A 115343-nucleotide genomic window follows, 5' to 3' on the forward strand; every position below is an offset into this window, starting at 1 on the left:
GGTGGCGCCGCAACTGCAGCGCATGCGCAGCGAGGACTTGTTGGCGACGGTGTTCCCGGACCAGGTTGCCTGCGCCGAGAACCTGGTCGGTGAGCGCGAGGTTCCGGACCATCCACTGGTCGCGCAGACGCTGCACGACTGCCTGCACGAGGCGATGGATGCCGCCGGCCTGGTGGCGCTGCTGGAATGCATGGAAAACGGCAACGTCCAGGTCATCGCCCGCGACCTGACCGGCCCGTCGCCGTTCGCCGCCGAGGCGCTCAACGCGCGGCCGTACGCGTTCCTCGACGATGCCCCGCTGGAGGAGCGCCGCACCCAGGCCGTGATGGCGCGGCGCTATGCCGACGCCGAAAGTGCCGACGACCTCGGTCGGCTTGACCCGGGTGCGATCGACGCCGTGCGCGCCGAGGCCTGGCCCGAAGCACGCAATGCGGACGAAGTGCACGAGGCGTTGATGGGTCTGGGCTTCGTCACTTCCGCCGAGGCGCGCGCCAACGACGGTTGGCTGGCGTGGCTCGCCGACCTTGCCGCCGCCGGCCGCGCAACGCTGGCGGACATCGGCGACGGTGTCTGGGTTGCGGCCGAACGACTGCCGCAGCTGCAGGCATTCGGCGCCGCAAGCACGTCGCCCATGATCCGGATTCCGGAAGAATTCGCGGTGGCGTGGACGCCAGAAGACGCCGCGTGCGAGCTGGTCCGCTCGCGCCTGACCGGGCTCGGCCCGACCACGATCGCCGACCTGGCCGCGACCGGTGTACCGAAGGCGCCAACCATCGAAGCCGCCCTGCTGCGCCTCGAAAGCGAGGGCTACGTCATGCGCGGCCGCTTCACGGCCCCGACCGGCGACGAGGAATGGTGCGAACGCCACCTGCTGGCGCGTATCCACCGCTACACCATCGGCCGACTGCGACGCGAGATCGAGCCGGTCGAGCCGCGCGACTTAATGCGCTTCCTGTTCGACTGGCAGCGCGTGTCGAAAGCCGCCCGCGTCAGCGGCCCCGAGGCGTTGGCCGGGGTGCTGGCACAACTCGAAGGTTTCGAGGCCCCCGCGGCCGCATGGGAAAGCGAAGTGCTGCCCGCGCGCCTGACCGATTATTCGATCTCCTGGCTCGACGACCTGTGCACGACCGGTCGCATCACCTGGGCACGGCTGCGAGAAAGCAGCACGGTCAATGCCGGTGGCCGCGCGGGCCCGGTGCGGGCGACGCCGATCGTGCTGCTGCCGCGGCGTCGGCTGGCCTTGTGGAGTTCGCTGGTCCGCGATCGCGGGCAGTCGGAGGCGCCGCTGAGTTCGCGCGCCGAGCGCGTCGTCGAGTACCTCGGCACCTACGGCGCGTCGTTCTTCGACGACCTCGTCGACGGCGCCCACCTGTTGCGGGTCGAGCTGGAAGATGCCCTCGCCGAGCTGGTCGCGCGCGGTCGTCTGCACTGCGACAGTTTTGCCGGCCTCCGGGCGTTGCTGGTTCCGGCCTCCAAGCGCCCTTCGGCGGTGTCGCGCCGTGGCCGACGCGTGGCCCTGTTCGGAATCCAGGATGCGGGGCGATGGACGCTGAGCCGCCATCCGGACACCGAACGTGCGAGCGGAAACGATCCGCAAGCGGTCGAGCACGTCGCCCGCACCCTGCTGCAGCGCTACGGCGTGGTGTGCTGGCGCCTGCTCGAACGCGAAGCCGGCTGGTTGCCGTCGTGGCGCGAACTGCTGCGGGTCTACCACCGGCTGGAAGCGCGCGGCGAGATCCGCGGCGGTCGCTTCATCGCCGGCATCTCCGGCGAACAGTTCGCCCTGCCGGACGCGATCGGCGCACTACGTCAGGTCCGCAAGCGCGCCCATGACGGCGAGTTCACCAGCCTGTCCGCACTGGATCCGCTGAACCTCGTGGGCAGCCTGTTGCCGGGCACCCGGGTTCCGCGCCAACTCGGTGGGCGCGTGCTGTGGCAGGACGGTGTGCCGCTGGCCACGCTGGTCGCGGGCAACGTCGAATTCCTGGCGGACCTGCCATCCGAAGCCCGGCGCAACGCGAAACGCGCCCTGCTACGCGAGCCCGACCCCGCCGCCATGGTGGCGATGCCAAGGACCGACGCCACGGCCCCGCAAGCAGTGGAATAGACACCGCATTGACGCGCCGCCGCCCATTGTCCGGAGGCGGCACACAGGTGCCGCATCCGCATCAACGGGTACCCGAGGAGGTCGCGTGAACATCCGAACCACCGCCGTCGTCCTGCCAATCCTGCTTGCGATCGGAGCGGGATGCGATCGCCGTGACGCCGAACCGATCGAGCCGTCCGACACCGCGACCACCGTCGTCGACGACACCGCGGCGACCGCCCCGACGTCGACCATCCCGTCCGCGACCGAATCCTGCGCCGGGCTCACCGGCGATGCGAAAACCGATTGCCTGACGCGCACCAATGACGAGGCATCCCGGACAGAACCACCGGCGACACCGGAACCCGATGCCGGTGGCGACGCTCCGTCCGGCTGATTCGTCCAAACAGTACCGAATGTTGCAGTAGCCGGGCTGGTGTCCGTACTGTGGCCCGAACGTACCCGGGGACACCACCATGCATCGAACCCTTATCGCACTTGCCGCCAGCCTCTGCTGCGCTTCCGCGATGGCCGCCACCGAACCGGCGCCGCCGGCCGGAGTGGCGCAACTGCACGACATCGCCGTTGCGCCCTCGCCCGCCCGGATCGAGGCCGACATCCGTACCCTGGTCGACTTCGGCACCCGCCACACCTTGTCGGAAACCGAAAGCGACACCCGCGGCATCGGCGCGGCGCGACGCTGGATCAAGGCCGAGTTCGACCGGATCTCGCAGGCCTGCGGTGGGTGCCTGGAGGTCAAGTACGTCAGCGGCATGGTGTCGGGCGAGAAGCGCATCCCCGACCCGGTCGAGGTGGTCAGCGTGATCGCGATCCAGCGCGGCAGCAGCGATCCCAACCGCTACGTGGTGATGAGCGGCGACATCGACTCGCGGGTGTCCGACGTCATGAACTTCACCTCCGACTCGCCGGGCGCCAACGACAACGCCTCCGGCATCGCCGGCACGCTGGAGGCCGCGCGGGTGCTGTCGAAGTACAAGTTCAACGGCTCTATCGTTTACGCCGCATTGGCCGGCGAGGAGCAGGGCCTGTTCGGCGGCAAGATCCTCGCCGAGCATGCAAAGGAGAACGGCTGGCGCATCGAGGCGCTGCTCAACAACGACATGATCGGGAATATCGAAGGCGTCAACGGCGTCATCGACAACACCACCGCGCGCGTGTTCTCCGAAGGCACCCGGGTCAACGAGACCCCCGAGGAAGCCCGCGAGCGTCGCTTCACCGGCGGCGAGGTCGACTCGCCGTCTCGCAACCTCGCCCGCTACATCGACCGCATGGCCGACGAGTACGTGCCCAACCTCGACGTGATGATGGTCTACCGGCTCGACCGCTTCGGCCGTGGCGGCCACCACCGCCCGTTCAATGACATCGGCGCGCCGGCGGTGCGGGTGATGGAAACCAACGAGAACTACAACCGCCAGCACCAGGACCTGCGCACCGAGGACGGTATCGTCTACGGCGACACCATCGACGGCGTCGACTTCGACTACGCCGCCAAGCTGACCGCACTCAACGCCGTCGCCCTTGCCGGCATGGCCTGGGCGCCGCCGCCGCCGGCGGAGGTCGAGATCGAAGGCGCGGTCAGCCCTGACACCACCCTGCGCTGGACCCGGCCGCCGCAGAGCCAGGCACCGCACCTGGCCGGCTACCGCATCCACTGGCGCCTGACCACCGAACCGCAGTGGACCAACAGCATCTACGTCGGCGACGTCGCCGAGTACACGCTGGAGAACATCGTCATCGACAACTACTTCTTCGGCGTATCGGCCGTCGGCGAGAACGGCGCGCAGAGCCCGGTGGTGTTCCCGGGTGCGGCCGGCAGCTTTGGCGGGTATACCGTGACCGAGACGCCCTAGACACGACCGCCCTATTCGAGCAGGCCTATCTCGGCCAGCGCCGCGATGACCTCGTCGCGGCTCCCTGCCCCGTCGAGCGGCCAACCGGTGACCTTGGCCTTCAGTTCTCCATCCTTGAAGAAGTAGAAGTTCGGCGTTGCCCACTCGTCGATCGCCGGCCACTCGCGTGCATCGACCGCGAGGGTCATTTCGACGGACGGATGCTCACGGTTCCACTGCTGCATCCGCTCAACGTCAAGACGATGAGACTGTGGCGCGAGCCAGCGGGCATGCTCGGCAAACAGCGGCCCCAATACCGGATCGGGCTCGATGGCCGCCATCGCGCTGCGCGAAAACCCGCAGTCGGGATGCGCGACCACGACCACCGTTGCCGGAACGTCGAGGTCGACGGCCTGATGGACCAGTTGGTATTGGTCGGGGCTGACCGCCCATTCGGTCGGTCCAGTGTGTCCCGCCGGAACCTTTTCGGCGATCGGCGGTGTCGTCGCCAGCTCCATGGCGGGATGGGACTGCGCCAACGCATCGGCACGTTCGAAATCACGGGCCAGCACCAGCGCGCCATGCATCACCCGATAGTCGAATTTACTCGCGAGAGCCCGCGCCTGCAGCTCGGCGAGCTGGCGATCCATGGCGTCGAAGTACTTCGGATCCTTGGTCCAATCCACCGCGAGAGTCGCAGCCCGGAAAAGCAAGTGCAAATCGCTGTCCGAAACCGCATCCAGCGAAGCGCTGGCCGTGTCGAACAGCCGATCGTAGCCATCGCGGATGGCGCGCGAACGGCCTGCATCGGTCACGCCCGCGTCAGTGCTTTCCGGCATATCCTCGATCGCGCGCAGCTGATCGAACTTGCGACCGATCGCCGTCGGTTCCTGCGGTACCGGCCAGCGCGACGGCACGTCGTTGCGGTTCACATCGCGCGCATCTCGCAGCATGGAAGCCGGAGCCTGCAGGTCGAACAGCGCCATCACCTCACGGATTTCCTCGGCGGTCAACTCGGCCATCAGTTCGCCGGTGCTGAACTCGGTAATACCCCGTTGGTTGAAATCGACGCCGTCCAGAAAGCGGCGGAGGCCCATCGGCGACAAGCGCGACAGCGGTGATTCTTCAATCGGCGTGGCGGCGAGGTATTGCTGCAAGGCCGCGTCAGACTGGATCGGAAGCGGCACATCGCGAGGTGCGCCCTCGGCCAAGGCGATGCCGGACAACAGCACCAATGCGGTCGCTACGGCTGCGGAACGGATGGCTCGCATTTCATGCAGCTCCCTGTCCAACGAATCGCCAATCTAACCGGGAGCCAAGGTCAGGGGAAGGACGCCACTAGAACGTGATCGGCACCCGTGCGGTCAGGGTCATGTCCGGGGTGTCGCGGGTCACGCCGACGCCGAGGGCGACATTGAGGGTGTAGCGCTCGTCGAACCGGTACGACGCGCCCAGCAGCAAGGTGCCGAGGGTGACGCGCACCGCGCCCGGGGCGTCGCCGCCGTTCTGCTGGGTCTTGCCGACGAAGCTTGCGTCGTAGCCGATGCTGATCGCGGCCTTCTCATTGAGCGCTAGCCCCATGCCGACGTTGAAGCCCCAGATGTCGCCGGCTTCAATGTCGCCAATGGGCTCGGTCGTGGTTTCCGGCAGGGGCGCCGAGGCGCCTGTCAGCACGGTCCGGGACACGTCCTCGCGCTTGAAGTTGTGCAGATAACTGAAGCTGCCGAAGAACACCACCGGGTCGGATGGGTACAGCCAGGTCAGGCCGGGCTGCAACGAGGCGAATCCGCTGCCGGTCGGCAGTTCCAGTGGCAGGCCGGTGCCGGTGGCATTGGCGACGCAACGGGTCACGCAGTCGGTCACGACCTCGAACGGATCGGTGCCCGTGCGGCTCTTGTAGCGCAGCCAGCCGACGTAGAACGGTTTGTCGGGACCGCCGCGGTTGAGCTGGTAGCGCCCGGTCAGCTCGACATCGCCAAGCCCCTTGCCGTCGGAATTGAACACGCTGTCGATCGCCGAGCCGGTGAAGATCTCGCGGCTGACGGTATCGCTGTTGCTGTAGACATACGGCACCCTGGCTTCCAACTCGAAGCGGTTGCTGAGACCGTAGCGCCCGGTCAGCGTGAGCGTGCCGGTGCTGGTCTTGACCTGGCGCACGTCGATCAGTCCGATCAAGATCGCCGGGATCACGGTGTAGCCGACCAGCGCGACGCGATTGCTCGACGAGTAGCCGAACTGCAGCGACGGCTCAAGCACGAAGGTTCCCTGCGGGGTCAGCACGCCGGGCTGGTCGAAGATCTGGGCGACCTCCGGTGGGCGCAGGCTCTGTTCGGGAGCGCGACCGACCGGTTGTTCCGGGGCGCTCTGGACGCCGTCGGCCGAGGCTGTTTGTGCAACCGGCTGCGTCGAAGGACCAGCTACCGCTTCGGTCGGCACCACCGGCACCGCCGCATCCTGGGTGCCACGCGCACGAGCCATGCCGAGACGTTCCGCGTCCAGCGCCCTTTGCAGTTCGGCGACATTGCGCTCCTGCGCCTCCAACAACTCGCGCAGGCCATCCAGCCGCGCCGTCTGGGCGTCGACCTGTTGCTGCAACGACTGCAGCTGCAAATCCCTCTCGCCGCCGGCGGCGACGTCCTGCGCCACCGCCTGCCCTGCGATACCGAATGCGAGGCCGTTGGCGACCACCATCGAGATGGCGGTGAAGCGTGTCATGGCGAACGAATGTCCCGTGGGTCTGTTCATCTGGCCGGTCCGTCCTTGCGCGTTGGGAACCCGTCGGTCAGGGCGCTCCGGCCGCGGTGTTCAGGGCGTCCTGCAATGCCGCGTTGGCGTTGAGTTGCTGGAACATTCCCAACGTCCCGACGCCGACGTCGAGCGTGGTCAATGCCCGGACCTCCTGGCCACCCAGGGTGTTCTGGATCACCACGCCGTTGATCGCGGTTGATGGGGTGAACGCATTTCCCTCGCCAACCTGGACGAGCAGTCCCCGGTTCATTTCCGCGAGATCCCGCGCCTGCGCCGCCGTCATCCGGGCCACGTCGGGGATGTGGACGCTGGCGCTCGCCACCAAGGTGCCGTTGACGTGCACCACGCGCTCGATCCCGAACGACAACGCCAGCCCCGACGGCAACTGGAATCCGCCGCGCGTGCGTTCCAGCCGCTCCGGCGCAACCGCCACCCATTCCGGCCCAAGCGCGCCGACGGTGGCTTCGCCCGGCCCGGCGGCGACGCACGGCCAGGCCGTTGCGAACCACATGGCGGCGGCGGTAGGGAGCCAAAGAGTTCGCATCAGATATCCCCCGGCCCGAACTTGGGCATCACGACCTCGCGCAAACCATGCCGGCCGATCCCCGACTGCAGCGGTGCCGGCGGCGCGGTGCGCCAGTCGCGTGGATGGTTGAAGCGGGCCAGTTCGCGACGGTTGTGGACCACGAACAGCACGCCGTTGTCCCACAGCGCCTCGAAGCGTCCGCGCGACATCGCCCGGGTACCGCGCGCCGGATCGCCCAGCAACACCCGTCCGTCGCGCATGCCCTTGACCACGACGAAGTGGCGATAGCCGCGGTCGTTGAGCAGCACGATCGCCGGCAGCCCCTCTTCCAGCAGCTTGTCCAGCGGCAATTCGAAACCGTCCGCGGTGAACCCCAGCGACTGCAGGTAGCGCTGCATGTCCAGCAGCGAGAAACCCTCGCTGCGGATCTTGCCCTGGTCGCCGTTGCGGTACATCTGCAGGAACACGTCGGACTCGCTGACCGGATGGCCGTACTGGAACGTCAGCAGGGTCGCGGTCGCCGCCGAGCCGCAGCTGAAATCGTACTGTTGCGGCACCGTGGTCTTGAACCGCGCCTCCTTGAGACTGGTCACCTTGAGCGTGTAGCTGCCGCTGTGCGGCGTTCGCAGTTCGACCGACGATGCGGCCACCAGCACCGGCGCGGCCATCATCGCCACGCCCAGCGCGAGGCCAAGCTGCAGTGGACGGGTCATCACGACCCCGGTGGCCCGAACTGCACGTTGACGATCATGGCGTTCTGGATCAACACGTTCGATCCGCTGTTCTGGATCACCGTCGACACCCCGGCGGCATTGCCGAATGCGCCGCCATCGATGAGGTTGGCGCCGCTGATGATGTGGTCGGCGCTGTTGCCCACGACCTCGCCGTCGACCCGGATGTCGTTCTCGACAATGCTCTCATCGCCGCCTCGCAGTCGCTCCAGCGCGGAGGCATCGATCGGCTGGCCGATGCCGGCGATTTCGAGATTCGACGACGCCGGATCGGCGGGTTCGGCCGCGGACGCGAATCCGCCGATACCGAAAGACAGCAGCAACAGCAGTCCCTGATAAGTCCGCATGGCCCTCTCCTCGACTGTCGCGCGAATGCGCCGCGGCATTACGGCCACGGCGCATCGCGATCACCCTTTCCGTCATGGACCGACGGTGAGGTTGGCCTGCACGGTCACGCCCTGCTGGATCAGCGAGGCGGCACCGCTGTTCTGCGCGGCGCTCATGATGCCCGCCGCCGACTGGCCGACGCTGGTCATGCTGTTGGACATGTCGAACGCCCCGGCATCATTGACCACCGAGCCGCCGGCTCCGCCGCTGCCACCGGCACCGCCGTTGCCCGCGCCGCCCGTCGCCGCGCCGCCGTTACCGGCACCGCCGTCGCCGGCAGCCCCGGCGTTGGAGGCCACCGAGCCGCTGTTGCCGGCCATCGAATCGGCCGCACCCGCGGTCGCGGTTGCCGACGAGGTCGCGGCGCCACCGGTGCCCGTGCCGTCGCCACCGGTCGCGTCGCTGGCGCCGCTGGTGGCCGATGCCGTCGCGGTTCCGGTGCCATCGCCGCCGGCGTTGTCGCCATTGGTGGCGCTGCCCGGACCCACGTCGGACGCGCTGCCATTGCCGTCGCCGCCGGCACCCGCGCTGGCTGCGGTCGCACTGGCGCTGTTGCCGCTGGCCGCGATTCCACCCAGCCCGCTGCCCGGGCCACCCGCCGCGATGCTGTCGCTGGCGGCATCGCCGCCGGTGCTGTTGGCGTCACCGCCACGCGCGCTGCTGCCATCGGCGTTGCCACCGGCACCACCGGCGCCACCGGCACCGACGCCACCGGCCGCTATGCCACCCAGTCCGGCACCGCCCGCGCCACCGGCGGACCCGTTGGCGTTGCCGTTGTTCTGCGCCCAGTTGCCGACATGGGACACGCCGAGGCCGGTGACCGAGCCGTTGAGCACGGTCGCGGCGGAAATGCTGGACGAGGTGCTGGAGAAGTTGGAGGTCGCGGTTCCGCCATTGTTGGCGGCCGCGGCTCCTGCTGCCGAGGCGTCGGCGAGGCCGGCATTGTCGCGGTTGTCCCCCGAACTGCTGTTGGACGCGTCGATCGGCACATCGATGTTGGCGAGGATGTCGGCTCCGGCGCCGCCGTTGCCGATGGTCTGCTGGGCCCAAGCCTGGCCGGTGAGTCCCAGTGAGAGAAGTACTGCGGATGCCACAACGGATCTACGAATGCGCATTGTCGTTCTCCTGTGATACGTCGCTCAGGTGCAAGGGGAAAGGCACCCGATGGCCACGCACCCGGAATGACGCATGCGCGATGCCATTCATCCGGCTCGGCTGCAAGTGATTGATATGACGGGGTTGGGTAGCCGTCGTTCAGGCCGTGGAGGCCCGCCGACGAGGTGTCTGGACCGCGCTTGAAGCGGCGTGCTTCATTCTTGAAACATGGCCATTCGCGAAGCCCATCGCTTCGGCGGCGTTGGCACGTAATCTGGCGCGTACTGTCGCGATACTTGCTTCGTGGGGCGGCTGGACAGGATGGTGTGTCAGCACTGATACGCGCGCTTGAACGGAATTCTAGAAGTGAAACTTCATTGCTTAACTATCAATGGCTTGCGCATCGACGTTGATGCATATTCTCGGTTTCGCCGCGGTTACCTTGCAGTGCTGTTCCGGTGCTCTTCACCCCGTAATCATCTCGCCGTTACGCTTTCCCAGGACGTTTTCGCGCGGACGCGCGCGCCTCGCGCAGGCGGTCGAGCTTCTCCTTGAGCTTGATCTCCAGCCCCCGCTCGACCGGCTGATAGTAGACCCGCTCCCCCATCGCGTCGGGAAATCCGCTCTGATCGAGCGCGATACCGCCCTCGGCATCGTGGTCGTATTGATAGCCCTTGCCGTAGCCGAGTTGCTTCATGAGCTTGGTCGGCGCATTGCGCAGGTGCAACGGCACGTCCTGGGTGCCGTGTTCGCGGACGTCGCGCCGGGCGGCGTTGAAGGCGACATAGGCGGCGTTGGATTTGGCGGCGCTGGCCAGGTAGATCGTCAGTTGCGCCAGCGCCAGTTCGCCCTCGGGACTGCCGAGTCGCTCGAACGTGTCCCAGGCTTCCAGCGCCATCGTCTGCGCGCGAGGGTCGGCCAGGCCGATGTCCTCGGTCGCCATCCGGGTCAGTCGCCGGGCGAGGTAGCTCGGGTCGCAGCCGCCATCGAGCATCCGTGCCAGCCAGTACAGCGCCGCATCCGGGTTGGAGCTGCGCACCGACTTGTGCAGGGCCGATATCTGGTCGTAGAACTGCTCGCCGCCCTTGTCGAAGCGGCGGGTGCGGTCGGCCAGCACCTGCACCAGCGTCGCCTCGGTGACCTCGCCGGACTCGCCGTTGGCCAGTTCGGCGGCGATCTCCAGCAGGGTCAGGCCACGACGCACGTCGCCGTCGGCGGCACCGGCGATCTGCCGCAGGGCGTCGTCGGAAACCTGCAATTCCTGTCCGCCCAACCCACGTTCGGTGTCGTCGAGCGCCGCCTGCAACGCCAGCGCGATGTCGTCGACCGACAGCGCTTCCATGACATGCACGCGGCAGCGCGACAGCAGTGCGGAGTTGAGCTCGAACGAGGGATTCTCCGTGGTCGCGCCGACGAACAGGATCGTGCCGCGCTCGATGTGCGGCAGGAACGCATCCTGCTGCGCCTTGTTGAAGCGGTGCACCTCGTCGACGAACAACACGGTGCGGCGTCCCTCGGCAAACCGTTGCGCCGCCTCGGCCAGCACCACCCGCACCTCCGGCAGGCCCGACAGCACCGCGGATATCGCCCGGAACTCGGCATCGGCATAGTGCGCCAGCAGCAGCGCCAAGGTGGTCTTGCCGCATCCCGGCGGCCCCCACAGGATCATTGAATGGACCCGGCCGGACTCGATCGCGCGGCGCAATGCCGAACCCGGCGCAAGCAACCGGCGCTGGCCGACCATCTCGTCGACCGTGCGTGGACGCATGCGCTCGGCCAGCGGGCGCAGGGCGTCGCTGGCGGGGTCGTTGCCGATCAGGTCGGGGCTGGAAGCCGGAGGGTTGCGACGTGCCACGTTGGGGTCATCGGTTCGGGGGAACCGGTACGATAACGAAAGGCGACAGCGCAGGTCGTTCCGGCAAATCGAACCGTGGATTTCCGGCGGTCAGCGCGTCGCGACGGCAACTCCACGATCGGACCAGTTGGACGTGGTGCCGAGCTCGTAGTCGACCCGCAGCCACTCGCCAGTCTTGCGGTCGTAAAGCGCCTGCACCTGGGCCGGGACGACGCCCTCGTCAGCGAAGTCGGCGGTACCCAGCGCCTCGACCAGCAGATAGCGCGTGCCGGCTTCCGCGGTGGTGGCGCGCCCGACCACCAGTTGCACCGGCTGCTGGGCGAACTCGCTGTGCAACGCCGCGTCGACCCGTCGGCCGAGTGCGCGGGCAAGGCTCGAATCCAGCGCAATCTCGCGGGCAGCGGCTCCATCGCCCAAGGTGATGGCCGGGTAGCTGACGCTGGCGGTGCGGGTGTCGTACAGCACGTCGAAACGGAACGGAATCCAGCTGTCGTCGTCGCCGATCCGCAGCCGCCCTGCCCCGTTGACGCTGCGGTCGCGAACGCTGGCCGGCTGTACCGCGACCTCATCCAGCCTGACCGCGACCTCGCGCTCGCCGAACTGGGTCGAGATCGCGCCGATCACCGCGGCGGCGACCGCCCCGTCCATCGCCTGGTCCGCCTCGATCCGCGATTGCGGTTGGCTGTCGAGCGCCCGCGCTTGGATTTGAAGCTTGGTATCCGTCGCGTCATCGCGGGCGACGACGTTCGATGACAGCAGGCCACAGGCGACGATCACCGTCGAAACGAGGGTCAGCATGGCAGGACGTTGGCTGTGGCGCATCTGGGTTCCCCTGGTTGCCGGATGGGCGACCGTGGGAGCTACTCTGGATCAGCCATCGTCGACGGGCCGTGATGCCAAGTCATTGAAAATGAACGATTCCGGATTCACCTGGCGATCATTCAACGAAAAACGACGGGATCGCTCCCGTCATTCGTGTCCGGCCCGCGAAGCTGGCGCGGCTCAGCCTTCGCCGATCACATCGACGCCCTTGGGCGGGGTGTACTTGAACGTGCCTGCAGCGAAGCCGGGGTTGCGCTGCCAATCGCTGAAGGCGATCTCGGTGCGCTGGCCGATCAGGTCGACCACTTCCATCTTCACCAGGGTCTTGCCGTCGAAGCCGAGCCGCGCGCTCTCGAAGCTGGTTTCCTGGCCCTTCTTCGGCGTCAGTGCCAGCCACTCCAGACCATCGGCACTGCCCACTTCCTTGACCACGAACATCGCGTCGAGCCTGGCTGGCTCGATCAACGCCGCCAGCGGACTGCTCTGCTCTTCCACGCCTTGCGGACGCACGGTGACCTGGGCGAGGTCGGGGTCATAGATCCAGACCTTCTTGCCGTCGGCGACGATGACCTGCGGGTACGGCTTGACGTACTCCCAGCGGAACAGGCGCGGCACCGACAACTGGACCTCGCCGCTGGAGGTTTCGGTCAGCTTGCCCTGGCTGTTGTAGACCTGCTGGGTGAACTGCCCGTCCAGCCCCTTCAGGCCCTTGGTGAAAGCGTCGAGGTCGTCGCGCGCGCCGGCGAAGGCGCTGCCGGCGGCCGCGGTGACCAGCAAAAGGCCGGTGCTCCAGCGCATCATCTGCTTCATTCAATCGATCTCCGTGAGGGCTGGACGCAGTGTGTGGGGATGAAGCTGAATGGGTGTTCGATGCCGGCGAATTCGTTCAGCAGGTAATTCGTGGGTAGGAGCGACGTGAGTCGCGACCCACTGACAATGAAATCCTGTCGCGTGGAACGCGGGGTTGCCATCGCACGATTGCGGAAATGCTTATTGGCGCTACAGCCAAGCGGGGTCGATTGTCAGTGGGTCGCGACTCACGTCGCTCCTACCACCGCCCAACCCTAGTCCCGCGGCGGCGGGGGCGCCAACACGCTGCGGTCGCCGTTGTGTTCGGGTGGGGTCACCACGCCGGCCGCTTCCATCGCTTCGACCAGACGCGCGGCGCGGTTGTAGCCGATCTTCAGCCGCCGCTGCACGCCGGAGATCGACGCGCGGCGGGTCTCGGTCACCACCCGCACCGCCTCGTCGTACAACGGGTCGGACTCGTCGCTGCTGCTGGCGGTTTCCGGAAGGCCGGTGGCGCCGACGACCACGCCGTCGCCCATGGTCTGCACGTCTTCCAGCACGCCCTCGATGTAATCGGGTTTGCCGCCCACCTGCTTGAGGTGCTCGACCACCCGATGCACTTCCTCGTCGGACACGAACGCGCCGTGCACGCGCTCCGGCATCGCGGTGCCGGGGGGCAGGTACAGCATGTCGCCGTTGCCGAGCAGTGCCTCGGCGCCGGACTGGTCGAGGATGGTGCGCGAGTCGATCTTGCTCGAGACCTGGAACGCGATGCGGGTCGGGATGTTGGCCTTGATCAGACCGGTGATGACGTCGACCGACGGCCGCTGGGTCGCCAGGATCAGGTGTATGCCGGCGGCACGCGCCTTCTGCGCCAGTCGCGCGATGAGCTCCTCGACCTTCTTGCCGACGATCATCATCATGTCGGCGAATTCGTCGATGAAGATCACGATGTGCGGCAACGGCTCCAGTTGCGGCGGCGCCTCGTCGATCTCGGGGTTGGGTTTGAACAGCGGGTCGAGCATCGGCTGCCCGGCCTCGATCGCGTCGCGCACCTTCTTGTTGAAGCCGGCCAGGTTGCGCACGCCGACCGTCGACATCAGCTTGTAGCGGCGCTCCATCTCGGCCACGCACCAGCGCAGGCCGTTGGCGGCCTCCTTCATGTCGGTCACGACCGGCGCCAGCAGATGCGGGATGCCCTCGTAGACGCTGAGTTCGAGCATCTTCGGGTCGATCATCAGCATTCGCAGGTCGCTGGCTGAGGCTTTGTACAGCAGGCTCAGCACCATCGCGTTGACCGCGACCGACTTGCCCGAACCGGTGGTGCCGGCGACCAGCAAATGCGGCATCCGCGCCAGGTCGGCCACGGTCGGCCGGCCCGAGATGTCCTTGCCCAGCGCCAGCGTCAGCGGGCTGTTGGACTTGTCGTACTCCTTGGAGCGCAGCAGTTCCGACAGGTAGATCATCTCGCGCTGGGTGTTCGGCGTTTCCAGCCCGATCACCGACTTGCCCGGGATCACGTCGACCACGCGCACCGACTTCACCGACAGGCCGCGGGCGATGTCCTTGTCGAGCGAGCTGATCTGGCTGACCTTCACCCCCGGCGCCGGCTGCACCTCGAACCGGGTGATCACCGGGCCCGGATATGCGCCGACCACTTCGGCGTCGATACGGAAGTCCTTGAGCTTGAATTCGATCTGCCGCGACAGCGTCTCCAGCGTCTCCGCGCTGTAGCCCTTGGGCTGCGGCTTGGGGTCGTCGAGCAACGCCAGCGGCGGGATGCCGGTGCCGTCGCCGACATGGAACAGCGGGATCTGCTGCTCGCGCTTGGCGCGGTCGCTCTTCTCGACCGCCGCCGGGGCCGGCGGCTCGATCTTGACCGGCGCCCGCTTCGCCCGCAGTTCGGTGTCGACCTTGCGCACCTCCTCGCGTTCCTCGCGCAGCGCGCGCGTCTGCTGCCACTCGGTCGCCTGGCGGCTGCCGCGGCGGAACAGCTTCGACAGCAGCGGCGCCAGCGACAGCGTCCAGGCGCCGATCCGATCCATCACAGCCAGCCACGAAATCCCGGTGGCCAGCGTCACCGACACCAGCAGCAGCGCCAGCAAAAACAGGTTGCCGCCGACCGGGCCGAAGCCGCTGTACAGCGACCGCCCGACCAACTGGCCGAGGATGCCGCCGGCGCCGGCCGAGAAATCGATCACCGGCCCGACCCGCAACTGCAACAGGCCGGTCGCCGAAACCAGGAAGCCGACGATCCCGACCAGTCGCAACGCCGGCCCGAGGTCGGCATCGCCGTCGCCGTCGGTATCCATCTTGAACAACGCGATCCAGGCGATCAGCCCGAGCATCACCGGCAACAGGAACGCAACATAGCCGGTCAGGTACAGCAGCACGTCGGCCAACCATGCTCCGACCCGGCCGCCCACGTTGTTGAGCGGCGCGGTGATGCTGCCCGAATGCGACCAGCCCGGGTCGTTCGGGGAGAACGTCACCAGGCTGGCGAGCAGGTACAGCAGCAAAGGCGCAATCAGGATCAGCGCGATGTCGCGCATCAGCCGCTGGCGACGCGGCGACGGCTCACGGCGCGCGGTGTCGCGCGCCGTGGCCGGGCCGGATTTCTTCCTGCGGGCTGCTGTGGACGCTTGCGCCACCGTGACGTTCTGCCTTAGCTAGGTGCTGTTAGTGCTTGAATATACTACAGCTTCATATCCAGCAACGCCGGATGGACCAGCTTGCCGGCCTCCACATTGATGCCGCGCTGCAGGGCCGGGTTATCGCGCCACGTGCCATCGGACGCCAGTTTGTTGACCCACGGCAGGATCGCCGCGCAGATCGCCTGCGAGCTGGTCTGCGGAACCGAGCCGGGCATGTTGGTCACGCAGAAATGGGTCACGCCCTCCTCCACGTAGGTCGGCTCCTTCCAGGTGGTCGGGCGCGAGGTCTCGAAGCAACCGCCCTGGTCGATCGAGATGTCGACCACTACGCTGCCGTCCTGCATGCCCTTGAGCATCTCGCGGGTCAGCACGCGCGGCGCCTTGGCGCCGGTCACGAGTACCGCACCGACCACCAGGTCTGCCGAGGCGACTTCACGCGCGACCACGTCGTGGTACGGGTACAGCGTGGTGACGTTGGCGCCGAGCGCCATCATCTCGTCCATGCGGTCGGCGCGCATCTCGAACACGACCACGTTGGCACCACCGGCCGCGGCCAGTGCCGCCGCCGCGCCACCGGCCTTGCCGGCGCCGAACACCACCACCTTGCCGCGCTCGGTCGACGGCAGGCCGCCCAGCAACTTGCCCTTGCCGCCCTGCGGCATGTGCAGCAGCGTGGTCCCGACCTGGGTCGCGATCTTGCCGGCGATCACCGACATCGGCGCCAGCAGCGGCAGGTCGCCGTTGGGCAGCTCGACGGTCTCGAAGGCGACGCCGGTCAGGCCGATCTCGAGCAGCTTGCGGGTCAACTCGGGTTCGGCGGCCAAGTGCAGGTAGCAGAACAGCAGATGGTCCTTGCGCAGGTGCTGCAGGTCGCCGGCGATCGGCTCCTTGACCTTGACGATCAGCTCGCCCTTCTCGTAAAGCGCAGCGGCGTCGGGGGCGATGTTGACGCCCAGCCGGGTGTACTCCTCATCGGAGAAGCCGCTCTTGATGCCGGCATCCTTTTCCAGCCAGACCTCGTGGCCACGGTTGACCAGGTCACCGGCCGCGGCCGGAACGAGGGCGACGCGCCCTTCGAGGGTCTTGGTTTCCTTGGGTACACCGATACGCATTGCAATCGTCTCCGATGGGCCGAAAAAACACCGCGGTGCGGCGTGCCGGCCGGATTTGGGGGTTGGAAAAACGCGAATACCAGTCCATTGGCAATTGCCTGCAAGCCGGATCCGCACGACGCACTGCAACTCAGCGTCCCGTGTAATCCGCCTTGTTTTGCCGGGACGCCGCCGCCAAGCTATGAGGCTACGACAAGCACGCGATTATACCCATGACCCCAAGCAAGCACGCCCGTCTCGTCATCCTCGGTTCCGGTCCGGCCGGCTGGACTTCGGCGGTCTACGCCGCCCGCGCCAACCTCAAGCCGCTGCTGATTACCGGGCTGCAGATGGGCGGCCAGCTGATGACCACCACCGACGTCGACAACTGGCCCGGCGACAGCCACGACCTGCAGGGTCCGGACCTGATGGCGCGCATGCAGGCCCACGCCGAGCGCTTCGACACCGAGGTGGTGTTCGACCACATCCACAGCGCGGACCTGTCGCAGCGTCCGTTCCGGCTCAAGGGCGACAGCGGCGAGTACACCTGCGACGCGTTGATCATCGCCACCGGCGCCAGCGCCAAGTACCTGGGCATCGAGTCCGAGCAGAAGTTCATGGGCAAGGGCGTGTCGGCCTGTGCGACCTGCGACGGCTTCTTCTACAAGGAGCAGGACGTGGCGGTGATCGGCGGCGGCAACACCGCGGTCGAGGAGGCGCTGTACCTGTCCAACATCGCGCGCAAGGTCTACCTGGTGCATCGCCGCGACAGCCTGCGCGCCGAGAAGATCCTGCAGGACAAGCTGTTCGCCAAGGCCCAGGCCGGCAAGATCGAGCTGATCTGGGACCACACCGTCGACGAGGTGCTGGGCGACGACAGCGGCGTCACCGGCATGCGTCTGCGTTCGACGAAGGATGACAGCACCCGCGAGATCCCGGTCAATGGCTTTTTCGTGGCGATTGGCCATACCCCGAACACCTCGCTGTTCGAGGGCCAGTTGGAGATGAAGGGCGGCTACCTGCACATCAACTCGGGCTTGGCCGGCAACGCGACCCAGACTTCGGTGCGCGGGGTGTTCGCCGCCGGCGATGTGGCCGACCAGGTCTATCGCCAGGCGATCACCTCGGCCGGTTTCGGCTGCATGGCGGCGCTGGATGCGGAGAAGTTCCTCGACACCGACAGCTGACCTTCCTGGTAGGAGGGACTTCAGCCCCGAACCGCTCTGTCCAGCGTTCGGCTCCGGAAACGGTGGGTCGGGGCTGAAGCCCCTCCTACAATGACCGCATGCCCGACGCACGACTCTGCCATCGGCTTGACGATGTCCCCGCCGCCAGTTGGGACGCGCTGCACGACGGCCGCAATCCGTTCGTCGCCCACGCGTTCCTGGCCGGCCTTGAACGCCATGGTTGCCTGCGTCCCGACTGGGGTTGGACCCCGCGGCACCTGACCCTTTGGCAAGGCGACGACCTCGTCGCCGCCGCGCCCGGGTACCTCAAGGACAATTCCCACGGCGAGTTCGTGTTCGACCACGCTTGGGCGCACGCCTACGCCCGGCACGGGCTGGACTACTTTCCCAAGTGGCTGTGCGCGGTGCCCTACACGCCGGTGACCGGCCCGCGCCTGCTGGCCAGGGATCCAGCGCGCTGCGCCGGGCTTCTCGATGCCGCGGTCGCAATGGTCGGCAGTGATGGGCTGTCGTCGGCCCACGTCAACTTCCACGCCGATGACGAGGTACCGGCTTTCACCGAGGACTGGCTGCCGCGGATCGACATCCAGTACCACTGGCGCAACGACGCCGGCTGGCGCGACTTCGACGACTATCTCGCCGCGTTCGACCACAAGCATCGCAAGAACATCCGGCAGGAGCGCGCCAGGGTCGCCCGCAGCGGTGTCCGCCTGCGGGTGGTTGAAGGTGCCGATGCCAGCGAGGCTGATCTCGCGACCATGCACGGCTTCTACCTGCAGACCTTCGCCGAGTACGGCAACCACCCGGCGCTGACCCTGCCATTCCTGCGGCACTTGACCGAAACCATGCCGGCTTCGCTGGTGCTGTTCCTTGGGGAGCGCGACGGCCGTGCCATTGCCGGCGCGCTGTGCCTGCGCGGCGGCGACACCTTGTATGGACGCTACTGGGGTGCGATCGAACAGGTCCCGGGTCTACATTTCGAGACTTGCTACTACCAGGGCATCGATTACTGCCTGCGCCGCGGCCTGACCCGTTTCGAGCCCGGTGCGCAGGGCGAGCACAAACTCGCGCGCGGCTTCCTGCCAGCCGTCGTACACAGTCGCCACTGGATCGCCCAGCCCTCGTTCCGCGACGCCCTGCGAGGCTGGTGCGAACAGGAGGCCGCCTCGATCCGCAGCTATGCGGCCACCCTCGCCGCCCATTCGCCGTTCAAGCATGCCGATCCGACTGCCCGCGCTGCCGGCTGACTCGCGCGCGCCGTTCCCGGACCCGCGCACCGCGCTGCGCGAACCCGACGGGCTGTTGGCGATGGGCGGCGACCTGTCACCGACGCGGCTGCTCAACGCCTACGCCAGCGGGGTCTTCCCGTGGTACTCCGAGGGCCAGCCGCTGCTGTGGTGGTCGCCCGATCCGCGCACGGTATTCCGGATCGACGCGGTACGCCTGTCCTCGCGATTCCGGCGCACGCTGCGCCGCTCGGACTGGGTCGTCACTGCCGACACCGCGTTCGCGCAGGTGATCGACGCCTGCGCCCGGCAACCGCGCCCGGGCCAGCCCGGCACCTGGATCACCGCGGACATGCAGGCGGCGTACGGTGAATTGCATCGCCTCGGGCATGCCCACTCGATCGAGGTGCGCAACGGCACCGAACTCGTCGGCGGCCTGTACGGGGTCGCGATCGGCCGGATGTTCTTCGGCGAGAGCATGGTCAGCCTGGCCTCGGGTGGCTCCAAGGTCGCCCTGGCCGCCCTCGCCCGCCGGCTGCACGAGTGGGGTTGGCCGCTGCTGGATGCCCAGGTCGCCAATCCGCACCTGCTGACACTGGGGGCGAGCCTGTGGCCGCGCGAGCGCTTCCTCGACGAGGTCCGCGAACTGACGGGGAAACCGACATCCCCGGGTTTGTGGTCGTCCCGATTCGGCGAATTGCCCGCCTGCGAATTGACCCGCCAAACCAGCCTGCCAGACTGATCCGTCCCCGCACCGGCGATTCGTGTGTTCCCGCAACCGGTATCCATGCCGGCGGCCTGAATCCAGGCAGTCCGGGATTTTGCGCGATTGCCCCCGGCGTGGCAGAATGCCCGGCTTCGCGGCCGCATTTTGCGCCGCCCGTCCGCAACATCCGGGAAACACATGGCAAAAGACGACGTGATCGAATTCGAGGGCACGGTGGCGGAAACCCTTCCGAACACCATGTTCCGTGTGCGCCTCGAAAACGGGCACGAAATCATCGCCCACATCTCCGGGCGGATGCGCAAGAACTACATCCGCATCCTGACCGGCGACAAGGTCAAGGTGGAGATGACGCCGTACGACCTGACCAAGGGCCGCATCACCTACCGCATGAAGTAATCGCGGCAAGTGGTTGATAAAAAAAGGCGGCCATTGGCCGCCTTTTTTCGTTTCCGATATATCAGACCGTCGCCGGCAGCAGCTTCTCCGGTTCGGCATGGGCCTCGACCACCAGTTCGCCGTCCTTGACCTCGATGCTGACCCGGCCGCCGCCGGAAAGCTTGCCGAACAGCAACTCGTCGGCCAGCGGACGCTTGATCCTGTCCTGGATCACCCGCGCCATCGGCCGTGCGCCCATCAGCGGATCGAAGCCGTGCTGGGCCAACCACTCGCGCGCGTCCGGGGTCGCGGTCATGACCACGTTCTTCTCGTGCAGTTGCGCCTCCAGCTCGATCAGGAACTTGTCGACCACGCGCAGGATGTGGTCGAAGCCCAGCGCCTGGAATTGCACCACCGCGTCCAGCCGGTTGCGGAACTCCGGGGTGAAGCCCTTGCGGATCACCTCCATCGCATCGGTGCTGTGGTCCTGCTTGGTGAAACCGATCGTGCGCCGCGCCGCCTGCGCCGCGCCAGCGTTGGTGGTCATCACCAGGATCACGTTCTTGAAGTTGGCTTCGCGACCGTTGGTGTCGGTCAGGGTGCCACGGTCCATGACCTGCAACAGGATGTTGAAGATGTCCGGGTGGGCCTTTTCGACCTCGTCCAGCAGCAACACGCAGTGCGGGGTCTTGACGATCTTCTCGGTCAGCAAGCCGCCCTGGTCGAACCCGACGTAGCCCGGGGGCGCGCCGATAAGGCGGCTGACCGAATGCGGCTCCATGTACTCGGACATGTCGAAGCGGACCAGCTCGATGCCGAGCTGCAACGCAAGCTGCTTGGTCACCTCGGTCTTGCCGACACCGGTCGGGCCGGCGAACAGGAAATTGCCGATCGGCTTCTCGGGATTGCCCAGGCCGGAGCGTGACAGCTTGATCGCCGAGGTCAGCGAATCGATCGCCGGGTCCTGGCCGAAGATCACCATCTTCAAGTTGCGCTCGAGGTTGCGCAGCACGTCCTTGTCGGTCGCCGAAACCTGCTTGGCCGGGATCCGCGCCATCTTGGCGACGATCGTCTCGATCTCCTCGATGTCGATCAGCGACTTGCGGATCTCCAGCGGTAGGAGCCGTTGACGCGCACCGGCTTCGTCGATCACGTCGATCGCCTTGTCCGGCAGCAGCCGGTCGCCGATGTGCTTGACCGACAGGTCGACCGCGGCCTGCAGCGCGTCGTCGGCATAGGTCACGCCGTGGTGGGCCTCGTACTTGGGCTTGAGGCCCTGCAGTATCTCGAACGCCTCGCCGACCGTCGGCTCGACGATGTCGATCTTCTGGAAGCGCCGCGCCAGTGCCCGATCCTTCTCGAAGATGCCGCGGTATTCCTGGAACGTGGTCGAACCGATGCAGCGCAGCTCGCCCGACGCCAGCGCCGGCTTGATCAGGTTGCTCGCGTCCATGGTGCCGCCCGACGCCGAGCCGGCGCCGATGATGGTGTGGATCTCGTCGATGAACAGCACCGCGCCGGGCACCTTCTTCATCTGCGCCAACACCGCCTTGAGGCGCTTCTCGAAGTCGCCGCGGTACTTGGTGCCTGCGACCAGGGCGCCGAGGTCGAGCGCGTAGATGGTCGCGTCCTCCAGCACCTCGGGGACTTCGCCATCGACGATGCGCTTGGCCAGGCCCTCGGCGATCGCAGTCTTGCCGACGCCGGCCTCGCCGACGTACAGCGGGTTGTTCTTGCGGCGGCGGCACAGCACCTGGATGGTGCGCTCGACCTCGTCGGCGCGGCCGACCAGCGGGTCGATCTTGCCGTCGCGGGCGAGCTGGTTGAGGTTGACCGCGAATTCGGCCAGCGCATCGGCCTTGCCCTCGCCATCACCATCGGCCGAACGGGCCTCGCCATCACCGTGCACCCCTTCGCTCTCCTCGCCATGACGGGCAATGCCGTGCGAGAGGTAATTGACCACGTCCAGCCGCGCCACGTCCTGCTGGTTGAGGTAGTAGACCGCGTGCGAATCCTTCTCGCCGAAAATCGCCACCAGCACGTTGGCGCCGGTGACCTCCTTCTTGCCGGAGGACTGCACGTGGTAGACCGCGCGTTGCAGCACCCGCTGGAAACCCAGGGTCGGCTGGGTGTCGCGGTCGACGTCGTCGGGCAGCACCGACACCGAGGTCGCGATCGCCTGTTCCAGGTCGCCGCGCAGGCGCGGGAAGTCGGTGCCGCAAGCCTTGAGGACGGCCTCGGCCGACGGGTTGTCGAGCAGTGCGAGCAGCAGGTGTTCGACCGTCATGTACTCGTTGCGCGCCTCGCGGGCGCGCTTGTAGCACTGGCCGATGCTGAACTCTAGATCCTTGCTGAACATGGGGCGGATGCCTCCGAAAAAGCTACTGCGGTCCTAGATGGGGGTGCGGGCAAGCTTTTCCATGTCATCCCCGACTGCTTCGACATTTACGAGGCTGGCCGGTTCCGTTCAATTCAGCAAACGCAGCGTTCCACGAGCTCAGGCCTTTTCCATGGTGCACAACAACGGATGCTGGTTGAGCCGGGAGAACTCGTTGACCTGGGCTACCTTCGATTCGGCCACTTCGCGTGTGAACACCCCGCAAACGCCGCGGCCGCGGGTGTGCACGTGGAGCATGATCTGGGTGGCGTTCTCGGCGGTCATCGGGAAGAACCGCATCAATACCTCGACCACGAAGTCCATCGGGGTGTAGTCGTCGTTGAGCAGCAGCACCGAATACAGCGGCGGCCGGGCGATCTCCGGCTTGCTGGTCTCCACCATGGCGCCATGGTGGTGGTCGTGTTCGTGATCGGTCTGTCTTGGCATCGCCCAATTATAAAGCCGGCGGCGATGGACGCCCACGCGGCGCGGCGGGCAGAATGACCGCAGCCCCACTCTTTCGGATGTCCACTTGAGCTATCGCGAAGGCCGTTTCTGGCAGCCCGACGTGACCGTCGCCACGGTGGTCGTGCGCGATGGCCGGCTGCTGATGGTCGAGGAGACGGTGGCGGAACAAGCGGTGCTCAACCAGCCGGCCGGCCACCTGGAGCCCGACGAAAGCCTGCTCGACGCCGCCCTGCGCGAGACCCGCGAGGAAACCGGCTGGGACGTGCGCCTGACCGCCTTCATCGGTGCGTACCAGTGGAAGGCACCGACCCGCGCCGACGGCGGCGAGGGGCGCCATTACCTGCGGTTCGCATTCGCCGCCGAGCCAGTGGGGCACGACCCGTCGCGGCCGCTGGACACCGGCATCATCCAGGCATTGTGGCTGACCCCGGCCGAACTGCAGGCCGAGTCCGGACGCCATCGCAGTCCATTGGTCTGGCAGACCGCGGCCGACTACCTGGGCGGCCGCCGCCATCCGCTGGACCTGATGCAGCAACTGGCATGAGTCGCGACACCGCCCTGCCCGCCCGGACCATCGTCGGCATGTCCGGCGGGGTCGATTCGTCGGTCGCGGCGATGCTGCTGCGTGATGCCGGCGAGCCGATCGCCGGTTTGTTCATGCAGAACTGGGCCGATGACGGCAGCGGCGACTGCCGCGCCGAGGACGACCGGCGCGATGCGGTGGCCGTCAGTGGCCGGCTCGGCATCCCGATCCATTTCCGCGATTTCTCCGGCGAGTACTGGAGCGGCGTGTTCGAGCATTTCCTCGCCGAATACGCGGCAGGGCGAACGCCCAACCCGGACGTGCTGTGCAACCGCGAGATCAAGTTCCGGCATTTCCTCGACGCCGCCCACGAACTGGGCGCCGAATTCATCGCCACCGGCCACTATGCCCGGGTCGCCCGGCACGACGGCCACCACCGCCTGCTGCGCGCGGCCGATCGCGGCAAGGACCAGAGCTACTTCCTGCACCAGCTCGGCCAAGCCCAGTTGGCCGCGACCCGGTTCCCGCTGGGCGAGCTGGTCAAGACCGACGTGCGCCGGCTGGCCCACGATGCCGGCCTGCCGACCGCCGCGAAGAAGGACTCGACCGGGATCTGCTTCATTGGCGAACGCGACTTCCGCGAATTCCTCGGCCGCTACCTGCCGGCGCGCAACGGCGAAATCCGCACGCCAGCCGGCCAGATCGTCGGCGAACACCCCGGGGTGTTCTATTTCACCCTCGGCCAGCGCGAAGGCCTCAACATCGGCGGCGTTCGCGGGTTCGAGCCGGCGCCGTGGTACGTGGTCGGCAAGGACGTGGCCAACAACGTCCTGTATGTCGACCAGGGCCACGACAACGCGTGGCTGCAATCGCAGCGCTTGTGGTCGGAGGCCGTCCACTGGGTCGCCGGCTCGGCGCCGGCCACACGATTCCAATGCACCGCGCAAACCCGCTACCGCCAGGCCGACGAGCCCTGCGAGGTCACCGTAAGTAACGACGGCACGCTGGAAGTCCGCTTCGATCGCCCCCAACGTGCAGTGACCCCGGGTCAATCGCTGGTCCTGTACGACGGCGAGACCTGCCTCGGCGGCGCCGTGATCGCGACGACCGATGCGCCCCTCGAACAACGCCTGAAGGCCCAGACCGCATGAGTGATACCCCGACCCGACCGCTATCCGACCGCGTCCTCGCGCTGGCCGGTCTGGCCCAGGCCCTGGCCCAGGTGCGACGCATCGCCGATACCGGCCAGGCCAACGAGAGTGTGCTGGCGACCTCGCTGGATTCGATCTTCCGGATCGATGCGGATACCGCCGCCACGGTCTACGGCGGCCGCGAACAGCTGCGCCCCGGGTTGATGCTGTTGCGCGACTATTTCGGCGGCAAACCTCGCGACGAGCACCTGCCGCGACTGGCGCTGGCGGTGATGCAACTGGAGCGGCGGTTCGTCCGCGACGACGCCATGGCGCGAAAGGTTCGCGAGGGCATCCAGGCCCAGTCCGGGACCGCCGCCGAGCACGGCAGTACCCACCCCGACGTGCTCGCCGCCCTCGGCGGGCTGTATGCCGACACCCTCAGCCACCTGCGCCCGCGCGTGCTGGTCCAGGGCAACCCGCACTACCTCGGCCAGCCCACGGTCGTGGCCGAAGTGCGGGCGGTGCTGCTGGCGGCGATGCGCTCGGCGGTGCTGTGGCGCCAGCTCGGTGGCAGCCTGTGGGATTTCCTCCTGCGACGGCGCGACATGGCGGCCGCGGTGGACGCGCAACTGCGCTGAGAGGGTCCGTCATCGCGGCAGCTGAATGGCTTTTGCGGCATAATTACGGGGTTCAAACGCGGGTTTTTCCAGCACGTTCCCGCGTGATTTCCCTGCTGCCCCAGCCACGGAGCCCCCAATGGCCGACTCCTTCGCCACCCGCGCGCAACTCGACGTCAACGGCAAGTCCTACACCTATTTCAGCCTGCCCACGCTGGGCAAGAAATTCGATCTGGGCAAGCTGCCCTATTCGATGAAGATCCTGCTGGAGAACCTGCTGCGCCACGAGGATGGCGGCATCACGGTCGGCAAGGACCACATCGAAGCGGTTGCGCAGTGGGACGCCAAGGCCGAGCCGGACACCGAGATCGCCTTCATGCCGGCCCGCGTGGTGCTGCAGGACTTCACCGGCGTGCCCTGCGTGGTCGACCTGGCGGCGATGCGCGACGCGGTCAGCAAGCTTGGCGGCAACGCCGGCCAGATCAACCCGCAGATCCCGTCGGAACTGGTGATCGACCACTCGGTGCAGGTCGACGTGTTTGGACGTCCTGACGCGCTCGACATCAACGGCAAGATCGAGTTCGAGCGCAACCTTGAGCGCTACAGCTTCCTGCGCTGGGGCCAGACCGCGCTGGAGAACTTCAAGGTGGTGCCGCCCAATACCGGCATCGTCCACCAGGTGAACCTGGAGAACCTCGCCCGCGTGGTGATGGAGCGTGAGGTCGAAGGCGAACTGCTGGCGTTCCCGGACACCGTGTTCGGCACCGACAGCCACACCACGATGATCAACGGCATCGGCGTGCTCGGCTGGGGCGTCGGCGGCATCGAGGCGGAAGCGGCGATGCTCGGCCAGCCGTCGTCGATGCTGATCCCGCAGGTCGTCGGCTTCAAGCTGACCGGCAAGCTGCCCGAAGGCGCGACCGCGACCGACCTGGTCCTGACCGTCACCCAGATGCTGCGCGGCCACGGCGTGGTCGGCAAGTTCGTCGAGTTCTACGGCGAGGGTCTGCAGAACCTGCCGCTGGCCGACCGCGCGACGATCGCCAACATGGCGCCGGAGTACGGCGCGACCTGCGGCATCTTCCCGGTCGATGCCGAGGCGGTGCGCTACCTGCGCCTGTCCGGCCGCAGCGACGAGCAGGTCACGCTGGTCGAGGCGTATGCCAAGGCGCAGGGCATGTGGCACGAACCCGGCCAGCCGGAGGCGACCTACTCGGCGACGCTGGAACTCGACATGGGCGAGGTCAAGCCGTCACTGGCCGGCCCGAAGCGCCCACAGGACCGCGTGTTGCTGTCGGACATGCAGTCGGACTTCCGCAAGAACGTCGGCGCACTGGTGGCCAATCGCAACGGCTTCACCGAAAAAGCCATCCAGCGATTCGAGAAGGAAGGCGGTGGGCAGGAGCAGGCCGACCGTCTCGCCGCCAAGCCGGTGTCTCGCATCAATGTCCAGGACTGCGACGTCGAACTCACCGACGGTTCGGTGGTAATCGCGGCGATCACGTCCTGCACCAACACTTCCAACCCGGCGGTGATGCTCGGCGCCGGCCTGCTCGCGCGCAACGCCGCGGCCAAGGGCCTGAAGTCCGCGCCGTGGGTCAAGACCTCGCTCGGGCCGGGTTCGCGGGTGGTCACCGATTACCTCGACAAGGCCGGCGTGCTCGACGACCTCGAGAAGCTCGGCTTCTACGTGGTCGGCTACGGTTGCACCACCTGCATCGGCAACTCCGGTCCGCTGCCGCAGGCGGTGTCGAAGGGCATCGCCGAGAACGACCTGGCGGTCGCGTCGGTGCTGTCGGGCAACCGCAACTTCGAGGGCCGCGTGCACTCCGAAGTCAAGATGAACTACCTCGCCTCGCCGCCGCTGGTGGTCGCCTACGCGATCGCCGGCACGGTCGACATCGACCTGACCAGTGATCCGCTGGGCAAGGACACCGACGGCAACGACGTCTACCTGCGCGACATCTGGCCGACCAACAAGGAAATCGGCGACATGATCGCCGCGACCGTCGGTCCGGAGCTGTTCGCGCAGAACTACGCCGACGTGTTCAAGGGCGACAGCCGCTGGAACCAGATCGCCTCGCCGACCGGCGAGTCGTTCGCCTGGGACGAGGCCTCGACCTACATCAAGAACCCGCCCTACTTCGACGGCATGACCATGGCCGTCGGCAGCATCGACGACATCCACGGCGCGCGCGTGATGGGCCTGTTCGGCGACTCGATCACCACCGACCATATCTCGCCGGCCGGCAACATCAAGAAGGACTCGCCGGCGGGCAAGTTCCTGCAGTCGCGCGGCGTGCAGCCGGCCGACTTCAACAGCTACGGCAGCCGACGTGGCAACGATGACGTGATGGTCCGCGGCACCTTCGCCAACATCCGCATCAAGAACCTGATGATGGGCGGCGAGGAAGGTGGGAACACGTTGTACTTCGACAAGCATTCCGACGAAAAGCAGGGCGGCGCCGGCGAGCGCATGTCGATCTATGACGCGGCGATGAAGTACAAGGCCGAGGGCACGCCGCTGGTGGTGTTCGCCGGCAAGGAATACGGCACCGGCTCGTCGCGCGACTGGGCAGCCAAGGGCACCATCCTGCTGGGCGTGAAGGCGGTCGTGGCGGAAAGCTTCGAGCGCATCCACCGCTCCAACCTGGTCGGCATGGGCGTGCTGCCGCTGCAGTTCCTCGACGGCGAGAGCGTCAAGAGCCACGGCCTGGATGGTTCGGAAACCATCGAGGTGACCGGACTGGAAGATGGCCAATCGAAGCGCGCGACCGTGGTGGCGAAGAAGGCCGACGGCAGCGAGACCCGGTTTGAGGTCAAGGTGCTGCTGCTGACGCCGAAGGAAGTCGAGTACTTCCGCCACGGCGGCATCCTGCACTACGTGTTGCGCCAGTTGGCGGCGAAGAAGGCGGCGTAACAACCCGTCGAGGCAGGCGAGCCTCCGTCACCCAGGAACGAGCGGCCCCGGCCGCTCGTTTTCTTTTGGCGGCATACGATCCGTCACGGCTCCCGTGCCAGACTCGGCCGACACCTACCCCGGAGGCCGCATGAAATATGCACTCATCCTGCTGGTCGTCATGATCGGGACCCTGCTGCCACTGCAAGCACTGGTCAATGCGCGCCTGGGCCAGGTCACCGCCGGTGCGGTGTTCGCCGCGACCGTGTCGTTCCTGGTCGGCACGGTGTCGCTGGCCTTGCTCCTGCTGGCGACGCGCCCGAGCTGGCCGAATGTCGAGCAACTCGGCCGACTGCCGGCCTGGGCCTGGACCGGCGGCTTGATTGGAGCGGCCTATGTCGCCATCGCCACCATCACCGTGCCCCGCCTCGGCGCATCCGCGCTGATCTCGCTGACCGTGCTCGGGCAACTCGCCGGCGCCGTGCTGCTGGACCATTTCGGCGTACTGCATGCGCCCCAGCCAGCCACCCCAATGCGCATCGGCGGGGTCCTGCTGATCCTGGGCGGGGTGCTGCTGGTGGTACAGCCATGGAAGCAGTAGCGACGTGCCCTACAACTGTGGGGTCCAGCGCGCACTGGTCAGGCGCCAGTCGCCGCCTTCCAGTCGCCAACCCGTTTCCACCTGGTAAAGCCGCGCCGCGTCCGGCAGCGCCCGCCCGGAGCCGCCCGTCAGCGCCGCAGTGAAACGCACCGTCGCGTGCTCCTGCAGTACCGACACATCGAGTGGCCCAAGGGTTACCCCGACGTCGCGATGGCGCAGGAACGTCAACGCGGCCAGCCGCCTCGCACCATCGCGGTCCATCCCGCCCGGCCCGACGAAGTCATCGGCCAGGTAATTTTCCACCTGCGATGCATCGCGCTGCTCCATGGTGAGTTGGAGCGATTGCATCGTGTCCCGCAGCGCCTGTTCCGGCGGCGGCCTCGAACAGGCCGCCAACAGCAGCCACGCCACCGTCAACGCCACTGTCCGCGTCATTGCGTTCATTCGTCGCCCCCCCCGTTTGCATCCACGATCATCGTGGCACAAGCCGCGCAACGACAGTCCATCTTGCCAGTCCCGGGCCCCTATGCTCCAATCGTTCGGGCACCGTACGGTTGCGAATCGGACAGCGAGTGGACGACGCAACCGGTGCTGCAGGGCAGACCAGAAAACCAAAACCAAGGGGATCGCGATGAGTGACGAACGTCCGTGGCTTGAACAGTATCCGGCCGGGGTCCCCGAGCACATCGATGTCGACGAGTTCCCGTCGGTCGTCGCGGTACTGGAAAACGCGATCGACAACTATCGCGACCGGCCCGCGTTCGCCAACCTCGGCAAGACCCTGACCTACGGCGAGATCGACACCCTCAGCAGCCAGTTCGCGGCCTACCTCTTGGGTGAGCTCGGGCTGAAGCGTGGCGATCGCGTCGCAATCATGATGCCCAATTGCCTGCAGTACCCGATCGCCACGTTCGGCGTGCTGCGCGCCGGTCTGACCGTGGTCAACACCAACCCGATGTACACGCCGCGCGAGCTGAGGCACCAGCTGGTCGACTCCGGCGCCGCGGCGATCCTGGTGTTGGACAACTTCGGCCATACCGTGCAACAGGTCCTCGCCGACACCCAGGTCAGGAAGGTCATCACCACTGGCCTGGGCGACATGCTCGGAGTCAAGGGCAAGGTCGTCAACTTCGTCCTAAAATACGTCAAGAAGATGGTGCCTGACTACGACATCCCGGGAGCGGTGCGGTTCAACGATGTCCTCGCGGCCGGTCGCAAGCACACCCTGCCGAAGATCGACATCGACTCCGGCGACATCGCCTTCCTGCAGTACACCGGCGGCACCACCGGCGTGGCCAAGGGCGCGATGCTGACCCACCGCAACCTCGTCGCCAACATGCAGCAGGCGGCCGCGTGGATCGGGACCAACGTCAAGTACGGCGAAGAGACCATCATCACCGCGCTGCCGCTGTACCACATCTTCGCGTTGACGGCGAACGGACTGGTCTTCATGAAGTTCGGCGGCCTCAACCACCTGATCACCAACCCGCGCGACATGCCGGGCTTCGTCAAGGAACTGAAGAAGACCAAGTTCACCGCGATCACCGGCGTCAACACGCTGTTCAACGGCCTGCTCAACACGCCCGGATTCGAGGACATCGACTTCTCCGGCCTGCACCTGACCCTGGGCGGTGGCATGGCGGTCCAGCGCGCGGTCGCGGAGCGTTGGAAGAAGGCCACTGGCTCGACCTTGGTCGAGGCCTACGGGCTGACCGAAACCTCGCCCGCCGCCTGCATCAATCCGATGGACCTGGCCGAGTACAACGGCGCGATCGGCCTGCCTATCCCCTCGACCGACGCGTGCCTGAAGGACGAGGACGGCAACGAAATGCCGGTCGGCGAAGTCGGCGAGCTGTGCATCCGCGGCCCTCAGGTCATGAAGGGCTACTGGCACCGTCCGCAGGAAACCGCCGAGGTGCTGGACGCAGACGGCTGGCTGCACACCGGCGACATGGCGAAGATGGACGAGAAGGGCTTCTTCTACATCGTCGACCGCAAGAAGGACATGATCCTGGTCTCGGGCTTCAACGTGTACCCGAACGAGATCGAGGACGTGATCGCGATGATGCCCGGCGTGCTCGAAGTCGCCGCGGTCGGCGTTCCCGACGAGAAATCCGGCGAGGCGGTCAAGGTGGTGATCGTCAAGAAGGATCCTGCCCTGACGGAGGCGCAGGTGCTGGAGCATGCCCGCGCCAACCTGACCGGTTACAAGCGCCCGCATTACGTCGAGTTCCGCAGCGAGTTGCCCAAGACCAACGTCGGCAAGATCCTGCGTCGGGAACTGCGGGACCACCCGGCTACATGACGCCCTGACGGGCGACGATCCCGGTTGCCAATCAGAGGCCCCTCCCGCGGAGGGGCCTCTTTATTTGTGGCGCGTATTGAGGTGTAGCATCGAAACGTGGGCTTAACCAAGCCGCTCGCGCCCACCACGCATGCGGACGGCCACTTCCGAGGACCGCACCATGAACTCGATAGAGAAACTTCCGCGCGCCCGTCCCTACCCCACGCTGCGTATCGAAGCCGATGCCACCGGCGATGCCCACTGGATCTACATGCATGCCGACAGCGGGCTCGGAGCCAGGCCCTGTTTCCGGACCGAGCTGATGGACGACATGTGGGCCTACCTGTCTTCGATCACCCTGCGCAGCGACCAACGCCGCCAGGGCCGACTGCGGCACGTGGTACTGGCCTCCGACGCATCCGCGTTCAACCTGGGCGGCGACCTCGCGCTGTTCTCGCAACTGATCCGCGAAAACAACCGCGACCGGCTGCTCGACTACGCTCGCCGTTGCGTCGAAGGCGTCCACCATTTCCACACCGGCCTGGGCGGCGATGTCCGCACGATCGCGCTGGTCCAGGGCGACGCGCTCGGCGGCGGCATGGAATTGGCATTGTCGTGCCACACCATCGTTGCGGAGGAAGGCGTGGACATGGGGTTGCCGGAAGTGCTGTTCGGCCTGTTCCCGGGTATGGGAGCGTATTCGTTCCTGTGCAAGCGTGTATCCCCGCAACTGGCGGAGAACATGATCCTGAGCGGACGGATCTACAGCAGCGACGAGTTGCACCGGCTGGGAGTGGTCGATGTGCTGGTGCCCAAGGGGCAAGGCGAGGCCGCGGTACAGAACCTGGTCCGCCAGCAGCAACGGACGCCGCATGCACACATGGCGCTCAATGCCGTGCGGGCGATATCACAACCGGTCGGTTACGACGAGCTGATGGGGATCACCGAAGTGTGGGTGGATACCGCGTTGGCACTGGGGGACAAGTCGCTGCGAACGATGGATCGCATCGTCAAGGCGCAGGCGCGGCGTTCGGGGCTGGGGGCCGACTGAGCTCCTATCCCGGGCGTTCAGGGGAGCGCTCGCTGTCGCGTGCACGTTTCTTGCGCTCGCGCGCTTCGAGCGCCGCCCTGCCCCGCGTCACGTGTTCGCCCACGTTCGAAAGCCGCTGCCGCCATTCGCGGCCCAGCTGCCATTCGGGCAGTCGCATCAGTTCGCCGCTGGCGGCAGCCAACTGAATCAGTCCCAGGTTGCTGGCAACGCCCTTCAACGCGTGTGCCTGTTCGCGTACCGGCTCCCAGTCACGTCGCTCTCCTGCCTCGGCCAACGACGAGTAACAATCCTCGGCGTCGCGCAGGCATTGGCGGATGAACTCGCGCTCGAACGTGTCGCCCATGCCCAGGGCGCACAGTTCGTCCAACACACTGCTGTCGAGTACACCGTCACCGGTGCCGCTCGCCCCGGCGACCGGCGGCGGGGTCGATGGCACCTGCACGCCGGCAAGCGGCGCTGAACCGGTGCTGGCGGCGATTTCCGACAAGGTGTCGAGCAATCGCTTGGTCGAGATCGGTTTGCTCAGGAACGCGCGTGCCCCGGCCTGCTCGCAGGCCTGGATCGACTCAGGGGTGACATCGGCGCTGAACATCAGGACCGGTGTCCGGCGCCCACCACCGGCCTCTATCACGCGCAGTTGCCGCAACAGGTCCAGTCCGCTCAATCCCGGCATGTGCAGGTCGGCGATCACCGCGTCGTAGCTCGACACTTCCAGCGCGTCCAGCACGCCTTCCCCGTCATCCACGCAAATCACCTGGTGGCCGGCCTTTTCCAGCAGGCGCTGGATCACCATCCGGTTGGCGGCGTGGTCGTCGGCGACCAGTATCTGCAGGCTCCTGACCCGTGCACGGTGACGCAGGAACGGATCGGAGAAGGCAATCACGTTCTCCGGGTTCTCCACGACATGCGCCTCGGCCGGCACGGCCTGCTCGGCGACTCCGTCCGCCAGCGGATGGGCGCCCGGAAGCAATGGCGCCACCCGGCTGAAGGGCAGTTCCACCCAGAAACGGCTGCCCCGGTTTTCCGTGCTTTCGAACCCGATGCGTCCGCCCATCGCCTCGGTCAGTCCCTTGGCGATGGTGGTGCCCAGTCCGGTGCCCCCATAGCGACGCGCAAGGCTGGCATCGGCCTGCTCGAACGCTTCGAACAATTTGTGCCGGACCGCCATCGGCACGCCGATGCCGGTATCGGTCACGGTGAAACGCAACTGGACGCGGTCGCTGCCCTGGTCGACCAGCGCCACGTCGAACTGGACCGAGCCATGGTTGGTGAACTTGACGGCGTTGCCGACCATGTTGATCAGCACCTGCCGCAGGTGCACATCGTCGCCGCACAGCAGCCTGGGCACATCGGGGGAAACCGAAACGTTGTAGTGCAACTGCTTGGCATGCGCTTGCGGAAGCATGATCAGGCCGATTCCGTCGACCAGTTCGCGCAGGTCGAACTCGACCCGGTTGAGCTTGAGCTTGCCGGCCTCGATCGCGGAAATGTCTAGCACGTCCTCGACCAGCGACAGCAGGCTGCGGGTGGAGGCCTGGATGGTATTGAGGCACTCGCGCTGCTCGGGATCCAGGCGCGTGGTGGCCAGCAGTTCCGACATCCCGGCCAGACCGTTCAACGGCGTCCTGAATTCATGGCTCATGTTGGCCAGGAACCGGCTTTTGGCCTCATTGGCGCGACGCGCCTCCCGGGTGGCGCGGGTCAGCGCCCGCAACAGGCCGGACAGGTAGAGTGGCACCGCGACCAGGCCGACCAGCAGGCCGACGCCGAGACTGAGGTTCTGCTGCCAGTAATCGGTGCTGGCGATCACCGCGCCGAAGCTGAGGAACGCGGCGACGATGGCGGCGAAGAGGTAACTGTTGCCGAAACGCAGCCCGTTGCCGATGGTCACCCACAGCAGAATCACGTAGACCCAGCCCAGCGGTTCGCCCATGCGGATCATCGCCGCGGTCATCAACCCGTAGTCGGCGAGCATGCCGATGCCGCGACGCAGGTCGGACCGGGCCGGCAAGGCGACGATCCAGCCGATCAGGCCGAGACCCACCACGAAGCCGACGAACACCAATTTCAGCACATACGGGTATGCCGTGGCGTCGGGGTCGGCGGGAGCTGCGCCACTGCCATGCAGCAACAGGTAGACCAGCACCACCGACAGCACGGCGATGCGGATCATCGCCTGCCCGTGTTCGCTGTCGCTGCGCTGCGAAAGCCTTGCTGCCAACCATGACAGGGAGTGGTTCATCGCCTTACTCCATACTGGGTCGGATCGCTCCGGCAGCGTAACGGCTGCACACCTCGTCCAGCCGCGCGCGGTTGCGGATCAGCGCATCGACGCAGCGCGGATCGAACAAGCGCCCGCGTTGCGCGTACAGGTACGCCAGGGCGGTTTCCATGTCCCAGGCGGGCTTGTAGGGACGCGCCGAAATCAGCGCATCGAAGACATCCGCCACCGCGATGATCCGGGCTTCCAGGGGGATCTCCTCCCCTTTGAGTCCGTCAGGATAACCGCTGCCGTCGTAACGCTCGTGGTGCCGCAGGGCAATGATGGCACCGGCCTGGATGAACTTGTTCTGGCTGCCGCTCAGCAATTCGTGGCCGATGCGCGGATGCCGGCGCATGATCGCCATTTCCGGCTCATCCAGCGGACCGGGTTTCATCAGCACCGCGTCGGGGATCGCGATTTTGCCCATGTCGTGCAGCGGAGCGGCCAGCTCGATCACCCGAACCTGGTCCTCCGACATGCCCAGCTGTTCGGCGATCAGGCCCGAGACGTGGGCCATGCGCTCCAGGAACACGCTGGTGCCGGTATCGCGGTATTCGATTGCGCGGGCGAGTCGCGACAGGGTTTCGCGTTCGCGCTCCTCCACTTCATGCATGCTCGACAACAGCCGCTGCTCGAGCGAGAGCGCACGCTGCTTGACGCCTTCCGATTGCTGGCGCAACTGCAGCAGGTTCCGGCACCGGGCGCGCAACTCGCGCGGGCGGACCGGCTTGACCATGAAGTCGATCACCCCGGCGTCGAGCGCGGCCTGGCGGATCGGCTCGTCGCCGACCACGGTCACCAGGACGATCGGGATATCGCGGTTGGCCGGCGCGCGACGGAAGCGACGTGCGAACTCGAGTCCGTCGATCGTCGGCATGCGGTAGTCGAGCAACAGCAGGTCCGGCAGGTTCGATTCGCACCAGCCCAGGGCGGCCCGGGGCTCGCCGAAGTCGTGCACGGACAGCTCCGGGCCAATGTCCTCGATGATGTGCCGCAGCATCGTCCGGGCGGATGTCTGGTCATCGACAATTACGACGTTCACAGCGGCCTGCCCATGGGTGTCACTCCCCTGTTGACTGGTTGTCGACGTTCGGCGTCGAAGCTAGCGGTCGAGCGTGTCGCAAGGCATTCGGTCCGAGCATACCCCCAGTGTCAAGAATCTGACAGGAGGCGCTTGGCCAACCGCTCGCCAGCCACAGCCATGCAAGGCATATGCCGTGGCTTCGATCAGCCGCCGCCGTGCTCGGGCCGCATGTAGGGGAACAGCAACACGTCGCGGATCGATGATGAGCCGGTCAGCAGCATCACCAGCCGGTCGATGCCGACGCCGAGCCCACCGGTCGGGGGCAGGCCGACCTCGAGGGCGCGGATATAGTCCGCATCGAAATGCATCGCCTCGTCGTCGCCACCTTCCTTGGCGTCGACCTGGGCCTTGAAGCGGGCGGCCTGGTCCTCGGGATCGTTGAGCTCGGAAAAGCCGTTGGCCAGTTCCTTGCCGCCGATGAACAGTTCGAAGCGGTCGGTCATGCCGGGGTCGGTGTCGTTGGCCCGGGCCAGCGGGCTGACCTCGACCGGATGCTCGGTGATGAAGGTCGGCTGCACCAAGGTGTGCTCGACGGTCTTCTCGAAGATCTCCAGCAGCAGCTTGCCCCAGCCCTGCGACGGCTTGGTCGGGACGCCGAGGCGGGCGCAGTGGGCGCGCATCGCCGCGACATCGCGGAGGTCGTCGCGGCTGATCCCCGGGTTGTGCTCCAGCACCGCGTCGCTCATCGACCAGCGGCGGAACGCCGGGCCGAGGTCGATCGGCTGGCCATCCCACTCCACCTTGGTGGTGCCGAGAACCAATTGGGCGACGTCGCGGATGACGCCTTCGGTCAGGTCCATGACCTCGCTGTAGGTCGCGTAGGCCTCGTACAACTCGAGCATGGTGAACTCGGGGTTGTGCCGGGTCGACACGCCCTCGTTGCGGAAGTTGCGGTTGATCTCGTAGACCCGCTCCAGCCCGCCGACCACCAGTCGCTTGAGGTACAGCTCCGGGGCGACGCGCAGATACAGGTCGAGGTCGAGCGCATTGTGGTGGGTCGCGAACGGCTTGGCCACCGCACCGCCGGGGATGTAATGCATCATCGGCGTTTCGACCTCGAGGAAACGCCGGCTGTCGAGCCATTCGCGCATCGCCCGGATGATCTTGCTGCGCTTGACGAACACCTCGCGCGCCTCGGGGGAGACGATCAGGTCGACGTAACGCTGGCGGTAGCGCTGCTCGACGTCGGCCAAACCATGGAACTTGTCCGGCAGCGGCCGCAGCGATTTGGTCAGCAGGCGCAGGGCGTCGACCTTGACCGACAGCTCGCCGGTGCGGGTGCGCGTCAACACGCCCTCGGCGCCGACGATGTCGCCGACGTCCCAGCCCTTGAACGCGGTGTAGGTGTCGCCCAGCGCAGTGGCCTGCAGGAACAGTTGCAGCCGACCGGATTCGTCCTGGATCTGGACGAAGCTGGCCTTGCCCATCACCCGCTTGAGCAGCAGGCGGCCAGCGACGGCGACGCGGTGGCCCTTGGCCTCCAGCGCCTCGGGGGTCCACTGCTCGGCATCCGAGTACTCGGTCTGCAGGTCGCCGGCGTAGTCGGTCCGGCGGAAATCGTTCGGGAACGCCACGCCCTGCCCGCGCAACGCCGCCAGTTTGGCGCGACGCTCGGCGATGAGCTTGTTTTCGTCAGGCGGCGTCGGGGTGGCGTTGTCGGTCATGGTCGTATCGGGTCAAGAAAATGGGCTGCTGTAGGAGCGACGTAAGTCGCGAACGCGCAGGAAATCGTGATGTCAGTGGGTCGCGACTTACGTCGCTCCTACAACGGAGGAATTACGTGGCGTCGGCGCGTTTGGACCCGGCTTCCAGCCCGGACTTCAGACTCGCCTCGACGAATTCGTCGAGATCGCCATCCAGCACCTTCTGCGTATCGCTGCGCTCGACCCCGGTGCGCAGGTCCTTGATCCGGCTCTGGTCCAACACATAATTGCGGATCTGGCTGCCCCAGCCGATGTCGGACTTGGTCGCCTCCACCGCGTCGCGCTCGGCGTTGCGCTTCTGGATCTCCAGCTCATAGAGCTTGGCCGCCAGCATCTTCATCGCGTTGTCGCGGTTCTGGTGCTGGCTGCGGCCGGTCTGGCAGGCGACCACGGTGTTGGTCGGGATGTGGGTGATGCGCACCGCCGACTCGGTCTTGTTGACGTGCTGGCCACCGGCGCCGGAGCTGCGGTACACGTCGGTGCGCAGGTCGGCCGGGTTGATGTCGATCTCGATGTTGTCGTCGACTTCCGGCGACACGAACACCGAGGTGAAGCTGGTGTGGCGCCGGTTGTCGGAGTCGAACGGCGACTTGCGCACCAGCCGGTGGACGCCGGTCTCGGTCTTCAGCCAGCCGTAGGCGAAGTCGCCTTCGACCCGCATCGTCGCCGACTTGATCCCGGCCACGTCGCCGCCGCTGACTTCCATCAGTTCGGCCTTCCAGCCGCGCGACTCGGCCCAGCGCAGGTACATGCGCAGCAGGATCTCGGCCCAGTCCTGGGCCTCGGTGCCGCCGGCGCCGGCCTGGATGTCGACGAACGCCGCGGCGGCATCCATCTTTCCGGAGAACATGCGCTGGAACTCGAGCTTCTCGACTTCCGTTGTGCAGGCATCGACATCGTCGACTACGGCCTGCGCGGTCGACTCGTCGTCTTCCATCGCGGCCAATTCGAGCAGTTCCTCGGCGCTGACCAGACCCTCGGTCAGGGTGCTGATGCTGAGCACCTTCTCCAGCGAGGCGCGCTCGCGGCCCAAGGCCTGGGCGCGTTCGGGATCGTTCCAGATATCGGGGCTTTCCAGCTCCCGGTTTACTTCTTCGAGACGTTCGACCTTGGTATCGAAGTCAAAGGTACCCCCTCAGCGCATCCAGCCGACCCTTGAGGTCGGCGATGCGCTGGCGGACGGGATTCAGTTCGATCATGTCCGTGGTTGTCCGTGGTTCTGCGGCGGAAAATTGACCGGCAATTCTAGCAGGTGCGTTTGTAGGAGCGGTCAGGCGGGTTCCCGGTGCACCACTACCAACTGGATGGCGTCGCCGCCCCGGTAGTCGTCCGGCTCCAATCGGTAGGCGATGCGCACCCGCGCCGGCGGGCCCAGTCCGTCCCAGCCGCCGAAGTGGATGGCGTTCAGGCGTACGCCGGCGTGGCTCAACTCGAGTTTCAGGTGGCGCTCGCTGACCACCCGCCAACGGGCGACGTCGAACTCGCCGTCGAACTGCGGCTCCGGAAAGCCCTGTCCCCACGGGCCACCGTCGCGCAGTGCTTCGGCATGGCGGCGGCTGAACTCGCTGTGTTGCAGTTCGCCGTCGCTGAGGACTTCGGCGCGTAGCAGGTCGTCAGTCAGCAGCGCGGCGGCGCAGCGCTGGAAGGCCTGTTCGAAGGCGTGCAATGCCTGCGCCGGCAACGACAGGCCGGCGGCCATCGCGTGCCCGCCGAACTTGCCGATCAGCCCGGGGTGGCGAGCGTCGACCTCGGCCAGCGCATCGCGGATATGAAAGCCCGGAATCGAGCGCGCCGAGCCGCGCAACTGGTCGCTGCCCGGTTCGGCCGGGGCGAAGGCGATCACCGGCCGGTGCAGCCGTTCCTTCAGTTTGGAGGCGACCAGCCCGACCACGCCGGGATGCCAGTCGGGATCGTGCAGGCAGACCGCCGCCGGCGCGGTCGCAGCGTCGACGACGACCTTGGCGAACGCCACCTCGGCCTCGTCGACCATCTGCTGCTGCACCGCGCGTCGTTCGACATTGATCCGGTTCAATGTGTCGGCGATCTCGCGCGCCTGCGCCGGATCGTCGGTCAGCAGGCATTCGATGCCGAGCGCCATGTCTTCCAATCGCCCGGCAGCATTGAGGCGCGGGGCGATGGCGAAGCCGATGTCGCTGGCGCTGAGCCGGCCCGGGTCGCGCTGGGCGACCTCGATCAGCGCACGCAGGCCCGCGCAGCCCTGCCCCGCGCGCAGCCGCCGCAGACCGGCCGACACCAGCGCCCGGTTGTTGGCATCCAGCGGCACCAGGTCGGCGACCGTGCCGACCGCAACGAGGTCGAGCAGGCGCGACAGGTCTGGGCCGCTACCACCGAATGCGCCGGCGTCGCGCAGCCGGCGGCGCAGCGCGAGCAGCACATAGAACATCACCCCGACGCCGGCCAGGACCTTGCTCGGGAACGGGTCGCCGGGCTGGTTGGGATCGACAATCGCGTCCGCCGACGGCAGCGTTTCGCCCGGCAGGTGGTGGTCGGTCACCAGCACCTGCCAGCCGCGCGCCTTGGCCGCGGCAATGCCAGCATTGCAGGCGATGCCGTGGTCGACGGTCACCAGCAGGTCCGGCTGCAGCGCGGCGAGTTCTCCGACCAGTGCCGGCGACAGGCCATAGCCGTGGACGATGCGGTTGGGCACCGCATGTGAGACCCGGCGCGCCCCGAGCATCCGCAGGCCACGCACGCCGACCGCGCAGGCGGTGGCACCGTCGCAGTCGAAGTCGCCGACCACGACGATGTGCCGGTCGGCGGCGATGGCGTCGGCCAGCAATCCGGTTGCGGCATCGAGTCCGAACAAGCTGTCGGGTGGCAGCAGGTTGGCCAGCCGTGGCTGGGCCTGGTCGATCGAGCCGGCACCGCGGGCGCCGTAGATGCGTTGCAGCAGCGGCGGGATGTGTTCTGGCCATGGCCCGGATTCGACCGGGCTGCGGCGACGCAAGGTGGCTTTCGGGGTCATGCCGGTGGCGCGGCTGGTGTCGATGCGACGAACGATCGCAGCGGCCGGCGCCAGAACCGCCATCGCTGGTTGCGGCGCAGCCGGAGGCGGTGGCCGTCGGCGAACTCGAGCGTCGCCGAATCAAGGCGGCGTGCCTGCAGGTCGGCCAGCAGCGGTGCCAGCCAGTCCCGATCGAGCGCGGTGAGGTCGCGACCGTGGCGCAGGTCGACCAACCGGCTTCCCTCGGCCGACGACCAGCGATTCGGCAGCGACGTGCTTCGGGCTCCGGCAACGGCGCCGAATGCCTGCAGCGCGTCGTCGTCACTGACGACTTCGTTGAACCCGCTACGGACATGATCGGGCATCCGGCCCGCGCCCCAGAACCACAGCGAATTGATCGGCGCCAAGCCCGCGGCAACCCGTTCGGCGTTATGCGGATGGTTGTGCAGGACGATCTGCGCTTCGCTGAGCAACGTTCGCCAGCGACGCCCGTCGTCGCCCTCGGGCAAGTGGTCGAACAGGTCGGCGCCCAGCGCGTGCCCCGGGTCGGCCATCGCCGGCAGGCGAGCGCCTTCGGGCAGTCGCAGATACCAGCGGCTCGGCACCGGGGCATCGATCGGAAACCCGGCATCGCCGAACAACGGTTTGAGCGCCGGCAGCAACGCTGCCGCATCGCGGGCGGTCAGTGACAGGGCATCGCCATGCGCCAGCAGGCGGGCTCCGTTGATGTCGGGTTGGATGAACACCGGATCGGCGCGCAGCCAGGCACTGCCGGCGGCGTCACCCGTATCGCGCTGGCGGGTGACCGCGGCCACCGGCCAGCCGCGCGGCAGGATGTCGAACGCCCGCGCCAGCGGATCGCCGGTGACGTCATCCCGGTCGGCCCGGCCCAGCCATTGCGCGGTGGATGACGACAGGCGCTGCCCGCCGAAACGGGCACGCGGCGGCAGCAGCAACATCGCTGTGCCCACGACGCTTCAGCCGACGTAGCGAACGGCGACGATGTCGTATTCGCGGGTTCCGCCGGGAGCATCGATGCTGACGCTGTCGCCCTCGTGCTTGCCGATCAGCGCACGCGCGACCGGCGAGGAGATCGCGATCAGGCCCTGTTTGATGTCGGCCTCGAGGTCGCCGACGATCTGGTAGGTGCGCTCTTCGTCGGTGTCGGTGTCGGCCAGGTCGACGGTGGCGCCGAAGACGATGCGCGAGCCGGCGTTGAGCGAGGAGATGTCGATCACCTGCGCGTGCGACAACTCGGCCTCGAGCAGCTTGATCCGGCCTTCGATGAAGCTTTGCTGCTCGCGGGCGGCGTGGTATTCGGCGTTTTCCTTGAGGTCGCCATGGGCGCGGGCCTCGGCGATCGCGTGGATCACGGCCGGGCGCTTGGTCGACTTGAGCTCATCGAGCTCGGCGCGCAGTCGCTGCGCGCCCTTGCTGGTGATGGGTGCTTGCATGGTGGAATCCTGGGGTGCCGGCGTTGGGCCGGCGGTGGTTCTGGGAATGGTGATGCTTGCCCCGATTGTGACCGGAGCAGCGGGATAATCAACCGGCTTGGCGGGGCTCCTGTAGGAGCGGCTTCAGCCGCGATCCGGGAGTCGGTCGCTCGTCCGGTTCCCGATCGCGGCTGAAGCCGCTCCTACAAAAAGCGGCGCTGCCCCGCTCGCTACGCGGCGCCGATTTCGGCGTGCAACTCCTGCAGCGACCAGACCGGGCCGGTGCCGTGGAACTCCAGCGACTGCACCAGCGCCCGCGCACCAGCGACGGTGGTCGAGTACGTGACCCGCTGCTGCAGTGCCTCGCGGCGGATCGAGAACGAGTCGGAAATCGCCTGCCGGCCCTCGGTGGTGTTGATGATGTAGGCAATCTCGCCGTTCTTGATCAGGTCGACGATGTGAGGGCGACCCTCGGTGACCTTGTTGATCGCCTCGCACTCCAGTCCCTGTTCGCGCAGGAACGCGGCGGTGCCGTGGGTCGCGACCAGCGTGTAGCCGCGGCTCACGAGGTCCTGTGCGACCGACACCACGCGCTGCTTGTCCGGGTCGCGCACCGAGACGAACACCTTGCCATTGTCGGGCACGGTCTTGATGCCGCCGGCTTCCTGCGCCCGCGCCATCGCCGCGCCGAAGCTGCGGCCGACGCCCATGACCTCGCCGGTCGAGCGCATCTCGGGCCCGAGGATCGGGTCGACGCCCTGGAACTTGGCGAACGGGAAGATCGCTTCCTTGACCGAGTAGTAGTCCGGGATGATCTCCTTCGTCGCGCCCTGCTCGGCCAAGGTCTTGCCGGCCATGCAGCGTGCCGCGATCTTGGCCAGTGGCATGCCGGTGGCCTTGGACACGAACGGCACCGTGCGCGAGGCGCGCGGATTCACTTCCAGCAGGTAGATGGTGTCCTCGCCGGCCTCATTGGTCTGGATCGCGAACTGGGTGTTCATCAGGCCGACCACGTCGAGCGCCTTGGCCAGCGCCACGACCTGCTCGCGCAGGCGCGCCTGGGTGTCGGCCGACAGCGAGTACGGCGGCAGCGAGCAGGAGGAGTCGCCCGAATGCACGCCGGCCTCCTCGATGTGCTCCATCACGCCGCCGATCAGCACGTTGCCGTCCTTGTCGGCGATCACGTCGATGTCGACCTCGACCGCGTTGTCGAGGAAGCGGTCGAGCAGCACCGGCGACTTCTCCGACACCCGCACCGCATCGCGGATGTAGCGCGCCAGGTCGGCGTCGGAGTGCACCACTTCCATCGCACGGCCGCCGAGCACGTAGCTGGGACGCACCACCAGCGGGTAGCCGACCTCGCGGGCGAGCGCGATCGACTCGTCGGCGTTGCGGGCGATCCGGTTCGGCGGCTGTTTCAGGCCGAGGCTCTCGACCAGTTGCTGGAAGCGCTCGCGGTCCTCGGCCAGGTCGATGCTGTCGGGACTGGTGCCGATGATCGGCACGCCGGCGGCTTCGAGGTCCTGCGCCAGCTTCAGCGGGGTCTGGCCGCCGTACTGGACGATCACGCCCTTGGGCTTCTCGAGGTCGCAGATCTCCAGCACGTCCTCAAGCGTCAGCGGCTCGAAGTACAGGCGGTCGGAGGTGTCGTAATCGGTCGACACGGTCTCCGGGTTGCAGTTGACCATGATGGTCTCGAAGCCGTCCTCGCGCAGGGCGAGCGCGGCGTGCACGCAGCAGTAGTCGAACTCGATGCCCTGCCCGATCCGGTTCGGGCCGCCGCCGAGCACGATGATCTTGTCGCGGTCGCTCGGGTCGGCTTCGCACTCGTCCTCGTAGGTTGAGTACATGTAGGCGGTGGTGGTGGCGAACTCGGCCGCGCAGGAGTCGACGCGCTTGTAGACCGGGCGCACGCCGAACGCGCGGCGCAGGGTGCGCACGGCGTGCTCATCGGTGCCGGTCAACTGGGCGATGCGCGCGTCGGAAAAGCCCATGCGCTTGAGTTCGCGCATGCGCCGCGCGTCGAGCGCGGACAGGCCGGCGTCGGCGATATGCTTCTCGGTGGCGACGATCTCCTCGATCTGGTCGAGGAACCACGGATCGACGAACGACAACGCGTGCACGTCCTCCACGCTCATGCCGGCGCGGAAGGCATCGCCGATGTAGAAGATGCGCTCCGGACCCGGCTCCTTGACCTCGCGCCGCAGCTTGGTGCGGTCATCCTCGCTGGCCAGGTCCAAGCCGGTCGGGTCGAGCCCGACCTTGCCGGTTTCCAGCCCGCGCAAGGCCTTCTGCAGCGACTCCTGAAAGGTGCGGCCCATCGCCATCACCTCGCCGACCGACTTCATCTGGGTGGTCAGGCGCGAGTCCGCGGCCGGGAACTTCTCGAACGCGAAGCGCGGAATCTTGGTGACGACGTAATCGATCGACGGCTCGAACGACGCCGGAGTCGCGCCGCCGGTGATCTCGTTGCGCAACTCGTCGAGGGTGTAGCCGACCGCGAGCTTGGCCGCGATCTTGGCGATCGGGAAACCGGTCGCCTTCGACGCCAGCGCCGAGGAACGCGACACCCGCGGGTTCATCTCGATCACCACCACCCGGCCGTCGTGCGCGTTGATGCCGAACTGCACGTTGGAACCGCCGGTGTCGACGCCGATCTTGCGCAGCACCGCGATGCTCGCGTCGCGCAGGCGCTGGTATTCCTTGTCGGTCAGGGTCTGCGCCGGGGCGACGGTGATCGAGTCGCCGGTGTGCACGCCCATCGCGTCGAAGTTCTCGATCGAGCAGACGATGATGCAGTTGTCCGCGGTGTCGCGGACCACCTCCATCTCGAACTCCTTCCAGCCCAGCACCGATTCTTCGATCAGCACCTCGTTGGTCGGCGACAGCTCGAGGCCGCGCTTGACGATCTCCTCGAACTCCTCCTTGTTGTAGGCGATGCCGCCGCCACTGCCGCCGAGGGTGAAGCTCGGACGGATGATGGTCGGGTAGCCGACGGTGGTCTGGATCTCCACCGCCTGCTCGAAGGTCTTGGCGACCGCCGCCTTCGGGCATTCCAGGCCGATCTCGGCCATCGCCACGCGGAACAGTTCGCGGTCTTCGGCCATCCGGATGGCATCGCGCGAGGCGCCAATCAACTCGACGTCGTACTTCTCCAGCACGCCGTGGTCGGCCAGGTCCAGCGCGCAGTTGAGCGCGGTCTGGCCGCCCATCGTCGGCAGCAGCGCGTCGGGCTTTTCCTTGGCGATGATCTTCTCGACCGTCTGCCAGTTGATCGGCTCGATGTAGACCGCGTCGGCCATGTCCGGGTCGGTCATGATCGTGGCCGGGTTGCTGTTGACCAGCACCACCCGGTAGCCCTCGTCGCGCAGGGCCTTGCAGGCCTGTGCGCCGGAGTAGTCGAACTCGCAGGCCTGGCCGATCACGATCGGGCCGGCGCCGATAATCAGGACGGTCTTGATGTCGGTGCGCTTGGGCATGTCAGTGCGCCTCTTTCTTGTTGTCTTGCATGGACGCAATGAACCTGTCGAACAGCGGCGCCACGTCGTGCGGACCGGGACTCGCCTCGGGGTGCCCCTGGAAGCTGAAGGCCGGCGCGTCGGTCAGCGCGATGCCCTGGTTGGAACCGTCGAACAGCGAGCGGTGGGTCACCCGGACGTTGGCCGGCAACGTCGCCTCGTCGACCGCGAAGCCGTGGTTCTGGCTGGTGATCATGACGCGGCCGGTGTCGAGGTCCTGCACCGGATGGTTGGCGCCGTGGTGGCCGTACTTCATCTTGAGGGTCTTTGCCCCGACCGCGAGGCCGAGCAACTGGTGACCGAGGCAGATGCCGTAGGTCGGGATCTTCCTGTCGACGAACTCGCGGATCGCCGCGATCGCGTAATCGCACGGCGCCGGGTCGCCCGGGCCGTTCGACAGGAACACGCCGTCCGGCTTCAGCGCGAACACTTCGGCCGCGGTGGTCTGCGCCGGCACCAGGGTGACCTTGCATCCGCGCTCGGCGAGCATCCGCAGGATGTTGTGCTTGACCCCGAAGTCGTAGGCGACAACATGGTGGACCGCCTCGGCGCGGACGAATTCGCCGCTGTCGAGGTTGAACTGGCCGTCGGTCCACTGCAGCGGCTCGCGGATGCAGACTTCCTTCGCCAGGTCCATGTCCTTGAGGCCGGCGAACTTGCGCGCCGCTTCGAGCGCCTTGTCGGCATCGAGGCCCTCGCCGGCCATGATCGCGCCGGACTGGGCACCGGTCTCGCGCAGCAGCCGGGTCAACTTGCGGGTATCGATGTCGGCGATGGCGACCACGCCGCGCTTGGCCAGCCACTCCGGCAGCGGGATTTCGCTGCGCCAGTTGCTCGGCCGACGCGGCACGTTGCGCACGATCAGGCCGGCGACCCAGGCCTGGGTGGATTCATCATCGTTGTCGGTGCAACCGGTGTTGCCGACGTGCGGATAGGTCAGGGTGACCAGCTGGCGCGCGTAGGACGGGTCGGTCAGGATTTCCTGGTAACCGGTCATCGCGGTGTTGAACACCACTTCGCCGACGGAAAGGCCGGGCGCGCCTACGGAAATGCCCTCGAAGATGGTGCCGTCTTCGAGCGCAAGGATTGCGGGTTGGTTCACGGGGATCGCCTTGATTGCCAGGGAATCCTGACTCCACCAGGCGCAGCGCAAACCGGAATGCAGGTTGCAGCAAAGCGCGGACACGGTGCGGGACCGGTCCGAAATGGAGTTCAGGCGAACGGGAATTCTAGCGATGAAGTCGGCCGAGCGCCAGACTTGCATTCACGTTCCAGCGGGCCAGCCCGCCGGACAGGCGGTCTACAGCACGTCGCGCAGCTGGTAACGACCGGGCTCGCGGCCGGCGAGCCGCGCCGCGGCATGCAGCGCCCCGCGGGCGAAGATGTCGCGGTTGCCGGCCCGGTGGATCAACTCGATCCGTTCGCCCAGCCCGGTGAACTGCACCGCGTGCTCGCCGACGATGTCGCCAGCACGCAGGGCGACGTAACGAGGATTCGCCCCACCCTGCCCGGCGGACTCGCCCAGTGCGAGGGCGGTGCCGGACGGCATGTCCTTCTTGTGCACGTGGTGGGACTCGATGATGTCGCAGTCCCATTCGCGTAGCGCCGCCGCGGCGCGCTCGACCAGATCGCCCAGCACGGCCACGCCCAGGCTGAAATTGGCGGCCGACAACACCGGAATCCGCGCCGACGCCTCCTGCAATGCCTCCAGTTGCCGGGGCTCAAGACCTGTCGTACCCGATACCAGCGCCGCGCCGCGCGCCACGCACGACGCAAGGATCGCGTCGAACGCCTGCGGAAGACTGAAATCGATCGCCACGTCGAACTCCGGCACGCCGTTCAACTCGCGTGCGGCGAATTGCGGAACGCCGTCCACCACCCGCTGCCCGGGAGTGCGCGACACGGCAGCGACCACCACCGATTCGCCGTCCGCGCCCTTGCTGGCCAACCGCAACAGGGCCTGGCCCATGCGGCCGGTGGCGCCATGGATCAGTACGCGGACGGGACGTTGCAGTTCGGACATCGGGCGGAACTCGTCATGGGCCGGAGCGGGAGCGCGGCATCGGGCGGGTCAACAGGCGAACCGCACAACCGGGGGTGAATGGTGCGTTTGAAACTCACGCCCGCGAGACACGCGGTCGCATAAGACATGCCACGGCATCGCGACGGATCCGCCCGCCCCGATCGCGGCTAAACGGGGCGTTGAGCGCCGAATGGTAGCACCGGGAAATTCGCCGGCCGGTCTTCCCGACCTCAGGCGTTACACAGAGAAAAGGGTTCAAGGACCCTGTGACTCCACCCCCAACTGGATGCGGCACGGCGACCCCGGCGCCGCGCCGACCACAGAGGACACCGCAATGATCACCGTCTCTCGCCGAGCGTTCATCCAGGCGCTTGCCGCGGCTCCATTGGCACTGTGGACGACACGCTACGTGCATGCGCAGGAAACCTTGCTGGTCCGCCACGACGCCAGCAGCGCCGCTGGCCTGGAGATGCTCCGGATCTACGCCGACGCGGTGACCGCGATGCACCAGCGCAGCGATGGCGACCCGCTCAGCTGGGTCTGGCAGCACTACACCCATTTCGTCAACGGCTCCACCACGAAGGCGGCCGAGATCAGCCGCATCTTCGGATCCACGCCGAGCCCCCACAGCGCCCTGGCCGGGGAAATGTGGAACACCTGCCAGTCGCATGCGGGCCAGAACGCAAACCATTTCCTGCCTTGGCACCGGATGTACGTGTTGTTCTTCGAGAACATCATCCGCGAAGTCAGCGGCCGCCCGGACTTCACCCTGCCTTACTGGAACTACACCTCGGACGACCCCGCTCTGCGCGGCGTGGTGCCCGTGGCATTCCGGCTGCCGAACGACCCGGTCTACGGAATCCTCTACCGTCCGGACCGCACCCGGCTGGCCAACCGCGGCCAGCCCATCCACCAGAACCAGGCCGGCGACGCGATGGACATCAGTTCGGCGATGGCCAAGGCCAGTTACAGCTCGGCCGGCGGCGTGCAGGGCTTCTGCCGCGCGATCGACTCGGGCATCCACGGCAAGATCCACGTGCTGGTCGGCAACCGCTACAACATGGGCAAGGTCCCCTACGCGGCACGCGACCCGCTGTTCTGGGTGCACCACGCCAACATCGACCGCATGTGGGCGAGCTGGAACCGCAACGGCGGGGTCAATCCCGCCACCCCGACCTGGGCACGGCGACAGTTCGTGTTCGCCGATACGCAGGGACAGCGCGTCTCCACCGAGCTCAGGGCCTATTACGACATCGAGTCGCTGGGCTACACCTACGACGACTTCATTCCCGCACCCCCATCGGCCTTGGCGGCCAGCCTCGGTCGGCAGGTGACGACTTCGACCGGCACGCCGGAACTCGTGGCCCGCGCCCGACCGGCGGATCTGGGCAGCCGGGCCACCCGGACCGCGCTACGACCGGTTGCGGGCACTTCGCAAACCGAGGTGCTGGGCCTCGCCACAGGCGGCGGCCGATCCAGGCGCGCCTATCTGATCCTGAAAGACCTGCACGCCTGGGACCAGCCCGAGGTGCTCTACCACGTCTACCTGACCCCGCGTGACGGCGCGCCAGGGCCGGACAGCTTCGTCGGCAGCATCAACTTCTTCGACGCGGAATTCCACGACCACGGCGGCGGCCGGCTCGACGAGGCGCTCGGCGAGAACTTCTTCAGTTTCGATGTCACCGACGTCCTGCTGCGGATCGCCGGTCGCCGCCACCGCGGGGCCCGCAATGCGCTGTCGGTCGCGTTCGTGCCGGGCGGCCGACCGCGGGCGGACGCACGCCCACTGGTCGCCAGCATCGAACTGGTCCGCCAGTAGCAGGCACCGAAACAAACGCGTGGCCGGCATCCGCACCGGCCAGCGAACTTCCCGACGCCAACCCGATCGATCCGGCGCCGGGACCTTGTTCCACGATGGAGGAAAATCATGTTCACCTTGTCCCGCCGGAACTTCCTGCAGGGGGCCGCCCTTGCCCCGCTGGCATTGGCCGCCCCTCGTCTCTCCCGCGCTCAAACATCGCTGGTGGTCCGCCACGACGCGAGCAGTCCCGCCGGTCTCGAGATGCTTGGAGTCCTGGCCGCCGCAGTCGCGGCGATGAAGTCGACGCAGCCCCGCCACCCGCACAGCTGGCAGTGGCAGTGGTACACCCACTTCGTCGACGGCAACACCACCAAGGAGGACGAGATCATCCGGCTCTGGGGCTCGCCGGACACCAATCGGCGCAGCGCGTTGGCCGACGAGGTGTGGAACACCTGCCAGCCGCACGGCGGGCAGAACGCCAACTTCTTCCTGCCCTGGCACCGCATGTTCGTGTACTTCTTCGAGGGCATCGTGCGCGAAGTCAGCGGACGCCCCGACTTCGCCCTGCCGTACTGGAACTACACCTCGAGCGACCCGGCCCTGCGCGGGGTATTGCCCGAAGCTTTCCGACTGCCGGACGACCCGGTGTTCGGATCGTTGTACCGGCCCGACCGCAACGAAGAGGCCAACAGCGGCCAGCCGATCCACGCGGGCCAACCCGGCGACGCGATGGATATCAGCGTGCCGATGGCCAAGGCCGACTACATGACCAATGGCGTCGAGCAGGGCTTCTGCCGTGCGCTGGACTCCGGCGTACACGGCAACATCCACGTGCTCGTCGGCACCGCGCAGAACATGGGCCGGGTGTCGTTCGCGGCACGTGATCCGCTGTTCTGGGTACACCACGCCAACATCGACCGGATCTGGGCGAGCTGGAACAAGAACGGTGGGATCAATCCCCGCGACAACTGGTGGTCGCGACAGCAATTCACCTTCGCCAATGCCGGCACCTGGCGCGAGGTCAACCGGGGTTGGGAGTTCTTCGACACAGAAGCGCTGGGCTACACCTACGACGACTTCATCCCGCCACCAGCACCGGCCCCCAGCGGAACCGGGCGGACCTCCGCGACGGCGACTGGAAAATCACGCAGCAACGCGCAGCTCGTCGCGCGCGCCAGTCCGGTCGAACTGGGCAGCGAGCCCAGCCACACCACGTTGCGCCCGGTCGCGGGAGTCGCTCCGACACAGGTGCTCGGCCTGGCGGACGGGAACGTCGCCGCGGCCGATGGCCAGCGGACCTACCTGATCCTCAAGGACCTGCATACCTGGATCCAGCCCGAAGTGCTGTACCACGTCTACCTGACACCCGGAAACGGCGGGCAACCGCCGGGCCGCAACGCCCATGTCGGGACGATCAACTTCTTCGATGCCGAATTCCACGACCACGGCACCCGGAAGATGGACGAAGCGCTCGGCGAGAACTTCTACAGCTTCGACGTGACCGGAATCCTGCGTGACATCGCCCGCCGCGGGAACCGCAACGCACGCGATGCGCTGCGGGTCACGCTGATGCCAGGCGGGCGGCCGACAACGGGAGCGAAGCCGCTGGTCGCGACCATCGAACTCGCGCGCCAGTAGGCCGGGCCCCGGGGGCGACCGCGGTCAGGACGTCATCCGGTCCCAGAAGCCCTTGACCCCGTCGAGGAACGTCGAGGACCGCGGCGAATGCTGCCGCGCGTTCTCGCCGACGAAGGTCGCTTCCAGCTTGGCCAGCAGGTCGCGCTGTTCGGCGGTCAGATTGACCGGGGTCTCGACCACGACCTTGCAGTAGAGATCGCCGGGGCGACGGCTGCGGACTGACTGCACGCCCTTGTCGCGCAGGCGGAATACCTTGCCGGTCTGGGTCTCGGCCGGGATGCGCAGTTCGAGGTCGCCGCCCAGGGTCGGTACGCGGATGGTGTCGCCCAGGGCCGCCTGGCCGAGGCGGATCGGCACGTCGCAATGCAGGTCGTCGCCGTCGCGCTGGAAGATCTCGTGCTCGCGCACGCGGATGTCGACGTACAGGTCGCCCGGCGGCGTGCCGCCCGGGCCGGCTTCGCCCTCGCCGGCGAGGCGGATCCGGTCGCCGTTGTCGACGCCGGCCGGGATCTTCACCGACAGGGTCTTGACCTCCTCGGTCCGGCCTTGGCCGCGGCAGTCGCCACACGGGTTGGTGATGGTCTGGCCACGGCCACCGCAATGCGGGCAGCCCTGCTGCATCGAGAAGATGCCGCGCTGGAAACGCACCTGGCCGCGCCCGTTGCAGGTCGAGCAGGTTTCGACCTTGCCATCGGCCGATCCGCTGCCGTCGCAGCTTTCGCACTCGTCGAGGGTAGGAATCTCGATCGTCCGCTCGATCCCGCGGACGGCTTCCTCCAACGACAGTTCCATCACGTAACCGACATCGGCGCCGCGACGCGGGCCACGACCGCCGCCGGCACCACCGAAAATATTGCCGAAGATGTCGCCGAAGATGTCGCCCATGTCGGCGTAACCGCCCGGCCCGCCCGCGCCACCGCCCATGCCATGCTCGAACGCGGCGTGGCCGTGCTGGTCGTACATCCGCCGGCGGTTGGCGTCAGCCAGCACCTCGTAGGCTTCCTTGCACTCCTTGAACGACGCCTCGGCGGCATGGTCGCCGGGGTTGCGGTCCGGGTGGTGCTTCATCGCGCAGCGGCGATACGCCTTCTTGAGATCGTCGGCGTTGGCGTCGCGGGCCACGCCCAGGACTTCGTAATAGTCGCGCTTGCTCATCTTCTACGGCTTCCCCTGCCCCACCGGTGGCCGGGTCGGGGACTGGTGATACGACGAAGGTCCGAAACCGCGTGACGATCCCGGACCCTCAAAAACGTCCCCCTCCGGGGAGAGGGACCGATCGGTTACTTCTTCTCGTCGTCCTTGACCTCGGTGAACTCGGCATCGACCACGTCGTCGGCGGCCTGGCCGGCGCCGGCATCCGCGGCACCCTCCGGACCCGGCTGCTGGCCGGCCTGCACCGACGCCATCAACGCCTGCGCGGCCTCTTCCAGCGCCTTGCTCTTGGCCTCGATCTGCGACTTCTCGTCGCCCTTCATCGCGGTCTCGAGTTCGGCAATCGCCGCCTCGGCCGTGCCGATCGCGTCGCCCGGCAACTTCTCGCCGTGCTCCTTGATCGTGCTGCGGGTCATGTGGATCAGGCCGTCAGCCTGATTGCGCGCCTGCACCAGGTCATGGAACTTCTGGTCTTCCTCGCGGTTGGCCTCGGCGTCGGCGACCATCTTCTGGATCTCTTCCTCCGACAGGCCCGAGCCGGCCTTGATCTCGACCTTCTGCTCCTTGCCGGTCTTCTTGTCCTTGGCGGTCACATGGACGATGCCGTTGGCGTCGATGTCGAACGACACCTCCACCTGCGGCATGCCGCGCGGCGCCGGCTCGATGCCGGACAGGTCGAAGCGGGCCAGCGACTTGTTGTAGCGGGCCTGCTCGCGCTCGCCCTGCAGCACGTGCACGGTGACCGCGGACTGGTTGTCCTCGGCAGTCGAGAAGGTCTGGCTGGCCTTGGTCGGCACCGTGGTGTTCTTCTCGATGATCTTGGTGAACACGCCGCCCAGGGTCTCGATGCCGAGGCTCAGCGGGGTCACGTCGAGCAGCAGCACGTCCTTGACATCGCCGGCCAGCACGCCGCCCTGGATCGCCGCACCGACCGCGACCGCTTCATCGGGGTTGACGTCCTTGCGCGGCTCCTTGCCGAAGAACTCGGTCACCGCCTGCTGCACCTTCGGCATGCGGGTCTGGCCGCCGACCAGGATCACCTCGGCGATGTCACTGGCGCGCACGCCGGCGTCGTTGAGCGCAGTGCGGCACGGGCCGATGGTGTTCTTGACCAGGTCCTCGACCAGCGACTCGAGCTTGGCCCGGGTCAGCTTGATGTTGAGGTGCTTCGGACCGGACGCGTCGGCGGTGACGTACGGCAGGTTGACCTCGGTCTGCTGCGCGGTCGACAGTTCGATCTTGGCGCGCTCGGCAGCGTCCTTCAGGCGCTGCAGGGCCAGATGGTCCTTGCGCAGGTCGATGCCCTGGTCCTTGTTGAACTCGTCGACCAAGTAATCGATGACACGCTTGTCGAAGTCCTCGCCACCGAGGAAGGTGTCGCCATTGGTGGCGAGCACCTCGACCTGCATCTCGCCGTCGACCGAGGCGATCTCGATGATCGACACGTCGAAGGTGCCGCCACCGAGGTCGTACACGGCCACCTTGCGGTCGCCGCCCTTCTTGTCCATGCCGTAGGCCAGCGCGGCCGCGGTCGGCTCGTTGATGATGCGCTTGACGTCGAGGCCGGCGATCTTGCCGGCGTCCTTGGTCGCCTGGCGCTGGCTGTCGTTGAAGTAGGCCGGCACGGTGATAACCGCCTCGGTGACCGTCTCGCCCAGGTAGGCCTCGGCGGTCTTCTTCATCTTGCTCAGCACTTCGGCGGAGATCTGCTGCGGCGCCATCTTCTTGCCGTCGGCGGTCGCGACCCAGGCATCGCCGTTCTCGTGCGCGACGATGCCGTACGGGACCAGACCGATGTCCTTCTGCACTTCGGCGTCGGTGAACTTGCGGCCGATGAGGCGCTTCACCGCATAGAAGGTGTTCTTCGGGTTGGTGACCGCCTGGCGCTTGGCCGAGGCGCCGACCAGAATCTCGCCGTCCTTGGTGTACGCGACGATGGACGGCGTGGTGCGGTCGCCCTCGGCGTTCTCGATGACCCTGGCCTTGCCGCCTTCCATGACCGCGACGCAGGAATTGGTCGTGCCCAGGTCGATACCGATGATCTTGCCCATGGTGTTGCTCCCTCTCGAATCTTTGGATATTTGGGGCGGTCTGTGCCGCCGATGAACGCTATCTGGGGTCGGTGCCCGGCAGTTCAAGAACTCAGTCGTGCTTGGCCACCACCACCAGCGCCGGCCGCAACAGGCGTTCGTTCAGCAGCCAGCCCTTTTGGTAGACCTGCACGACGTGCCCGGGGGGATGCTCGGCGTTCTCGACGGTGCTCATCGCCTGGTGGTGCTCGGGGTTGAACGGCTCGCCGACCGGATCGACCGCGACCAGGCCGTTGTCACCGGTGACCTTGAGCAACTGCTTCAGTGTCAACTCGATGCCCTCGCGCAAGGCGCTGGTGTCGTTGCCGGCGGCATTGAGGCCCGCTTCGAGGCTGTCGATCACCGGCAACAGGTCGCCCAGCAGGCGCTCGTTGGCGAACTTGCGCGCCATGTCGCGCTCGCGCTCCAGCCGCTTGCGCTGGTTCTGCAGGTCGGCGCGCTCGCGCAGGGTGTCCTCGCGCAGCTGCGCCAGTTCGGCCTGGATGGCCTCGAACTCGGCGGCAAGCGGGGACACCTCGTTCTCGTTGTCGATGGCAGCCTGCTCGGCCGCGTCCTTCATGGGTTCTGTGGTCATGCTCGGCTGGTTCCCTACGCAGTGCTGGCGCACGTTTCAAGCGCACGGGCGTGATGCCCGCGACGGACCAGCAATGGGGACAGCGCCGGGGAATTCAAGCGCCGGAGCGCCTTGCCTAGTCGGCGCGGAAGGCGTCGCCCAGCGCATCGGCGGCGGCCTGGACGATCGGGATAACCCGCTCGTACGCCATCCGGGTCGGGCCGATCACGCCCAGCACGCCCAGCACCTTGCCGCCGGCAGCGCCGCCCGCGAGGTACGGAGCCGTCACCAGCGACACCCCTTCCAGCGGGGCCAGGCCGGTCTCCTCGCCGATGAATATGCGTACCCCCGGCGCCTGCACGGTGCGTTCGAGCAGTTGCAGGATCTCTCGCTTGCGGGCGAACGCCTCGAACAGCTCGCGCAGGCGATCCACGTCGGACAGCTCCTGCAGGCCCATCAGCCGGGTCTGCCCGGCCAGCACCATGTCGTCGTGGCCGGGCACCAGGACCTGCTCGGCCAGTTCGACCGACTGCGCCAGCAGCGACTCCATTTCCGACCGCGCCGAGCGCAGTTCCTGCAGCAGCAATGCGCGGATGTCGGCCAGCGAGCGGCCGGCGAAATGGTGGTTGAGGTAGTTGGCGATGCGCTCCAGTTCGCCAGGCTCGTAAGCGCGCCGGGTCTGGATGATCCGGTTCTGGACCTCGTTGTCGGCGAATACCAGGATCGCCAGCACGCGCTGGGCGTCGATCGCGACGAAATCGACCCGGCGGAACGCGAACTGCTCGCGCTTGGGCACGCTGACCACGCCGACGAAATGGGTCATGGCCGACAGCAGCTCCGAGGCGCTGCCCAGCAGGGCCTGGGTCCCCGACCCGGCCGGCAGCTCGCCGCGCAGTCGCGCCAGTTCGGCGTCCGGCAATGGCCGCACCTGCAGCAGCGAATCCACGAACAGTCGATACCCCTGGGCGGTCGGGATGCGCCCGGCCGAGGCATGCGGCGCGCTGAGCAGGCCCACGTCCTCCAGGTCGGCGAGGATGTTGCGGATCGTCGCCGGACTGACGTCCAGCCCCGAATGGCGGGCCAGCGTCTGCGAACCCACGGGCTCGCCGTTGCGTATGTAACGGGCGATCAGCGTGCGCAACAATTGGCGCGCGCGCGGGTCGAGCGACGCGGAACTGCGGTCGGTGGATTTGCGACTCATCGACTGCGGGTATAAGCCGGCGCGGCCGATGGCGCAAGCCGGCGACCCACGGTCTGTGGCCCCGACTCATCCGGCGAGACGCGGGCATGCCAACCTCCCCTCCCGTCAACCGCCGCCCACCGTTACACTCGCCGCCGCATGCTCGCGCATCTCTCACTCAAGCATTTCGCCGTGGTCAACGAGGCCGAACTCGCCTTCGGCCCGGGCCTGACCGTGATCTCCGGCGAAACCGGCGCCGGCAAGTCGTTGCTGGTCGACGCCCTCGGCCTGTTGTCCGGCCTGCGGGCCGACAGCGGCGTGGTCCGCCACGGAGCCGACCGTGCCGAACTGGTCGGCGAGTTCACCCTCGACGATGTCCCCGCGGCGGCCGGATGGCTGCGCGGCAACGAGCTGGACGAGGACGGCACCGGCGAGGCGGCGACCTGCCTGGTCCGACGGGTGGTCCGCGCCGACGGCGGCTCGCGCGCCTGGATCAACGGCCGCCCGGTCACGGTAGGGCAATTGGCCGAGCTGGCCGCGCTGCTGGTCGAGATCCACGGCCAGCATGAGCACCAGGCGCTGTTGTCGCGACCGAGCCAGCTCGCCCTGCTCGACGCCTTCGGCCGCACCGGTGCCGAACGCGATGCGGTCGCCAGGGCCGCCGCGCGCTGGAGCGCCCTGCTGCAGGAGCGCGATGCGCTGTCAGCCAAGGGCGACGTCTCCGAGCGGATCGACTGGCTGGAGCACCAGCACGCCGAACTGGAGCGCGAAACCCTCGAACCCGAATCGATCGAACAACTGCAGGTCGACCACCGTCGCCAAGCCCACGCCGCCGACCTGATCGGCGCGTGCGAGAGTGCCTTCGCCCGCCTCGGCGGCGACGACGCCCCGTCGCTGACCCGGGTCCTGCAGCAGGTGCGCGTGGAGTTGCAACGCGTGGCCGAACACGAACCGCGGCTCAACGAGGTCGACGGCATGCTCGACGCCGCCGCGATCCAGCTCGACGAAGCCCTGGTGATGCTCGACCGGGTGCGCGGCGACCTCGACATGGATCCGTCCGCATTCGACCGTATCGAACAACGCCTCGGCCGCCTGCACGAGCTCGCGCGCAAGCACCGGGTTACGCCGGAGCAACTGGCCGGCCACCGCGATGCGTTGGCGTCGGAACTGGAGCAACTGCGTGGCGCCGGCGTGCGCCTGCAAAAGCTCGACGCCGAGATCGAGACCGCGCGCGCCGGCTGGCGCCAGGCCGCCGCCGCGCTGGGCTGCAAACGCAGGGACGCGGCCGATGCATTGGCCGCGGCCACCACCGGCCTGATCGCCGAACTCGGCATGGGCGGCGGACGTTTCGACATCGCGATCGAGCCGATCGAGGGCGACAAGCCCGACCCGCTGGGCGGCGAGCGCGTCGAGTTCCTGGTCGCGGCCAACCCCGGCCAGCCCGCCCGCGCCCTGCGCAAGGTCGCCTCGGGCGGCGAACTGTCGCGCATCTCGCTGGCGATCGAGGTTGCCGCGCTCGGTCTGGATGCCGTGCCGACGATGGTGTTCGACGAGGTCGACTCCGGCATCGGCGGCGGCGTGGCCGAGATCGTCGGCCAGAAGCTGCGCGCACTCGGCGCGACCCGGCAGGTGCTGTGCGTGACCCACCTGCCGCAGGTGGCCGCGCAGGGACATGCGCATTACCGCGTCAGCAAGGCCGCCAGCGAAGGCGTGACCCAGAGCCAGGTGCAGCGACTGGACGGCAGGCAGCGACAGGAGGAGCTGGCGCGGATGCTCGGCGGGGTCGAACTGACCCGCGAGGCGCGGGCGGCGGCGAAGCGATTGTTGAGCGACGTGAGCTAGCGCTTCTTGCGCACGTACAGCACCAGCGAGTGCTCGTCGATCACGTAACCGTGCTCGGCGGCGATCTTCGCCTGTAGCGCTTCGATCTCGGCACTCTCGAACTCGATGATCTTGCCGGTTTCGATGTCGACCATATGGTCGTGGTGGTGCCCACGGTCGAGCTCGTAGACCGACTGGCCGGACTCGAAGTTGTGCTTGAGCACCAGCCCGGCGGCCTCGAACTGGGTCAGCACGCGGTAGACCGTGGCCAGGCCGATGTCCTCGCCGTTATCCAGCAGCAACCGGTAGATATCCTCGGCGGTCATGTGCCGTGGCTTGGCTTTCTCCAGCAACTCGAGGATCCGCGTACGCGGGTGGGTCACTTTCAGGCCCGCCTTGCGGAGGTCGTGCGATTCCATTGGAGCTCCTGTTTCGGCTTCGTTCCGGACGCGCTACGCCATGGAACACCGGATGAACACGGCCGCGGCCGGGCCGCGCAGTCATGGCTTCAGTGTATCATCGGCCCGTTCCCCGACTGCCATGAAAACCGATGCCACAGCACCCGATGCGTACGCTCCTGCTTGCCTTGTCGATCGCCGCCGTCAGCGCCGGTTGCGGCATCGTGTATCGCCAGCCGATCTACCAGGGCAACCTGCTGGAGTCGACCGCGGTCGAGCAGTTGCAAGCCGGCATGAGCAAGCAGCAGGTGCTGGGACTGATCGGCACACCATCGATCCAGGACCCGTTCCACCATGATCGCTGGGATTACACCTCGACCCAGCGCACCGACCGGCTCGGAAACACCGAGATCAAGAACCTCACCCTGTGGTTCGAGGACGGCGCGCTCACCACGTGGGAGGGCGAGTACTTCCCAGAGCAGGATGAGCAGCTGGCCAAGTCGGCGCGCAAGCAGTTCGGGCCGAACCTGACCCGGGACAAGGACAAGTAAGAGTCGGGAACCGGCGGTGTAGGAGCGACGCAAGTCGCGACCGCGCCGGCACGGCACCGGCTTGTCACGTGTCTTCAACGCGCCGCCGCGCGCTGTGAGACTCGCCTGCGTCGATGTCGCGACTTACGTCGCTCCTACATCTGGATTCAGGACTTGCGGCTGATCGCCCGTCGCCGTCGCGCTTCCTTCGGATCGGCCAACAAGGGTCGTAGCAACTCGATCCGGTCGCCGTCATGGAGCACGGTCGTCGCATTCGCGACAACACCGAACACCGCACATTCAGGCGACTCATCACCGCCCCACCCCGCGGCCTGCAACGCATCGGCCACGCAGGCGCCCTCGCCCAGTTCGAGCTCGATCCGCTCGAATCGCCGCGGCCATGCCCGGACCAACTCGACCTTCATTCGCCGCCGCGGTCCGCGACCCGGATGAAGTCGTCGACCATCCGGTCGGCCAGCCCTTGGAAACCGATCGCCATCGCCGGCGCCAGCAGCTTTACCTTCGGCTCGAAATTGAGGGTCAAGGTCACCTTGCAGGCCGACTCGTCGAGCGCGTGGAACTCCCAGCGCCCCGACAGGCTTCGGAACGGGCCGTCGACCAGTTTCAGGTCGATGTGGTGCGGCGGCGACGCCGTGTTCTCGGTGGTGAACCAGGTACGCAGCGCGCCCAGGCCGAGGTCGAGCCGGGCCACGACCCGGTTGTCCGATGACTCCAGCACCTTTGCGTCGTCGCACCAGTCGAACCGGCGCGGATAGGCGGGGATGTTATTCACCAGCGCGAACATGCGCGCGGCGGAGTGCTCGACAAGTGCGGTGCGGCGGATGCTTGGCATCGGGAGGCGTCGGGTCCGGTGTGATCGGGAGTTCGCGGCCGTCCCGCTCGCCCGCGCACCCCGCAATCAGGGACAATAGGCACGATGACGACGAAGAAGAACAAGGATAAGGGAAAGGGCGCCAGCGGAACCATCGCGCTCAACAAACGCGCGCGCCACGACTACGCGCTGGAGGAACGCTTCGAGGCTGGCCTGGCATTGCAGGGCTGGGAGTTGAAGTCGATCCGCGCCGGCCGCGCCAACATCGGCGAAAGCTATGCGGTGGTCCGCGATGGCGAGATGTTCCTGTTCGGCGCGCAGATGACCCCGCTGATTTCGGCCTCGACCCACGTCGTCACCGAGGAGCGCCGCACCCGTAAGCTGCTCATGCACCGGCGCGAGATCGACAACCTGATCGGCCGCATCCAGCGCGACGGCTACACCGTGGTGCCGACCTCGCTGTACTGGAAAGGCAACAAGGTCAAGATCGAGCTGGCGCTGGCCAAGGGCAAGCAGTCCCACGACAAGCGCCAGGCCGACAAGGACCGCGACTGGGCCCGCGACAAGCTGCGCGTTATGCGCTCGCACAACAAGAACGCCTGATCCGGTCAGGGCTCGGAATGATTGCCGGGCAAGGTGAAATAGAACGTCGCACCCTCGCCTTCGCGGCCCTCGGCGCGGATCGTGCCGCCATGGCGTTCGACCACGCGCTTGACCGACGCCAGGCCGATGCCGTGGCCGGCGAACTGGTTCTGGTCGTGCAGGCGCTGGAACGGGCGGAACAGCTTGTCGACGTACTCCTGGGCGAAGCCGGCGCCGTTGTCGCGGACGTAGAACTCCCCTGCCTGGTGGGCGATCTCGATCCGCGGCTGCTCGCTGCCGCGGGTGAATTTCCACGCATTGCCGATCAGGTTGCCCAGCAGGTTGCGCAGCAGCGCCGCATCGCCATCGACGAACATCGAAGGCGCGATCTCCACCTCCACGGCGTGGCTGCGGTCACTTGCCCGCAGCTCTTCGACGATCTCGCCGGCCATCCGGCTGAGGTCGACCCGCTCGCGCTTGACCTCGCCGCGGCCCAGGCGTGACATCTTCAACAGTGCGTCGATCAGCTCGCCCATCCGGCTCGCGGCATTGCGTACGCGCTCCAGGTAACCCCGGCCGGCCTCGTCGAAGGTGGTTGAATACCGCTCCGTCAGGATCCTGCTGAAACCGTCGATCGCGCGCAGCGGCGCGCGCAGGTCGTGCGAGACGCTGTAGGCGAACGCTTCCAGTTCCTGATTGGCCTGGCTCAGTTCACGGGTGCGCGATGCGACCCGGGCCTCCAGGGTCCGGTTGAGCGCCAGGACCTTGGCCTCGGCCCGCAAACGCTTGGTGACGTCCTCGACCTGCACCAGGCCGACGATGTCCTGCCCCAGGTTGCCGGGCAACGGCGAATAGGTGAGCTGGGCATGGCGCGGGTCGCCACCTTCGCGATGCAGGCGGCGGGTGGAACGATGCACTCCGGCGTCATCGGTGCTGTCTCCGGCAAACCGGCCCCGGGTCGCGACCTCGTCATCTTCGAACAAGGCGTCGAAACGCTTTCCGACCAGCCCCTGCGGCGTAATGCCGACGATCCGACCCATCGCCGGGTTGGCCTCCACGATCCGGCCCTGGCTGTCCAGCAACGCCTTGCCGATGGCCGAGTACGTCATGGCGATGCGGAAGCGCTGCTCGCTGCGGCGGAAGTCCTCGGTCAGGCGCAAGGCGATGCCGTGGGCGCGCGATTCGGTCTGCGCCAGCATCCACGCGACCGCATACATCAGCAGCGACGCGAACAAGCCCAGCGCCAACGTATTCTGCAGGCCCGCCAGGCGCGGTACCGCCTGCGCCTGCGGCAGGGAGTCGAACTCCATCCGCCAGCGCCGGCCATAGGTGTCGAACTCGATGCTGTGGGTGAACGCCGGCGGCTCCTGCGACGCTTCGTCGAGGTCGGCGGTGTAGAGCAACTGAGACGCGCCGGCAGTGACGTCGTAGATGCGAAACCGCATGTCACGACGATCCCCCAGTTTCGCGGCGATGAACCGGTCGAGCCGGAACGGCACATAGACCCAACCCAGCATTGCCGCATGCCTCCCCTCGACCGTCGCGGGGCGGTCGCCACCTCGATATACCGGCAGGTACAGCAGCAGGCTGGTGCCGGGCCGGCCACTGTCCTGGATCAGATGCACGGGTCCCGACATCGCCGCCTCGCCGGTCTCCAGCGCCGCCTCCATCGCCGCGTGGCGGGTGGGCTCGGAATACATGTCGAAGCCGATCGCGTCGACATTCTCGACCGTGCGCGGCTCCAGGTACAGGATCGGCCCGTAGTAGTCGCGCAGGCCGTGCGGCCGCACCTCCAGTTGGCCCCAGCCGGCCTGGCGCCATTCGATCTGCAGGTCGTCCAGGCGGGATTGACTGACATATCCGGCAAAACCCAAGCCGACCATCTCCGGGAACCGGCGGGCCAGCTCCATGCCGTCGGCATAGCCGTACCACTGTCGCGGCGTCGGCCGGTCGACCGAGGCGAACAGCGACGCCCCGCCCCCGGCCACAAGTTCGTAATTCACCAGTTGCTGCCGCAACAGCTCGGCGATCTCCTGGGTGTTGCTGACGAAACTGACGCTCGCCGCGCGCAGTTCGCGCTCGTACGCCATCTGCCACAGGATGAATACCGAGCCCACCGAACCCAACAGCACCACCAGCGCCCACAGGTGCCCGCGCAACGGACGCAACCGGTCGGCAATGGAAGGCGCGCTGCGTTGACGGGGGGAGTCGTCCATGGCGGAAGCATACAAGTCCGGCTGCATCCGCGGCGTCAGCTGAACAGAGGTCGCCGCATCCGTCCCCGCCCGCTTGAACGGGCCCGCCACGGCCCTATACTGACCGGGTCAGCAATCTTGTAGTCCCCGGGGGTGCACTGGCTTCGACGGGGGTCGCGAAATCGCTTGGCGCATGCCGAGGGGGTAGCTTTCCTCGTAAATCCAGCTGCAAAACTCTAGTTGCCAACGACGACAACTACGCACTGGCCGCTTAAGGCCTAAGCCCCGAAATCGCTTGTGTCCGTGCTCGCGACGTAGGGTCATCATCACGGAATCGCCGGGAGTGGCCGCCTGCCAGCACCCGGTTAACCTTCAGCAGGCTGGCCCCCGGATGCGCTTCGCGCACCGTGCTGTCCGGGAGCGAGATCCAACGGTGAGCTAAGCATGTAGTGCCGGGGATGGAGTGCCTCCGGACGGGGGTTCAATTCCCCCCACCTCCACCAAGTTCTGGAGAAACGGGTCGCGAAAGCGGCCCGTTTTTTTTGCAATCTGAATTCTTCATCGCAGCCGTTGCAGTTGGCTCGTTTCGGCGCCAAGATGTTTCTGCAGGGGGCCGATCAGGGAGGTTTCCAGGATGTCTGGCCAGGTTGAAGTAGTAGATGTACCCAGCTTTGTCGATTTCGACGGCGAGTTGCAGTTCTGGCGTGCGCATCACCGCCACCATGCGTTCTTCCGGCCTGGCTTGGAGTTCGCTGACTACGAACCGGCCCTGAAACTCGGCATCAATGTCTTTCTAGACGGCCATGGGCGCACGTTCGACGAGCTGCGCGAACAATTGGCCGAAGCCTACGAACGCACCCGCGGCAATAGTCCGCTGGACTGGAACGAGGCCGCGGCCGCCGCCGAGGCCGCGTGGCTCCGGATGCAGCACAAACTGGTTGCAGCCTGATGAACATTCCGACCAATAACGACCCGCGGAAACGCGACGAAGACGCCAAGCACGAGACGCCGGCAGAGACGGAGAAGCGCAAGCGGCATGAAAGCGAAGATCTGGACGAAGCCCTGGAGGAAACCTTCCCGGCCAGCGACCCGGTATCGCCGTTCATACCCTCCAAGTCACCGGACTAGGCGGAGACCTCCACCCGGCTAGCCGGCCAGCGGAAGCCTGACATCCAGGCGAGTGCCATCGCCGCTTGTTTCGCCGATGTCCACCGCCCCACCGTGGGCGTGTGCGATCGACTGGGCGAGCAGCAAGCGCATCCCCAGACCTTCGTCGAAGGGCGCAGCCTGCGCCTTCTTGAACAACGACTCGCGCTCACCGTCGGCCCACGTCGCCCCGGGCGCTTCGACGACGATCACCAGCACATTGTCGGTGGACGAGGCGCGCACCGAGACAGTGCCCTCGCCCGCTTTCGTCCGCATGAACTCCACCAGCGTCGACAGCATCTGCACCAGTCGCTGCGCATCACCGTCGACCATGGCGGTGTCGAGGGTCTCGGGCAAGTCCATCCGCAGCATCGGGCCCGCGGCCGCGCAGCCCAGTTCGACCAGCAACGATGCACCGACCGGTCGCCGGTGCTCCACCAGGCGCGACTGGCGTGCGCGGGTCCAGTCGGATACTTCCTGCACCATTGCGCTCAGGCGCGTGGTCTGGCGCTCGATGATTTCGAGCAGTTCGGCCCGGCGCTCGGGCTCGAGGTCGTCCCGGCGAAGCAGGTAGGCGGCTGTCTGCAGCGGCGACAACGGTCCACGCAGGTCGTGGGCGAGGCGTTCGAGCAGCATGAGCGAGGCGTCCTCGCCGCCGGTGTTGGACAGCGGCAACCGTGGTTCAGCCATCGGAATGCACCGGCGTGCCGGACGGGCGCACGGGCTCGCCGCACAACCGCTGGATGGCTTCCAGCGGCGGCGGCTTGACCAGATGTTCGTCGAACCCGGCTTCGCGCGTCCGGCGACGATCCTCGGGTTGGCCCCAGCCGGTCACGGCGACGATCGCCAGGTCGTCGAACCCCGGCAACGCGCGCAGTTTCGGGGCCAGCTCATAGCCGCTCAAGCCCGGCATGCCGACGTCGAGGAACACGACTTGCGGCCGGAACGCCGTCACGTCGGCGATCACCGCGTGCGGGTCGTACAGCCGGCGCACGTCGTGGCCGAGCATCTCGATCATCATCGCCAACGTATCGGCGGCGTCGCGGTTGTCGTCGACCACCAGCACCCGCTTGTGGACGGTGGCCGTCGCGCCGACCGGTGGGGCAGCGGGCACGTTTGTCGATTCATCCACCGGCTGCAGTGGCCAGCTGACGGCAAACGTCGCGCCGCGTCCGAGCCCCTCGCTGGTGACCGAAACCCGGCCGTCGTGCATCTCCGCCAGCCGGCGAACCAGGGTCAGACCGATACCGAGGCCACCATGAGTGCGGTCGATCGCCGTCTCGACCTGGGAGAACATCTCGAAAATGCTGTCGACCTGGTCCGGCGTCAGGCCGATACCGGTATCGCGAACCTGCACCGCCACCCTGCCCTCGACTACCTGGGCAGCCAGTTCGATATGGCCATGCGGTTCGGAGTACTTGGCCGCGTTGTTGAGCAGGTTGGCGAACACCTGCGAAAGCCGGGCCTGGTCGGCCACCAGCCGGATGGGTTCGACCGGCAGTGAAACCACCAGTTCGTGCTCGCCCTGTTCGATTGCCGGCCGCGCGATCTCGACCGCCGAATCGACGATCTCGCGCAATGAGGTCGCGTGCTTGCGCAGGGTCAGCTTGGCCTGGCTGATCCGGGCGATGTCGAGCAAGTCGTCGATCAGGCGCACCAGCAGGGCGAGCTGGCGTTCCATCAGCCCCTGCAGCGGATCGTCGGCATCGGGGTTGGACAGGCGGCGGATGTTCATCGCGTTCTGCAGCGGCGCCAGCGGGTTGCGCAGTTCGTGCGCGAGAGTGGCGAGGAACTCGTCCTTGCGACGGTCCGCCTCGCGCAACGCGTGCTCGGCACGGGTCCGCTCGACGATCTCGTCGTGCAACGCGACGTTCTGCGCGCCCAGCGCGGCGTTGGCCTTGCGCAGCGACTCGTTGAGGACCTCCAGTTCGCGCGCCTGCTCGGCTTGCAAGGCTTCGTTCGCGGCGGCGAGCTTGGCGTTGGTCGACTCCAGCTCCAACCGCTTGCGATGCAACTCGGCCAGTACCACCACCTTGCTGCGCAGGATCTCCGGGATCACCGGCACCATCACGTAATCGACCGCGCCGAGCTTGTAGCCGCGCAACCGGTCCATGTCGGTGACGTTGACCGCGGTGACGAAGATGATCGGCGTGCGTTCGAACCGCGGGTGCTGGTGGATCATGCTGGCGGTCTCGAAACCGTCCATCCCGGGCATGTTGACATCAAGCAGGATCAGCGCGAAGTCGTCCTCCATCAGGCGCTTGAGCGCATCGAGGCCGGAACTGGCCTCCACCAGCTCCTCGCCCAGCGGCTCGAGGATCGCGCGGTAGGTCAACAGCCGACCCGGCTGGTCGTCGACCAACAGGATCTTGACAGGGGCATCCGTGCTGCCGTCGCTGCGGGTGGCCTTCAGCGGTGCAGCCATTGCCGCAGCACCCCCAGCAGTTCGTCGGTGACAACCGGCTTGGCGAGGTAATCGGAGGCGCCGGCCTCCAGGCACTTCTCGCGATCGCCCTTCATCGCCTTGGCGGTCACCGCGATGATCGGCAGGGCGCGCGAATCGGGCCGTTCGCGGATCGCCCGCATGGTGTCGTAGCCATCCATGCCGGGCATCATGATGTCCATCAACACCAGCGCGATGTCGTCGTCCTCAGAGACCTTCTCGACCGCCTCCTGGCCGGTGCCCGCGGTAACCACGTCCATGCCGTGGCGCTCGAGCACGCTGGACATCGCGAAGATATTGCGCACGTCGTCATCGACCACCAGCACGCGCTTGCCGCGCAGGGCGTCGTCGGACTCGTGCAGGCTCTGGACCATGCGCTGCTTGGCCGGCGGCAGGTCGGCGATGACCCGGTGCAGGAACAGCGCGGTCTCATCGAGCAGCCGTTCCGGCGACTCCACGCCCTTGACGACCACGCTCTTGGCGGCCTTCCTGAGGCGGCGATCGTCTTCGGCGGTAAGGTCCTTGCCGGTGAACACCACCACCGGCACGTCACGCAGCTTCGGTTCGGCCTGAAGGCTGTCGAGCAGGTCGAAACCGGTCATGTCGGGCAGGCGAAGGTCGAGCACGATGCAGTCGTAGTTGTCGTCACGCAACGCCTGCAGCGCCTGCTTGCCGGTGCCGGCGGTGTCGATCGCGACATCGTCGTGACGGATCAGCTCCTCGATGCTCATGCGCTGCGCGTCGTCGTCCTCGACGATCAGCAGGCGCTTGGTCCGGGGCGACGTGTAAGCCTTGATCCGCTGCAGCGCGGCACCAATGGTCTCGGTGGTGGCAGGCTTGGCGAGGTAGGAGAACGCACCGCGCTCGATGCCCTGGTGGCGCTCCTCCTCGATGGTGACGATCTGCACCGGGATGTGCCGGGTCTCGGAGTCCTGCTTGAGTCGCGCAAGCACGGTCCAGCCGAGCATGTCGGGCAGGAAGATGTCGAGCGAGATCGCACTGGGGCGGTACTCGTGAACCAGGCGCAGGGCCTCACTGCCGCGGTTGGCGACCAGCACCCGGAAACCCTGCGAGCGGGCCATGTCGCGCAGCACGGTGGCGTAGCGGGCGTCGTCCTCGACCAGCAAAAGCAGCGGCTCGCCCTCTACCAGCACGTCGCGGTCGTCGTCGATGGTCGCAAGCTCCGCATCCGTCGGGTCGGCGTTGATCGACTCGAGCCGCTGCGCCTTGTCGTGGGCCAGTGCGGCGCGCGCCTCGTGGGCGCCGTCGGCGCCGACGTACGACAGCGGCAGGTACAGGGTGAAGGTACTGCCCTCGCCGACCACGCTGTGCAGGCGCAGCTCGCCGCCGAGCAAACCGGCGATCTCGCGGCTGATCGCCAGGCCGAGGCCGGTGCCCCCGTACTGCCGCGAAGTGCCGGCATCGGCCTGCTGGAACGCCTCGAACACGATCTTCTGCTTGTCCGGCGAGATGCCGATGCCGGAATCGGTGACCTCGAACGCGACCACCGTCGGCGCCGCGTCCAGCACCGCATGACCCGGCGTCCAGCCTTCGGTGGCCGGACGGCCGATCAATCGCACGCTGCCTTCGGCGGTGAACTTGAACGCATTCGACAGCAGGTTCTTGAGGATCTGCTGCAGGCGCTTGGGATCGGTGTCGAGCGCGCGACCGAGTTCGGGTGCGAACGCGACCGAGTACTCCAGGTGGCGCCGCTCGGCTTCATGCCGGAACGAGCGCTCCATGTTCTCGCGCAGGTGCTTGAAGCTGATTTCCTCGTTGTCGACGGTGACCGTGCCGGACTCGATCTTGGACAGGTCGAGGATGTCGCTGATCAGGTGCAGCAGGTCGGTGCCGGCGCCGTGGATGGTGCTGGCGAACTCGACCTGGCGCGGGGTCAGGTTGTTCTCGACGTTCTCCGCCAGTTGCTGGCCGAGGATAAGGATCGAGTTCAGCGGCGTGCGCAGCTCGTGCGACATGTTGGCGAGGAACTCGGACTTGTAGCGCGAGGTCAATGCCAGTTCGGCGGCCTTCTCCTCAAGCGCGCGGCGGGCGTGCTCGATCTGCAGGTTCTTGCCTTCGACCTCGTTCTTCTGCTCCGCCAGCAACGCCGCCTTCAGGGCGATGTCCTCATTGGTCTGGCGCAGGGTCTTCTGTTGCGATTGCAGTTCGCCGGCCAGCTGCTGCGACTGCGCCAGCAGGCGCTCGGTGCGCATCGTTGCCTCGATCGTGTTGAGCACGATGCCGATGCTGCGCGACAGCTGCTCCAGGAACGCGCGCTGGGAGACGGTGAACTCCGACAGCGAGGCCAGCTCGATCACCGCCTTGACCTCGTCCTCGAACAGCACCGGCAGCACGATCACGCTGCGCGGCACGAGGTCCAGCAGGCCGGTACGGATCTGCACCGTGCCAGGCTCGACGTCGTCGATCATGATCACCCGCGCCTGGGCCGCGCACTGGCCGATCAGGCCCTCGCCGAGTTCCAGCACGGTCCGGGCTTCGGCCGAGCCGCTGCTCGCATAGCCGGCGAGCTGCCGCAGCAACCGCTTGCCGCCGGTCTCGTCGGCATCGACGACGTACATCAGGCCCTTGTGCGCATTGACCAGCGGGGCGAGTTCCGACAGCAGCATGTTGCCCAGCGTGATCAGGTCGCGCTGGCCCTGCATCATGCCGCTGAAAGTCGCCATGTTGGTCTTCAACCAGTCCTGCTCGCGGCCACTTTCGGTAGTGGCGCGCAGGGTGCCGATCATCGCGTTGATATTGTCCTTGAGGTCGGCCAGCTCGCCGCTGACGTCGACCTGGATCGAGCGGGTCAGGTCGCCTTGGGTCACCGCGGTGGCGACCTCGGCGATCGCGCGCACCTGGGTGGTCAGGTTGGCGGCGAGCTGGTTGACGTTGCCGGTCAGGTTCTCCCAGATGCCGGCGGTGCCCGGAACCTTGGCCTGGCCGCCGAGGCGGCCCTCGACGCCGACCTCGCGCGCCACCGTGGTCACCTGGTCGGCGAAGATCGCCAGGGTGTCGGTCATCGAGTTGATCGTGTCGGCCAGCTCGGCGATCTCGCCCTTGGCTTCCACCGTCAGCTTTCGGGTCAGGTCGCCGGTGGCGACCGCGGTCACCACCCGGGCGATGCCGCGCACCTGGGTGGTGAGGTTGGTCGCCATCGAGTTGACGTTGTCGGTCAGGTCGGCCCAGGTGCCGGCAACGCCGGGCACCGTCGCCTGGCCACCGAGCTTGCCTTCGGTGCCGACCTCGCGCGCCACCCGGGTCACCTCGGCGGCGAAGCTGTTGAGCTGGTCCACCATCGTGTTGAGGGTGTCCTTGAGCTGCAGGATCTCGCCCTGCGCATCGACGCCGATCTTGCGCGACAGGTCGCCCTTGGCCACCGCGGTCGCGACCTCGGCGATGTTGCGCACTTGAGAGGTAAGATTCGACGCCATCGAGTTGACGTTGTCGGTGAGGTCCTTCCAGGTGCCGGCGACACCGGGCACCCGCGCCTGGCCGCCGAGCTTGCCTTCGGTGCCGACCTCGCGGGCCACGCGCGTCACTTCGGCGGCGAAGCTGTTGAGCTGGTCGACCATCGTGTTGATGGTGTCCTTGAGCTCGAGCATCTCACCCTTGACGTCGACCGCGATCTTGCGCGACAGGTCGCCCTTGGCCACCGCGGTGGTGACCTCGGCGATGTTGCGCACCTGGGAGGTCAGGTTGGACGCCATCGCGTTGACGTTGTCGGTGAGGTCGGCCCAGGTACCGTCGACCCCCGGCACCGTGGCCTGACCGCCGAGCTTGCCCTCGGTGCCGACCTCGCGCGCCACGCGCGACACCTCGGCGGCGAAGCTGTTGAGCTGATCCACCATCGTGTTGACGGTGTTCTTCACCGCGAGGATTTCGCCTTGGGCGTCGACGCCGATCTTGCGCGACAGGTCGCCCTTGGCCACCGCGGTGGTGACCTCGGCGATGTTGCGGACCTGGCTGGTCAGGTTGGACGCCATCGCGTTGACCGAGTCGGTCAGGTCGGCCCAGGTGCCGTCGACCCCGGGCACCGTGGCCTGACCGCCGAGCTTGCCTTCGGTACCGACCTCGCGCGCCACGCGCGTGACCTCGGCGGCGAAGCTGTTGAGCTGGTCGACCATCGTGTTGAGGGTGTTCTTGAGCTCGAGCATCTCGCCGCGCACGTCGACCGTGATCTTGCGCGAGAGGTCGCCCTTGGCCACCGCGGTGGTGACCTCGGCGATGTTGCGGACCTGGCTGGTCAGGTTGGACGCCATCGAGTTGACCGAGTCGGTCAGGTCGGCCCAGGTGCCGTCGACCCCGGGCACCGTGGCCTGACCGCCGAGCTTGCCTTCGGTACCGACCTCGCGCGCCACGCGCGTGACCTCGGCGGCGAAGCTGTTGAGCTGGTCGACCATCGTGTTGAGGGTGTTCTTGAGCTCGAGCATCTCGCCGCGCACGTCGACCGTGATCTTGCGCGAGAGGTCGCCCTTGGCCACCGCGGTGGTGACCTCGGCGATGTTGCGGACCTGGCTGGTCAGGTTGGACGCCATCGAGTTCACGTGGTCGGTCAGGTCCTTCCAGGTGCCGGCGACGTCGGGCACCTGGGCCTGGCCGCCGAGCTTGCCCTCGGTGCCGACCTCGCGCGCCACGCGCGTGACTTCCGCGGCGAAACCGTTGAGCTGGTCGACCATCGTGTTGACGGTGTTCTTCACCGCCAGGATCTCGCCCTGCGCATCGACGCCGATCTTGCGCGACAGATCGCCCTTCGCCACCGCGGTGGTGACCTCGGCGATGTTGCGGACCTGGGTGGTGAGGTTGGACGCCAGCGCGTTGACCGAGTCGGTCTGGTCCTTCCAGGTGCCGGCGACGTCGGGCACCTCGGCCTGGCCGCCGAGCTTGCCCTCGGTGCCGACCTCGCGCGCCACCCGGGTCACCTCCGAGGCGAAGCTGCGCAGCTGGTCGACCATCGTGTTGATGGCGTCCTTGAGCTGGGCCATCTCGCCGCGCACGTCGGCGGTGATCTTGCGCGACAGGTCGCCGTCGGCCACCGCGATCGTGACCTCGGAGATGTTGCGGACCTGGGTGGTGAGGTTGGACGCCAGCTCGTTGACCGAGTCGGTCAGGTCCTTCCACACGCCGGACACGCCCTTGACCTTGGCCTGGCCACCGAGCCGGCCGGCGGTGCCGACCTCCAGCGCCACACGGGTGACCTCGGCGCTGAACTCGCTCATCTGGTCGATCATGCGGTTGACGATCTTCGCCGAGCGCAGGAACTCGCCCTTCAGCTCGCGGCCATCGACCTCCAGCGGCAGGGTGCGGCTCAGGTCGCCCTTGGCGACCGCGGCCATGGCCTCGGTCATGGTCTCGACCGGGCGCACCAGATCCTCGATCAGGCCATTGACCGATTGCTGCATGCCGAACCACGCGCCGCCATGGTTGGCCACCGCCAGGCGCTTGCCGGTCTGGCCGTCCTGGCCGACCGCCTTGCCAACCCGGGCCAGCTCATCGGCCATGTGCCGGTTGCTGGCGACGATCGCGTTGACGCAATCGGCAAGCTTGCCGTGAACGCCTTCCCAATGGACCGGAAGCTGGACGCTGAAGTCGCCATCGCGCACCGCGCACAGGGCTTCGAGCAGTCGCTGGGTAGCGTCGTTATCGGATGCCGCAACCACTTCGGCACGCACCGCGCGCCTGGAATCTGTACCCACGCTATCTGCTCCCCCCGAGCCCGACAAAGCGGAATCATTTGTGAAATTTTTTGAAAACTACCTTATCCAGCGTGACGATGCGTTCACGAACACTAACGCGGGTTTCCGCAATGTCGCCGCTGACAAGGTTTTGACGCGCCTGCACCGATGCTGCGGTGATGGAATGGATGACCCAGCTGGAAGCGCTCGCCGCCACCGCAATCGCCATGGTGCTCGGCGGCGCCGTCGGGTTCGAGCGCGAACTCAAGGACCGCCCCGCGGGATTCCGCACCCACATGCTGGTCGCCGGCGCCGCCGCGTTGCTGGTCGGGGTGGGCCGGTTGACCCTGGAAGACCCCGCCGTGATCGAGGCGATGCCGTCGTTCCTGCGAATCGACCCGTTGCGCCTGGTGGAGGCGGTCATCGCCGGGGTCGCCTTCATTGGCGCCGGCACCATCTTCGGACGCCGCGGGCACGTGAAGGGCATCACCACCGCGTCGTCGCTGCTGATGGTGGCCGTGGTCGGGATCGCCGCCGGATTCCACTACTACGTGCTCGCCGTGGCGGCGACCGTCCTCACGCTGGCGGTACTCGCCCTTCTCGGCTTGCTGGATCGCAAGCCTGGACGGCATCGCGATGGCGCCAGGTCTTCGTCGCCGGACGATGATTGAAATGAAAACGGGCCCCTGACGGGACCCGTTCTCGATACTGCAATGGCGTCGCCCGATCAGGAACGGATCGGCACCAGGGTGATCTCGACACGGCGGTTCTGCGCTCGCCCGGCATCGGTATCGTTGCTGGCGACCGGGCGGCTCTCGCCGGCGCCGGTGATGATGAAGCGGTCGCGCATCAGTCCCCGCGACAGCAGGTAGTCGCCCACTGCGTCGGCACGCCGCACCGACAATTGCTGGTTGTAGGCGTCGGTGCCCTTGCTGTCGGTGTGGCCGGCCACCTCGACGATGGTCTGGTTGTACTCGCGCAGAGTCGCGGCGACGTCGTCGAGCACCGGGTAGAACTGCGGCTGCAAGGCCGAGCTGTCGAACCCGAAGGTGATGTTGTCCGGCATGTTCAGGGTGATGTTGTCGCCCTGGCGCACCACGTCGACGCCGGTGCCGGCCATTCGCTCGCGCAAGGCACGCTCCTGGCGATCCTGGTAGTTGCCGATGGCGCCGCCGGCGAGGCCGCCGACGCCGGCGCCCACCAGCGCGCGCTGGCGGCGTTCGGTGGCGTCGTCGCCGCTGAGCAGGCCGGCAACGGCACCCACGGCGGCACCGATCAGCGCGCCCTTTTTGGTGCGGTCGTACTCGCTCTGCGGCTGGCCATACGGATCCTGCGAACCGTACGGGTCTTGCCCATAACCACCTCCAGTGGTCATGCAGCCGGCCATCATGGCGGTCATCGCGGCTGTGGCGAGCGCGAGTTTGGTCTGGTTTTTCATGTCTGTCCCTTTCGTGGCTGTGGGCCTGAATAGCAGGCCCAAGCTAATCACGTCGGCGTATGAAACAGGTGATGGAGCCAAACCCCCATTCAGCTTTCGGCAGGCTCAGCGTTCGACGAATCGCACCCGGCGGGTGATCGAACAGGTCAACTCGTAGCCGATGGTACCGGCAGCGCTCGCGATCACCTCGACCGGCAACTCCGGGCCCCACAGCAAAACCGGGTCGCCGACCCTGGCGCCGGCGATGTTGCGCAGATCGATCGTCATCAGGTCCATCGAGACCCGGCCGATGACCTGGGTCCGCTGGCCGTTGACCAGGATCGGCGTGCCGGCCGGAGCGGCGCGCGGATAGCCGTCGCCATAACCGATCGCCGCGACCCCGACCGGCATGTCGTCCGGGGTTTCCCAGGTGGCGCCGTAGCCGATGCGCTCGCCCTTGCGGATGTGGTTGACCGCAAGCAGGCGGGTCGCGAACGTCATCGCCGGACGCAGGCCGAAGTCGGCACCGGTTTTTCCTTCCACCACCGACATTCCATACAGCGCCCCGCCGGCGCGAACCCAGTCGGCGTGGGCATCGGGCCAGCCGAGGATCGCGGCCGAATTGGCCAGCGAGCGCTCGCACGGCAGGCCGGCGGTCACCTCGTTGAAGATGCGGATCTGCTCGCGGGTCTGGCGGCCATCGCCGGCACTGCCGAGGAACTCGTCGGAACTGGCGAAATGGTTGAGCAGCCGGACCTCGCCGACCACGCCGGGCATTGCGGTCAATCGCGCATGCGCGTCGCGCACCGCCTCGGGCGCGAAGCCGAGGCGGTGCATGCCGGTGTCGACCTTGAGCCAGCAGCGCAGCGGCTCGCCGGCACCGGCCTGTTCGAGCATCTGCAACTGGCTGGGATGATGGACGACCGAGTCGACATGCAGCTTGCGCAGGCGCGGGATGTCGGACGCCTCGTTGAACCCCGACAGCAACAGGATCGGTTGCGAAATGCCGGCCGCGCGCAGGCGCTCGGCATCCGACAGCGCGGCGACGCCGAATGCATCGGCGCCACCGAGCGCGCGTGCGACCCGCTCCAGGCCGTGGCCGTAGCCATCGGCCTTGACCACGGCCATGACCCGGCTGCCTGGCGCGCGGGCGCGGACCTGGCCGAGGTTGTGGCGCAGGGCGTCGGTGTGGATGGTCGCGGTGGTGGGCCGGGACATGGTTACTCGAAGCTGCCGACCGCGTCGTGCGCGAGGTTGTCGAAGCGGGTGTATTCGCCGAAGAACTTCAGCTTCACCGAGCCGGTCGGGCCGTTACGCTGCTTGCCGATGATGATCTCGGCCAGGCCCTTGTCCGGCGAGTTTTCCTTGTTGTAGTAGTCGTCGCGGTAGATGAAGACGATCACGTCGGCGTCCTGCTCGATCGCGCCGGACTCGCGCAGGTCGGCCATCACCGGGCGCTTGTCGGCACGCGTTTCCAGCGAGCGGTTGAGCTGCGAGAGCGCGATCACCGGGACGTTGAGTTCCTTGGCCAGGTGCTTGAGCGAGCGCGAGATCTCGGAGATCTCGGTGGCGCGGTTCTCCTGGTTGCCGGGCACGGCCATCAGCTGCAGGTAGTCGACCACGATCAGGCCCAGGTCGTGCTCGCGCTTGAGCCGTCGCGCCTTGGCCCGCAGCGCATCGGGCGAAAGCCCGGGGGTGTCGTCGATGAAGATCTTGGCTTCCTTGAGCATTCGGATCGCGCTGGTCACCCGGCTCCAGTCCTCGTCCTCGAGCTGGCCGCTGCGCAAGCGCTGGGCGTTGACCCGGCCGTTGGACGAGATCAGGCGCAGGGCGAGCTGGCTGGCCGACATTTCCATCGAGAAGACGGCCACGGCCTTCTTGCTCTTGATCGCGGCGTACTCGGCCATGTTGAGCGCGAGCGTGGTCTTGCCCATCGCCGGGCGCGCGGCGAGGATCAGCAGGTCGGTTGGCTGCAGGCCGGCGGTCATCTCGTCGAAATCGGTGTAACCGGTTGGCAGGCCGGTGACGCTGCCGCCAGCGGCGTAGCGCGTCTGCAACACGTCGAAGGCTTCCGACAGCGCGGTGTTGATCGCGGTGAAGTCGGTGCGGCCCTTGGCCCCGGCCTCGGCGATCGCGAACACCTGTTGCTCGGCCGAGGACAGGATCTCGCTGCTGTCGCGGCCGTCGGGCTGGAAGCCGTCGTTGACGATCCCGGTGCCGACCTCGATCAACTGCCGCAACACCGCCTTGTCGCGCACGATCTCGGCGTAGGCCTTGATGTTGGCCGCCGACGGCGTGGTGCTGGCCAGCTCGATCAGGTAGGCGCCGCCGGCGACCTGCTCGGCCTGCCCCATCGACTCGAACCATTCGCCGAGGGTGACGGCGTCGAAGGGTTTGTTCTTCTCGGCCAGCTCGCGGATCGCGCGGAAGATCAGCTGGTGGTCGCGGCGGTAGAAGTCGCGTTCGGTGAGGCTGTCGGCGACGGTGTCGTAGGCGTCGGGCGCCAGCATCAGGCCGCCGAGCACGGCCTGCTCGGCCTCGATCGATTGGGGGGGGATGCGCAACTGGTCGACGCGCTGCTCGGCCCGGGTCTCGAATCGCCTGTCGCTTCCAAACTCTCCGCGAAAACCCGCGCGTGCGCTCATCGGTAGGTTCACTCCCCTGCACGGCCGGGTCCATGGCCATCAAAACGGATCAAGGACACATCGTAGGGACTCCGGGTGTGGATACGCGACGGAGCAACCTGTGGATAACACACGTTTGTAGCGGTTCTGCGTCTCACCCGTTCGGATCGGAACGTTCACGGCGCCACAAATGAAACGGGCGCCTCGACGGCGCCCGCGGATACAACATTGAAGCCGTGGATCAGACCACTTCGCCCTCGACGATCACCTTGACGGTGCTCTCGATGTCGGCGTGCAGATGGATGACGACGTCGTACTCGCCGGTGCGGCGGATCGCGCCCTCGCCCATGATCACCTCGGACTTCTCGACCGGATGGCCGGCCTTGGTCAGCTCCTCGGCGATATCGCGGGTGGTGATCGAGCCGTACAGCTTGCCTTCGGTGGCGGCGTTGGCGCGGATCGTGATCGACACGTCGGCCAGCTTGGCCTGGCGGGCCTCGGCTTCGTCCAGGGTGGCCTTGGCCTTGGCTTCGTACTCGGCGCGGCGCGCCTCGAACTCGGCCAGGTTGGTGGCGGTGGCCGGCGTGGCCTTGCCCTGCGGGACCAGGAAGTTGCGACCGTAACCCGGCTTGACGTCCACCTTGTCGCCGAGCTTGCCGAGGTTCTGCACGTTCTGCAGGAGGATCAGTTGCATGGTGTTGCTCCGTATTCGTTAGCGGGGCTCGCGCCCCGCAGCGATGGCTGTCCGAATGGCTGGAAGGCTTACGCGTTGTGGTTGTCGGTGTACGGGATCAGCGCGAGGAAACGCGCGCGCTTGACGGCCGTGGCCAGCTGGCGCTGGTACTTGGCCTTGGTCCCGGTCACGCGGCTCGGCACGATCTTGCCGGTCTCGGTGAGGTTCTGGCGCAGGGTGTTGAGATCCTTGTAATCAATCTCCTTGACGCCCTCGGCGGTGAACTTGCAGAACTTGCGGCGGCGAAAAAACTTGGACATGGGTGTGCTCCTGGAGTGCGCGGTCAGGCGGCTTCGGTGTCGTCGGACTTGGCTTCGGCGTCGTCGGCCTTGCCTTCGCTGCGGTCGTCGTCGCGACGCGGACGGTCGCCACGATCACCGCGATCGCCACGGTCGGGCTTGTCGCCCTTCTCGTCCTTGAACTTCATGATCAGCGACTGCTCGGTGTCGGCCTCGTCGCGACGCATGACCAGGTGACGCAGCACGGCGTCGTTGAAACGGAACCCGTCGACCAGCTCGTTGAGCACGGCCTGGCTGCACTCGATGTTGAGCAGCACGTAGTGGGCCTTGACCAGGTTCTCGATCGGGTACGCCAGCTGGCGGCGGCCCCAGTCCTCGAGACGGTGGATCTTGCCCTCGCCCGCCTCGATCAAGCCCTTGTAGCGCTCGATCATGGCCGGGACCTGCTCGCTCTGGTCCGGGTGGACCAGGAACACGACTTCGTAGTGACGCATGGTGTTGTCCTTGTGGATATCGGCCGGACGGCCGGGTCAGCCCCCCGCCACCGGGTCGGGTGACCCCGTCGGCGCGGTAGAGCAAGGTTCCACCAGCCTGGCTGGAGGAAGCCGGTAATTATCGCAGGAATTCGGCCCCGGAATCAATTAACCGCCGGGAGGCGTCCGCAAGCCGCGCCGCCGACGTGACGCCGTTCCGGCTGGACCCGCCGGACCTTACGCCGCGTCGGCGTCGGTGGTGAAGCTCTCGCCGCAGCCGCATTCGGCATTGGCGTTCGGGTTGCGGAAAAGGAACTGTTCACCCAATCGCTGCTTGACCAGGTCGATCTGGGTGCCGTCGACCTGCGGCAGGCTCAGCATGTCGACATAGATGCGCACCCCGTCCTGCTCGAACACGGTGTCGCCAGCGCGCTCTTCCTTGGCCAGGTCGGCCACGTGCTGCCAGCCCGAGCAACCGGTCTTGGTCACGCCGAAGCGCAGGCCGATCGCGTCGGGGGTCTCGACGAGGAAGCGCTGCACGCGGGCGAGCGCGGCGGGGGTCAGGCTGATGCTCATGAAAACTCCGTTGATGCTGCCATTATAGGTGTTTGCAGCAGGGCTTCCGAGGCGGATGCAATCGCTTCGGCTGGTCCGTCCCGGTAAACTCCGGCCCTCTCCATATCGGCCCGAACAGGCAAGGATTCAAGGCATGACGGTGGTCAGCGTCGAACATGCGCTCGCAGGCAAGTTGCCCGCCGGTGGCGAAGTCACGGTCCGCGGCTGGGTGCGCACCCGGCGCGACTCCAAGGCCGGGCTGAGCTTCGTCAATGTCAGTGACGGTTCCTGCTTCGCGCCGATCCAGGTGGTCGCGCCCAGCACCCTGCCCAATTACGAGGACGAGGTGAAGCACCTGACCGCCGGCTGCTCGGTGATCGCCACCGGCGAGCTGGTGGCCTCGCAGGGCCAGGGCCAGGGCTTCGAGATCCAGGCCAGCAAGGTCGAGGTGGTCGGCTGGGTCGACGACCCGGAGACCTACCCGATCCAGCCCAAGGCGCACTCGCTGGAGTTCCTGCGCGAGGTCGCCCACCTGCGCCCGCGGACCAACCTGTTCGGCGCGGTCACCCGCATCCGCCACTGCCTGGCGCAGGCGGTGCATCGGTTCTTCCACGAGCAGGGCTACTACTGGATCACCACCCCGATCGTCACCACTTCCGACGCCGAGGGCGCCGGGCAGATGTTCCGGGTCTCGACCCTGGACATGGCCAACCTGCCGCGCGACAAGAGCGGCGCGGTGGATTTTTCGCGCGACTTCTTCGGCAAGGAAACCTTCCTGACCGTGTCCGGCCAGCTCAACGTCGAGGCGTATTGCCTCGCCCTGAGCAAGGTCTACACCTTCGGCCCGACCTTCCGCGCCGAGAACTCCAACACCACCCGCCACCTGGCCGAGTTCTGGATGGTCGAGCCGGAGATCGCCTTCGCCGACCTGCTGCAGACCGCCGGGATCGCCGAGGACTTCCTCAAGTACCTGTTCCGCGCGGTGCTGGACGAGCGCGGCGACGACATGGCGTTCATCGCCGAGCGCGTGCAGAAGGACGCAGTGACCCGGCTGGACGCGTTCATCAACGCGCCGTTCGAGCGGATCGACTACACCGACGCGATCGGCCTGCTGCAGAAGTCCGGGCACAAGTTCGAGTTCCCGGTCGAATGGGGCCTGGACCTGCAGACCGAGCACGAGCGCTGGCTGACCGAGCAGCATGTCGGTCGCCCGGTGGTGGTGACCAACTATCCCGAGCACATCAAGGCGTTCTACATGCGCCTCAACGACGACGGCAAGACGGTCGCGGCGATGGACGTGCTGGCGCCGGGCATCGGCGAGATCATCGGCGGTGCGCAGCGCGAGGAGCGACTGGACGTACTCGACGCGCGCATGGCCCAGTTCGGCCTCGATACGGAGCACTACGGCTGGTACCGCGACTTCCGCCGCTACGGCACGGTGCCGCACTCGGGCTTCGGCCTCGGCTTCGAGCGGCTGGTGGTCTACGTTTGCGGGCTGAGCAACATCCGCGACGCGATCCCCTACCCGCGCGCCCCGGGCAACGCGGAGTTCTGAGCCGGTGATCCTGTTCCTCGCCCTGCTGTTCCTCGCCCTGGCAATCGCCGGTGCGACCGCGTTCGTGATCTTCTGGCCGCTGATGCTGGTCCATGTGCGCGATCGCCACCCCGCTCTGCAATCCGATCTCGGCTCCAACGCCTTCGCCCGGCCATCGGCATGGCTGTGGCTGCTGCGCGGCGGCTACCGGGCGATGGGCGACCGCAACCTCGATGGCCTCGCCACCCCGGCGCGGGTCGCGCTGTGGGTGATCATCGCCGGTCTGGTCGGCGCCGGAGTCCTTTACCTGCTGTCGTTGGTGGCCTCATGAGTACGGATGACAACAGCCAGTGGTGGCTGGCCGCCCTCGGCCGCACCGTGATCTGGGCACGCCTGAGGGTGCTCGACGCCGGCACCGCCGAGGTGTTCGACAGCGACGGCAACACCCTGCCCTACGACAGCGAGGACAGCGCCCGCGCCGCTCTGATGGACGCCGAGTTCACCGCGCTGGATGGCATGGACGAGGACGATGCCACCGCGCGCGGTCTCAGCCTTGAGGAACTGATCCCGCCGCAGGCCGACGATGACGGTCAGTTGCGCGAGCGGATGGTGCAGAAACTGCCGGCCCGGCGCTGAGACCCTCCATGTATCCGCCCTCCGCATTCGTCGAAACCGACCTGGTCGCACTCGACGCGCTGCTGGCCGATGACAACTTCATCACCCTGGTCACAGTGCGCGATGGGCTGCCCACGGTAAGCCACCTGCCGGTGCTGTACCGGCGCGAGGGCGAGGCGATCGAGCTCGTGGGCCATTTCGCCCGGCCGAACCCGCAGGCGCGCCACGCCGGTCCGGCCATCGCGGTCGTGCACGGGCCGCACGCCTATGTCTCGCCGAGTTGGTACCCCGACAAGGAAACCGAAGCCCGGGTGCCGACCTGGAACTACGCGGTGGCACACCTGCACGGCAAATTGCACACCTTCGATGACGAGCCGTCGTTGTCCGCACTGGTTGGCGAACTCAGCGACCGTCACGAAGCGATCGTCGGCGGCGATTGGCGCTTCCAGCCGGAGCGCGACGACCAGCGCGTACAGCTGCGCGGGATCATCGGCTTTCGCGTGCGGGTCGAGCAGGCCAACCTGAAGTTCAAGCTCAACCAGAACCACCCGCCGGCCAACCGCGCTGCCGTAGCCGATCGCCTCGACGCCCTCGGTGGCGACCGTGGCCGGGCGATCGCGCGGCTGATGCGCGAGCGCATGGCCCGCCCGATCGCAGGAGACTGAAGATATGGACCTGAACCTCACCGGCCGGCACGCCCTCGTCTGCGGCGCATCCGAAGGCATCGGCCGGGCGGCGGCGCATGAACTGGCCCTGCTCGGCGCCGACGTGACCGTGCTGGCGCGACGCGAAGAATCCCTGCGCGAGGTCGCGGGAAACCTGCCGCGCACCGACCACCAGCACCACGGCTGGATCGCGGCCGACGTCGCCGATACCGACAAGCTGCGCGCGCAGGTCGAGGCGCTCGTCGCCGGCAAGCCGGTGCACATCCTGGTCAACAACACCGGTGGCCCGCCCGGCGGCGCCGTGTGCAATGCCGACATCCCGGCATTCCTGGACGCCTTCAACAAGCACCTGGTCGCCAACCACACGCTGTTGCAGGCGGTGTTGCCCGGGATGCGGACCGACGGCTGGGGTCGCGTGGTCAACGTGATCTCGACCTCGGTGCGCGAGCCGATCGCCAACCTCGGCGTGTCCAACACCACCCGCGGCGCGGTCGCGAGCTGGGCCAAGACCCTGTCGCGCGAACTCGCCGGCGACGGCATCACCGTCAACAACGTGCTGCCGGGCTTCACCGAGACCGGCCGCATCGCGCAGATTCTGTCCGACCGCGCCAAGGCCACCGGCCAAAGCGAGCAGCAGATCGCCGACGGCATGCGCAAGACCGTGCCGGCGGGACGTTTCGCCCAGCCGGGGGAAGTCGCCGCCGCCATCGCGTTCCTGTGTTCGCCGGCCGCCGCCTACATCAACGGCGTCAGCCTGGCCGTCGACGGCGGCCGCATGCAGTCGATCTGATTGGCACCGGACGGCGACGTATCCACGGCGTCCGCGCTAAGCTTTGCGGATGCGCCTGACCCACTGGATCGACGGCAAAGCACGCGAAGCGGCCTCGGGTCGCTGGCTTAATGTCTTCGATCCGGCCCTGGGCCGCGCGTTCGCCGAAGTGGCCGACGGCAACGCCGCCGATGCGGAAGCCGCCGTCACCGCCGCGCAGGCCGCGTTCCCCGGCTGGTCCGCACAGCGCAACAGCGAGCGCGCCCGCTGGCTGGAAAAGTTGGCCGACGCGCTGGAAGCCCGACTCGACGACTTCGCCCACGCCGAGTCGCGCGACGGCGGAAAACCCATCAAGCTCGCCCGCGAAGTCGAGATCCCGCGCGCGGTCAGCAACCTGCGTTTCTTCGCCCATGCCGCGACCCAGTTCGCCAGCGAGTCCCACCACGGCGAAGCCGGGCTCAACTACACGCTGCGCGCTCCCCTCGGCGTGGTCGCGACGATCTCGCCGTGGAACCTGCCGCTGTACCTGCTGACCTGGAAGATCGCGCCGGCGCTGGCCGCCGGCAACACCGTGGTCGCCAAGCCTTCGGAGATCACCCCGGTCACCGCAACCATGCTGGCCGAACTGGCGGCGGAGATTGGCTTCCCGGCCGGTGTGCTCAACATCGTCCACGGCCGCGGGCCCGAGGTCGGCGAACCGCTGGTAACCCACCCGCAGGTCAAGGCGGTGTCGTTCACCGGCAGCACCGCGGTCGGCCGCCGCATCGCCGGGTTGACCGCGCCGTTGCTGAAGAAACTCTCGCTCGAACTCGGCGGAAAGAACCCCACGCTGGTGTTCGCCGACAGCGACTGGCGCGACCATCTCGAGACCGTCGTCCGCTCCGCGTTCCAGAACTCGGGGCAGATCTGCCTGTGCGGCTCGCGGATCCTCATCGAGCGCGGCATCTACAACGAGTTCCGCGACGCACTGGTCGAACAGGCGCTGACACTGCGCATCGGCGACCCGATCGACGAGGACAACCAGCTCGGCCCGCTCGTGTCGCAAGACCATTTCGACAAGGTCGTGGCGGCGCTGCAACGCGCCCGCGACGAAGGCGGCAACGTCCTTTGTGGCGGCAACCCGCTCGACCGCCCCGGCTGGTTCGTCGCCCCGACCGTGATCGACAACCTCGGCCCCGACTGCACGAGCAACCGCGAGGAGATCTTCGGTCCGGTCGTCACCCTGCAACCGTTCGACAGCGACGACCACGCCCTCGCCCTCGCCAATGCCGGCGACTACGGCCTCGCCGCGTCGGTCTGGACCCGCGACCTCAACCGCGCCCACCGCATGGCCGCCGAACTGCGCGCCGGCATGGTCTGGATCAACACCTGGCTGCAACGCGACCTGCGTACGCCGTTCGGCGGCGCCGGCAGTTCCGGCCTCGGCCGCGAAGGCGGCCTGGAAGCGATGCGATTCTTCACCGACGCCAAGAACGTCGGCCTCCACATTGGATAAACCTGCATGAATTCACTGAAAGAACTGCTGCACAAGAACCGCGAATGGGCCGACCGCATCAGTGCCGAGGATCCCGGCTTCTTCGAACGCCTGTCGCGCCAGCAGGCGCCGGAGTTCCTCTGGATTGGCTGCTCGGATTCACGGGTACCGGCCAACCAGATCATCGACGTCTCGCCGGGCGAGGTGTTCGTCCACCGCAACATCGCCAACGTCGTCGTCACCAGCGACCTCAACTGCCTGTCGGTGATCCAGTTCGCGGTCGACGTGCTCAAGGTCAAACACATCCTGGTGGTCGGCCACTACGGCTGCGGTGGCGTACACGCGGCGTTGCACGGCAAGCGCCTCGGACTGGCCGACAACTGGGTACGCCACGTCACCGACGTCGCCGAGAAGCACGCCGCCAGCCTGCGCGCGTTCGAGGACGACGAGCTGAAGCACGACCGCATGTGCGAGTTGAACGTGCTCGAGCAGGTGGTCAATGTCTGCCACACCACCATCGTCCGTGACGCCTGGAGCCGTGGCCAATCGTTGTCGGTGCACGGCTGGGTCTACACCCTGCGCGACGGCCGCGTGCACGACCTCCGCGCCAACGTGAGTTCCGCCGAGTCGCTGCCGGGAATCTATGCCGACGCCCTTTCCCGCATCCAGGTCGACCGCGAGGATCGATGAGATGAGTGACGCGATCCATGCCAGCAGCGCACCCCGGCCGGTCGGCAGCTATCCTCATGCCCGGCGCGTCGGCAACCTGCTGTTCCTCTCCGGCATCGGCCCGCGCGACCACGACACCAACGCCATCGTCGGCAACATCCACGATGCCGACGGCCGCCTGCTGAGCTACAACATCGACGCCCAGGCGCGCGCGGTGTTCGCCAATGTCCGCGCGGTGCTGGAGGCCAGCGGCGCGCGCTGGCAGGACCTGGTCGACGTGACCGTCTACCTGACCGACATGGACGCCGACTTCGCGCGCTACAACGCGGTCTGGGCCGAATATTTCCCCGACATCGACCACGCCCCCTGCCGCACCACCGTCGGCATCAGCGCGCTGCCGACGCCGATCGCGATCGAACTGAAGTGCGTTGCCGTCGTGAAGGAGTGACCGATGTTGCCGAACCCGATCAACCTGCAGGCATGGATCGACGAGCATCGCCACCTGCTCAAGCCCCCCGTCGGCAACAAGGTGATCCATGACGGTGATTTCATCGTGATGGTGGTCGGCGGCCCGAACGCGCGCACCGACTACCACCTCGACGAGGGCCCCGAGTGGTTCCACCAGTTGGAAGGCGAGATGGTGTTGCGGGTGCAGGAGGATGGCGCGGTCCGCGACATCCCGATCCGTGCCGGCGAGACCTTCCTGCTGCCGCCACGTGTGCCGCATTCCCCGCAGCGCATGCCCGATTCGGTCGGCCTGGTGATCGAACGCCGACGCCTGCCGCACGAGAAGGACGGTCTGATGTGGTTCTGCGAGCGCTGCAACCACAAGCTGTATGAGGAGTTGTTCCAGCTGCGCGACATCGAACAGGACTTCCCGCCGGTGTTCGACCGCTTCTACGCATCGATCGAGCACCGCACCTGTGGCGAGTGTGGACACTTGAATCCCGCGCCGGCCAAGTACACCGAAGGCAGCGCCTGAGCGCACGCGTCCAGACGCTCTCCACTGTCCGTATCCAGGGGAATCTTCATGAAACCATGCCGGCAATGGATGTACGTCTGGCTCGCCGTTTTCGTGTTGCAGCCGGGTACCGCCAGCTCCCAGGAGCCAGACTCGGCGGGACCCTCGATCGTCATCCACGCGGGCGCGCTGCTGGCGAACCCGGGGCAACCTGCGATGGGACCGCAAACGATCGTCGTCAGGGACGGGAAGATCGTCGCGGTCCAAACGGGACTGAGGCCCGCCGTCGATTTCGGAGCCGACGCCCGTCTCATCGACCTGTCCGACAAGTTCGTGATGCCCGGCTTGGTCGACCTCCACATGCACTTGGCCATCATCATGGATGCCAGCATGGAAACCGCCGGTTCGGAAGCGCGACTCGCACTTTCGGCCGCCGGTTTCGCGAAGCGCCTGCTAGAAGCCGGCGTCACCACGGTACGTGACGTGGGGGACAATACCGGTGTGACGTTCGCCTTGCGCGATGCGTTCGCCGAGGGTTGGGTGCCCGGTCCCCGCGTATTTGCCGCCGGCAGGATAGTGTCGCGAACCGGCGGCCACGGCGCCGAGCCCGCGCGGCCGGGCGAATTGTCCTATCAGCCTGCGACCTGCAACGGGACCGAGTCGTGTCGACGGGTCGTTCGCGAGAACATTGAGCGGGGCTCTGACTGGATCAAGGTCACCGTGTCCGGCTCTGGGAGCGAGTTGAGCGGCCATGCCGATGCCGCACCGATCCTGTTCGACGATGAAATGAAAGCCATTGCGGAGTCCGCGCGACAGGCCGGGCGCCCGATCGCTGCCCACGCGCACAGCACGGCCGCCATCAACCTGGCACTGGCATCTGGCGTGCGGACGATCGAGCACGGAACCTATTTCGACGACCGCTCCGTCGAGCTGTTCAAGCGCAACGGCGCGTTCCTGATGCCCACGACATTCGTGGCGACCTTCGTGCGTTCCAACCTGGACATGATCGCCGGCCCGGCCGGCAAGCAGCGCGATGAGCTCAGGCAGTGGACGGATGACGCGATGGGCACCGCCGGCCGTGCATGGCGTGCCGGCATCCGCCTCGGCCTGGGCACCGATGGCGGGCCGAGTGTCGGGCCCGATGCCACCGCACGCGAGGTCGGACTGTACGTGGCGAGCGGGGTGCCGCCCGCGGAGGCGATCAAGGCCGCCACTTCGAACGGCGCGGAGATCCTCGGCATGGCCGACGAACTGGGACGGATCCAGCCCGGCTACTTGGCCGACATCATCGCCGTCGATGGCAATCCGGTCGACGATCCGGCGCACCTGCGCAACGTGGCGTTCGTCATGAGGAATGGCGTGGTCTACAAACTCGACAACGCCGCCCCCCTTCCCCGCCCCGTCGACGCCGACGCGGCCGGATCAACGGTGGAAGTAGACTGACCCGATGCTCAAGATCGACACCCACGCCCACTGCCTGCCGCGCGACTGGCCCGACCTGGCGCGCAAGTACGGCGACCTGCGCTTTCCGGTGATCCACCACACCGAGGACGGGCGCCACCGGATCTACAAGGACGGCAAGTTCTTCCGCGAGATCTGGTCGAAGACCTGGGACCCTCAGGAGCGTATCGACGACTACGCCCAGTTCGACGTGCAGGTGCAGGTGCTGAGCACGGTGCCGGTGATGTTCTGCTACTGGGCGCGGCCGCACCATGCGCTGGAACTGCACCAGGCGCTCAACGACCACATGGCCCAGGCCTGCCGCGACTATCCGCGCCACTACGCCGGCATTGGCACGGTGCCGCTGCAGTCGCCGCGACTGGCGATCCAGGAGCTGGAGCGCTGCATGGACCAGCTCGGCCTGCAGGGCGTGCAGATCGGCAGCCATGTCGGTGACTGGAACCTGGATGCACCCGAGCTGTTCGAGTTCTTCCAGGCCGCCAGCGAACTGGGCGCGGCGATCCTGGTGCATCCGTGGGACATGATGGGCACCGACACCATGCCCAAGTATTGGTTGCCGTGGCTGGTCGGGATGCCGGCCGAGCAGTCGCGCGCAGCCTGCAGCCTGATCTTCGGCGGCGTGCTGGAACGGCTGCCGAAACTGAAGATCTGCCTCGCCCACGGCGGCGGCAGCTTCCCCTACACGATCGGCCGGATCGAGCATGGCTTCAACATGCGTCCGGACCTGGTCGCCACCGACAATCCACGCAACCCGCGCGAGTACCTGAGCCGGCTGTATTTCGACTCCTGGGTCGCCGACGACGCCGCGCTGCGCTACCTGCTCGACACCTGCGGGGTCGACCGGGTGATGCTCGGCACCGACTACCCCTTCCCGCTCGGCGAACAGGCGCCAGGCGCCGGCATCGCCTCTTTGCAGCTGGATGAAGCCGCGCAGGCCCGGCTGTACCACGGCACCGCGCTGGACTGGCTCGGGCTGCCGAAGACGCGCTTCGCCTGACCCGCGTCGCCATTAACCACAAAGAGACTCCATGACCGACCCGTATCCGCTCGACCTCGCCCACGCCCGCGCGCTCGACGCCGCCGATCCGCTGCCGACGCTGCGCGCCGAGTTCCACGTGCCGCGGCATGGCGACGGCGAGCAGGCCTACTTCGTCGGCAACTCGCTGGGCCTGCAACCGCGCGGCGCCCGCGCCCAGGTCGAGGACGTGCTCGACAAGTGGTCGATGGAAGCGGTCGAAGGCCACTTCCGCGGCAACTCGCAGTGGATGAGCTACCACCATCTGATGAGCGAGTCGCTGGCGCGGCTGGTCGGCGCGCGGCCGCAGGAAGTGGTGGCGATGAACTCGCTGACGGCCAACCTGCACCTGATGATGGTGAGCTTCTACCGGCCGACCGCCGAGCGTCCGGCGATCCTGATCGAGGCCGGCTCGTTTCCGTCGGATCGCTACGCCGTCGAGTCGCAGATCGCGTTCCACGGCTTCGACCCGACGACCGACCTGATCGAACTCGCGCCCGACCAGCCCGGCGGGCTGTTCTCGATGGAAGCGATCGGACGCGCGATCGCCGAACACGGCCCGCGCCTGGCGCTGGTGCTGTGGCCGGGGGTGCAGTACCGCACCGGCCAGGCGTTCGATCTCGCCGAAATTACCCGGCTGGCGCATCAAGCCGGCGCGCTGTGCGGCCTCGACCTCGCCCACGCGGTCGGCAACACCGAACTGGCGCTGCACGACAGCAACGCCGACTTCGCGGTCTGGTGCCACTACAAATACCTCAACAGCGGTCCGGGCGCGGTTGCCGGCTGCTTCGTCCACGAACGCCATGCCGACAACCGCGAGCTGCCGCGGTTCGCCGGCTGGTGGGGCCACGACGCCAGCACCCGCTTCCAGATGGGCCCCGATTTCGTGCCTACCTCCGGCGCCGAGGGCTGGCAGCTGAGCAACCCGCCGATCCTCGGGCTGGCCCCGCTGCGCGCCTCGCTCGACCTGTTCGACCGGGTCGGCATGCCGGCGCTGCGGGCCAAGTCGCTGCGCCTGACCGGCTACCTAGAGGCGCTGATCGATGCGCACCTCGGCGACATCCTCGAAGTGCTGACCCCGAAGACGCCGGCGCAGCGTGGCTGCCAGTTGTCGATCCGGGTCCGCGGCGGTCACGAGCAGGGCCGCGAATTGTTCGGATACCTGTCCGACAACGGCGTGCTCGGCGACTGGCGCGAGCCCGACGTGATCCGCATCTCGCCCGCGCCGCTGTACAACACCCACGAAGATGTCCTGCGCTTCGTGCTGGCCACCCTGGCTTGGCGCGATACCCTCTGAGCCGGCAATTGCCGCTCAATCTGACGGAAGGGGCGAACACCGGTGCAGGCTGACAATCCCAGGCATCTCACCATCATCGGCGCCGGCCTCGCGGGCGCCCTGCTCGCCACCCTGCTGGCCCGACGCGGCTGGCAGGTCGACGTCCACGAGAAGCGCAGCGACCCGCGCGAACGCGACCTCGAACGCGGCCGATCGATCAACCTCGCCCTGGCCGAGCGCGGCCGCCATGCCCTGCGCCAGGCCGACGCCGACGACGCGGTGATGGCGCAGGCAGTGATGATGCGCGGGCGCATGGTCCACTTCGCCGACGGTCGCACCGACCTGCAGCGCTACGGGCGCGACGACAGCGAGGTGATCTGGTCGGTCCACCGCGGCGAACTCAACCAGGTGCTGCTCGACATCGCCGAGCGGGCCGGCGCCAAGGTGCATTTCCACCAGCGTCTGGACCGGGTCGACTTCGACCGGCGCATCGCGTTCTTCGGCGACGAGCGCGACGACAGCCAACGCGAGGTACAGTTCCAGACCCTGGTCGGGGCCGACGGCGCCGGTTCGGTGCTGCGCGGGGCGATGGCGGCCGAGACCGGCACCGAGGGTCGTACCGATTTCCTCGACCATTCCTACAAGGAACTGGAGATCCCGCCGGCCGCCGATGGCAGCTTCCGGATGGAGGCCAACGCCCTGCATATCTGGCCGCGTGGCCGCTACATGTGCATCGCGTTGCCGAACGACGAGTCGACTTTCACCGTCACGTTGTTCCTGCCCAATCAGGCCGACCCCGACGCCGGCGTTCCGGGCTTCGACACCATTCGCACCGGCGCGGAGGCCCGCGCGTTGTTCGAGCGCGAGTTCCCCGACGCCTCGCGCCTGATACCGGAACTCGAGCGCGATTTCGACCACAACCCGACCGGGATCCTCGGCACCCTGTACCTCGACCGCTGGCACCTGGACGATCGCGCGGTGCTGGTCGGCGATGCCGCGCACGCGATGGTGCCGTTCCACGGCCAGGGCATGAACTGCGCGTTCGAGGACTGCGTGGCGCTGGCCGAACACCTCGACAGGACCCCCGACCGCGCCGCCGCGTTCGCCGCATTCCAGGCCGAGCGTCTGCCCAACGCCCGCGCGATCCAGCACATGGCGCTGGAGAACTACCTGGAAATGCGCGACCGCGTCGACGACGACGACTACCTGTTGCAGCGAGAACTGGAACGCAGGCTCGCCGACCGCCACCCAGACCGCTTCGTCCCGCGCTACGCGATGGTCACTTTCCGCCACCTGCCCTACGCCGTCGCCCTGCAGCGCGGCAACCTGCAACGCGAGCTGCTGGTGGAGTTGACCCGCGGGCTTGACAGCCTGGACAGCCTGGACTGGGACTCGGTCGATGCTACGGTGGTGGCACGGCTACAACCGTTACCGCCAGAGAGCTAGGTGACCGCTCTTGTAGGAGCGACGTAAGTCGCGACCCGCCGACCGACCGAACGATGTACAGGTAGCGACTTACGTCGCTCCTACGACCAAAGAAGTCCCCGTCCCGAGACACGAAGTCCACCCCGCACGATCGACGCGACCACCCCTGACCGATGCCAGCCAGCTTCCTGTTCTACGACCTCGAAACCTTCGGCGCGGACCCGCGCAGCAGCCGCATCGCCCAGTTCGCCGCGATCCGCACCGATGCCGACCTCAATCCGGTCGACGATCCGATCAGCATCTTCGTCAAACCGGCCGACGACCTGCTGCCCTCGCCGGTCGCGACCCTGATCACCGGCATCACCCCGCAACATGCGCAGCGCGAGGGCATGACCGAGGCCGCCGCGTTCGCCCTGATCCACGAGGAGATGTCGCGTCCCGAGACCTGCAGCCTCGGCTACAACTCGCTGCGTTTCGACGACGAATTCGTCCGCTACGGATTCTTTCGCAACTTCTTCGACGCCTACGAACGCGAATGGCGCGGTGGCAACTCGCGCTGGGACCTCCTCGACGTTTTCCGCTTCGCCCACGCCCTGCGCCCGGAGGGACTGGTCTGGCCCAAGCGCGAGGACGGCACCCCGTCATTCAAGTTGGAGCACCTGGCCGAGGCCAACGACGTGCGCGAAGGCGACGCCCACGAAGCGTTGTCGGACGTGCGCGCCCTGATAGGGCTCGCCCGCAAGCTCAAGACGGCACAACCGAAGCTGTGGGATTACGCCCTGCGCCTGCGCGACAAGCGCCATGCCGCCAGCCTGCTCGACACCGTGGCGATGACGCCGGTGCTGAACGTCTCGCAGCGCTTTCCCGCCAGCCGGCTGTGCGCCGCCCCGGTGATCCCGCTGGCGCGGCACCCGCACATCGACAACCGGGTGATCGTGTTCGACCTGACCCAGGACCCGCAGGACCTGCTCGACCTCGACGCCGAAGCCATCGCCGCGCGCCTCTATGTGCGGGCCGCCGACCTGGCCGAGGGCGAGCAACGCGTGGCGCTCAAGGAGATCCATCTCAACCGCAGCCCGGCGCTGTCGGCCTGGGCACACCTGCGCCCCGAGGATTTCGAACGGCTCGGGATCGATCCGGTGCAGGCCGAAGCCAACGCGGCCCGCCTGCGCGCCGCCGGGCCGGGGCTGGCCGAGAAAGTCCGCCAGGTGTTTGCCCGCGAGCGCGAGCAGCGCGTCGTCGACATCGATACCAGCCTTTACGACAGCTTTATCGGCGACGGCGACAAGCGGCTGTTCCCGAGTGTCCGCAGCACCCCGCCCGAAGCCTTGGGCATGGCCACGTTTGCGTTCCGCGACCCGCGCCTGCCGGAGCTGCTGTTCCGCTACCGTGCCCGCAACTGGCCCGGGACGCTGTCGGCCAGCGAGCGTGCGCGCTGGGACGACTATCGACGCCAGCGGTTGCTCGGTGACCCGCAGGCGGTCGAGTACGGGTTCGAGCGCTTCGACGCCGAACTGGCCGAACTGCGCGCAACCCACGCCAACGATCCGGACCGGCTCGCCCTGCTGGAGCACCTCGACAGCTGGCGCCGCGACATCGAGCACAGCCTCACCTGAGGCCTCGGGCTGTTGTAGGAGCGGCTTTAGCCGCGAGCGGAAAGTTGGTCGCCCGCGCCGATTCCAGATCGCGGCTAAAGCCGCTCCTACAGAAAAAACAGAGCTGCAGGGCCGAGTTACGATAATCCCATGTCCACCTACTTCACCGCCGCCAGCTTCAAGTTCCTGCGCAGCCTGGCGCGCAACAACAACCGCGACTGGTTCCACGCCCACAAGGCCGATTACTACGCCCATGTCCGCGGCCCGTTCCAGCGCTTGCTGACCGACCTGCAGCCGGTCGTCGCCGAGGTCAGCCCGCACTTCCGCGCCGATCCCAAGGCCATCGGCGGCTCGCTGTTCCGGATCCAGCGCGATACCCGCTTCGCCAACGACAAGTCGCCCTACAAGTCCTGGCAGGGCGCGCGCCTGTTCCACGAGCGCCGGCGCGAAGTCGAGGCCCCATCGTTCTACCTGCACCTGCAAGGCGGCAACTGCTTCGTCGGTGCCGGCCTGTGGCATCCGGGGTCCGACACCGTGCGCCGGGTGCGGCACTTCATCGTCGACAATCCAGCCAGTTGGAATACCGCCGCGCACGGCCAGCGCCTGCGTCGCCGCTTCGAACTCGATGACAGCGAAATGCTGGTGCGGATGCCACGCGGCTTCCCACCCGAGTTCGAGTTCGCCGACGACCTGCGGCGCAAGAACTTCGTCGCCATCCGCGCGATCGATGACGCGGTAATGACCGGTCCGGGACTGCTGAGGACCCTGCGAACCGACCTCGCCACCCTCGCCCCGTTCGTCGACTACCTCTGCGCGGCGCTCGACCTGGAGTTCTGAAATGAAGAAGTGGATCGCCCTGATCGTCCTCCTCGGCGTGCTCCTGCTGGGCTACCTCGCCGCCGGCCCGTTCATTGCCTATAGCGCGATCCGCGAGGCGGTGCAGACGCAGGACACCGCCGAACTGGCGGAGCACGTCGACTTCCCTGCCTTGCGCGGCAACCTCAAGCTGCAGGTCGACGACTACGTGGTGCGCAAGGCCGGAGCGGACGCGCAGTCGAGCCTGCTCGGTGCGTTCGCGGTGCGGATTGCCAGCGGCCTCGCCGGCGGCATGGTCGATACGATGGTGACGCCGGCGGGCATCGGCGCCTTGATGGAGGGGCGCTCGCTCTGGCACCGGGCCAGTGGCGGCGGCATCACCGACAACACCTACGAGACGGCCCCTACGCCGGACCGCCTGCGTGACGCCAGCTATGGTTTCGAGTCGCTATCGCGGTTCACCGCGACCATCGAGGACGAGGATGGCGACCCGGTCACCTTCGTCCTGAGCCGCCAGGGGCTGGCGTGGAGGCTGACGGATATCCGGTTGCCGCTGGGCGATGAACCAGACGCCGATCGGTAACGGCGTTGTTCTGTAGGAGCGGCTTTAGCCGCGATCGGGAATCGGCACGGGCGGACAGTTTCAGATCGCGGCTGAAGCCGCTCCTGCAAAATCCTTGGGCTGCGCGGGCTACCTTTTCGGATTCGCCACGCCGTGGGGCACGTGGCCGGCGGTCACCAGGCCGCGGGCCGACTCGATGTTGTGCTCGGAATCATCGAAGAAGATGTCGGCGCCGAACGCCTCCAGGAACGGTCCCTTGGAACGCCCGCCGAGGAACAATGCCTCGTCCAGGCGGATCCCCCACTCGCGCAGGGTGCGGATCACCCGCTCGTGCGCCGGTACCGAGCGCGCGGTGACCAGCGCGGTGCGGATCGGTGCCTCCTCGCCGGTCGGGAACGCGGCCTGCAACCGGTGCAGGGCATCGAGGAAACCGCGGAACGGCCCGCCCGACAACGGCTCGCCGGCGTGGCTGCGCTCGTGCTCGGAGAACGCGGCCAGCCCACCCTCGCGCGAGACCCGCTCGCTTTCGTCGCCGAAGATCACCGCGTCGCCGTCGAAGGCGATGCGCAACTGGTCGGGCCGGTGGTGCGGCGCGCGCGGCGAGAGCAGCGCGCCGGGCAACAACGTCGCCGCGGCGACGCCGGCCGCCAGCGCACTGCGCACGTCCTCGCCATGGGTCGACAGGAACAGGTCGGCGCCGAATGGCCGAATGTAGGGGAACGGCGGCGCCCCGTTGCTGAATGCCGCGCGCTTGATCGACAGCCCGTGGTGGGCGATCGAGTTGAAGATGCGCAGCCCGGTGTCGGCCGAGTTGCGCGAGATCAGGATCACCTCGACCCGCGGCGCCTCCGGTGGCGATCCGTCGTTGAGGCCGAGCAGTTTGCGCACCAGCGGGAAGGCGATGCCGGGCTGCAGCAGGTCATCCTCGTGGCTGCGCTGGAACGCGGCGTAGGCGTCCAGTCCCTCGCGCTCGAATAGCGCATGGCTGTCCTCCAGGTCAAACAGGGTGCGCGAGGAGATCGCGACGATCAGCGGGTTGGCATTCGCGTCTGGCATGTCGCCATTGTGCCGGGTCGGGGTCGCACGCGGTGCGACGGTGCGGCGTCAACCGCTGGTGAACTGCTCGGCCAGCATCCGTTCCTCGAGGTTGTGCTCCGGGTCGAACAGCAGGGTCACGGTGCGGTCGTGCGACTCGCGGATCATGACCTCGACCACGTCGCGGACTTCATGCGAGTCGGCGGTGGCGCTGACCGGGCGCTTGTAGGGGTCGAGCACGCGGAAACGGATCTCGGTGTCGGCCTTGAGCACGGCACCGCGCCAGCGTCGGGGGCGGAACGCGGCGATCGGGGTCAGGGCGACGACGTTGGTGCCCAGCGGCAGGATCGGGCCGTGCGCGGAGAAGTTGTAGGCGGTGCTGCCCGCCGGGGTCGCGACCAGCACGCCATCGCAGATCAGTTCGTCGAGGCGGACCTGGCCATTGAGCTCGATCGACACGTGCGCGGCCTGGCGCGTCTGGCGCAGCAGCGACACCTCGTTGTAGGCCAGCGAACCGACGGTGGTGCCGGACTCGGTCTGCACCAGCATCTCCAGCGGTCGCAGCACCGCCGGCTCGGCGGCGTGGATGCGCTCGAGCAGGCCGTCGAACGCCAGGTGGTTCATCAGGAAACCGATCGTGCCCAGCTTCATCCCGTACACCGGCTTGCCGAGGCCGCCGTGGCGATGCAGGGTCTGCAGCATGAAGCCGTCGCCACCGAGCGCGACCAGGACGTCGGCCTGTTCGGGCGGATGGTCTTCGTGTCGTGCCAGCAGTTGCGCGCGCGCGGCCTGGGCCTCGTCGGCGGCGCTGGCGAGGAAGGCGATGCGGGGCGAGTCGCCGATCGGCAGTGGCGGAGTCATGGCCGCAGGATAACGCAGGACAAAATCGGGCAGGCAAAAACACGAACGGCGACCCGGGACTGCCCCCGGATCGCCGCTCGCTGGTGTTGCCGGACGCGTTGCTTGCGTCGCGACTACGCCGTACCGGCCGAGGCGACCTGGGCCAGTCGACGCACGGCCACGGACACGGTCGGGTAGTCGAGCGTCTTCTGGTTCAGCAGGTCGGTCAGCATCGCCTGGGTGAACCGCAGGGTCGGATCGTCGCGCTTGAGCCAGGTGGCCACCTTCTCGCCGGCCGGCTTCTTGCCGCCGGTGGCGAGAATCTGCCCGACCAGGGCGCGCTGCTGGGCACCCAGTTCGTCGCGCAGGGCACCGCGAGCCAGGGCCTGCCAGCGTCCATCGACCGGCAGCGCCTCGATCTGCGCATACAGCCACGGCAGGTGCAGCGCCGCGCCCAGGCTGAAGTAGGCACGGGTCACTTCGACCGGCGACAACTTGCGGGCGTGGGCGATCTCGACGATGTCGCAGCCGAACTCCAGCATCGGCAACCCGGCCAGCTCCTCGGCCAGCGAATCCGGCAGGCCCTTGGCCTTCCAGTCCCGGAGGTCGGCGTTGAACTCCTCGCGGCGGACATCCGACATCGTGCTCGGCAACGCATCACGCACCGCCTTGAGGCCGTCGCCGTAGCGCGCCATCGCGGTGGTGATTTCCGGCATCGCCCCGGGGCGCGACAGCAGCCAGCGCGACATGGAGCGCATCAATTGCCAGATCGTCTGCAACGCATCGATCTGCACGCCTTCGGGCACCTTGCCGTCGAGCGCGTCGATCTGCGCCCAGAGCGCGCGCGCATCGATCGCTTCGCGGGCGATGGTGTAGGCCTCGGCCACCTCGCCGGCGCTGCGACCGGTGTCTTCCTGCATGCGCAGGGTGAACGTCGCGCCCATCCGGTTGACCATCGAGTTGGTCACCGCGGTGGCGATGATCTCGCGCTTCAGGCGGTGGTTCTCCATCGCCTTGGCGTACTTCTTCTGCAACGGCTCCGGGAAGTAGCGCACCAGTTCCTTCGACAGATACGGGTCCTCCGGCACGTCGGAGTCGACCAGCTGCTGGAACAGCACCAGCTTGCTGTACGACAGCAGCACCGCCAGCTCAGGCCGGGTCAGGCCCTGGCCGCGCGTCTTGCGCTCGGCGATCTCGGCGTCGCTGGGCAGGTACTCGATCTGGCGATCCAGCAGGCCCTGCGACTCCAGGGTGTGGATGAAGTGCTGCTTGGAGCCCAGCCGCGGGATCGACATCCGTTCCATCAGGCTGATCGCCTGGTTCTGCCGGTAGTTGTCGGTCAGCACCAGCGATGCGACCTCGTCGGTCATCGACGCCAGCAGCTTGTTGCGCGCCGGCAGGGTCAGCGTCTTCGCCTGCACCTGCGCGTTGAGCAGGATCTTGATGTTGACTTCATGGTCGGAGGTGTCGACACCGGCGGAGTTGTCGATGAAGTCGGTGTTGAGCAGCACGCCGTGCTGCGCCGCCTCGATGCGACCGATCTGGGTCATGCCGAGGTTGCCGCCCTCGCCCACCACCTTGCATCGCAGGTCGCGGCCGTCCACGCGCAAGGCGTTATTGGCACGGTCGCCGACGTCGGCATGGCTCTCGCTGCTGCCCTTGATGTAGGTGCCGATGCCGCCGTTCCACAGCAGGTCGACCGGCGCTTTGAGGATCGCGCTCATCAGCTCGGTCGGGCTCAGCGCGCCGACGTCACCGTCGATGCCGAGCGCCTCGCGCACCTGCGGCGACAACGGGATCGACTTGGCCGAGCGTGGGAACACGCCGCCACCCTTGCTGATCAGCGAGGTGTCGTAGTCCTCCCAGCTCGAACGCGGGATCTTGAACATGCGCTGGCGTTCCTTGAACGTCACCGCCGCATCCGGGTTCGGGTCGAGGAAGATGTGGCGGTGGTCGAACGCGGCGACCAGGCGGATGTGCTTGCTCAGCAGCATGCCGTTGCCGAACACGTCGCCGGACATGTCGCCGATGCCGACCGCGGTGAAGTCCTGCTTCTGGCTGTTGCGACCCATCGCCAGGAAGTGGCGCTTGACCGACTCCCACGCGCCGCGGGCGGTGATGCCCATGCCCTTGTGGTCGTAGCCGACCGAACCGCCGGAGGCGAACGCATCGTCGAGCCAGTAACCGTGCTCGCGGGCGATGCCGTTGGCGATGTCGGAGAAGGTCGCGGTGCCCTTGTCGGCGGCGACCACCAGGTACGGATCGTCCTGGTCGTGGCGGACCACGTTGGCCGGATGCACGACCTTGTCATCGACCAGGTTGTCGGTAATGTCGAGCAGGCCGTTGATGAACATCTTGTAGCAGGCCACGCCCTCGGCCCACACCGCGTCTCGGTCACCGCCGGTCGGCGGCCGCTTGCTGATGAAGCCGCCCTTGGAACCGACCGGCACGATCACGGTGTTCTTGACCATCTGCGCCTTGACCAGGCCCAGCACCTCGGTGCGGAAATCCTCGCGCCGGTCCGACCAGCGCAGGCCGCCGCGGGCGACCGGCCCGAAGCGCAGGTGGATACCCTCGACGCGCGGGCCGTAGACGAATATCTCGCGATACGGACGCGGCTTGGGCAGGTCCGGCACGTTGGCCGAATCGAACTTGTAGCTGACGTAGCCCTTGTCGTCACCGTCGCCGGTCGACTGGTAATAGCTGGTGCGCAGGGTCGCCTCGATCACACCGATGAAACTGCGCAGGATGCGGTCCTCGTCGAGGCTCGACACGCGGTCGAGCAGGCTCTTGAGGGTGTTGCGGGTGGCGGCGATCTGCACGTCGCGATTGCCGCTGCGCGAGGCGATGACCGGCTTGAGCGCCGCCAGCAACGCCTCGTCACCTGCGCAGATGCGCGCGAACTGGGCGGACAGTTGTTCCATCCCGGCCTTGACCTCGGCCTTGCTTTCCTTGCCGGTGGACGGATCGAAGCGGGCCTCGAACAGCTCCACCATCAGCCGCGCCAGCGCGGGGTAGCGGATGAAGGTGTCCTCGACGTAGGCCTGCGAGAACGGCACGCCGACCTGCTGCAGGTACTTGCTGTAGGCGCGCAGCGTCGCGACCTGGCGCCACGACAAATGGGCGGCGAGGATCAACTGGTTGAAGCGGTCGTTCTCGGCGTCGCCGCGCCAGATCCGCGCGAACGCCTCGACGAAGTTCTCGTCGATGTCGGCGATGTCGGCCTCGGCGTTGGCGATCTCGACCTCGAAGTCCTGGATGTACAGCAGGCTGCTGTGCGCGTAGAGCCGGTACGGATGCTCGGAGATCACCCGCAGGCCCATGTTCTCCATGGTCGGCAACGCATCCGACAGGGGGATGTCGTCGTTCTGGCGATAGAACTTGAAGCGCAGGCCACCCGCGCCGGGGCGGGTGCGGTACAGGCTCAGGCGCAGGTCGTCCGGGCCCTTCAGTGCGGCGAGGTGCTCGACGTCGTCGGCGGCGATCGCGACCGACACGTCCTCGATGTAACCGGCCGGCAACGCGCGGCCGTAACCGTTGGCCAGCGCCAGGCCGCGCTGCTCGCCGTGGCGTTCGACCAGCAGCTCGCGCAGGTCGTCGCGCCAGTTGCGCACGATCTCGGCCAGCTCGGCCTCGATCGCGGCGTTGTCGACCTGGATCGCCTCGCCCGACTTCGGCCGCACCAGCAGGTGCAACTGGGCCAGCGGCGACTCGCCGAGGACCACGGTGGTATCGATGTGCTCGCCGTGCAGCACGCGCTTGAGCATCGCCTCGATGCGCAGGCGCACGTCGGTATTGAAGCGGTCGCGCGGGATGTAGACCAGGCCGGAGAAGAACCGGCCGTAGCGGTCACGGCGCAGGAACAGCTTGCTGCGCACGCGCTCCTGCAGGCCGAGGATGCCGGTCGCGGTCTTCAGCAATTCCTCGCCGCTGGACTGGAACAGCTCGTCGCGCGGCAGGGTTTCCAGGATGTGGCGCAACGCCTTGCCGCTGTGGCTGTCGCCGGGCAAGCCGGACTTCTCCATCACGTAGTTGTGGCGCTCGCGCACCAGCGGGATGTCCCACGGACGGCGGTTGTAGGCGCTGGAAGTGTACAGGCCGAGGAAGCGGTCCTCGCGCACCGGCTTGCCCTTGGCATCAAAGCTGAGGATGCCGATGTAATCCATGTAGCCGGGACGGTGGACGGTCGCGCGGGCATTGGTCTTGGTCAGGATCAGCGCGTCGACCGAACCGGAGTTCGGCATGTAGTGAGCTGCCAGCGAGGCCAGCGGTCGCGGCTTGCGGGTGTCCTGGCCGCGCAGCAGGCCCAGGCCGGAGCCCTTGATCGCGCACAGCACTTCCTGCCCGTCCTTCTTCACCACCTCGTACGCGCGGTAGCCGAGGAAGGTGAAGTGGTTGTCGGCAGCCCAGCGCAGGAATTCCTGCGCCTCCTTGCGACCCTCCTCGCTGACCGGCAACTTGCGTTCGCCCAGTTCGTCGGCGACTCCCAGCATCTTGCCCTGCATGGCCGACCAATCGGTGACCATCGCGCGCACGTCGGCCAGCACCGCCAGCACGGCCTGCTCGACCTTTGGCATCGCGTCGGCCGGCAGCCGGTCGATTTCCAGGTGCATCAGCGATTCCGGCTCGCCTTCGCCGACCTTGACCAGCTTGCCGGCCTTGTCGCGCTTGAACGGCACCACCGGGTGGCCGAGCACGTGCACGCCGATGTCCTGTTCGGCCAGCGCCATGGTCACCGAGTCGACCAGGAACGGCATGTCCTCATTGGCGACCTGCAACACCGTGTGTGGCGACTCCCAGCCGTGGGTCTTCAGGGTCGGATTGAACAACCGCACCCGCGCAGTGCCGGACTTGCGGTTGCGGGCGAAATCGAGGAAGTCGCAGGCCAGCGCAGCCCAACCTTCGGGCGAGTGCTTGGGCATCTCGTCCTCGCCCATGCGCTTGTAGAACGCCTTGACGAAGGCCTCGCCATCCGCCTGGCCGGCCTTGGGGAAACGCTTGCCCACCGCATTGAGGATCGGCTTGAGCGACACCGCGTCGCTCTTGCTGGCGGTGCTCGCCGGGAACTCCACCGGTGCGCGCTTGCGCGTCGCGGCCTTCTTCGGGGCGGCCTTCTTCGGGGCGGCACTCTTCGGGGCGGCACTCTTCGGGGCGAGGGACGTCGCCGCGGCGGTGGCGCCGGCGCGCGCGGAGGACTTGGATTTGGGCTTGGTGCTCATGTGAACGGGTTGTCCAATGCAGTGAGGCCCGCGCGTTTGCGCGGGCCATGGCCAGGTTTCAGTGCAGGTGGAGGGGCATGCGGGCGATGCGGGCGGCCGGAGCCGCCGCGTCACGCGCAGCGATCGGGATATCGCGGCGATCGCAACCGCGCTGCGCATGGCAGGCCGCGGTGAACCGGCAGTTCGGGGGATGCATGGTCAGCGCAGCCCGGTCTCATGGCGGGCGATCACGAGGCGCTGGATCTCGCTGGTGCCTTCATAGATCTCGGTGATCTTGGCGTCGCGGAAGTAGCGCTCGATCGGCATTTCCTTGGAGTAACCCATGCCGCCGTGGATCTGCAGCGCCTGGTGGGTGATCCACATCGCCGCCTCGGACGCGGTCAGCTTGGCGACCGCCGCCTCGGTGGTGAAGCGGCTTCCCTGGCCCTTGGTCCACGCCGCACGCAAGGTCAGCAGCAGCGAGGCGTCGAGCTTGCACTTCATGTCGGCGATCTTGGCCTGGGTCATCTGGAACGCGCCGATCGGCTGGCCGAAGGCCTTGCGCTCCTTCACGTACTCCAGCGTCGCCTCGTAGGCCGCGCGGGCGATGCCGATGGCCTGGCTGGCGATGCCGATGCGGCCGGCGTCGAGCACGCCCATCGCGATCTTGAAGCCGTGGCCTTCCTCGCCAAGAACGTCCTCGGGGCGGGCGACGTAATCGTTGAACTCGATCTCGCAGGTGGCCGAGGCACGGATGCCGAGCTTGGGTTCGGTCTTGCCGCGGCCGAAGCCCTCGCGATCGCCATCGACGATGAAGGCGGTGATGCCGCGTGCGCCCTTGTCCGGGTCGGTCATCGCGAACAGCACGAAGTACTTGGCGACCGGACCCGAGGTGATCCAGCTCTTCTTGCCATTGATCTTGTAACTGCCGTCGGCCTGCCTGACCGCCTTGCAGCGCATCGCGGTGGCGTCGGAGCCCGACTGCGGCTCGGTCAGCGCGAACGCGCCGATTTCCTTGCCTTCGGCGATCGCGCGGACGTAGGTCTGCTTCTGCTCTTCGGTGCCGTGGGTCAGGATGCCGTTGCAGAACAGCGAGTTGTTGACCGAGACGATGGTCGAATGGGCGGCGTCGGCGGCGGCGATCTCGACCATCGCCAGCACGTAGGAGATCGGGTCCATCCCGGAGCCGCCGTACTCGGCCGGCACCTCGATGCCCATCAAGCCGTTTTCGCCGAGGGTGCGGATATTGTCGAGCGGGAACTCGCCGGTCCGATCGTGGTGCTCGGCGCTCGGCGCGATCTTCTCCTGCGCGATGCGGCGCGCCACGTCCTGGATCATCAACTGTTCTTCGGTGAAGCCAAAATCCACGTCGGCACCTCGGTTGGGGGCAGCAATCGGGCAATTGTAGCCCTGCGTTCGCAATAACCGAACCCGTAACCGAACCTCACCATCGGCCTTCGCGGCCTTCCGGCTTGACCATGGGGTGTCCGGACAGCACACTTATCGCTGTATCGCGATAAGCGCATGAAAGGCTGGGTGGAAACATGGATCTGGAAGGCTGGTCGTCACGGCTCAAGGTGTTTGCCGACGCCACCCGGGTGCGCCTGCTCGCCCTGATCGAACGCGAAGAGCTGACCGTGGCCGAGCTGTCGGCGATCACCCGCCTCGCCCAGCCCCGGGTGTCGACCCACCTGGCCAAGCTCAAGGACGCCGGTTTGGTGCGCGATCGTCGTGCCGGCGTATCGGCCTACTACCGCTTCGAAGACGCAGCGCTCGACCACGCCCAGAGGACGCTGTGGACCACCCTGCGCGAAGGCAGCGACGACCCGCTGCTGCGCCAGGACGCCGAGCGCGTGCCGGCGGTGCTGGCGATGCGCGCGGCCGACCAGAACTGGGCCGATTCGGTCGCCGGCGACATGGAGCGTCACTACTCGCCCGGCCGCACCTGGGAGGCGATGGCGCGCTCGGCGCTGCCATTGCTGGAACCCGGCGACGTGCTCGACATCGCGTCCGGTGACGGCGTGCTGGCCGAACTGCTGGCGCCGCATTCGCACCGCTACGTGTGCCTGGATTCCAGTACCAAGGTCGTGCTGGCGGCGTCCGAGCGCCTGCGCAAGCTCAAGAACGTCGAAGTGCGCGAAGGCGACATGCACGCCCTGCCCTTCGACGACGCCCATTTCGACCTGGTCGCGCTGATGCACGCGCTGACCTATGCCGACGAGCCCGCCAAGGCCGTCGCCGAGGCCGCGCGCGTGCTGCGCCCCGGCGGCCGGCTGCTGCTGACCAGCCTGGCCAGCCACGAGCACCGTTCGGTGGTGGAAGCCTATGGCCACGTCAACCTCGGCTTCAGCGAGAAGGAGCTGTCGCGGTTTGCGACCAGGGCCGGCTTCGAGATCGTCAGTTGCGAGACCGTCACCCGCGAACGCCGTCCGCCGCACTTCGCGGTGATCGCCTTGATCGCCCGCAAGAAGGCGGCCCGCAAACGCGCATGAACTTTCGATGCAGGAACCCGTCATGACCACGCTGCCCTGGCTCAACCCCGACCGCGCCGATGCCCTGCAACGCGCCCTGCGCGAACGCATCCTGGTGATCGATGGCGCGATGGGCACGATGATCCAGCAGCACGCGCTGGAGGAAGCCGACTACCGTGGCGAACGCTTCGCCGAGGGTTTCGACCGCAAGCACCAGCTCGACGGCCACGCCCACGGACCGACCTGCGGCTGCGGCCACGACCAGCGCGGCAACAACGACCTGCTGAGCCTGAGCCGGCCGGAGATCATCAAGACGATCCACGCCGAGTACCTCGCCGCCGGCGCCGACCTCATCGAGACCAACACCTTCAACTCGACCACGCTGTCGCTGTCCGACTACGGCCTGCAGCACCTTGCCCGCGAGCTCAATGAAACCGGCGCACGGCTCGCCCGCGCCGCCTGCGACGACGCCGAGGCGCAAACCCCGGACCGGCCACGCTTCGTGATCGGGGTGCTCGGCCCGACCAGCCGCACCGCCTCATTGAGTCCCGACGTCAATCGCCCCGGCTTCCGCGCGGTCGACTTCGACGAGTTGCGCGTCGCCTACCGCGAAGCCGCCGACGGCCTGATCGACGGCGGCGCCGACGTGCTGATGGTCGAGACCGTGTTCGACACACTCAACGCCAAGGCCGCCCTGTTCGCGATCGCCGAGGCCTTCGACGCCCGCGGCGCGCGGCTGCCGGTGATGGTCTCGGGCACGATCACCGACGCCTCCGGCCGCACCCTGTCGGGCCAGACCGCCGAGGCGTTCTGGTACTCGCTGCGCCACGCACAGCCGCTCGCGATCGGCCTGAATTGCGCGCTCGGCGCCAAGGACCTGCGGCCGCATGTCGACGTGCTGTCGCAGATCGCCGACACCTACGTCAGCGCCCATCCGAACGCCGGCCTGCCGAACGCATTCGGCGGCTACGACGAGACCCCCGAGGACATGGCGACGATGTTGCGCGAGTTCGCCGAGGCCGGCCTGTTGAACCTGGTCGGCGGCTGCTGCGGCACCACCCCGGCGCATATCGCCGCGATCGCCGAGGCGGTGCGCGACCTTGCCCCGCGCGAGGTGCCGCGACTGGCGGATGCCGCATGAGGATCGCCCGCCAGACCCGCCTCAGCGGCCTCGAGCCACTGACGATCACGCCCGAAAGCAACTTCATCAACGTCGGCGAGCGCACCAACGTCACCGGCAGCGCGCAGTTCCGCAAGCTGATCAAGGACGACCGCTATGACGAGGCGGTCGCGGTCGCCCGGCAGCAGGTCGAAAGCGGCGCGCAGGTGCTCGACGTCAACATGGATGAAGGCCTGCTCGACTCCGAGCAGGCGATGGTCACCTACCTCAACCTGATCGCCGCCGAGCCCGACATCGCGCGGATCCCGGTGATGGTCGACAGCTCCAAGTGGACCGTGATCGAGGCCGGACTGAAATGCCTGCAGGGCAAGGGCATCGTCAACTCGATCTCGATGAAGGAAGGCGAGGACGAATTCCTGCGCCAGGCCCGACTGGTACGCCGCTACGGCGCGGCGGTGGTGGTGATGGCGTTCGACGAGGACGGCCAGGCCGACACCGTGCAGCGCAAGGTCGATATCTCGTCGCGCGCGTTCAAGCTGCTGACCGAGCAGGTTGGCTTCCCGCCCGAGGACATCATCTTCGACCCCAACGTGTTCGCGATCGCCACCGGCATCGAGGAGCACAACGACTACGGCGTCGCCTTCATCGAGGCCGCGCGCGAGCTGCGCCGGCGTTTTCCGCTCAGCCATATCTCCGGCGGGGTCTCCAACGTCAGCTTTTCGTTCCGTGGCAACGAGACGGTGCGGCAGGCGATCCACACCGTGTTCCTGTACCACGCGATCCGCGCCGGCATGGACATGGGAATCGTCAACGCCGGCGCGCTGCCGCTGTACGACGACCTCGACGCCGAGTTGCGCGAGGCGGTCGAGGACGTGGTGCTCAACCGCAACCCCGAGGCGACCGAGACCCTGCTGACGCTGGCCGAGCGCTATCGCGGCAAGAAGGGCGAGAAGAAGGTCGAGAACCTGGCCTGGCGCGAGCAGCCAGTGCGCGCGCGGATCAGCCACTCGCTGGTGCATGGCATCGACCAGTTCGTGATCGAGGACACCGAGGAGGCCCGCGCCGAGGCGGTGCGCCCGCTCGACGTGATCGAAGGCCCGCTGATGGACGGCATGAACGTGGTCGGCGACCTGTTCGGCGCCGGCAAGATGTTCCTGCCGCAGGTGGTCAAGTCCGCCCGCGTCATGAAGAAGGCGGTTGCCCACCTGCTGCCGTACATCGAGGCCGAGAAGCTGCGCACTGGCGACACCGGCAAGTCCAAAGGCAAGATCGTGATGGCAACGGTCAAGGGCGACGTCCACGACATCGGCAAAAATATCGTCGGCGTGGTGCTGGCCTGCAACAACTTCGAGGTGATCGACCTCGGGGTGATGGTGCCGGCGCAGAAGATCCTCGATGTCGCCAAAGCCGAGAACGCCGACCTGATCGGCCTGTCCGGCCTGATCACGCCGTCGCTGGAGGAGATGAGCCACGTCGCCCGCGAGATGCAACGCCAAGGGTTCACCCTGCCCCTGCTGATCGGCGGCGCGACCACCTCGCGCGCGCACACTGCGCTGAAGATCGACCCGCACTACAAGTCGCCCACGGTGTGGGTCAAGGACGCTTCGCGTGCCGTCGGCGTGGCGCAGTCGCTGATCAGCATCGAGCTGCGCGAGCCGTTCGTCGCAGCCAACGCGTCCGACTACGCCGAGATCCGCGAGCGCCACCGCAACCGCGACGGCGGCAAGCGGCTGGTGTCGCTGGCCAAGGCGCGTGGCCAGCGTTTCGATGGCGACTGGGAGAACTACGACCCGCCGGCACCGAAGCAGCCGGGGCTGCACGTGTTCGACGACTACCCGCTGGACGAACTCGTCCCGTTGATCGACTGGACCCCGTTCTTCCAGGCCTGGGAGCTGGCCGGCCGCTATCCGGCGATCCTGACCGACGAGGTCGTCGGCACGCAGGCCAGCGAACTGTTCCGCGACGCCCAGGCGATGCTCAAGCGCATCGTCGAGGAAAAGTGGCTGACCGCGAAGGCGGTGTTCGGGCTGTGGCCGGCCAACAGTGTCGGCGACGACGTGATCGCCGGTGTAGACAACGGCCCCACTACCCTGCACTTCCTGCGCCAGCAGGCCGACAAGCCGCCGGAGCGCCCCGACTTCTGCCTGGCCGATTTCATCGCGCCCAGGGACAGCGGCAAGCAGGACTGGATCGGCGCATTCGCGGTCACCGCCGGCATCGGCATCGATGCCCACGTCAAGCGCTTTGAAGCCGACTTCGACGACTACAACGCGATCCTGCTCAAGGCCCTTGCCGACCGCCTCGCCGAGACCCTCGCCGAGCGCATCCACCAACGCGTGCGCACCGAGTTCTGGGGCTACGCCGCCGGCGAGGCGCTGGACACCGAGGCATTGATCGACGAGCAATACCGCGGCATCCGCCCGGCACCGGGTTATCCGGCCTGTCCCGAGCACAGCGAGAAGGCGACGATCTTCAAGCTGCTCGACCCGGCGACCAACGCCGGCATGCAGCTGACCGAGAACTTCGCGATGACCCCGGCCGCGGCGGTGTCGGGCTTCTACTTCAGCCACCCGCGCAGTCAATACTTCGTGGTCGGCCGGGTGTCGAAGGAACAGGCGGCCGACTATGCGAAACGCAAGGGCGTCGACTTGGCCCAGGCCGAGCGCTGGCTGGCATCGAACCTGGACTACGACCCCGAATGAGTCACGGGTTTTTGTAGGAGCGGCTTTAGCCGCGATCGGGAATCGGACGACCACCAAACATCCGATCGCGGCTAAAGCCGCTCCTACAACTGCGGGAAGTCCGGCGAAGCCGGCCCTACCAGACCAGGTCGTCCGGCACCTGATACTGCGGATCGGAATACGGGTCGTCCGCGACCGGCGCATCGGGATCGACCTTCAACGCCACCGCCGGCGCGAATACCTGTTCGGCCTGCGCCAGCACCTCGGCGGTCACCAGCAGGTAGCGCCCGTCCACCTGGACCACGCCCAGCTCGCCGGCGTTGAGCGCCTTGAGCTGGTCGGCGGTGACGTGGATGCGCTTGATCTTGCCGCCATACGGGAAGTGCCGGGCGATGTCCGCCTCGGCGACGTTCAGCCCCTTGTCCTTGAGCAGCTCGGCCAGTCGCGCGCGCGCTTCGCGGCGCAGGCGGGCTTCTTCCTGTTTCACGCGCTCGGCCTCGATCCGCTCGTCCTTCTCGCGCTGCGAGCGGATGGCGTAGGCCTTGGCGAGGTCGATGTCCTCGCGCGGGTTCGCCCGGCCGCGCCCGGGACGCGGCGCGCCGGGTTTGCCGGCACCATGCTTGCCCGCGGGTCGCGACTGACCGGGCCGCGCCTGCTCGGCGCGCGGTTTGCCGCGTTCACCGCGCCGATCCGGCGATCCGGCACCCGGCCGGCCGCCGCGTTTGGCGCCATCGGCGCGCTTGGGTTCGGGCGCCGGCGGCTTGAAGCCGAGGCCGAGAAGCTGGTTGCGAAGGGTGTCGTTGCTCATGTCCATCGTCACCGGGGCCGCGCATGCGCTGGCCCGGCTTGTCAGTAGTGGGGCGGTGGTGGCTCGGCGGCCGGGTCGGCCGACATCGGGTTGGCGGACAGGGCGCCGCGCAATTGTTTCAGCTCTTCCAGCGCGCGATGCAGCAGCAACGCGTTGCGCGCCTCCTCGTCGCGCGCCGCCGCCAGGGCATCGCTCAGTTCCCCCAGCGCGTGCTCCTGGAACGAGACCCGCGTTTCCAGCTCGACCAGCCGGTGTTCCAGTTCATTGCTCATTGCTCATCCGCTTGCGTCGCATGCGACCGGATCGAACGCCCGCGGCCGATGCCGTAGTACGCGATGCCGGCCGTCTCGACCTGGTCGGGATGATAAAGGTTGCGGCCGTCGAAGATCACCCGGTCCGCCAACGCCGCGTGCAGGCGCGCGAAATCCGGGCTGCGGAACTGCTTCCATTCAGTGACCACGATCAGCGCGTCGGCACCCTTGAGTGCCTCGTGGTCGGAGTCGCAATAGACCAGGTCGTCGCGCTCGCCAAAGATCCGCCGGGCTTCGGCACTGGCCTCGGGGTCGTATGTGCGCACCCTGGCGCCGGCCGCCCACAACTGCTCCAGCACGCGGCGGCTGGCCGCCTCGCGCATGTCGTCGGTATTGGGCTTGAACGCCAACCCCCACAACGCGAACGTCTTGCCCGCGATGTCGCCGCCGTAGTGCCGTTGCACCAGTTCGAACAAGTGGCCCTTCTGCAACTGGTTGACGGTCTCGACGGCGTCCAGCAGGTGGGTGTCGCAATTGCCCTGCCGCGCCATCCGGGACAGCGCCTGCACGTCCTTGGGAAAGCAGGAGCCGCCATAACCGGCGCCCGGGTAGATGAAGTGCCAGCCGATGCGCGGGTCGGAACCGATGCCCTGGCGCACCATCTCGACATCGGCGCCGACATGTTCGGCGATGCAGGCGATCTCGTTCATGAAGGAGATCTTGGTCGCCAGCATCGCGTTGGCGGCGTACTTGGTCAGTTCCGCCGAGCGGACGTCCATCTCGACGATGCGGTCGCGGTTGCGGTTGAACGGCGCATACAGCCGACGCAGCGCGTCGATCGCCTCGTCGCTGCTTGAGCCGATGATGATCCGGTCGGGGCGCATGCAGTCGTTGACCGCGTCGCCCTCCTTGAGGAACTCGGGATTGGCGACGACCTCGAACTCGACCAAGGTCCCGCGCGCAGCCAGTTCGGCGGCGATGGTCGCGCGCACCTTGTCGGCGGTCCCGACCGGCACCGTCGACTTGTCGACCACCACCACCGGGGCCTCGAGATGACGCCCGATCGTCCGGGCGACCGCGAGCACGTACTGCAGGTCGGCGCTGCCGTCCTCGTCGGGCGGCGTGCCGACCGCGATGAAGATCAGCTCGGCATGGCCGATGGACTCGACCGGATCGCTGACGAAGCGCAAGCGTCCCGCGTCGCGGTTGGCCTGGACCAGCGGCGCCAGACCGGGTTCGAAGATCGGCACCTCGCCGCGATTGAGGGCGTCCACCTTGGCCTGGTCGATATCGACGCAGACCACGTCGTGGCCGACCTCGGCCAGGCAGGTACCGGTGACCAGACCGACATAGCCGGTGCCGAAGATGGTGACTCGCATAGGGTTTGATCCGTGCTCGTGGGCGGGCCGCGTTCGACCCATCGATACGGTGGCCGTCCCTCAACCCGGCCAGCCACCGCGGACTCGATGATCACTTACCCCGATGATCACCATGTCAAAACCACACGTCGAAACCGCCGAGTCAGGACCGGATCATTCGGCGGACGGTTGCACGATGTCCTGCAGCTCGACCTCGAACACCAGCACCGCGTTCGGACCGATCGGGCCGCCCGGCGTGCCCTTCTCGCCATAGCCCAGTTCGCTGGGAATCCAGAAGCGATATTTGCTTCCCACCGGCATCAAGGCAATGCCTTCCTGCCAGCCCGGCACTACCTGCTGCAACGAAAATACCGCCGGTTCATTGCGCTCGTATGAACTGTCGAAAGTCTCGCCGTCGAGCAGCGTGCCCTTGTAGTGCACGCGCACGACGTCGTCGCCATCGGGCTTCGGGCCTTCGCCTTCGGTGATGACCTGGTACTGCAGCCCGGACTCGGTGGTCTTGACGCCTTCCTTCTTGGCGTTGGCGGCAAGGAACTTGGCACCCTCTTCCTGGTTCTTCTTCGCCGTCGCCATCATCTCGGCGATGCGCTCGGCCTGGATCCGCTGGGCGAAGGTCTCGCGCACCTGGGTGGCCTGCTCGTCGGTCATCAGCGACTTCTCGCCGGCCAAGCCGGCGGTGATCGCCTTCGACAGGGTCTCGACGTCGATCTCGTCCTTGACCTCTTCCAGCGAACGGGCGATGTCGCGGCCGATCATGTAGCTGACCTGCTCCTTCTCGGTCGCCAGCCCCTCGATCTTCAAACCGTCTTCAGCCGAAGCCTCGGTGTCGGCGGTCGCGGCCTTGTCGGCGTCGGCGGTTTTGTCGCCCGGCTGGCAGGCGGCCAAGGCGAGCGACAGCGTGGTCACGGCCAGCAGTGCGGCGGTTCGGGAGGCAGGCTTCATCGTGGGCTTCATGAGAGGTGGGGCTCCTGGTGGATGATGGGTGCGCGCGACATCGCCGGACGCAAGCGCGCCACTGTGTCGATGGCAGCCTGAACGGCGCCGTATCGGCGCGCTGTGAACGCGATTTAGCGCCGCAGGTCCGCGGCGGTTTATTCGACGATGGCCTGCAGTTCGACGTCGAACACCAGGGTCGCGTTGGGACCGATATCGCCGCCACCGCTTCCCTTGGCGCCGTACGCGAGGTCACCGGGGATCCAGAAGCGGTACTTGGCGCCGACCGGCATCAGCATCAGACCTTCGGTCCAGCCCGCGATGACCTGGTCGAGGCCGAACTCGGTCGGCTCGCCGCGCTCGTAGGAGCTGTCGAACACGGTGCCGTCGAGCAGCTTGCCTTCGTAGTTGACCCGGACCCGGGCACCCGGCCGCGGACGCGGGCCCGAACCCTGGCGCAGGACCCGGTACTGCAGGCCCGATGGCGTGGTGAAGACGCCCTTCTCCTGCTTGTTGACGGCGAGAAACTTCGCGCCCTCGGCCCGGTTGGTTTCGGCCTGGGCGTTCATCCGGGCCTCGAACTGGCCGCGCATCTTCTGGGCGAAGGCTTCGCGGGTGGCATCGAATTCGGCTTCGGTCATCTGCAGTTCGCCGCCGGCGAAGGTCGCGCGCACCGCCGTCAACACGATCGGCAGGTCGAGTTCGTCCTTCATCGGTTGCAGCGAACGACCGACATCCGAGCCGATCAGGTAACCGACCTGCTGCTTGTCGACCTCCGGCACCTCGGCGTCGGCCGGAGCCCGGCCGGCACGCGCGGCGATGCGCATCATCAGGGCGCGGCCGGTGACCGGCACCTGGCTGTCCTCGATCAGCGGCTCGCCGCCCTGCACGGCATTGGCGACGGCGCGTTCGAACGCGGCCAGGTCGATGTCCTGCGCCGCGGCGGCGATCGAACGGGCGACGTCATGGCCAACCATGTAGCTGGCCCTGGCCCGCTCCGTGTCCAGTGCGACGGTGTCCTGGGCGACGGCAGGAACCGCCGCGACCGCGGCAAGTACCCCGGTGGTCAACATCACGGCAACGCCGCGCAACAAAGCCTTCATCCGGAACTGCTCCTGTCGGTCCGCCATGGTCATGGCGCGAAGCGGCCATTGTCGCGGGCCGGGGCGATGCCGGCAATGTCCGGGCCATGGTCGGGCGGCATAGGTCTTTAGTTGGGTTCGACCGACTTGACCGGACGTGTTTTGGTGTTATAGTTGCATACAACACCGGTCTACCAACGAGCAGGACGTTCAGATGAACCGCAAGCTCCACAACACGCTTTCCGCCCTCACGGCCAGCGGCGCCTTGCTGGTAGTGAGCCTGATTGCCGCCGCGCCGGTCGCGACCGACCTGAACCCCGCCCGGGTCCTGGTAGACGCCATCGAAACCGCGGCCGTCCAGACCATCGAAACCGGCACCACCGAATCACCGCGCTCCACAGGGACGAGTTCGCACAACCGCCGGCAGACCCTCGTCATGCCGTACTTCTCATTCTTGCCGCGGGGTTGACCCATGTCCGCTATCCAATGGAGCGACGGCGCTCCCATCTACCGCCAGCTGAAGGAACGCGTCGTCGCCATGATGCTCGACGGCCTGCTCAAGCCCGGCGATGCCCTGCCCTCGGTCCGGCAGGTCGCCGCGGAGTACCAGCTCAATCCAATCACCGTCTCGCGCGCCTATCAGGAATTGGCGGACGAGGCGCTCGTCGAAAAACGCAGAGGGCTTGGCATGTACGTGACCGAAGAAGCCGCAAAGAAACTGCTGGTCAATGAACGCGAACGCTTCCTGACCGAGGAATGGCCGCTGGTGCTGGAACGCATCCTGCGCCTGGGCCTGAACACCGAGGAGTTGCTGGCGGCCGCCCCGGCCCAGGCGGGTGCGCAATGAACGCCGCCCCCCTCACCACCGACCGCGACCCCGACCTCGGCAACGCCAGGGCCACCGGCACCGTGGTCAGCGCCAGCCACCTGCGCAAGGCCTACAAGAACAAGGTCGCGCTCGACGACACCGCGTTCGAGATTCCGGCCGGCCGCATCGTCGGCCTGATCGGCCCCAACGGTGCCGGCAAGACCACTGCGCTGAAGGCGATGCTCGGCCTTATCCCGTTCGAGGGCCACATGAGCGTGCTCGGCCGCGACCCGCGCACCGACCGCGACGAGCTGATGCGCGATGTCTGCTTCATCGCCGACGTCGCCGTGCTGCCGCGCTGGATCCGGGTGTCGGAGGCGATCGAGTTCGTCGCCGGCGTGCACCCGCGCTTCGACCGCGCCCGCTGCGAGCGCTTCCTCCAGGGCACCCAGCTCAAGCCGAGGATGCGCGTGCGCGAACTGTCCAAAGGCATGATCGTGCAACTGCACCTGGCCCTGGTGATGGCGATCGACGCCAAGCTCCTGGTACTCGACGAGCCCACCCTCGGCCTCGACATCCTCTATCGCAAGCAGTTCTACCAGCGCCTGCTGGAGGACTACTTCGACGAGGACAAGACCATCCTCATCACCACCCACCAGGTCGAGGAGGTCGAACACATCCTCACCGACGTGATGTTCATCCGCGACGGCAAGGTCGTCCTCAACAGCGAGATGGACGTGGTCGGCGAGCGCTTCACCGAAGTGCTGGTCAACGCCGACCAGGCCGAGGCCGCCCGCGCACTGAAGCCGCTGGACGAACGCGCGCTGCCGTTCGGCAAGACCGTGATGCTGTTCGACGGCGCCCCGCGCGAACAACTGGCCGGGTTCGGCGAAACCCGCACCCCGGGCCTGGCCGACCTGTTTGTCGCCACCATGAAAGGGACCTACGCATGAACGCCCTTGACACCACCCTGCCCGCCCCGGCCCGCACGATCGCGCCGGCGCATCCGACCCACAAGTTCAAGCTGCTGCTCAAGCGCGAGTTCTGGGAGCACAAAGGCGGCTTCTTCTGGGCCCCGCTGATCGCCGGTGGCGTGTCGCTGCTGCTGACGCTCATGGCGATCATCGTCGGCGAGGTCGCCGCCCGCCGCGCGCTCGCCGATGGCGAGTTCGACGGCGAGATCATGATCAACGGCCTCGACCTGGGTTACCTGAGTGAGAAACTCGGTCCCGGCGAGTTGAGCGAGCTTGCGCCGGTGATGGACCTGAGCATGCTGATGGCCGCCAGCTGGCCCTTCATCGTGCTGGCCTTCGTCGTGTTCTTCTACTGCCTCGGCGCGCTGTACGACGAGCGCAAGGACCGAAGCGTGCTGTTCTGGAAGTCGTTGCCGCTGTCGGACCGCGACACCGTCCTGTCCAAGGTCGCCAGCGCGACCCTGGTGGCCCCGGCCCTCGCCGTCGCCGCGTCGCTGGTGACCATGTTCGCCTTCCTGCTGCTCATCAGCGTGGTCGCGCTGCTGCACAACGGCAGCCCGATGACCCTGATCTGGGGGCCGGGCAGCCCGCTCTCCGTCGCGCTGCAACTGGTCGCATCGATCCCGGTCTACGCGCTGTGGGCGCTGCCGACGGTCGGCTGGCTGCTGCTCTGCTCGGCCTGGGCGCGCAGCAAGCCGTTCCTGTGGGCGATCATGATCCCGCTGTTTGCCGGCATCTTCGTCAGCTGGTTCGACCTGATGCAGGTGTTCGACCTGGAGTCGAGCTGGTTCTGGAAGAACATCGTCGCCCGCCTGCTGTTCAGCGTGGTGCCGGGTACCTGGGTCGACGCGGCCCACCTGGAAGGCGTCGATTTCGATGGCGCTGGACAGATGACGAGCCTGCTCGGCCTGAAGGCCTCGTGGTCGGCCCTGCTGAGTCCGTCCCTGTGGATCGGCGTGGCCGCCGGCGCCGCGATGATCGTCGGCGCGATCCGCCTGCGCCGCTGGCGCGACGAAGGCTGATCGCTCGCAAACCCTGTCGAGGACACGCATATGAACATCCGCAATGTCGCCCTTGCCCTTAGCCTGCTGCTGCCGATCGTGGCGCAGGCCGGGGAACCCACCGCCACCGGCATCAATGCCGAAGTGCGCCAGGAAATGAGTGACGCGCGTAAGGAAGTCCGCGCCGAGCTGGCCAAGGCGAAGCTGGAGTTGGCCACCGAAAACCTGCGTATCGACAACAGCCTGCAGTTCGCTGGCGAGGACGACGACGCTTCCGACGAGCTTCCCGAGGCGGAAATCACCCCGCAGGGCGACTTCCTGATCGAGGGCAAGGCCCAAGCCATCGATGCCGAACAACGCAGGCAGTTGCTGGCCTACCGTGGCCAGGTGGTTGGCATCGCCACGACCGGCATCGACATCGGCCAGCGCGCCGCCGACGCCGCGCTGGACGAAGTCGGCGACTCGTCCTGGGTCGGCCTGCTGTTCAATGCCATGAGCGGTCGGCTGGAACGCCGTGTCGAGCAGGTGGTCAGGCAGCAGGTCGAGCCCGCCGTGCGTGGCATCTGCCGGCAGTTGCCCGCGGTGAGGGCGTCGCAGCAGCAACTGGCGGCCAGCCTGCCGCAGTTCCGGCCCTACGCCACCCTCGAAGCCGGCGATGTCGAGGACTGCGAGAACCTGATCCAGCAAGAATTCGCATTGATCTGACCGCGAGGATTCCACGATGACGCAGACCCACCGCTTCGCCCTCCTTGCCTGCCTCGCCATCGCACCGCTGGTGGTGGCCTGCGATGCCGACCAGCCCAGCGTCTCGCAGCCGGCCTCGCAGCCGGCCGGCAGCGAGCCGCGCACGGCGCTCGGCCGCACGATCGACGAAGCGCTGCGCGAGGCGCGCGAGGAAATCGCCACCGAGAACATCAGCATCGGCGGCAACACCGACATCCGCATCGGTGACGCGCACGTCAGCGGCCGCACGCCGGTCGACGCCGACGGCAACCCGCTGCCGGAAGCGGAAATCAGCCCTGCCGGCGACCTCCTGATCGCGGGCAAGAACGTGGACGTCACCCCCGCCCAGCGCCAACTGCTGCTGGACTACCGAGGTCACGTGGTGAGCCTGATCGAGGCCGGCATGGCGATCGGCGTCAAGGGCGCCGACCTGGGCATGCACGCCGCGGGCGAGGCGCTGAAAAGCGTGTTCACCGGAGAAACCGCGGACTTCGAGCAGCGCGTCGAGGCTGAGGCGGCGCAGCTCGAAGGCGAAGCCATGCAACTGTGCGGCCTGCTGCCGCCGATGCTGCAAACCCAGCAGCAACTGGCCGAGAGTCTGGCGGCGTTCCGTCCCTACGCGACCATGACCGCCGAGGACATCGAGGAGTGCCGCAGCGACGCCGTCATCACCGAGGGCACGGACGACGCGGCCCGTCGGCACGAAGTCCGCGACAGCATCCGCAGCACGATCCGCCAGTCGATCCGCGGGGCTGCGCAAGCCGCAGGCCTGGCCGAAGGCGGAACGCCCGAGCCGGTCGAACCCGTCGAGCCGCCCAAGCCAGTCGAGCCGGTCGCAGAGTAACCAGGAGCGGTTGATGCGGTACGGCGTTCCGGAGGCGGACCTGATGAGGCGTTTGGACTTGAGCGTCTTGAAGACAGCCAACGCAATCGAAGAGCAAGTGCCCGTCAGCGGAGTAGTAGCACTCCACCGTGGCGGATACGGCTCGACTTATCGCGGCTGTAGGCAATAGCTCCGCCTTTCGCGAGCAAATGCAGTGCCCGCCGATCTGGAGATGTTCATTTGATGTTGGACTCGTCCGGAATGGGCAAAGCCAGCGGACACGTAGTGCCCACCGACGGATTCGCACATTGATAACCGGCCAACCTTGGTGCCGCGTGCGCTCCCTTTGCCGGAGCGCATCGCTTGCGCGGATCAGTCAGCATCCGACAGGTAGTCCCGCGTGGACTTGACGGTGCCGTAGCCGAACTCGAACGCGGCCATCATCGCCGCGTGCACATGCGCCGCCGGCACGGTCACGCCGTCGAAGCTCAGGTCGAGCGTGGCGCAGGCGTCGTGCAGCACCGTGACCGGGTAGCCCATGTCAACCGCGGCGCGCACGACCGCATCGACGCACATGTGGCTCATCGCGCCAGCAACCACGACTTCCTCGACGCCATGCGCGTCCAGCTGCTGCTTCAGGTCGGTCTCGCGGAACGGGTTGATGTGGCTCTTGACGATGACAGGCTCGTTGCCGAAGGGCGCCACGGCCGGCTGGATATCCACGCCATCGCTGCCCGGGACGAACACCGGGGCGTCGCCGCTGGCGGATTCGTGGCGGATGTGGAAGACCGGGATGTCGCGGCTGCGGGCGTCGGCGATGACGCGGGCCGCATTGTCGGTGGCCGCCTCGATGCCCGACAGCGGCAGCTTGCCGGTGGACAGGTACTCCTTCTGCAGGTCGACGACGATCAGGCCTTGCTTCTTCATGGGGTTCTCCAGATGGGCTATCGATGGACGACATCTTCCCTGGAGGACGCCGCCCCGCGAAGTGGCGCTGACGACAACCTCGGTGTCGATACCGACACTCCCGCGACGGGTTTACAAGCATTCAGACCCGTTGCGCCGCACCTGGTCCCGCACGGAAGCGGCGGCGGTAGTCGCCGGGTGACAGGCCGACGATCCGGGTGAACACCTTGCGGAACGCGCCGGGGTCGCCGTAGCCGACCTCCCAGGCCACGCGTTCGATCGGCGCCGTACCGAACTGCAGCAGT

At 67.3% G+C, this 115343-nt stretch carries 100 protein-coding genes and 1 other RNA gene (2 of these 101 cut by a window edge); 48 read left to right on the top strand and 53 right to left on the bottom strand.

Features of this window, described 5'->3' with window-relative positions; translation table 11 throughout:
- The 3 genes from SNE34_RS11735 to SNE34_RS11745 form a co-directional block, all read left to right on the top strand.
- Positions 1-2107, top strand: partial view of a DEAD/DEAH box helicase gene (locus SNE34_RS11735; protein WP_332617439.1) — the 3' portion only. It extends 2303 nt beyond the left edge of the window; the window shows 2107 of its 4410 coding nt (coding positions 2304-4410); its start codon lies off the left edge, out of view; the stop codon is at positions 2105-2107.
- 85 nt (positions 2108-2192) lie between these two features.
- Positions 2193-2483: a hypothetical protein gene (locus SNE34_RS11740; RefSeq protein ID WP_332617441.1), complete on the top strand. Its 291-nt coding sequence runs from the start codon at positions 2193-2195 to the stop codon at positions 2481-2483.
- A 79-nt stretch (positions 2484-2562) separates the two neighbouring features.
- Positions 2563-3957 carry a M28 family metallopeptidase gene (locus tag SNE34_RS11745; RefSeq protein ID WP_332617443.1) on the top strand — a complete coding sequence of 465 codons (1395 nt, stop codon included), beginning with the start codon at positions 2563-2565 and terminating at the stop codon, positions 3955-3957.
- Between the two features lie 11 nt (positions 3958-3968).
- Here SNE34_RS11745 and SNE34_RS11750 read toward each other — a convergent pair whose 3' ends face one another.
- From SNE34_RS11750 to ald, 11 genes are all read right to left on the bottom strand, one after another.
- Positions 3969-5207 carry a hypothetical protein gene (locus tag SNE34_RS11750; protein WP_332617445.1) on the bottom strand — a complete coding sequence of 413 codons (1239 nt, stop codon included), beginning with the start codon at positions 5205-5207 and terminating at the stop codon, positions 3969-3971.
- Positions 5208-5274: 67 nt separating this feature from the next.
- Positions 5275-6681, bottom strand: coding sequence for an autotransporter outer membrane beta-barrel domain-containing protein (locus SNE34_RS11755; RefSeq protein WP_332617447.1), 1407 nt, complete (start codon positions 6679-6681; stop codon positions 5275-5277).
- 37 nt (positions 6682-6718) lie between these two features.
- On the bottom strand, positions 6719-7195 hold the full coding sequence (locus SNE34_RS11760) for a PASTA domain-containing protein (RefSeq protein ID WP_332617448.1): 477 nt from the start codon (positions 7193-7195) through the stop codon (positions 6719-6721).
- Between the two features lie 32 nt (positions 7196-7227).
- Positions 7228-7923: a C39 family peptidase gene (locus SNE34_RS11765; RefSeq protein WP_332617450.1), complete on the bottom strand. Its 696-nt coding sequence runs from the start codon at positions 7921-7923 to the stop codon at positions 7228-7230.
- Positions 7923-8336, bottom strand: coding sequence for a hypothetical protein (locus SNE34_RS11770; protein WP_332617452.1), 414 nt, complete (start codon positions 8334-8336; stop codon positions 7923-7925). Before SNE34_RS11770 ends, SNE34_RS11765 begins: the two co-directional genes overlap by 1 nt.
- Positions 8337-8360: 24 nt before the next feature.
- Positions 8361-9443 carry a hypothetical protein gene (locus tag SNE34_RS11775; RefSeq protein ID WP_332617454.1) on the bottom strand — a complete coding sequence of 361 codons (1083 nt, stop codon included), beginning with the start codon at positions 9441-9443 and terminating at the stop codon, positions 8361-8363.
- Positions 9444-9910: 467 nt separating this feature from the next.
- On the bottom strand, positions 9911-11278 hold the full coding sequence (locus tag SNE34_RS11780; RefSeq protein ID WP_332617457.1) for a replication-associated recombination protein A: 1368 nt from the start codon (positions 11276-11278) through the stop codon (positions 9911-9913).
- 90 nt (positions 11279-11368) lie between these two features.
- Positions 11369-12076 carry a hypothetical protein gene (locus SNE34_RS11785; RefSeq protein WP_332617459.1) on the bottom strand — a complete coding sequence of 236 codons (708 nt, stop codon included), beginning with the start codon at positions 12074-12076 and terminating at the stop codon, positions 11369-11371.
- 204 nt (positions 12077-12280) lie between these two features.
- The gene (lolA, locus tag SNE34_RS11790; protein ID WP_425604534.1) at positions 12281-12901 is read right to left on the bottom strand and encodes an outer membrane lipoprotein periplasmic chaperone LolA; all 621 of its coding nucleotides are present in this window, start codon (positions 12899-12901) and stop codon (positions 12281-12283) included.
- A 263-nt stretch (positions 12902-13164) separates the two neighbouring features.
- Positions 13165-15540, bottom strand: coding sequence for a DNA translocase FtsK (locus SNE34_RS11795; protein ID WP_332617464.1), 2376 nt, complete (start codon positions 15538-15540; stop codon positions 13165-13167).
- A gap of 44 nt (positions 15541-15584) precedes the next feature.
- Positions 15585-16655, bottom strand: coding sequence for an alanine dehydrogenase (ald, locus tag SNE34_RS11800; protein WP_332617466.1), 1071 nt, complete (start codon positions 16653-16655; stop codon positions 15585-15587).
- Positions 16656-16867: 212 nt separating this feature from the next.
- Between ald and trxB the strand changes: the two genes are divergently transcribed.
- The 4 genes from trxB to infA all read left to right on the top strand — a co-directional run bounded on the left by trxB (position 16868) and on the right by infA (position 20170).
- On the top strand, positions 16868-17821 hold the full coding sequence (gene trxB, locus SNE34_RS11805) for a thioredoxin-disulfide reductase (protein WP_332617467.1): 954 nt from the start codon (positions 16868-16870) through the stop codon (positions 17819-17821).
- A gap of 98 nt (positions 17822-17919) precedes the next feature.
- On the top strand, positions 17920-19068 hold the full coding sequence (locus SNE34_RS11810; protein ID WP_332617469.1) for a GNAT family N-acetyltransferase: 1149 nt from the start codon (positions 17920-17922) through the stop codon (positions 19066-19068).
- Entirely contained in the window at positions 19037-19789 is a 753-nt protein-coding gene (aat, locus tag SNE34_RS11815; protein WP_332617471.1) for a leucyl/phenylalanyl-tRNA--protein transferase, read from the top strand. Before SNE34_RS11810 ends, aat begins: the two co-directional genes overlap by 32 nt.
- Before the next feature lie 162 nt (positions 19790-19951).
- The gene (gene infA / locus SNE34_RS11820; RefSeq protein WP_031372296.1) at positions 19952-20170 is read left to right on the top strand and encodes a translation initiation factor IF-1; all 219 of its coding nucleotides are present in this window, start codon (positions 19952-19954) and stop codon (positions 20168-20170) included.
- 61 nt (positions 20171-20231) lie between these two features.
- On the opposite strand, the gene clpA is transcribed toward infA, so the two are convergent.
- Together clpA and clpS are read right to left on the bottom strand one after the other, a co-directional pair.
- A complete protein-coding gene (clpA, locus tag SNE34_RS11825; RefSeq protein WP_332617472.1) occupies positions 20232-22508 on the bottom strand; it encodes an ATP-dependent Clp protease ATP-binding subunit ClpA in 2277 nt (758 codons plus the stop codon).
- Positions 22509-22646: 138 nt separating this feature from the next.
- Positions 22647-22973, bottom strand: a complete 327-nt coding sequence (clpS, locus tag SNE34_RS11830; RefSeq protein ID WP_332617473.1) for an ATP-dependent Clp protease adapter ClpS — start codon at positions 22971-22973, stop codon at positions 22647-22649.
- Positions 22974-23058: 85 nt separating this feature from the next.
- Here clpS and SNE34_RS11835 point away from each other — a divergent pair, with 85 nt between their 5' ends.
- The 5 genes from SNE34_RS11835 (at position 23059) to SNE34_RS11855 (ending at position 28767) form a co-directional block, all read left to right on the top strand.
- Positions 23059-23538 (top strand): NUDIX hydrolase, encoded by a 480-nt coding sequence (locus SNE34_RS11835; protein ID WP_332617474.1) that lies wholly within the window; start codon positions 23059-23061, stop codon positions 23536-23538.
- Positions 23535-24668 (top strand): tRNA 2-thiouridine(34) synthase MnmA, encoded by a 1134-nt coding sequence (gene mnmA / locus SNE34_RS11840; RefSeq protein WP_332617476.1) that lies wholly within the window; start codon positions 23535-23537, stop codon positions 24666-24668. Before SNE34_RS11835 ends, mnmA begins: the two co-directional genes overlap by 4 nt.
- Positions 24665-25288, top strand: a complete 624-nt coding sequence (hflD, locus tag SNE34_RS11845) for a high frequency lysogenization protein HflD (RefSeq protein WP_332617478.1) — start codon at positions 24665-24667, stop codon at positions 25286-25288. The genes mnmA and hflD overlap by 4 nt, the downstream gene beginning before the upstream one ends.
- 118 nt (positions 25289-25406) lie before the next feature.
- The gene (gene acnA / locus SNE34_RS11850) at positions 25407-28187 is read left to right on the top strand and encodes an aconitate hydratase AcnA (protein ID WP_332617480.1); all 2781 of its coding nucleotides are present in this window, start codon (positions 25407-25409) and stop codon (positions 28185-28187) included.
- Positions 28188-28317: 130 nt separating this feature from the next.
- A complete protein-coding gene (locus tag SNE34_RS11855; protein ID WP_332617482.1) occupies positions 28318-28767 on the top strand; it encodes a DMT family transporter in 450 nt (149 codons plus the stop codon).
- Between the two features lie 9 nt (positions 28768-28776).
- Here SNE34_RS11855 and SNE34_RS11860 read toward each other — a convergent pair whose 3' ends face one another.
- Positions 28777-29202: a nuclear transport factor 2 family protein gene (locus SNE34_RS11860; protein ID WP_332617484.1), complete on the bottom strand. Its 426-nt coding sequence runs from the start codon at positions 29200-29202 to the stop codon at positions 28777-28779.
- Positions 29203-29398: 196 nt separating this feature from the next.
- Between SNE34_RS11860 and SNE34_RS11865 the strand changes: the two genes are divergently transcribed.
- On the top strand, positions 29399-31072 hold the full coding sequence (locus SNE34_RS11865; RefSeq protein ID WP_332617486.1) for a long-chain fatty acid--CoA ligase: 1674 nt from the start codon (positions 29399-29401) through the stop codon (positions 31070-31072).
- Between the two features lie 160 nt (positions 31073-31232).
- Positions 31233-32102 (top strand): crotonase/enoyl-CoA hydratase family protein, encoded by an 870-nt coding sequence (locus SNE34_RS11870; RefSeq protein ID WP_332617488.1) that lies wholly within the window; start codon positions 31233-31235, stop codon positions 32100-32102.
- A gap of 4 nt (positions 32103-32106) precedes the next feature.
- Here SNE34_RS11870 and SNE34_RS11875 read toward each other — a convergent pair whose 3' ends face one another.
- The 10 genes from SNE34_RS11875 to dapB form a co-directional block, all read right to left on the bottom strand.
- A complete protein-coding gene (locus SNE34_RS11875) occupies positions 32107-34344 on the bottom strand; it encodes an ATP-binding protein (protein ID WP_332617490.1) in 2238 nt (745 codons plus the stop codon).
- Between the two features lie 4 nt (positions 34345-34348).
- On the bottom strand, positions 34349-35407 hold the full coding sequence (locus tag SNE34_RS11880; protein WP_332617493.1) for a two-component system response regulator: 1059 nt from the start codon (positions 35405-35407) through the stop codon (positions 34349-34351).
- A 185-nt stretch (positions 35408-35592) separates the two neighbouring features.
- Positions 35593-37113 carry a lysine--tRNA ligase gene (gene lysS, locus SNE34_RS11885; protein WP_332617496.1) on the bottom strand — a complete coding sequence of 507 codons (1521 nt, stop codon included), beginning with the start codon at positions 37111-37113 and terminating at the stop codon, positions 35593-35595.
- 112 nt (positions 37114-37225) lie between these two features.
- A protein-coding gene (prfB, locus tag SNE34_RS11890; RefSeq protein ID WP_332617497.1) for a peptide chain release factor 2 occupies positions 37226-38351 on the bottom strand; the annotation gives its coding sequence in 2 pieces (ribosomal slippage) (positions 37226-38275 and positions 38277-38351; 1125 coding nt in all).
- 71 nt (positions 38352-38422) lie between these two features.
- Positions 38423-40138: a single-stranded-DNA-specific exonuclease RecJ gene (gene recJ / locus SNE34_RS11895; protein WP_332617798.1), complete on the bottom strand. Its 1716-nt coding sequence runs from the start codon at positions 40136-40138 to the stop codon at positions 38423-38425.
- Positions 40135-41076 carry a phosphoglycerate mutase gene (locus tag SNE34_RS11900; RefSeq protein ID WP_425604535.1) on the bottom strand — a complete coding sequence of 314 codons (942 nt, stop codon included), beginning with the start codon at positions 41074-41076 and terminating at the stop codon, positions 40135-40137. The genes recJ and SNE34_RS11900 overlap by 4 nt, the downstream gene beginning before the upstream one ends.
- Before the next feature lie 18 nt (positions 41077-41094).
- Positions 41095-41559, bottom strand: coding sequence for a transcription elongation factor GreA (greA, locus tag SNE34_RS11905; protein ID WP_332617799.1), 465 nt, complete (start codon positions 41557-41559; stop codon positions 41095-41097).
- 221 nt (positions 41560-41780) lie between these two features.
- A complete protein-coding gene (gene carB, locus SNE34_RS11910; RefSeq protein WP_332617501.1) occupies positions 41781-45029 on the bottom strand; it encodes a carbamoyl-phosphate synthase large subunit in 3249 nt (1082 codons plus the stop codon).
- Between the two features lies 1 nt (position 45030).
- Positions 45031-46170 (bottom strand): glutamine-hydrolyzing carbamoyl-phosphate synthase small subunit, encoded by a 1140-nt coding sequence (gene carA, locus SNE34_RS11915; protein WP_332617504.1) that lies wholly within the window; start codon positions 46168-46170, stop codon positions 45031-45033.
- A 198-nt stretch (positions 46171-46368) separates the two neighbouring features.
- A complete protein-coding gene (gene dapB / locus SNE34_RS11920; RefSeq protein WP_332617506.1) occupies positions 46369-47091 on the bottom strand; it encodes a 4-hydroxy-tetrahydrodipicolinate reductase in 723 nt (240 codons plus the stop codon).
- Between the two features lie 334 nt (positions 47092-47425).
- On the opposite strand from dapB, the gene SNE34_RS11925 reads away from it, so the two are divergent.
- On the top strand, positions 47426-48910 hold the full coding sequence (locus tag SNE34_RS11925; protein WP_332617509.1) for a tyrosinase family protein: 1485 nt from the start codon (positions 47426-47428) through the stop codon (positions 48908-48910).
- Between the two features lie 108 nt (positions 48911-49018).
- Positions 49019-50530, top strand: coding sequence for a tyrosinase family protein (locus SNE34_RS11930; protein WP_332617511.1), 1512 nt, complete (start codon positions 49019-49021; stop codon positions 50528-50530).
- 24 nt (positions 50531-50554) lie between these two features.
- Here SNE34_RS11930 and dnaJ read toward each other — a convergent pair whose 3' ends face one another.
- The 4 genes from dnaJ to hrcA form a co-directional block, all read right to left on the bottom strand.
- A complete protein-coding gene (gene dnaJ / locus SNE34_RS11935) occupies positions 50555-51685 on the bottom strand; it encodes a molecular chaperone DnaJ (RefSeq protein ID WP_332617513.1) in 1131 nt (376 codons plus the stop codon).
- Between the two features lie 125 nt (positions 51686-51810).
- Positions 51811-53733: a molecular chaperone DnaK gene (gene dnaK, locus SNE34_RS11940; RefSeq protein ID WP_332617515.1), complete on the bottom strand. Its 1923-nt coding sequence runs from the start codon at positions 53731-53733 to the stop codon at positions 51811-51813.
- 91 nt (positions 53734-53824) lie between these two features.
- On the bottom strand, positions 53825-54331 hold the full coding sequence (gene grpE / locus SNE34_RS11945) for a nucleotide exchange factor GrpE (protein WP_425604536.1): 507 nt from the start codon (positions 54329-54331) through the stop codon (positions 53825-53827).
- 130 nt (positions 54332-54461) lie between these two features.
- Entirely contained in the window at positions 54462-55526 is a 1065-nt protein-coding gene (gene hrcA / locus SNE34_RS11950) for a heat-inducible transcriptional repressor HrcA (protein ID WP_332617519.1), read from the bottom strand.
- 138 nt (positions 55527-55664) lie between these two features.
- Here hrcA and recN point away from each other — a divergent pair, with 138 nt between their 5' ends.
- Positions 55665-57347 carry a DNA repair protein RecN gene (gene recN / locus SNE34_RS11955; protein ID WP_332617521.1) on the top strand — a complete coding sequence of 561 codons (1683 nt, stop codon included), beginning with the start codon at positions 55665-55667 and terminating at the stop codon, positions 57345-57347.
- Here recN and fur read toward each other — a convergent pair.
- A complete protein-coding gene (gene fur / locus SNE34_RS11960; protein ID WP_332617523.1) occupies positions 57344-57745 on the bottom strand; it encodes a ferric iron uptake transcriptional regulator in 402 nt (133 codons plus the stop codon). The genes recN and fur overlap by 4 nt on opposite strands.
- Positions 57746-57891: 146 nt before the next feature.
- Here fur and SNE34_RS11965 point away from each other — a divergent pair, with 146 nt between their 5' ends.
- Positions 57892-58275 (top strand): outer membrane protein assembly factor BamE, encoded by a 384-nt coding sequence (locus SNE34_RS11965; protein WP_332617525.1) that lies wholly within the window; start codon positions 57892-57894, stop codon positions 58273-58275.
- A gap of 146 nt (positions 58276-58421) precedes the next feature.
- On the opposite strand, the gene SNE34_RS11970 is transcribed toward SNE34_RS11965, so the two are convergent.
- The gene (locus tag SNE34_RS11970; RefSeq protein WP_332617527.1) at positions 58422-58679 is read right to left on the bottom strand and encodes an RnfH family protein; all 258 of its coding nucleotides are present in this window, start codon (positions 58677-58679) and stop codon (positions 58422-58424) included.
- Complete coding sequence (locus tag SNE34_RS11975; protein WP_332617529.1) at positions 58676-59107, bottom strand: type II toxin-antitoxin system RatA family toxin; 432 nt, start codon at positions 59105-59107, stop codon at positions 58676-58678. The genes SNE34_RS11970 and SNE34_RS11975 overlap by 4 nt, the downstream gene beginning before the upstream one ends.
- Before the next feature lie 84 nt (positions 59108-59191).
- Between SNE34_RS11975 and smpB the strand changes: the two genes are divergently transcribed.
- Positions 59192-59689: an SsrA-binding protein SmpB gene (gene smpB / locus SNE34_RS11980; protein ID WP_332617531.1), complete on the top strand. Its 498-nt coding sequence runs from the start codon at positions 59192-59194 to the stop codon at positions 59687-59689.
- A 5-nt stretch (positions 59690-59694) separates the two neighbouring features.
- Here the strand turns inward: smpB and SNE34_RS11985 are convergent, their stop codons facing one another.
- A complete protein-coding gene (locus SNE34_RS11985; protein ID WP_332617532.1) occupies positions 59695-61884 on the bottom strand; it encodes a CHASE domain-containing protein in 2190 nt (729 codons plus the stop codon).
- A gap of 128 nt (positions 61885-62012) precedes the next feature.
- Between SNE34_RS11985 and ssrA the strand changes: the two genes are divergently transcribed.
- The 3 genes from ssrA to SNE34_RS12000 all read left to right on the top strand — a co-directional run bounded on the left by ssrA (position 62013) and on the right by SNE34_RS12000 (position 62991).
- Positions 62013-62366, top strand: a transfer-messenger RNA (tmRNA) gene (gene ssrA / locus SNE34_RS11990).
- A 131-nt stretch (positions 62367-62497) separates the two neighbouring features.
- Positions 62498-62812 carry a hypothetical protein gene (locus tag SNE34_RS11995; protein ID WP_332617534.1) on the top strand — a complete coding sequence of 105 codons (315 nt, stop codon included), beginning with the start codon at positions 62498-62500 and terminating at the stop codon, positions 62810-62812.
- The gene (locus SNE34_RS12000) at positions 62812-62991 is read left to right on the top strand and encodes a hypothetical protein (RefSeq protein ID WP_332617536.1); all 180 of its coding nucleotides are present in this window, start codon (positions 62812-62814) and stop codon (positions 62989-62991) included. The genes SNE34_RS11995 and SNE34_RS12000 overlap by 1 nt, the downstream gene beginning before the upstream one ends.
- Positions 62992-63009: 18 nt before the next feature.
- On the opposite strand, the gene SNE34_RS12005 is transcribed toward SNE34_RS12000, so the two are convergent.
- From SNE34_RS12005 to SNE34_RS12015, 3 genes are read right to left on the bottom strand one after another with little or no spacing between them, the layout of a single operon-like run.
- Positions 63010-63699: a sensor histidine kinase gene (locus tag SNE34_RS12005; RefSeq protein ID WP_332617538.1), complete on the bottom strand. Its 690-nt coding sequence runs from the start codon at positions 63697-63699 to the stop codon at positions 63010-63012.
- Complete coding sequence (locus tag SNE34_RS12010; protein ID WP_332617539.1) at positions 63692-65434, bottom strand: response regulator; 1743 nt, start codon at positions 65432-65434, stop codon at positions 63692-63694. Before SNE34_RS12010 ends, SNE34_RS12005 begins: the two co-directional genes overlap by 8 nt.
- A complete protein-coding gene (locus tag SNE34_RS12015; protein ID WP_332617541.1) occupies positions 65419-71148 on the bottom strand; it encodes a HAMP domain-containing protein in 5730 nt (1909 codons plus the stop codon). The genes SNE34_RS12010 and SNE34_RS12015 overlap by 16 nt, the downstream gene beginning before the upstream one ends.
- 158 nt (positions 71149-71306) lie before the next feature.
- On the opposite strand from SNE34_RS12015, the gene SNE34_RS12020 reads away from it, so the two are divergent.
- Positions 71307-71798: an MgtC/SapB family protein gene (locus SNE34_RS12020; RefSeq protein ID WP_332617543.1), complete on the top strand. Its 492-nt coding sequence runs from the start codon at positions 71307-71309 to the stop codon at positions 71796-71798.
- Positions 71799-71854: 56 nt separating this feature from the next.
- Here the strand turns inward: SNE34_RS12020 and SNE34_RS12025 are convergent, their stop codons facing one another.
- The 7 genes from SNE34_RS12025 to SNE34_RS12055 form a co-directional block, all read right to left on the bottom strand.
- Complete coding sequence (locus SNE34_RS12025; protein WP_425604527.1) at positions 71855-72565, bottom strand: YiaD family glycine zipper/OmpA-like lipoprotein; 711 nt, start codon at positions 72563-72565, stop codon at positions 71855-71857.
- Between the two features lie 105 nt (positions 72566-72670).
- Entirely contained in the window at positions 72671-73762 is a 1092-nt protein-coding gene (gene alr / locus SNE34_RS12030; protein ID WP_332617545.1) for an alanine racemase, read from the bottom strand.
- A gap of 2 nt (positions 73763-73764) precedes the next feature.
- Positions 73765-75189, bottom strand: coding sequence for a replicative DNA helicase (locus SNE34_RS12035; protein ID WP_332617547.1), 1425 nt, complete (start codon positions 75187-75189; stop codon positions 73765-73767).
- A gap of 220 nt (positions 75190-75409) precedes the next feature.
- On the bottom strand, positions 75410-75862 hold the full coding sequence (gene rplI, locus SNE34_RS12040; RefSeq protein WP_332617549.1) for a 50S ribosomal protein L9: 453 nt from the start codon (positions 75860-75862) through the stop codon (positions 75410-75412).
- Positions 75863-75930: 68 nt separating this feature from the next.
- Positions 75931-76161, bottom strand: a complete 231-nt coding sequence (rpsR, locus tag SNE34_RS12045; RefSeq protein WP_332617551.1) for a 30S ribosomal protein S18 — start codon at positions 76159-76161, stop codon at positions 75931-75933.
- 23 nt (positions 76162-76184) lie between these two features.
- Entirely contained in the window at positions 76185-76634 is a 450-nt protein-coding gene (rpsF, locus tag SNE34_RS12050) for a 30S ribosomal protein S6 (RefSeq protein ID WP_332617553.1), read from the bottom strand.
- A gap of 216 nt (positions 76635-76850) precedes the next feature.
- On the bottom strand, positions 76851-77189 hold the full coding sequence (locus SNE34_RS12055; RefSeq protein WP_332617555.1) for a HesB/IscA family protein: 339 nt from the start codon (positions 77187-77189) through the stop codon (positions 76851-76853).
- A gap of 133 nt (positions 77190-77322) precedes the next feature.
- Here SNE34_RS12055 and asnS point away from each other — a divergent pair, with 133 nt between their 5' ends.
- The 16 genes from asnS (at position 77323) to SNE34_RS12135 (ending at position 92026) form a co-directional block, all read left to right on the top strand.
- Positions 77323-78723, top strand: a complete 1401-nt coding sequence (asnS, locus tag SNE34_RS12060) for an asparagine--tRNA ligase (protein ID WP_332617557.1) — start codon at positions 77323-77325, stop codon at positions 78721-78723.
- Positions 78724-78727: 4 nt separating this feature from the next.
- Positions 78728-79033 (top strand): hypothetical protein, encoded by a 306-nt coding sequence (locus SNE34_RS12065; protein WP_332617559.1) that lies wholly within the window; start codon positions 78728-78730, stop codon positions 79031-79033.
- Positions 79030-79338 carry a hypothetical protein gene (locus tag SNE34_RS12070; protein ID WP_332617561.1) on the top strand — a complete coding sequence of 103 codons (309 nt, stop codon included), beginning with the start codon at positions 79030-79032 and terminating at the stop codon, positions 79336-79338. The genes SNE34_RS12065 and SNE34_RS12070 overlap by 4 nt, the downstream gene beginning before the upstream one ends.
- Before the next feature lie 8 nt (positions 79339-79346).
- Entirely contained in the window at positions 79347-79982 is a 636-nt protein-coding gene (locus SNE34_RS12075; RefSeq protein WP_332617563.1) for an FMN-binding negative transcriptional regulator, read from the top strand.
- Positions 79983-79986: 4 nt separating this feature from the next.
- Entirely contained in the window at positions 79987-80772 is a 786-nt protein-coding gene (locus SNE34_RS12080; RefSeq protein WP_332617565.1) for an SDR family oxidoreductase, read from the top strand.
- 49 nt (positions 80773-80821) lie between these two features.
- Positions 80822-82246 carry an aldehyde dehydrogenase gene (locus SNE34_RS12085; RefSeq protein WP_332617567.1) on the top strand — a complete coding sequence of 475 codons (1425 nt, stop codon included), beginning with the start codon at positions 80822-80824 and terminating at the stop codon, positions 82244-82246.
- Positions 82247-82252: 6 nt separating this feature from the next.
- On the top strand, positions 82253-82915 hold the full coding sequence (gene can / locus SNE34_RS12090) for a carbonate dehydratase (RefSeq protein WP_332617569.1): 663 nt from the start codon (positions 82253-82255) through the stop codon (positions 82913-82915).
- Between the two features lies 1 nt (position 82916).
- The gene (locus SNE34_RS12095; protein ID WP_332617571.1) at positions 82917-83342 is read left to right on the top strand and encodes a RidA family protein; all 426 of its coding nucleotides are present in this window, start codon (positions 82917-82919) and stop codon (positions 83340-83342) included.
- A gap of 3 nt (positions 83343-83345) precedes the next feature.
- The gene (locus tag SNE34_RS12100) at positions 83346-83876 is read left to right on the top strand and encodes a 3-hydroxyanthranilate 3,4-dioxygenase (RefSeq protein WP_332617573.1); all 531 of its coding nucleotides are present in this window, start codon (positions 83346-83348) and stop codon (positions 83874-83876) included.
- Between the two features lie 69 nt (positions 83877-83945).
- Positions 83946-85298 carry an amidohydrolase family protein gene (locus SNE34_RS12105; RefSeq protein WP_332617575.1) on the top strand — a complete coding sequence of 451 codons (1353 nt, stop codon included), beginning with the start codon at positions 83946-83948 and terminating at the stop codon, positions 85296-85298.
- Positions 85299-85302: 4 nt separating this feature from the next.
- Positions 85303-86313: an amidohydrolase family protein gene (locus SNE34_RS12110; protein WP_332617576.1), complete on the top strand. Its 1011-nt coding sequence runs from the start codon at positions 85303-85305 to the stop codon at positions 86311-86313.
- Positions 86314-86344: 31 nt separating this feature from the next.
- Positions 86345-87628 carry a kynureninase gene (gene kynU / locus SNE34_RS12115; RefSeq protein WP_332617577.1) on the top strand — a complete coding sequence of 428 codons (1284 nt, stop codon included), beginning with the start codon at positions 86345-86347 and terminating at the stop codon, positions 87626-87628.
- A gap of 42 nt (positions 87629-87670) precedes the next feature.
- Positions 87671-89053: an FAD-dependent oxidoreductase gene (locus SNE34_RS12120; RefSeq protein ID WP_332617579.1), complete on the top strand. Its 1383-nt coding sequence runs from the start codon at positions 87671-87673 to the stop codon at positions 89051-89053.
- A 152-nt stretch (positions 89054-89205) separates the two neighbouring features.
- A complete protein-coding gene (gene sbcB / locus SNE34_RS12125; RefSeq protein ID WP_332617581.1) occupies positions 89206-90648 on the top strand; it encodes an exodeoxyribonuclease I in 1443 nt (480 codons plus the stop codon).
- Positions 90649-90777: 129 nt separating this feature from the next.
- Positions 90778-91464 carry a DUF2461 domain-containing protein gene (locus SNE34_RS12130; protein WP_332617583.1) on the top strand — a complete coding sequence of 229 codons (687 nt, stop codon included), beginning with the start codon at positions 90778-90780 and terminating at the stop codon, positions 91462-91464.
- A gap of 1 nt (position 91465) precedes the next feature.
- Entirely contained in the window at positions 91466-92026 is a 561-nt protein-coding gene (locus tag SNE34_RS12135) for a DUF2939 domain-containing protein (RefSeq protein WP_332617584.1), read from the top strand.
- Between the two features lie 108 nt (positions 92027-92134).
- Here the strand turns inward: SNE34_RS12135 and SNE34_RS12140 are convergent, their stop codons facing one another.
- From SNE34_RS12140 to SNE34_RS12155, 4 genes are all read right to left on the bottom strand, one after another.
- The gene (locus tag SNE34_RS12140) at positions 92135-93061 is read right to left on the bottom strand and encodes a 5'-nucleotidase (RefSeq protein WP_332617586.1); all 927 of its coding nucleotides are present in this window, start codon (positions 93059-93061) and stop codon (positions 92135-92137) included.
- Positions 93062-93109: 48 nt separating this feature from the next.
- Entirely contained in the window at positions 93110-93901 is a 792-nt protein-coding gene (locus SNE34_RS12145; RefSeq protein WP_332617588.1) for an NAD kinase, read from the bottom strand.
- 113 nt (positions 93902-94014) lie between these two features.
- A complete protein-coding gene (locus tag SNE34_RS12150; protein WP_332617590.1) occupies positions 94015-99099 on the bottom strand; it encodes an NAD-glutamate dehydrogenase in 5085 nt (1694 codons plus the stop codon).
- A gap of 198 nt (positions 99100-99297) precedes the next feature.
- Positions 99298-100473 carry an acyl-CoA dehydrogenase family protein gene (locus SNE34_RS12155; RefSeq protein WP_332617802.1) on the bottom strand — a complete coding sequence of 392 codons (1176 nt, stop codon included), beginning with the start codon at positions 100471-100473 and terminating at the stop codon, positions 99298-99300.
- 149 nt (positions 100474-100622) lie between these two features.
- Here SNE34_RS12155 and SNE34_RS12160 point away from each other — a divergent pair, with 149 nt between their 5' ends.
- From SNE34_RS12160 to metH, 3 genes are read left to right on the top strand one after another with little or no spacing between them, the layout of a single operon-like run.
- Complete coding sequence (locus tag SNE34_RS12160; RefSeq protein ID WP_425604528.1) at positions 100623-101570, top strand: ArsR/SmtB family transcription factor; 948 nt, start codon at positions 100623-100625, stop codon at positions 101568-101570.
- A gap of 22 nt (positions 101571-101592) precedes the next feature.
- Positions 101593-102690: a homocysteine S-methyltransferase family protein gene (locus tag SNE34_RS12165; protein WP_332617593.1), complete on the top strand. Its 1098-nt coding sequence runs from the start codon at positions 101593-101595 to the stop codon at positions 102688-102690.
- Positions 102687-105371 (top strand): methionine synthase, encoded by a 2685-nt coding sequence (gene metH / locus SNE34_RS12170; RefSeq protein WP_332617595.1) that lies wholly within the window; start codon positions 102687-102689, stop codon positions 105369-105371. Before SNE34_RS12165 ends, metH begins: the two co-directional genes overlap by 4 nt.
- Positions 105372-105486: 115 nt before the next feature.
- On the opposite strand, the gene SNE34_RS12175 is transcribed toward metH, so the two are convergent.
- The 5 genes from SNE34_RS12175 to SNE34_RS12195 all read right to left on the bottom strand — a co-directional run bounded on the left by SNE34_RS12175 (position 105487) and on the right by SNE34_RS12195 (position 109824).
- Positions 105487-106158, bottom strand: coding sequence for a DUF2058 family protein (locus tag SNE34_RS12175; RefSeq protein WP_332617597.1), 672 nt, complete (start codon positions 106156-106158; stop codon positions 105487-105489).
- A 41-nt stretch (positions 106159-106199) separates the two neighbouring features.
- Entirely contained in the window at positions 106200-106430 is a 231-nt protein-coding gene (locus tag SNE34_RS12180; RefSeq protein WP_332617599.1) for a SlyX family protein, read from the bottom strand.
- The gene (locus SNE34_RS12185) at positions 106427-107788 is read right to left on the bottom strand and encodes a UDP-glucose dehydrogenase family protein (RefSeq protein ID WP_332617602.1); all 1362 of its coding nucleotides are present in this window, start codon (positions 107786-107788) and stop codon (positions 106427-106429) included. Before SNE34_RS12185 ends, SNE34_RS12180 begins: the two co-directional genes overlap by 4 nt.
- A gap of 153 nt (positions 107789-107941) precedes the next feature.
- The gene (locus SNE34_RS12190) at positions 107942-108730 is read right to left on the bottom strand and encodes an FKBP-type peptidyl-prolyl cis-trans isomerase (RefSeq protein WP_332617605.1); all 789 of its coding nucleotides are present in this window, start codon (positions 108728-108730) and stop codon (positions 107942-107944) included.
- Between the two features lie 149 nt (positions 108731-108879).
- Positions 108880-109824: an FKBP-type peptidyl-prolyl cis-trans isomerase gene (locus tag SNE34_RS12195; RefSeq protein WP_332617804.1), complete on the bottom strand. Its 945-nt coding sequence runs from the start codon at positions 109822-109824 to the stop codon at positions 108880-108882.
- 193 nt (positions 109825-110017) lie between these two features.
- On the opposite strand from SNE34_RS12195, the gene SNE34_RS12200 reads away from it, so the two are divergent.
- Genes SNE34_RS12200 through SNE34_RS12225 form a run of 6 tightly spaced genes read left to right on the top strand, consistent with a single transcriptional unit; the run spans position 110018 to position 114153 of the window.
- Positions 110018-110272: a hypothetical protein gene (locus SNE34_RS12200; RefSeq protein ID WP_332617607.1), complete on the top strand. Its 255-nt coding sequence runs from the start codon at positions 110018-110020 to the stop codon at positions 110270-110272.
- Positions 110273-110275: 3 nt separating this feature from the next.
- Positions 110276-110650 (top strand): GntR family transcriptional regulator, encoded by a 375-nt coding sequence (locus SNE34_RS12205; RefSeq protein WP_332617609.1) that lies wholly within the window; start codon positions 110276-110278, stop codon positions 110648-110650.
- Complete coding sequence (locus SNE34_RS12210) at positions 110647-111564, top strand: ABC transporter ATP-binding protein (protein WP_332617610.1); 918 nt, start codon at positions 110647-110649, stop codon at positions 111562-111564. Before SNE34_RS12205 ends, SNE34_RS12210 begins: the two co-directional genes overlap by 4 nt.
- Positions 111561-112607 carry a hypothetical protein gene (locus SNE34_RS12215; protein WP_332617612.1) on the top strand — a complete coding sequence of 349 codons (1047 nt, stop codon included), beginning with the start codon at positions 111561-111563 and terminating at the stop codon, positions 112605-112607. Before SNE34_RS12210 ends, SNE34_RS12215 begins: the two co-directional genes overlap by 4 nt.
- A gap of 30 nt (positions 112608-112637) precedes the next feature.
- A complete protein-coding gene (locus tag SNE34_RS12220; protein WP_332617614.1) occupies positions 112638-113291 on the top strand; it encodes a YggN family protein in 654 nt (217 codons plus the stop codon).
- Between the two features lie 16 nt (positions 113292-113307).
- The gene (locus SNE34_RS12225) at positions 113308-114153 is read left to right on the top strand and encodes a YggN family protein (RefSeq protein ID WP_332617616.1); all 846 of its coding nucleotides are present in this window, start codon (positions 113308-113310) and stop codon (positions 114151-114153) included.
- A 351-nt stretch (positions 114154-114504) separates the two neighbouring features.
- On the opposite strand, the gene SNE34_RS12235 is transcribed toward SNE34_RS12225, so the two are convergent.
- Together SNE34_RS12235 and SNE34_RS12240 are read right to left on the bottom strand one after the other, a co-directional pair.
- Positions 114505-115059 (bottom strand): cysteine hydrolase family protein, encoded by a 555-nt coding sequence (locus tag SNE34_RS12235; RefSeq protein WP_332617618.1) that lies wholly within the window; start codon positions 115057-115059, stop codon positions 114505-114507.
- Positions 115060-115180: 121 nt separating this feature from the next.
- Positions 115181-115343 carry the final stretch of a GlxA family transcriptional regulator gene (locus tag SNE34_RS12240; RefSeq protein WP_332617620.1) on the bottom strand. The gene runs 761 nt beyond the window's last position, so 163 of the gene's 924 nt are visible here — the last part of the coding sequence; its start codon lies off the right edge, out of view; its stop codon occupies positions 115181-115183.

Origin of the sequence: Novilysobacter erysipheiresistens, assembly GCF_036663935.1 — a bacterium.
Classification (GTDB): domain Bacteria; phylum Pseudomonadota; class Gammaproteobacteria; order Xanthomonadales; family Xanthomonadaceae; genus Novilysobacter; species Novilysobacter erysipheiresistens.

Bases quoted from the DNA above. Each gene is read 5' to 3' on its own strand.
- SNE34_RS12180 (WP_332617599.1), bottom strand. From the start codon at position 106,430: ATGAGCAATGAACTGGAACACCGGCTGGTCGAGCTGGAAACGCGGGTC.
- SNE34_RS11925 (WP_332617509.1), top strand. From the start codon at position 47,426: ATGATCACCGTCTCTCGCCGAGCGTTCATCCAGGCGCTTGCCGCGGCT.
- SNE34_RS12005 (WP_332617538.1), bottom strand. From the start codon at position 63,699: ATGGCTGAACCACGGTTGCCGCTGTCCAACACCGGCGGCGAGGACGCC.
- SNE34_RS12035 (WP_332617547.1), bottom strand. From the start codon at position 75,189: ATGAGCGCACGCGCGGGTTTTCGCGGAGAGTTTGGAAGCGACAGGCGA.
- SNE34_RS12140 (WP_332617586.1), bottom strand. From the start codon at position 93,061: ATGCCAGACGCGAATGCCAACCCGCTGATCGTCGCGATCTCCTCGCGC.
- SNE34_RS12080 (WP_332617565.1), top strand. From the start codon at position 79,987: ATGGACCTGAACCTCACCGGCCGGCACGCCCTCGTCTGCGGCGCATCC.
- can (WP_332617569.1), top strand. From the start codon at position 82,253: ATGAATTCACTGAAAGAACTGCTGCACAAGAACCGCGAATGGGCCGAC.
- rpsR (WP_332617551.1), bottom strand. From the start codon at position 76,161: ATGTCCAAGTTTTTTCGCCGCCGCAAGTTCTGCAAGTTCACCGCCGAG.
- SNE34_RS11865 (WP_332617486.1), top strand. From the start codon at position 29,399: ATGAGTGACGAACGTCCGTGGCTTGAACAGTATCCGGCCGGGGTCCCC.
- SNE34_RS12020 (WP_332617543.1), top strand. From the start codon at position 71,307: ATGGAATGGATGACCCAGCTGGAAGCGCTCGCCGCCACCGCAATCGCC.
- carB (WP_332617501.1), bottom strand. From the start codon at position 45,029: ATGCCCAAGCGCACCGACATCAAGACCGTCCTGATTATCGGCGCCGGC.
- SNE34_RS12215 (WP_332617612.1), top strand. From the start codon at position 111,561: ATGAACGCCCTTGACACCACCCTGCCCGCCCCGGCCCGCACGATCGCG.
- SNE34_RS11745 (WP_332617443.1), top strand. From the start codon at position 2,563: ATGCATCGAACCCTTATCGCACTTGCCGCCAGCCTCTGCTGCGCTTCC.
- rplI (WP_332617549.1), bottom strand. From the start codon at position 75,862: ATGCAACTGATCCTCCTGCAGAACGTGCAGAACCTCGGCAAGCTCGGC.
- SNE34_RS12025 (WP_425604527.1), bottom strand. From the start codon at position 72,565: ATGAAAAACCAGACCAAACTCGCGCTCGCCACAGCCGCGATGACCGCC.
- SNE34_RS12070 (WP_332617561.1), top strand. From the start codon at position 79,030: ATGAGTACGGATGACAACAGCCAGTGGTGGCTGGCCGCCCTCGGCCGC.
- SNE34_RS11760 (WP_332617448.1), bottom strand. From the start codon at position 7,195: ATGTGGTTCGCAACGGCCTGGCCGTGCGTCGCCGCCGGGCCGGGCGAA.
- SNE34_RS11765 (WP_332617450.1), bottom strand. From the start codon at position 7,923: ATGACCCGTCCACTGCAGCTTGGCCTCGCGCTGGGCGTGGCGATGATG.
- SNE34_RS12110 (WP_332617576.1), top strand. From the start codon at position 85,303: ATGCTCAAGATCGACACCCACGCCCACTGCCTGCCGCGCGACTGGCCC.
- dnaJ (WP_332617513.1), bottom strand. From the start codon at position 51,685: ATGAGCAAGCGCGACTATTACGAAGTCCTGGGCGTGGCCCGCGACGCC.
- trxB (WP_332617467.1), top strand. From the start codon at position 16,868: ATGACCCCAAGCAAGCACGCCCGTCTCGTCATCCTCGGTTCCGGTCCG.
- SNE34_RS11810 (WP_332617469.1), top strand. From the start codon at position 17,920: ATGCCCGACGCACGACTCTGCCATCGGCTTGACGATGTCCCCGCCGCC.
- SNE34_RS12130 (WP_332617583.1), top strand. From the start codon at position 90,778: ATGTCCACCTACTTCACCGCCGCCAGCTTCAAGTTCCTGCGCAGCCTG.
- hflD (WP_332617478.1), top strand. From the start codon at position 24,665: ATGAGTGATACCCCGACCCGACCGCTATCCGACCGCGTCCTCGCGCTG.
- SNE34_RS12055 (WP_332617555.1), bottom strand. From the start codon at position 77,189: ATGAGCATCAGCCTGACCCCCGCCGCGCTCGCCCGCGTGCAGCGCTTC.
- SNE34_RS12165 (WP_332617593.1), top strand. From the start codon at position 101,593: ATGACCACGCTGCCCTGGCTCAACCCCGACCGCGCCGATGCCCTGCAA.
- SNE34_RS12225 (WP_332617616.1), top strand. From the start codon at position 113,308: ATGACGCAGACCCACCGCTTCGCCCTCCTTGCCTGCCTCGCCATCGCA.
- SNE34_RS12150 (WP_332617590.1), bottom strand. From the start codon at position 99,099: ATGAGCACCAAGCCCAAATCCAAGTCCTCCGCGCGCGCCGGCGCCACC.
- SNE34_RS12135 (WP_332617584.1), top strand. From the start codon at position 91,466: ATGAAGAAGTGGATCGCCCTGATCGTCCTCCTCGGCGTGCTCCTGCTG.
- recN (WP_332617521.1), top strand. From the start codon at position 55,665: ATGCTCGCGCATCTCTCACTCAAGCATTTCGCCGTGGTCAACGAGGCC.
- kynU (WP_332617577.1), top strand. From the start codon at position 86,345: ATGACCGACCCGTATCCGCTCGACCTCGCCCACGCCCGCGCGCTCGAC.
- SNE34_RS11870 (WP_332617488.1), top strand. From the start codon at position 31,233: ATGAACTCGATAGAGAAACTTCCGCGCGCCCGTCCCTACCCCACGCTG.
- SNE34_RS12075 (WP_332617563.1), top strand. From the start codon at position 79,347: ATGTATCCGCCCTCCGCATTCGTCGAAACCGACCTGGTCGCACTCGAC.
- SNE34_RS11930 (WP_332617511.1), top strand. From the start codon at position 49,019: ATGTTCACCTTGTCCCGCCGGAACTTCCTGCAGGGGGCCGCCCTTGCC.
- sbcB (WP_332617581.1), top strand. From the start codon at position 89,206: ATGCCAGCCAGCTTCCTGTTCTACGACCTCGAAACCTTCGGCGCGGAC.
- lolA (WP_425604534.1), bottom strand. From the start codon at position 12,901: ATGATGCGCTGGAGCACCGGCCTTTTGCTGGTCACCGCGGCCGCCGGC.
- SNE34_RS12210 (WP_332617610.1), top strand. From the start codon at position 110,647: ATGAACGCCGCCCCCCTCACCACCGACCGCGACCCCGACCTCGGCAAC.
- recJ (WP_332617798.1), bottom strand. From the start codon at position 40,138: ATGACCCCGAAAGCCACCTTGCGTCGCCGCAGCCCGGTCGAATCCGGG.
- SNE34_RS12235 (WP_332617618.1), bottom strand. From the start codon at position 115,059: ATGAAGAAGCAAGGCCTGATCGTCGTCGACCTGCAGAAGGAGTACCTG.
- SNE34_RS11995 (WP_332617534.1), top strand. From the start codon at position 62,498: ATGTCTGGCCAGGTTGAAGTAGTAGATGTACCCAGCTTTGTCGATTTC.
- SNE34_RS12175 (WP_332617597.1), bottom strand. From the start codon at position 106,158: ATGAGCAACGACACCCTTCGCAACCAGCTTCTCGGCCTCGGCTTCAAG.
- ald (WP_332617466.1), bottom strand. From the start codon at position 16,655: ATGCGTATCGGTGTACCCAAGGAAACCAAGACCCTCGAAGGGCGCGTC.
- SNE34_RS12100 (WP_332617573.1), top strand. From the start codon at position 83,346: ATGTTGCCGAACCCGATCAACCTGCAGGCATGGATCGACGAGCATCGC.
- SNE34_RS12220 (WP_332617614.1), top strand. From the start codon at position 112,638: ATGAACATCCGCAATGTCGCCCTTGCCCTTAGCCTGCTGCTGCCGATC.
- clpS (WP_332617473.1), bottom strand. From the start codon at position 22,973: ATGCCAAGACAGACCGATCACGAACACGACCACCACCATGGCGCCATG.
- lysS (WP_332617496.1), bottom strand. From the start codon at position 37,113: ATGACCGACAACGCCACCCCGACGCCGCCTGACGAAAACAAGCTCATC.
- SNE34_RS11755 (WP_332617447.1), bottom strand. From the start codon at position 6,681: ATGAACAGACCCACGGGACATTCGTTCGCCATGACACGCTTCACCGCC.
- SNE34_RS11855 (WP_332617482.1), top strand. From the start codon at position 28,318: ATGAAATATGCACTCATCCTGCTGGTCGTCATGATCGGGACCCTGCTG.
- fur (WP_332617523.1), bottom strand. From the start codon at position 57,745: ATGGAATCGCACGACCTCCGCAAGGCGGGCCTGAAAGTGACCCACCCG.
- SNE34_RS11875 (WP_332617490.1), bottom strand. From the start codon at position 34,344: ATGAACCACTCCCTGTCATGGTTGGCAGCAAGGCTTTCGCAGCGCAGC.
- metH (WP_332617595.1), top strand. From the start codon at position 102,687: ATGAGGATCGCCCGCCAGACCCGCCTCAGCGGCCTCGAGCCACTGACG.
- alr (WP_332617545.1), bottom strand. From the start codon at position 73,762: ATGTCCCGGCCCACCACCGCGACCATCCACACCGACGCCCTGCGCCAC.
- SNE34_RS11900 (WP_425604535.1), bottom strand. From the start codon at position 41,076: ATGTTGCTGCTGCCGCCGCGTGCCCGTTTCGGCGGGCAGCGCCTGTCG.
- SNE34_RS11985 (WP_332617532.1), bottom strand. From the start codon at position 61,884: ATGGACGACTCCCCCCGTCAACGCAGCGCGCCTTCCATTGCCGACCGG.
- mnmA (WP_332617476.1), top strand. From the start codon at position 23,535: ATGAGTCGCGACACCGCCCTGCCCGCCCGGACCATCGTCGGCATGTCC.
- asnS (WP_332617557.1), top strand. From the start codon at position 77,323: ATGACGGTGGTCAGCGTCGAACATGCGCTCGCAGGCAAGTTGCCCGCC.
- dapB (WP_332617506.1), bottom strand. From the start codon at position 47,091: ATGTCCGAACTGCAACGTCCCGTCCGCGTACTGATCCATGGCGCCACC.
- SNE34_RS12200 (WP_332617607.1), top strand. From the start codon at position 110,018: ATGAACCGCAAGCTCCACAACACGCTTTCCGCCCTCACGGCCAGCGGC.
- SNE34_RS11750 (WP_332617445.1), bottom strand. From the start codon at position 5,207: ATGCGAGCCATCCGTTCCGCAGCCGTAGCGACCGCATTGGTGCTGTTG.
- SNE34_RS12095 (WP_332617571.1), top strand. From the start codon at position 82,917: ATGAGTGACGCGATCCATGCCAGCAGCGCACCCCGGCCGGTCGGCAGC.
- SNE34_RS12000 (WP_332617536.1), top strand. From the start codon at position 62,812: ATGAACATTCCGACCAATAACGACCCGCGGAAACGCGACGAAGACGCC.
- SNE34_RS12160 (WP_425604528.1), top strand. From the start codon at position 100,623: ATGGATCTGGAAGGCTGGTCGTCACGGCTCAAGGTGTTTGCCGACGCC.
- SNE34_RS12190 (WP_332617605.1), bottom strand. From the start codon at position 108,730: ATGAAGCCTGCCTCCCGAACCGCCGCACTGCTGGCCGTGACCACGCTG.
- SNE34_RS12185 (WP_332617602.1), bottom strand. From the start codon at position 107,788: ATGCGAGTCACCATCTTCGGCACCGGCTATGTCGGTCTGGTCACCGGT.
- SNE34_RS11785 (WP_332617459.1), bottom strand. From the start codon at position 12,076: ATGCTGACCCTCGTTTCGACGGTGATCGTCGCCTGTGGCCTGCTGTCA.
- SNE34_RS12205 (WP_332617609.1), top strand. From the start codon at position 110,276: ATGTCCGCTATCCAATGGAGCGACGGCGCTCCCATCTACCGCCAGCTG.
- smpB (WP_332617531.1), top strand. From the start codon at position 59,192: ATGACGACGAAGAAGAACAAGGATAAGGGAAAGGGCGCCAGCGGAACC.
- dnaK (WP_332617515.1), bottom strand. From the start codon at position 53,733: ATGGGCAAGATCATCGGTATCGACCTGGGCACGACCAATTCCTGCGTC.
- SNE34_RS11860 (WP_332617484.1), bottom strand. From the start codon at position 29,202: ATGACGCGGACAGTGGCGTTGACGGTGGCGTGGCTGCTGTTGGCGGCC.
- acnA (WP_332617480.1), top strand. From the start codon at position 25,407: ATGGCCGACTCCTTCGCCACCCGCGCGCAACTCGACGTCAACGGCAAG.
- infA (WP_031372296.1), top strand. From the start codon at position 19,952: ATGGCAAAAGACGACGTGATCGAATTCGAGGGCACGGTGGCGGAAACC.
- SNE34_RS12195 (WP_332617804.1), bottom strand. From the start codon at position 109,824: ATGAAGGCTTTGTTGCGCGGCGTTGCCGTGATGTTGACCACCGGGGTA.
- rpsF (WP_332617553.1), bottom strand. From the start codon at position 76,634: ATGCGTCACTACGAAGTCGTGTTCCTGGTCCACCCGGACCAGAGCGAG.
- SNE34_RS11965 (WP_332617525.1), top strand. From the start codon at position 57,892: ATGCGTACGCTCCTGCTTGCCTTGTCGATCGCCGCCGTCAGCGCCGGT.
- SNE34_RS12105 (WP_332617575.1), top strand. From the start codon at position 83,946: ATGTACGTCTGGCTCGCCGTTTTCGTGTTGCAGCCGGGTACCGCCAGC.
- SNE34_RS11970 (WP_332617527.1), bottom strand. From the start codon at position 58,679: ATGAAGGTCGAGTTGGTCCGGGCATGGCCGCGGCGATTCGAGCGGATC.
- SNE34_RS12085 (WP_332617567.1), top strand. From the start codon at position 80,822: ATGCGCCTGACCCACTGGATCGACGGCAAAGCACGCGAAGCGGCCTCG.
- SNE34_RS12010 (WP_332617539.1), bottom strand. From the start codon at position 65,434: ATGGCTGCACCGCTGAAGGCCACCCGCAGCGACGGCAGCACGGATGCC.
- hrcA (WP_332617519.1), bottom strand. From the start codon at position 55,526: ATGAGTCGCAAATCCACCGACCGCAGTTCCGCGTCGCTCGACCCGCGC.
- SNE34_RS11975 (WP_332617529.1), bottom strand. From the start codon at position 59,107: ATGCCAAGCATCCGCCGCACCGCACTTGTCGAGCACTCCGCCGCGCGC.
- SNE34_RS12145 (WP_332617588.1), bottom strand. From the start codon at position 93,901: ATGACTCCGCCACTGCCGATCGGCGACTCGCCCCGCATCGCCTTCCTC.
- grpE (WP_425604536.1), bottom strand. From the start codon at position 54,331: ATGAAGGACGCGGCCGAGCAGGCTGCCATCGACAACGAGAACGAGGTG.
- aat (WP_332617471.1), top strand. From the start codon at position 19,037: ATGCCGATCCGACTGCCCGCGCTGCCGGCTGACTCGCGCGCGCCGTTC.
- clpA (WP_332617472.1), bottom strand. From the start codon at position 22,508: ATGTTCAGCAAGGATCTAGAGTTCAGCATCGGCCAGTGCTACAAGCGC.
- SNE34_RS11775 (WP_332617454.1), bottom strand. From the start codon at position 9,443: ATGCGCATTCGTAGATCCGTTGTGGCATCCGCAGTACTTCTCTCACTG.